Annotated in this window: 101 protein-coding genes, 1 tRNA gene, 2 pseudogenes and 1 riboswitch (2 of these 105 only partly in view); of the genes and pseudogenes, 49 read left to right on the top strand and 55 right to left on the bottom strand. The window is 60.8% G+C overall.

Annotation, left to right across the window (positions count from 1 at the left end; translation table 11 throughout):
• The 15 genes from tssH to ACIPL0_RS22415 form a co-directional block, all read right to left on the bottom strand.
• Positions 1–2,559, bottom strand: the 5' portion of a protein-coding gene (gene tssH, locus ACIPL0_RS22485; RefSeq protein WP_400599246.1) for a type VI secretion system ATPase TssH. The gene continues 39 nt to the left of window position 1, outside the view; only the first 2,559 of its 2,598 coding nucleotides appear in the window; it begins with the start codon at positions 2,557–2,559; the stop codon falls past the left edge of the window.
• The gene (gene tssG / locus ACIPL0_RS22480; RefSeq protein WP_400599247.1) at positions 2,556–3,626 is read right to left on the bottom strand and encodes a type VI secretion system baseplate subunit TssG; all 1,071 of its coding nucleotides are present in this window, start codon (positions 3,624–3,626) and stop codon (positions 2,556–2,558) included. Before tssG ends, tssH begins: the two co-directional genes overlap by 4 nt.
• On the bottom strand, positions 3,590–5,422 hold the full coding sequence (tssF, locus tag ACIPL0_RS22475) for a type VI secretion system baseplate subunit TssF (protein WP_400599248.1): 1,833 nt from the start codon (positions 5,420–5,422) through the stop codon (positions 3,590–3,592). Before tssF ends, tssG begins: the two co-directional genes overlap by 37 nt.
• Positions 5,422–5,904, bottom strand: a complete 483-nt coding sequence (gene tssE, locus ACIPL0_RS22470) for a type VI secretion system baseplate subunit TssE (protein ID WP_400599249.1) — start codon at positions 5,902–5,904, stop codon at positions 5,422–5,424. Before tssE ends, tssF begins: the two co-directional genes overlap by 1 nt.
• Positions 5,905–5,930: 26 nt before the next feature.
• Complete coding sequence (tssC, locus tag ACIPL0_RS22465) at positions 5,931–7,433, bottom strand: type VI secretion system contractile sheath large subunit (protein WP_400599250.1); 1,503 nt, start codon at positions 7,431–7,433, stop codon at positions 5,931–5,933.
• Between the two features lie 14 nt (positions 7,434–7,447).
• Complete coding sequence (gene tssB, locus ACIPL0_RS22460) at positions 7,448–7,981, bottom strand: type VI secretion system contractile sheath small subunit (protein ID WP_400599251.1); 534 nt, start codon at positions 7,979–7,981, stop codon at positions 7,448–7,450.
• 68 nt (positions 7,982–8,049) lie between these two features.
• Positions 8,050–8,799, bottom strand: a complete 750-nt coding sequence (locus ACIPL0_RS22455; protein WP_400599253.1) for a hypothetical protein — start codon at positions 8,797–8,799, stop codon at positions 8,050–8,052.
• 510 nt (positions 8,800–9,309) lie between these two features.
• Positions 9,310–9,609 (bottom strand): DUF6966 domain-containing protein, encoded by a 300-nt coding sequence (locus tag ACIPL0_RS22450; protein WP_400599254.1) that lies wholly within the window; start codon positions 9,607–9,609, stop codon positions 9,310–9,312.
• Between the two features lie 69 nt (positions 9,610–9,678).
• Entirely contained in the window at positions 9,679–10,008 is a 330-nt protein-coding gene (locus ACIPL0_RS22445; protein ID WP_400599256.1) for a hypothetical protein, read from the bottom strand.
• A gap of 16 nt (positions 10,009–10,024) precedes the next feature.
• Positions 10,025–10,327 (bottom strand): immunity protein Tsi6 family protein, encoded by a 303-nt coding sequence (locus ACIPL0_RS22440; RefSeq protein WP_400599257.1) that lies wholly within the window; start codon positions 10,325–10,327, stop codon positions 10,025–10,027.
• 143 nt (positions 10,328–10,470) lie between these two features.
• Positions 10,471–10,734: a hypothetical protein gene (locus ACIPL0_RS22435; protein WP_400599259.1), complete on the bottom strand. Its 264-nt coding sequence runs from the start codon at positions 10,732–10,734 to the stop codon at positions 10,471–10,473.
• 211 nt (positions 10,735–10,945) lie between these two features.
• Positions 10,946–11,230: a hypothetical protein gene (locus tag ACIPL0_RS22430; protein ID WP_400599260.1), complete on the bottom strand. Its 285-nt coding sequence runs from the start codon at positions 11,228–11,230 to the stop codon at positions 10,946–10,948.
• 88 nt (positions 11,231–11,318) lie between these two features.
• Positions 11,319–11,864: a hypothetical protein gene (locus tag ACIPL0_RS22425; protein WP_400599261.1), complete on the bottom strand. Its 546-nt coding sequence runs from the start codon at positions 11,862–11,864 to the stop codon at positions 11,319–11,321.
• Positions 11,865–11,919: 55 nt separating this feature from the next.
• On the bottom strand, positions 11,920–12,216 hold the full coding sequence (locus tag ACIPL0_RS22420) for an immunity protein Tsi6 family protein (protein WP_400599263.1): 297 nt from the start codon (positions 12,214–12,216) through the stop codon (positions 11,920–11,922).
• Complete coding sequence (locus tag ACIPL0_RS22415; RefSeq protein WP_400599264.1) at positions 12,213–13,664, bottom strand: polymorphic toxin type 46 domain-containing protein; 1,452 nt, start codon at positions 13,662–13,664, stop codon at positions 12,213–12,215. The genes ACIPL0_RS22420 and ACIPL0_RS22415 overlap by 4 nt, the downstream gene beginning before the upstream one ends.
• A 688-nt stretch (positions 13,665–14,352) precedes the next feature.
• Here ACIPL0_RS22415 and tssI point away from each other — a divergent pair.
• From tssI to ACIPL0_RS22365, 10 genes and pseudogenes are all read left to right on the top strand, one after another.
• Entirely contained in the window at positions 14,353–16,206 is a 1,854-nt protein-coding gene (gene tssI / locus ACIPL0_RS22410; protein ID WP_400599265.1) for a type VI secretion system tip protein TssI/VgrG, read from the top strand.
• Positions 16,207–16,218: 12 nt separating this feature from the next.
• Entirely contained in the window at positions 16,219–16,797 is a 579-nt protein-coding gene (locus ACIPL0_RS22405) for a hypothetical protein (RefSeq protein ID WP_400599266.1), read from the top strand.
• A gap of 36 nt (positions 16,798–16,833) precedes the next feature.
• Positions 16,834–17,301 (top strand): DcrB-related protein, encoded by a 468-nt coding sequence (locus ACIPL0_RS22400; RefSeq protein ID WP_400599267.1) that lies wholly within the window; start codon positions 16,834–16,836, stop codon positions 17,299–17,301.
• Between the two features lie 5 nt (positions 17,302–17,306).
• Positions 17,307–21,521 (top strand): RHS repeat-associated core domain-containing protein, encoded by a 4,215-nt coding sequence (locus tag ACIPL0_RS22395; RefSeq protein ID WP_400599268.1) that lies wholly within the window; start codon positions 17,307–17,309, stop codon positions 21,519–21,521.
• A 16-nt stretch (positions 21,522–21,537) separates the two neighbouring features.
• Positions 21,538–22,026, top strand: coding sequence for an SMI1/KNR4 family protein (locus tag ACIPL0_RS22390; RefSeq protein ID WP_400599269.1), 489 nt, complete (start codon positions 21,538–21,540; stop codon positions 22,024–22,026).
• A gap of 128 nt (positions 22,027–22,154) precedes the next feature.
• A pseudogene (locus tag ACIPL0_RS22385) lies at positions 22,155–22,370 on the top strand (sugar-binding protein); the annotation flags it as partial.
• 121 nt (positions 22,371–22,491) lie between these two features.
• On the top strand, positions 22,492–22,845 hold the full coding sequence (locus ACIPL0_RS22380) for a hypothetical protein (protein WP_400599270.1): 354 nt from the start codon (positions 22,492–22,494) through the stop codon (positions 22,843–22,845).
• A 228-nt stretch (positions 22,846–23,073) separates the two neighbouring features.
• Complete coding sequence (locus ACIPL0_RS22375) at positions 23,074–23,538, top strand: YrhA family protein (RefSeq protein WP_400599272.1); 465 nt, start codon at positions 23,074–23,076, stop codon at positions 23,536–23,538.
• Complete coding sequence (locus ACIPL0_RS22370) at positions 23,539–24,060, top strand: SMI1/KNR4 family protein (RefSeq protein WP_400599274.1); 522 nt, start codon at positions 23,539–23,541, stop codon at positions 24,058–24,060.
• A 178-nt stretch (positions 24,061–24,238) separates the two neighbouring features.
• A complete protein-coding gene (locus ACIPL0_RS22365; protein WP_400599275.1) occupies positions 24,239–25,411 on the top strand; it encodes a DUF2314 domain-containing protein in 1,173 nt (390 codons plus the stop codon).
• Between the two features lie 120 nt (positions 25,412–25,531).
• Here ACIPL0_RS22365 and ACIPL0_RS22360 read toward each other — a convergent pair whose 3' ends face one another.
• Positions 25,532–25,969 (bottom strand): hotdog fold domain-containing protein, encoded by a 438-nt coding sequence (locus ACIPL0_RS22360; protein WP_400599276.1) that lies wholly within the window; start codon positions 25,967–25,969, stop codon positions 25,532–25,534.
• 120 nt (positions 25,970–26,089) lie between these two features.
• Here ACIPL0_RS22360 and ACIPL0_RS22355 point away from each other — a divergent pair, with 120 nt between their 5' ends.
• Positions 26,090–26,749, top strand: a complete 660-nt coding sequence (locus tag ACIPL0_RS22355) for a TetR/AcrR family transcriptional regulator (protein WP_400599277.1) — start codon at positions 26,090–26,092, stop codon at positions 26,747–26,749.
• Between the two features lie 18 nt (positions 26,750–26,767).
• Here the strand turns inward: ACIPL0_RS22355 and ACIPL0_RS22350 are convergent, their stop codons facing one another.
• The 3 genes from ACIPL0_RS22350 to crcB form a co-directional block, all read right to left on the bottom strand.
• Positions 26,768–27,208, bottom strand: a complete 441-nt coding sequence (locus tag ACIPL0_RS22350) for a DUF3592 domain-containing protein (protein WP_400599279.1) — start codon at positions 27,206–27,208, stop codon at positions 26,768–26,770.
• A 145-nt stretch (positions 27,209–27,353) separates the two neighbouring features.
• A complete protein-coding gene (gene fos / locus ACIPL0_RS22345) occupies positions 27,354–27,767 on the bottom strand; it encodes a fosfomycin resistance glutathione transferase (protein WP_400599280.1) in 414 nt (137 codons plus the stop codon).
• 86 nt (positions 27,768–27,853) lie between these two features.
• Entirely contained in the window at positions 27,854–28,231 is a 378-nt protein-coding gene (crcB, locus tag ACIPL0_RS22340) for a fluoride efflux transporter CrcB (protein ID WP_400599281.1), read from the bottom strand.
• Between the two features lie 72 nt (positions 28,232–28,303).
• Positions 28,304–28,367, bottom strand: a riboswitch (Fluoride riboswitch).
• A 136-nt stretch (positions 28,368–28,503) separates the two neighbouring features.
• On the opposite strand from crcB, the gene ACIPL0_RS22335 reads away from it, so the two are divergent.
• Together ACIPL0_RS22335 and ACIPL0_RS22330 are read left to right on the top strand one after the other, a co-directional pair.
• Positions 28,504–29,223 (top strand): DUF4431 domain-containing protein, encoded by a 720-nt coding sequence (locus ACIPL0_RS22335; RefSeq protein ID WP_400599282.1) that lies wholly within the window; start codon positions 28,504–28,506, stop codon positions 29,221–29,223.
• A 121-nt stretch (positions 29,224–29,344) separates the two neighbouring features.
• Complete coding sequence (locus ACIPL0_RS22330) at positions 29,345–30,688, top strand: ATP-binding protein (protein ID WP_400599283.1); 1,344 nt, start codon at positions 29,345–29,347, stop codon at positions 30,686–30,688.
• 92 nt (positions 30,689–30,780) lie between these two features.
• On the opposite strand, the gene ACIPL0_RS22325 is transcribed toward ACIPL0_RS22330, so the two are convergent.
• Positions 30,781–30,857, bottom strand: a tRNA-Arg gene (locus tag ACIPL0_RS22325).
• 341 nt (positions 30,858–31,198) lie between these two features.
• On the opposite strand from ACIPL0_RS22325, the gene gabD reads away from it, so the two are divergent.
• The 3 genes from gabD to ACIPL0_RS22310 all read left to right on the top strand — a co-directional run bounded on the left by gabD (position 31,199) and on the right by ACIPL0_RS22310 (position 35,478).
• Positions 31,199–32,641: an NADP-dependent succinate-semialdehyde dehydrogenase gene (gene gabD / locus ACIPL0_RS22320; protein WP_400599284.1), complete on the top strand. Its 1,443-nt coding sequence runs from the start codon at positions 31,199–31,201 to the stop codon at positions 32,639–32,641.
• A 176-nt stretch (positions 32,642–32,817) separates the two neighbouring features.
• Positions 32,818–34,101: a 4-aminobutyrate--2-oxoglutarate transaminase gene (gabT, locus tag ACIPL0_RS22315; protein WP_400599285.1), complete on the top strand. Its 1,284-nt coding sequence runs from the start codon at positions 32,818–32,820 to the stop codon at positions 34,099–34,101.
• 153 nt (positions 34,102–34,254) lie between these two features.
• Positions 34,255–35,478, top strand: coding sequence for an HDOD domain-containing protein (locus ACIPL0_RS22310; protein WP_400599286.1), 1,224 nt, complete (start codon positions 34,255–34,257; stop codon positions 35,476–35,478).
• Positions 35,479–35,618: 140 nt separating this feature from the next.
• Here ACIPL0_RS22310 and ACIPL0_RS22305 read toward each other — a convergent pair whose 3' ends face one another.
• Positions 35,619–36,590 carry a GGDEF domain-containing protein gene (locus ACIPL0_RS22305; protein ID WP_400599287.1) on the bottom strand — a complete coding sequence of 324 codons (972 nt, stop codon included), beginning with the start codon at positions 36,588–36,590 and terminating at the stop codon, positions 35,619–35,621.
• A gap of 141 nt (positions 36,591–36,731) precedes the next feature.
• Entirely contained in the window at positions 36,732–37,916 is a 1,185-nt protein-coding gene (desA, locus tag ACIPL0_RS22300; protein WP_400599288.1) for a delta-9 fatty acid desaturase DesA, read from the bottom strand.
• A gap of 144 nt (positions 37,917–38,060) precedes the next feature.
• Between desA and dibA the strand changes: the two genes are divergently transcribed.
• The 6 genes from dibA to ACIPL0_RS22270 all read left to right on the top strand — a co-directional run bounded on the left by dibA (position 38,061) and on the right by ACIPL0_RS22270 (position 44,563).
• On the top strand, positions 38,061–39,983 hold the full coding sequence (gene dibA / locus ACIPL0_RS22295; RefSeq protein ID WP_400599290.1) for a phosphodiesterase DibA: 1,923 nt from the start codon (positions 38,061–38,063) through the stop codon (positions 39,981–39,983).
• A 283-nt stretch (positions 39,984–40,266) separates the two neighbouring features.
• The gene (oscA, locus tag ACIPL0_RS22290; RefSeq protein ID WP_081565193.1) at positions 40,267–40,449 is read left to right on the top strand and encodes a sulfur starvation response protein OscA; all 183 of its coding nucleotides are present in this window, start codon (positions 40,267–40,269) and stop codon (positions 40,447–40,449) included.
• 228 nt (positions 40,450–40,677) lie between these two features.
• Positions 40,678–41,688 (top strand): sulfate ABC transporter substrate-binding protein, encoded by a 1,011-nt coding sequence (locus ACIPL0_RS22285; RefSeq protein WP_400599291.1) that lies wholly within the window; start codon positions 40,678–40,680, stop codon positions 41,686–41,688.
• A gap of 176 nt (positions 41,689–41,864) precedes the next feature.
• Positions 41,865–42,686, top strand: a complete 822-nt coding sequence (gene cysT / locus ACIPL0_RS22280) for a sulfate ABC transporter permease subunit CysT (protein WP_400599292.1) — start codon at positions 41,865–41,867, stop codon at positions 42,684–42,686.
• 11 nt (positions 42,687–42,697) lie between these two features.
• Positions 42,698–43,570 carry a sulfate ABC transporter permease subunit CysW gene (cysW, locus tag ACIPL0_RS22275; protein ID WP_400599293.1) on the top strand — a complete coding sequence of 291 codons (873 nt, stop codon included), beginning with the start codon at positions 42,698–42,700 and terminating at the stop codon, positions 43,568–43,570.
• 3 nt (positions 43,571–43,573) lie between these two features.
• Complete coding sequence (locus ACIPL0_RS22270) at positions 43,574–44,563, top strand: sulfate/molybdate ABC transporter ATP-binding protein (RefSeq protein WP_400599294.1); 990 nt, start codon at positions 43,574–43,576, stop codon at positions 44,561–44,563.
• 271 nt (positions 44,564–44,834) lie between these two features.
• On the opposite strand, the gene ACIPL0_RS22265 is transcribed toward ACIPL0_RS22270, so the two are convergent.
• A complete protein-coding gene (locus ACIPL0_RS22265) occupies positions 44,835–45,371 on the bottom strand; it encodes a DUF962 domain-containing protein (protein WP_400599295.1) in 537 nt (178 codons plus the stop codon).
• 105 nt (positions 45,372–45,476) lie between these two features.
• Here ACIPL0_RS22265 and ACIPL0_RS22260 point away from each other — a divergent pair, with 105 nt between their 5' ends.
• The gene (locus ACIPL0_RS22260) at positions 45,477–46,187 is read left to right on the top strand and encodes a Crp/Fnr family transcriptional regulator (RefSeq protein WP_400599296.1); all 711 of its coding nucleotides are present in this window, start codon (positions 45,477–45,479) and stop codon (positions 46,185–46,187) included.
• On the opposite strand, the gene ACIPL0_RS22255 is transcribed toward ACIPL0_RS22260, so the two are convergent.
• Positions 46,188–47,195: an AraC family transcriptional regulator gene (locus ACIPL0_RS22255; protein ID WP_400599298.1), complete on the bottom strand. Its 1,008-nt coding sequence runs from the start codon at positions 47,193–47,195 to the stop codon at positions 46,188–46,190.
• Between the two features lie 112 nt (positions 47,196–47,307).
• On the opposite strand from ACIPL0_RS22255, the gene ACIPL0_RS22250 reads away from it, so the two are divergent.
• From ACIPL0_RS22250 to ACIPL0_RS22235, 4 genes and pseudogenes are all read left to right on the top strand, one after another.
• On the top strand, positions 47,308–48,375 hold the full coding sequence (locus tag ACIPL0_RS22250) for a fatty acid desaturase (RefSeq protein WP_400599299.1): 1,068 nt from the start codon (positions 47,308–47,310) through the stop codon (positions 48,373–48,375).
• A gap of 405 nt (positions 48,376–48,780) precedes the next feature.
• Positions 48,781–49,362, top strand: coding sequence for an alpha/beta hydrolase (locus ACIPL0_RS22245; RefSeq protein ID WP_400599301.1), 582 nt, complete (start codon positions 48,781–48,783; stop codon positions 49,360–49,362).
• A 102-nt stretch (positions 49,363–49,464) separates the two neighbouring features.
• Positions 49,465–50,286: pseudogene (locus ACIPL0_RS22240) on the top strand (sigma 54-interacting transcriptional regulator); the annotation flags it as partial.
• A 358-nt stretch (positions 50,287–50,644) separates the two neighbouring features.
• On the top strand, positions 50,645–51,427 hold the full coding sequence (locus ACIPL0_RS22235) for a MetQ/NlpA family ABC transporter substrate-binding protein (protein ID WP_400599303.1): 783 nt from the start codon (positions 50,645–50,647) through the stop codon (positions 51,425–51,427).
• 146 nt (positions 51,428–51,573) lie between these two features.
• On the opposite strand, the gene ACIPL0_RS22230 is transcribed toward ACIPL0_RS22235, so the two are convergent.
• Positions 51,574–51,726 carry a hypothetical protein gene (locus tag ACIPL0_RS22230; RefSeq protein ID WP_400599304.1) on the bottom strand — a complete coding sequence of 51 codons (153 nt, stop codon included), beginning with the start codon at positions 51,724–51,726 and terminating at the stop codon, positions 51,574–51,576.
• A gap of 262 nt (positions 51,727–51,988) precedes the next feature.
• On the opposite strand from ACIPL0_RS22230, the gene ACIPL0_RS22225 reads away from it, so the two are divergent.
• From ACIPL0_RS22225 to ACIPL0_RS22210, 4 genes are all read left to right on the top strand, one after another.
• Positions 51,989–52,885, top strand: coding sequence for a TauD/TfdA dioxygenase family protein (locus tag ACIPL0_RS22225; RefSeq protein WP_400599305.1), 897 nt, complete (start codon positions 51,989–51,991; stop codon positions 52,883–52,885).
• A gap of 21 nt (positions 52,886–52,906) precedes the next feature.
• Complete coding sequence (locus ACIPL0_RS22220; RefSeq protein WP_400599306.1) at positions 52,907–53,788, top strand: ABC transporter ATP-binding protein; 882 nt, start codon at positions 52,907–52,909, stop codon at positions 53,786–53,788.
• Positions 53,789–53,924: 136 nt separating this feature from the next.
• Positions 53,925–54,791 carry an ABC transporter permease gene (locus ACIPL0_RS22215; protein WP_400599308.1) on the top strand — a complete coding sequence of 289 codons (867 nt, stop codon included), beginning with the start codon at positions 53,925–53,927 and terminating at the stop codon, positions 54,789–54,791.
• Between the two features lie 85 nt (positions 54,792–54,876).
• Positions 54,877–55,896, top strand: coding sequence for an ABC transporter substrate-binding protein (locus ACIPL0_RS22210; protein ID WP_400599309.1), 1,020 nt, complete (start codon positions 54,877–54,879; stop codon positions 55,894–55,896).
• Between the two features lie 137 nt (positions 55,897–56,033).
• On the opposite strand, the gene ACIPL0_RS22205 is transcribed toward ACIPL0_RS22210, so the two are convergent.
• Positions 56,034–57,200: an AAA family ATPase gene (locus tag ACIPL0_RS22205; RefSeq protein WP_400599311.1), complete on the bottom strand. Its 1,167-nt coding sequence runs from the start codon at positions 57,198–57,200 to the stop codon at positions 56,034–56,036.
• A gap of 351 nt (positions 57,201–57,551) precedes the next feature.
• On the opposite strand from ACIPL0_RS22205, the gene ACIPL0_RS22200 reads away from it, so the two are divergent.
• Genes ACIPL0_RS22200 through ACIPL0_RS22190 form a run of 3 tightly spaced genes read left to right on the top strand, consistent with a single transcriptional unit; the run spans position 57,552 to position 62,799 of the window.
• Positions 57,552–58,670 carry an efflux RND transporter periplasmic adaptor subunit gene (locus ACIPL0_RS22200; RefSeq protein WP_400599312.1) on the top strand — a complete coding sequence of 373 codons (1,119 nt, stop codon included), beginning with the start codon at positions 57,552–57,554 and terminating at the stop codon, positions 58,668–58,670.
• The gene (locus ACIPL0_RS22195; RefSeq protein ID WP_400599313.1) at positions 58,667–59,737 is read left to right on the top strand and encodes an efflux RND transporter periplasmic adaptor subunit; all 1,071 of its coding nucleotides are present in this window, start codon (positions 58,667–58,669) and stop codon (positions 59,735–59,737) included. The genes ACIPL0_RS22200 and ACIPL0_RS22195 overlap by 4 nt, the downstream gene beginning before the upstream one ends.
• On the top strand, positions 59,734–62,799 hold the full coding sequence (locus ACIPL0_RS22190) for an efflux RND transporter permease subunit (protein ID WP_400599314.1): 3,066 nt from the start codon (positions 59,734–59,736) through the stop codon (positions 62,797–62,799). Before ACIPL0_RS22195 ends, ACIPL0_RS22190 begins: the two co-directional genes overlap by 4 nt.
• A 207-nt stretch (positions 62,800–63,006) precedes the next feature.
• On the opposite strand, the gene ACIPL0_RS22185 is transcribed toward ACIPL0_RS22190, so the two are convergent.
• The 12 genes from ACIPL0_RS22185 to ACIPL0_RS22130 form a co-directional block, all read right to left on the bottom strand.
• Positions 63,007–63,633 (bottom strand): class I SAM-dependent methyltransferase, encoded by a 627-nt coding sequence (locus tag ACIPL0_RS22185; protein WP_400599315.1) that lies wholly within the window; start codon positions 63,631–63,633, stop codon positions 63,007–63,009.
• Between the two features lie 209 nt (positions 63,634–63,842).
• Positions 63,843–64,487, bottom strand: coding sequence for a methionine ABC transporter permease (locus ACIPL0_RS22180; protein WP_299611118.1), 645 nt, complete (start codon positions 64,485–64,487; stop codon positions 63,843–63,845).
• On the bottom strand, positions 64,477–65,604 hold the full coding sequence (locus ACIPL0_RS22175) for a methionine ABC transporter ATP-binding protein (RefSeq protein WP_400599316.1): 1,128 nt from the start codon (positions 65,602–65,604) through the stop codon (positions 64,477–64,479). Before ACIPL0_RS22175 ends, ACIPL0_RS22180 begins: the two co-directional genes overlap by 11 nt.
• 2 nt (positions 65,605–65,606) lie before the next feature.
• Positions 65,607–66,401 carry a MetQ/NlpA family ABC transporter substrate-binding protein gene (locus tag ACIPL0_RS22170; RefSeq protein WP_400599317.1) on the bottom strand — a complete coding sequence of 265 codons (795 nt, stop codon included), beginning with the start codon at positions 66,399–66,401 and terminating at the stop codon, positions 65,607–65,609.
• Between the two features lie 231 nt (positions 66,402–66,632).
• Entirely contained in the window at positions 66,633–67,997 is a 1,365-nt protein-coding gene (locus tag ACIPL0_RS22165; protein ID WP_400599319.1) for an LLM class flavin-dependent oxidoreductase, read from the bottom strand.
• Positions 67,997–69,217: an SfnB family sulfur acquisition oxidoreductase gene (locus ACIPL0_RS22160; RefSeq protein ID WP_400599320.1), complete on the bottom strand. Its 1,221-nt coding sequence runs from the start codon at positions 69,215–69,217 to the stop codon at positions 67,997–67,999. The genes ACIPL0_RS22165 and ACIPL0_RS22160 overlap by 1 nt, the downstream gene beginning before the upstream one ends.
• Positions 69,218–69,239: 22 nt before the next feature.
• Positions 69,240–70,481 carry an SfnB family sulfur acquisition oxidoreductase gene (locus ACIPL0_RS22155; protein ID WP_400599322.1) on the bottom strand — a complete coding sequence of 414 codons (1,242 nt, stop codon included), beginning with the start codon at positions 70,479–70,481 and terminating at the stop codon, positions 69,240–69,242.
• 462 nt (positions 70,482–70,943) lie between these two features.
• Positions 70,944–71,681 carry a hypothetical protein gene (locus tag ACIPL0_RS22150; protein WP_400599323.1) on the bottom strand — a complete coding sequence of 246 codons (738 nt, stop codon included), beginning with the start codon at positions 71,679–71,681 and terminating at the stop codon, positions 70,944–70,946.
• Between the two features lie 241 nt (positions 71,682–71,922).
• Positions 71,923–72,666, bottom strand: a complete 744-nt coding sequence (gene tcyN / locus ACIPL0_RS22145) for an L-cystine ABC transporter ATP-binding protein TcyN (RefSeq protein WP_400599324.1) — start codon at positions 72,664–72,666, stop codon at positions 71,923–71,925.
• Between the two features lie 3 nt (positions 72,667–72,669).
• Positions 72,670–73,338, bottom strand: coding sequence for a cystine ABC transporter permease (gene tcyL / locus ACIPL0_RS22140; protein WP_400599325.1), 669 nt, complete (start codon positions 73,336–73,338; stop codon positions 72,670–72,672).
• A complete protein-coding gene (gene tcyJ, locus ACIPL0_RS22135; RefSeq protein ID WP_400599326.1) occupies positions 73,335–74,132 on the bottom strand; it encodes a cystine ABC transporter substrate-binding protein in 798 nt (265 codons plus the stop codon). Before tcyJ ends, tcyL begins: the two co-directional genes overlap by 4 nt.
• Positions 74,133–74,521: 389 nt before the next feature.
• The gene (locus ACIPL0_RS22130) at positions 74,522–75,523 is read right to left on the bottom strand and encodes a D-cysteine desulfhydrase (RefSeq protein WP_400599327.1); all 1,002 of its coding nucleotides are present in this window, start codon (positions 75,521–75,523) and stop codon (positions 74,522–74,524) included.
• A 206-nt stretch (positions 75,524–75,729) separates the two neighbouring features.
• Here ACIPL0_RS22130 and epsC point away from each other — a divergent pair, with 206 nt between their 5' ends.
• Both epsC and betT read left to right on the top strand, forming a co-directional pair.
• Positions 75,730–76,683, top strand: a complete 954-nt coding sequence (gene epsC, locus ACIPL0_RS22125) for a serine O-acetyltransferase EpsC (protein ID WP_400599421.1) — start codon at positions 75,730–75,732, stop codon at positions 76,681–76,683.
• Between the two features lie 287 nt (positions 76,684–76,970).
• On the top strand, positions 76,971–78,965 hold the full coding sequence (gene betT / locus ACIPL0_RS22120; protein WP_400599328.1) for a choline transporter BetT: 1,995 nt from the start codon (positions 76,971–76,973) through the stop codon (positions 78,963–78,965).
• Positions 78,966–79,038: 73 nt separating this feature from the next.
• On the opposite strand, the gene ACIPL0_RS22115 is transcribed toward betT, so the two are convergent.
• The gene (locus tag ACIPL0_RS22115) at positions 79,039–79,869 is read right to left on the bottom strand and encodes a LysR family transcriptional regulator (protein WP_400599329.1); all 831 of its coding nucleotides are present in this window, start codon (positions 79,867–79,869) and stop codon (positions 79,039–79,041) included.
• Between the two features lie 145 nt (positions 79,870–80,014).
• Between ACIPL0_RS22115 and mgrA the strand changes: the two genes are divergently transcribed.
• Complete coding sequence (gene mgrA / locus ACIPL0_RS22110; protein WP_400599330.1) at positions 80,015–81,052, top strand: L-glyceraldehyde 3-phosphate reductase; 1,038 nt, start codon at positions 80,015–80,017, stop codon at positions 81,050–81,052.
• A 220-nt stretch (positions 81,053–81,272) separates the two neighbouring features.
• Here mgrA and ntrC read toward each other — a convergent pair whose 3' ends face one another.
• The 5 genes from ntrC to glnA form a co-directional block, all read right to left on the bottom strand.
• Positions 81,273–82,709 carry a nitrogen regulation protein NR(I) gene (gene ntrC / locus ACIPL0_RS22105; protein ID WP_400599331.1) on the bottom strand — a complete coding sequence of 479 codons (1,437 nt, stop codon included), beginning with the start codon at positions 82,707–82,709 and terminating at the stop codon, positions 81,273–81,275.
• Positions 82,706–83,791: a nitrogen regulation protein NR(II) gene (gene glnL / locus ACIPL0_RS22100; RefSeq protein WP_400599332.1), complete on the bottom strand. Its 1,086-nt coding sequence runs from the start codon at positions 83,789–83,791 to the stop codon at positions 82,706–82,708. Before glnL ends, ntrC begins: the two co-directional genes overlap by 4 nt.
• A gap of 307 nt (positions 83,792–84,098) precedes the next feature.
• A complete protein-coding gene (locus ACIPL0_RS22095) occupies positions 84,099–84,728 on the bottom strand; it encodes a DUF4124 domain-containing protein (protein WP_400599333.1) in 630 nt (209 codons plus the stop codon).
• Positions 84,712–85,236, bottom strand: a complete 525-nt coding sequence (locus tag ACIPL0_RS22090; protein WP_400599334.1) for a DUF4124 domain-containing protein — start codon at positions 85,234–85,236, stop codon at positions 84,712–84,714. The genes ACIPL0_RS22095 and ACIPL0_RS22090 overlap by 17 nt, the downstream gene beginning before the upstream one ends.
• A gap of 277 nt (positions 85,237–85,513) precedes the next feature.
• Positions 85,514–86,920: a glutamate--ammonia ligase gene (glnA, locus tag ACIPL0_RS22085; protein ID WP_400599335.1), complete on the bottom strand. Its 1,407-nt coding sequence runs from the start codon at positions 86,918–86,920 to the stop codon at positions 85,514–85,516.
• Positions 86,921–87,252: 332 nt separating this feature from the next.
• Here glnA and thiI point away from each other — a divergent pair, with 332 nt between their 5' ends.
• Positions 87,253–88,707: a tRNA uracil 4-sulfurtransferase ThiI gene (gene thiI / locus ACIPL0_RS22080; protein WP_400599337.1), complete on the top strand. Its 1,455-nt coding sequence runs from the start codon at positions 87,253–87,255 to the stop codon at positions 88,705–88,707.
• Positions 88,708–88,847: 140 nt separating this feature from the next.
• A complete protein-coding gene (gene typA / locus ACIPL0_RS22075) occupies positions 88,848–90,668 on the top strand; it encodes a translational GTPase TypA (RefSeq protein ID WP_400599338.1) in 1,821 nt (606 codons plus the stop codon).
• Between the two features lie 328 nt (positions 90,669–90,996).
• On the opposite strand, the gene ACIPL0_RS22070 is transcribed toward typA, so the two are convergent.
• The gene (locus tag ACIPL0_RS22070) at positions 90,997–91,452 is read right to left on the bottom strand and encodes a YkgJ family cysteine cluster protein (protein WP_400599339.1); all 456 of its coding nucleotides are present in this window, start codon (positions 91,450–91,452) and stop codon (positions 90,997–90,999) included.
• Between the two features lie 166 nt (positions 91,453–91,618).
• Between ACIPL0_RS22070 and ACIPL0_RS22065 the strand changes: the two genes are divergently transcribed.
• Complete coding sequence (locus ACIPL0_RS22065) at positions 91,619–92,182, top strand: phosphonate degradation HD-domain oxygenase (RefSeq protein WP_400599340.1); 564 nt, start codon at positions 91,619–91,621, stop codon at positions 92,180–92,182.
• A gap of 164 nt (positions 92,183–92,346) precedes the next feature.
• Here the strand turns inward: ACIPL0_RS22065 and ACIPL0_RS22060 are convergent, their stop codons facing one another.
• Both ACIPL0_RS22060 and ACIPL0_RS22055 read right to left on the bottom strand, forming a co-directional pair.
• Positions 92,347–93,729 (bottom strand): DUF3482 domain-containing protein, encoded by a 1,383-nt coding sequence (locus ACIPL0_RS22060; RefSeq protein WP_400599341.1) that lies wholly within the window; start codon positions 93,727–93,729, stop codon positions 92,347–92,349.
• Positions 93,722–95,101: a DUF2868 domain-containing protein gene (locus ACIPL0_RS22055; RefSeq protein WP_400599342.1), complete on the bottom strand. Its 1,380-nt coding sequence runs from the start codon at positions 95,099–95,101 to the stop codon at positions 93,722–93,724. Before ACIPL0_RS22055 ends, ACIPL0_RS22060 begins: the two co-directional genes overlap by 8 nt.
• Before the next feature lie 217 nt (positions 95,102–95,318).
• Between ACIPL0_RS22055 and ACIPL0_RS22050 the strand changes: the two genes are divergently transcribed.
• Both ACIPL0_RS22050 and ACIPL0_RS22045 read left to right on the top strand, forming a co-directional pair.
• A complete protein-coding gene (locus ACIPL0_RS22050; RefSeq protein ID WP_400599343.1) occupies positions 95,319–95,831 on the top strand; it encodes a dihydrofolate reductase in 513 nt (170 codons plus the stop codon).
• Between the two features lie 307 nt (positions 95,832–96,138).
• Positions 96,139–97,194 (top strand): haloacid dehalogenase-like hydrolase, encoded by a 1,056-nt coding sequence (locus ACIPL0_RS22045; protein ID WP_400599344.1) that lies wholly within the window; start codon positions 96,139–96,141, stop codon positions 97,192–97,194.
• 119 nt (positions 97,195–97,313) lie between these two features.
• Here the strand turns inward: ACIPL0_RS22045 and ACIPL0_RS22040 are convergent, their stop codons facing one another.
• Together ACIPL0_RS22040 and ACIPL0_RS22035 are read right to left on the bottom strand one after the other, a co-directional pair.
• On the bottom strand, positions 97,314–98,702 hold the full coding sequence (locus ACIPL0_RS22040; RefSeq protein ID WP_400599345.1) for an ATP-binding protein: 1,389 nt from the start codon (positions 98,700–98,702) through the stop codon (positions 97,314–97,316).
• On the bottom strand, positions 98,699–99,409 hold the full coding sequence (locus tag ACIPL0_RS22035) for a response regulator (RefSeq protein ID WP_400599346.1): 711 nt from the start codon (positions 99,407–99,409) through the stop codon (positions 98,699–98,701). Before ACIPL0_RS22035 ends, ACIPL0_RS22040 begins: the two co-directional genes overlap by 4 nt.
• Before the next feature lie 265 nt (positions 99,410–99,674).
• On the opposite strand from ACIPL0_RS22035, the gene ACIPL0_RS22030 reads away from it, so the two are divergent.
• From ACIPL0_RS22030 to ACIPL0_RS22020, 3 genes are read left to right on the top strand one after another with little or no spacing between them, the layout of a single operon-like run.
• Positions 99,675–100,775 (top strand): ABC transporter substrate-binding protein, encoded by a 1,101-nt coding sequence (locus tag ACIPL0_RS22030; RefSeq protein WP_400599423.1) that lies wholly within the window; start codon positions 99,675–99,677, stop codon positions 100,773–100,775.
• The gene (locus tag ACIPL0_RS22025) at positions 100,772–101,854 is read left to right on the top strand and encodes a FecCD family ABC transporter permease (protein WP_400599347.1); all 1,083 of its coding nucleotides are present in this window, start codon (positions 100,772–100,774) and stop codon (positions 101,852–101,854) included. Before ACIPL0_RS22030 ends, ACIPL0_RS22025 begins: the two co-directional genes overlap by 4 nt.
• A complete protein-coding gene (locus tag ACIPL0_RS22020; RefSeq protein ID WP_400599348.1) occupies positions 101,851–102,636 on the top strand; it encodes an ABC transporter ATP-binding protein in 786 nt (261 codons plus the stop codon). The genes ACIPL0_RS22025 and ACIPL0_RS22020 overlap by 4 nt, the downstream gene beginning before the upstream one ends.
• 219 nt (positions 102,637–102,855) lie before the next feature.
• Here ACIPL0_RS22020 and ilvD read toward each other — a convergent pair whose 3' ends face one another.
• Complete coding sequence (gene ilvD / locus ACIPL0_RS22015) at positions 102,856–104,703, bottom strand: dihydroxy-acid dehydratase (RefSeq protein WP_400599349.1); 1,848 nt, start codon at positions 104,701–104,703, stop codon at positions 102,856–102,858.
• A 421-nt stretch (positions 104,704–105,124) separates the two neighbouring features.
• On the opposite strand from ilvD, the gene ACIPL0_RS22010 reads away from it, so the two are divergent.
• A complete protein-coding gene (locus ACIPL0_RS22010; protein ID WP_400599350.1) occupies positions 105,125–105,583 on the top strand; it encodes an REP-associated tyrosine transposase in 459 nt (152 codons plus the stop codon).
• A 110-nt stretch (positions 105,584–105,693) separates the two neighbouring features.
• On the opposite strand, the gene ACIPL0_RS22005 is transcribed toward ACIPL0_RS22010, so the two are convergent.
• Complete coding sequence (locus ACIPL0_RS22005; RefSeq protein WP_400599351.1) at positions 105,694–106,890, bottom strand: class I SAM-dependent rRNA methyltransferase; 1,197 nt, start codon at positions 106,888–106,890, stop codon at positions 105,694–105,696.
• 213 nt (positions 106,891–107,103) lie between these two features.
• Here ACIPL0_RS22005 and ACIPL0_RS22000 point away from each other — a divergent pair, with 213 nt between their 5' ends.
• The 3 genes from ACIPL0_RS22000 to ACIPL0_RS21990 all read left to right on the top strand — a co-directional run bounded on the left by ACIPL0_RS22000 (position 107,104) and on the right by ACIPL0_RS21990 (position 109,314).
• The gene (locus tag ACIPL0_RS22000) at positions 107,104–107,916 is read left to right on the top strand and encodes an HDOD domain-containing protein (RefSeq protein ID WP_400599424.1); all 813 of its coding nucleotides are present in this window, start codon (positions 107,104–107,106) and stop codon (positions 107,914–107,916) included.
• 39 nt (positions 107,917–107,955) lie between these two features.
• Positions 107,956–108,768 (top strand): bifunctional DNA-formamidopyrimidine glycosylase/DNA-(apurinic or apyrimidinic site) lyase, encoded by an 813-nt coding sequence (gene mutM / locus ACIPL0_RS21995; protein WP_400599352.1) that lies wholly within the window; start codon positions 107,956–107,958, stop codon positions 108,766–108,768.
• Between the two features lie 207 nt (positions 108,769–108,975).
• A complete protein-coding gene (locus ACIPL0_RS21990; protein WP_400599354.1) occupies positions 108,976–109,314 on the top strand; it encodes a multidrug transporter in 339 nt (112 codons plus the stop codon).
• Here ACIPL0_RS21990 and ggt read toward each other — a convergent pair.
• From ggt to ACIPL0_RS21970, 4 genes are all read right to left on the bottom strand, one after another.
• Positions 109,296–111,038 (bottom strand): gamma-glutamyltransferase, encoded by a 1,743-nt coding sequence (gene ggt / locus ACIPL0_RS21985; protein WP_400599355.1) that lies wholly within the window; start codon positions 111,036–111,038, stop codon positions 109,296–109,298. The genes ACIPL0_RS21990 and ggt overlap by 19 nt on opposite strands.
• Before the next feature lie 80 nt (positions 111,039–111,118).
• Positions 111,119–111,370: a YfhL family 4Fe-4S dicluster ferredoxin gene (locus ACIPL0_RS21980; RefSeq protein WP_400599356.1), complete on the bottom strand. Its 252-nt coding sequence runs from the start codon at positions 111,368–111,370 to the stop codon at positions 111,119–111,121.
• Positions 111,371–111,472: 102 nt separating this feature from the next.
• Positions 111,473–111,952, bottom strand: coding sequence for a pantetheine-phosphate adenylyltransferase (gene coaD / locus ACIPL0_RS21975; protein ID WP_400599357.1), 480 nt, complete (start codon positions 111,950–111,952; stop codon positions 111,473–111,475).
• Positions 111,953–112,193: 241 nt separating this feature from the next.
• Positions 112,194–113,740, bottom strand: partial view of a GMC family oxidoreductase N-terminal domain-containing protein gene (locus ACIPL0_RS21970; protein WP_400599358.1) — the 3' portion only. Its footprint extends 55 nt past the window's final position; the window shows 1,547 of its 1,602 coding nt (coding positions 56–1,602); its start codon lies beyond the right edge, outside the window — the gene reads right to left on this strand; its stop codon occupies positions 112,194–112,196.

Raw genomic sequence — 113,740 nt, 5'->3', positions numbered from 1 at the left:
CGCGATATCCAGACGCTGAATCGGTTTGTCCTGCGCCATGCGCTCCAGCACATGCTGAGCAAGCTGCGGCATGAGGGTCTTGGACAAAATGTTGTCGATGTTGCGGGCGCCGCTGTCGACTTCAGTGCAACGGGCGGCAATGGCCTGCACCAACTCCTCGCCGTAGCTCAGCTCGGCCTGGTGATTGCGCTCGAAACGCTGGCGAATGCGCGCCAGCTTGAGCGCGACGATGCGCTCCAGAATCGCGTCTTTGACCGGGTAGTACGGCACGATGCTCAGGCGACCAAGGAAGGCCGGTTTGAACACCCGGTTCAGCTCGTCACGCAGACCCTCGACGATCTCGTCCGGGGTCGGCTGCTCGGTGGCATTCAGGCACCACTGCATGATGCGGTCGGTGCCGGTGTTGGACGTGAGGATGATCACCGTGTTGCGGAAATTGATCTCGCGGCCTTCGCCGTCGTCCAGCACGCCCTTGTCGAACACCTGGAAAAACAGCTCCAGCACGTCCGGATGCGCCTTCTCGACTTCATCGAGCAGCACCACGCTGTAAGGCTTGCGGCGCACGGCTTCGGTCAGCACGCCGCCCTCGCCATAACCGACGTAACCCGGCGGCGAACCCTTGAGGCTGGAAACGGTGTGGGCTTCCTGGTACTCGGACATGTTGATGGTGATGACGTTGCGTTCACCGCCGTACAGGGTGTCGGCCAGCGCCAGCGCGGTTTCGGTCTTTCCGACGCCGCTTGGGCCCAGCAGCAGAAAGACGCCGATCGGCTTGTTCGGGTCCTCCATGCGTGCGCGGGAAATCTTGATGCGTTTGCCGATCTCGGCCAGCGCGTGGTCCTGTCCCAGCACCCGTTCGCCAAGCAGCGCGGGCAGGCGTTGTACGGTGTCGATCTCGTCGCGCAGCATCTTGCCAAGCGGGATGCCGGTCCAGCCGGAAATCACTTCGCCAATGGTGCCCCCGTCGACCAGTGCATGCACCAGCGGCTGCTCGCCCTGTACGCCGGACAGCTCGGCGCGCACGGCGGCGATTTCCTTGGCGTCAGGGCTGGCGCTGGCGCCCAGTTCGGCCAGCCGTGCGACCAGGTCCAGCTCGCGCTGCCATTGCTGTTCCAGCGCCTCGCGGCTTAACTGCGCGCTGTGCAATTCGTCGTTGAGTGCGCCGAGGCGACGGGCATGGTCGCTGCCCTTGGCAACCTCCTGCTCCAGTACAACGATTTCTGCCTGCAGGTTGTCGATTCGCCGTTTGCAGTCTTCCAGCGGGCCGGGCTGCGCCGACTGTGCCAGTGCCACGCGGGCGCAGGCGGTGTCGAGCACGCTGACTGCCTTGTCCGGCAACTGGCGGCCGGTGATGTAACGGTGGGACAACCGCACGGCCTGCACCAGCGCCTCGTCCATCACCGTGACTTTATGGTGTTCCTGCATCTTGCCGAGCAGGCCGCGCAGCATGTGGATGGCCTTGTCTTCGTCAGGCTCTTCGACCTTGACCACCTGAAAGCGCCGGGCGAGGGCAGCGTCTTTCTCGAAGTATTTCTTGTACTCGGCCCAGGTCGTGGCGGCGATGGTACGCAGCTCGCCACGGGCCAGTGCCGGCTTGAGCAGGTTGGCAGCGTCGTTCTGCCCGGCCTGTCCGCCGGAGCCGATCAAGGTATGCGCTTCATCGATGAACAGAATGATCGGGTGCAGGCTGCGTTTGGTTTCTTCGATCACCGATTTCAGGCGGTTCTCGAACTCGCCTTTCACGCCTGCGCCGGCTTGCAGCAGGCCCAGGTCGAGGGTGTGAATCGCCACGTCCTTGAGCACCGATGGCACGTCGCCCTGAATGATGCGCAGCGCCAGGCCTTCGACTACGGCGGTTTTGCCCACACCGGCTTCACCGGTCAGGATCGGGTTGTTCTGCCGGCGACGGGTGAGAATGTCGACCATCTGACGCACTTCGAACTCGCGGCCCAGCACCGGGTCGATCCGCCCTTCGCGGGCGCTCTGGGTCAGGTTGATGGTGTACTGATCCAGCGCCGGGGTCTTGCCGCCGCTCTTGCGCGTGTTCGCAGTCGTGCTGTCCTGACTCTCCAGCGGACGGGCCAGGCGCGATTCCGCGCTGCCTTCCACCAGCGCCGTCAGATTGACCCGCAGGTCGTCGGCATTGATTTTTTCCAGTTCCGGCGCCGAAGCGATCACCACGCGGCGCAGTTCGTCGTCATCAAGCAACGCCTGCAACAGATAACCGCTGCGGATCTGGCTCTGGCCGAACTCGATGGACGCCAGCACCCAGGCCTGCTCGATCATCCGGGTGATGTGCGGCGACAGCGCCGGCGTGCGGGTGTTGCCCTTTTTGAAGGTGCCCAGCGCGGTCACCAACTGCGCCTGCAGCCGCTCGGCGACCACATCGTAGTGACGCAGGATCGCCGGCAAGTCGTTGTCGCTGTGTTCCAGCAGTTGCAGCAGCAGGTGCTCCACTTCGACATCGTAATGATGCTCGGACAGGCACAGCGCGGCGGCGGCTTCCGTGGCTGTGCGACTGGTGTCATTGAGCTTGGCGAACAGCGACTTGAGATTCACAGGGAAACCCCATCAAAAGGAATGTGGAAGAGAGCACAGCGGGACGGCTCGACATCGGCCCCCGGCCGTTTCAGCCAGCCCAGCCAACCCAGCGCGACATTGCCCTGACGCCCCAGCCGCGCGACCGGCACGGCTTCGCGGCGCAGGGTCGGAGCGACCTGGAAGTCCAGATGGGCGCCGAGGTAAAAGCGCACCAGCTCGACCAGCTTTCGGTAGTCAACGGTGCCGGGCTGGAAGCGTTGGTAATCGGCCAGCCCCAGCGGGCCGATTTCGATGCGGATGCACGATTGGTAATCCCAGACCCGGTTGCCGGCGACGGCGCTTTGCCCGAGCACGGCGTTCTTGCGGCCCAGTTGCGTGCACTGGCCGGCGTCCAGCTTGAGCCAGCGCCCGGCGAACGACTTGACCTTGAACGGCAGGGAAAAATAGAAGCCCAGCATCACCTGCAGGTTCAGCGCGTTGCGTGGCTTCTGCGCAAACATCCCGGAGAAGTAGCTGAACAGCTCGCGGCGCAAGGGCGAGCCGTCGCGGGCGAACTTCTGCTTCTGCGCCTGTGGCCCCAGCCCCACCAGATTGAGCAGGTAACGGTCGAAGTTCGAGCTGCCGTTGCGCTCGTACTCGATGTAGAACTTGTATTTCTGCCACGCCTCGTAGAACAGCGTGGTCATGCGGTGCGAAAACAGGTCGAGAAACGCATGGGCGGCGTCATCGCGGTGCTGAATGTGGCGCTCCATCAGCAGCTCGGTGTACGGGCGCGGCAACACGCCGGACGGGCCGACCAGGCCCATGAACGTGACTTGCACCTCCGACACCGGCAGCCCGGCCGCCGACACCTTGCCTTCGCGCTCGAACTTCAGGTCGCTGACTTCGCTGGCCGGAAAGGCCAGCGACAGTTGCGAGCGGAAGCGCAGCGGGTCTTCATGGGGCCGCGTCTGCAGGTCCATGCGCCCGTTTCTGCTGTAATGCAGGCGAAGCAAGCGCACCAACTGGAAAAACTCGAAGCGGTGCGGCTCAGCCCTGGCCTGGTCGATCAGACCAGGGGTTGATCGCCGGTTCGCGGTGGCCATTGGACGACTCTCTTTTCGCGCTGCAAGCTGCGAAGGGTTAATTGGGTAAAGCTGTTGACGGTGCAGTACTGGCCGAAGAAATGATCCAGCACCATGCCGAACAGGAACACGCCGCTGCCGGTGTACTGGCTTTCATCGAATTTCAGGGTGATGCCTACGCCGCGCACGAAGTTCGGTCGCGGGTGACCGATACGCGCCACGACAGGTTCGCTGGCGATCGAAACGATGCCGTTGATCTGTTTGCGGATGGCCGAGGTGTTGCGGTAGTTGTACAGCGACAACAACTCCAGCAGCACTTCGCGCCCGTTCGACACCAGCGACATGTGGTTCAGCGACAGGTGTGAAATCAGCCTCCAGATCACGCCGTTGCCCAGCGGCACCCGCACCGACGCAGTGGGTTTGCGCAGGCAGCGGATATCCTTGATTACCGCGTGGGCGGGGATGTTGAAGTCGCCGCGTTCGCCGCCAAACGGCAGTATCAGCGGCAGGTCGCGATTGCTGCAGGTCAGCTGGATGCTCAGGGTGTCGTTGGTTGCATCGATCAGCTCCAGGTCGCGGTCCACCACGCGAATGAACATGTCAGTGCCATCGCTTTGCCGGGTCTGCACCGGGCGCCGTCTGGCGATCCAGAAGCTCTTGCCCGAGCCTTGATCTGCGCGCGGCTCGAAAAACGGATGGCAGGTAGCGACCTGATCGATGCCACCGATTTTCTTGACTCTGCGTACGCGGTCGATCGACACCACTTCTGCCGAACTTTGCAGGCGCACGTCAGGAATGACCGGGTATTCGTGCTGGGCGTGGGTCAGCCGGACCGGGTCGGCCTGCTGGCGGAACAGGTTGATGATCGGCGTGCAGTTGAGCTTGAAATTGCCGCGCCCGATGTTCTGGGTCAGCCGGGCCAGTCGGTCGTGAAGGTCGTAGTCGGAGAAGTAGAAATTGATCTCGACCTTCTCCAGCGCCTTGCCGGCGAGGATGCGAGCGAAGCCGGACAGGTCGAAAAACATGAACTTGTCCGGAAAGGTGAAGTACTCGTGCAGCAGGCGGTAGCCGAGGAAAGAGCGCTCCGAATAATCCACCAGCCCCTCGTCCAGCCCATAACCCACCGCCTTCAGCGCATGGGCGGGCAGGGCGACTTCACGGCTGCGGCCCTGGTCTTCAAAGCTCAGCGTGGCCTTGGCCAGGTTGTTGAACAGCAACTCGTAGAGTTGCAGCATCAGCGTGCTTTCGCCGTCGAGGAAAAAGCGCAGGCTGTCCAGCTCCATCTGGCCGAACAGCGCGTCGGTGGTGGTGCCCAGAGCGATGCGCAGCCGTGCCACCAGATCGGCGCTGTGGCCGTTGAACGCCGAACGTTCCATCTCGATGAACGAGGCCTGCTGCACGGCAATCGGCCACAGCTCGACCGGGTAGCACGTACGGAACTTGCACACCACGCCCTCTACCGGGTTGGCGTGCATCTCGGTGTGACGGGCAATGTGATAAGCCTCGGTGACCTTCTCGTTATTGCCCATGCTGAACTCGACGATGGACATCGATGGCGTCGGCCGAAGGTAGTGCGGGTACAGCACCTCAAGAAACGCTTCGACGATTTCCGGAAACTCGTCATCGAGTTTTTTGTGAACGCGTGCCGCCAGAAACGAAAACGCCTCGATCAACCGCTCGGTATGCGGGTCTTCGCAGTTATCGCCCTCAATGAGCAACCGCGAAGCGATTTTCGGATACTGGCTCGCAAACTCCTGGCCCAAGAAGCGCAGGTGCGACAGTTCCTTTTCGTAATAGGGCAGCAGGTCGTCGAGCATCAGTTGAGGTTCTGTACTTTGTATTCCTGGGTGTTGACCTGCAGCACCGCATCAAAGGAAACCTGACGCGAAATGTCTTGCAGGCGCAGTACCGCATCCACGCGAAAGGTCAGCATGCGTTGGCCGGTTTGTTGGGCGAGCAGTTGCACCTTGACACTGCGAAAGCGGCGGTCGCCGACCGAAATCGCTTTCTCCAGCTGGCGCTGGATCAACAGGCGGTCCTGCGGATCGAGCACGCTCTTGCTGGTGAAATCCGGCATCCCGTAATCGAGGATCGTGCCGCTCAGTTGCGCGAAGCCGGTCAACTCGTCGGCGACCAGCGACTGGCGGGTGTTCACCAGAATCTCCAGATCGCGAACGATGCTGGCCTTGTAATCGGCCAGCGAACACAAGCGTTGCGACGATGCTTCGATGGACTGGTGCGGACGGTCGTCCAGCAGACGGTCCAGCAACGACGGCAACAGCTTGTGTTGGCTACTCATGTCTGCCTCCCTGGCAATCGTCTCGATCAGCCGCGCGTGGATTGCGGCAACTCGGCCACCAGGCGCAGGGAAGCGGTCAGCTCGTCCAGCTGGTAGTGCGGACGCAGGTACGTCACGGCCTTGTACACACCTGGCTTGCCGGGCACTTCGAACACCTCGGCGCGGGCTTCACGCAGCGGGAACTTGGCCTTGGCTTCCTGGCTGGCGGTGTCGTCAAGCAGCACATAGCTGGACAGCCACTTGTTCAGGAACAGTTCGACGTCCTTGCGCGAAGCGAAGCTGCCGACCTTGTCGCGCATGATTGCCTTCATGTAGTGAGCGATGCGCGAGGTGGCGAAGATGTACTGCAACTGCGCCGACAGCCTGGCGTTGGCATTGGCGATGTCGGTGTTGTACTGCTTCTGCTTCTGCGTCGACTGGGTGCCGAAAAACGCTGCGTAGTCGGTGCCTTTGCAGTGCACCAGCGGAATGAACCCCAGGTCCGACAGCTCTTTTTCGCGGCGGTCGGTGATGGCGATTTCGGTCGGGCATTTGAGGGCGATTTCGCCGTCATCGGTCTTGAAGGTGTGGGTCGGCAGGCCTTCCACCAGACCGCCGCCTTCAACGCCACGAATCGCCACGCACCAGCCGTAGCGGGAAAACGCGTCCGTGACCCGGGTGCCCAGCGCATAGGCCGCGTTCATCCACAGGTACTTGTTGTGGTCGCGACCGTCGACGCTTTCGACGAAATTGAATTCTTCCACCGGCGTGGTATCCGGGCCGTAAGGCAGCCGGCCCAGCACGTGGGGCAGGGTCAGGCCGACGTAGCGCGAGTCTTCGGAATTGCGGAAGGACTTCCACTTGGCGTACTCGACCGTGTCGAAGATCTTCGCCAGGTCGCGCGGGCCGGACATGTCGGTGAACGAGTCCCAGCCGAACAGCTCGGGCGACGCCGCCGAAATGAACGGCGCATGGGCCGCTGCGGCGACATGGGAAATCTCTTCGAGCAGGTACATGTCTTCCGGGTTGCGGTTGAACTCGTAGTCGCCCAGCAGCATGCCGAACGGCGCGCCGCCGAAGGTGCCGTACTCTTCTTCGTAGATCTTCTTGAACAGCGCGCTCTGGTCGAATTCCGACGAGGCCTTGAGGTCGCGAACCAGATCCTTTTTTGAAGCGTTGAGCAGATGAATCTTCAGCGTGGTGCTGGTTTCGGTCTGGTCGACCTGATACTTCAGGCCGCGCCACGACGCCTCCAGTTGCTGGAATTCGCGAGCATGCATGATCTCGTTCATCTGCTCGGAGAGCATTGCATCGATCTCGGCGATACGCGCATCCAGCACTGCGATCAGGTCTTTGCTCGGCGTCATTTCGCCTTCCAGCACCTGGCCGACCAGCTCGCCGATCAGATCACGGGTGCGGGTACGCTCGGTTTCCGAACGGGCCACGCGGCTTTCGGAAATGATGCTGTCGAGCAGCGACGATTGCGGAGCAAAGTTTTCCACTTCGACCAGATCGCTGTCCTGCCGGGCCACGGCTTGTTTGTCGTTCATCGTCGTGCTCCTGCTTACTCGTTGGCGTCGGTGGCTGGAACGGCGGCTTCACGACCGAATTCCTTGCCCAGCGTTTTCAGCTTCTCGGTGTTCTGCAACACGTCCATCAACAACTCTTCGAGCTTGTCGTTGCCGCCCATCTTGTTGCGCAGGTCCGCCAGCTTGTTGCGCACCTCCAGCAGCTTGCGTAGCGGCTCGACCTGCTTGACCACGTTCTGCGGCTCAAAGTCTTCGAGGGTGTTGAAATTCAGCTCCACGCCCAGCTGCGTACCGTTCTTGGCCAGGGTGTTGTCGACGCGGTAAGTCAGGCGCGGTTTGATGCCCTTGAGCACGCCGTTGAAGTTGTCGCGATCGATGAAAATGAACTTGCGGTCCTTCAGCTTCGGCAATGGCTCCAGCGGGTTGCCGGAAAAATCACCCAGCACGCCGACGACAAACGGCAGCTCTTTCTTTTCCTGAGCGTCGCCGATATCCACGTCGTAGGTGATATGAACCCGAGGGGCGCGAACGCGGTCGAGCTTGTGCTGGGTACTTTCCTTCTTCGCCATCGTGTTCTCCTGTGCGAGCAACTCGCTGCAAGTCGTTTGCATCCCGGCCCAACGGTGAGCCGGGCGCGTTACAGTCCTTCGATCGTCAGCAACAGGCGCTGACGAATCTCATCGTTCATGTCCATGACGCTGTCGTGGCCCACCAGCTCTTCAAAGCTGGCGTTACCGGCAATCTGCGTGCTGCTGCGAATGACCGAGTCATCGGGCAAGGTCGAGCGCACCGGCGAGCTGATCACGCAGAAAGGCAGGTCACCGAAATCCTTCAAGCGCTCGAAACTCACCGGAAAACGCAGCCCGTCGAACAGCCGGCCCAACCCCGGTGATTTGCTCACGCAGTAGAACAGCACCAGGTAATGCACGACGAAGCGATACAGCTCGGCGCTGCTGCGGTTGGGGTCGTTGACCACCTTGCGAAAGCGCGACAGATCGAACGAGTTGAACCCCACCACCCAGCGCGTCGGGCTGGTGATACGGATGCTCTGGCCGCTCTGCGCCAACACCTTGTCGTATTCCAGCGGGAACAGTTCGGGCGTGGTGCTGATCAGATTCAGCGGAACTTCCATTTCATTGACCAACTGGAACGGAGACGCCGAACCAATCCGGTCATACAGTGCTTTCAACTCTTTGAAATGATGCTGGGTTTCCCGCCCGCTGCTGCGCTGTGCGCCTTGCAGATATTCGCCAAAGAAAGTTTGCGGGCGTATTAACAATGCCAGTGTCGCCAAATAATCCGATGCTTGTGCCTTCAGCACATCCGAAATGGCTCGTGTCTGGCTTCGCAGCTTGATCAATGCTTCTACATCGAACGTCTGAGTCATCGGTACATCGTCCTTGAACCCATCGTTACAACATCCCGAACAATTACGGGGAAATGCGACGGGCTACAAATTTCTCGACTGGCACACCTGTCCGGAAGTTTGATTTCGCATAGGTTGTCATCGCGAAATCTCACCACGGAAAGTAAGCGGAAGTTTGGTGCTAGCAAATCGCTATTGACTGGCCAGCAGTGACAGATCAGGCAATTTTCTGTGTAGGAAAGTTCCCACAGGCCAAGGATTTTTTCTCGTTTTTGATACACATCGCAATGATGTCTTGATGCCACTAGTTACAAGTATCCAATCGTGTTTATGCCCTTTCGCCCAGAGAAATCGGGGGGTTCAGCCGTTTTTTGGATCCCATTTCGTGGCCAAAATAAAGGCGAAAAGGGTGAACCGGTTCACCTTGGGAAGAGGCTCACTGAATCAAAAAAAATACATTTCCACGCGAGTGGATGATTTTTTGGGAGGAAAAATGATGGCAACGGAGGGGGAGGCAGGCGTAGATGGTGGTCAGAATTGATCGTTTTTTGAGCTGTTTTGCTGGCGGCACAATCCGTAAAGGGCGGAGCGTAGCTGAGCCAGTTCATCATTTTCGAGTCGAGGCGCCACTCGATTCTGATGGAGAACCAGATCACTGAACGACCCTGCACCGCCGTACAGACGAGTGATTTTCCAGGCGGTGTGTGATGGGTCTGTGGCCAGTTCATGTTTCAAGGCCTCGAAGGATTGCGCCCACGAGTGCTCCTCAAAATCCCGCAATAACTGCGCAATACGTTGCAGGTGGCTGGCTATTTCGTCGATTGAGTTCATTCCGGAAGCTTGATCTTCAGTTCGCGTTTTGTCTGCGCAATCGGGTAATGACCCCAATCCAGGGGCGGGTCAAACCGGTTCTGTGCCGCTCTTCGGGGGTTCGCCCATCTTTTCCTTGAGTCGACGCAGAGTCGGTGACTCCCCGCCAGTCAACTCGATGCGGAACTCGGCGAAGGCGTGTTCCAGAGCCGGGTATTGCTGCAGTCCTTCCTCGGTGAAAAGGTAGGCCCCCGGAATATCTCGCCACTCCATGGGGGTCTGGATCTGGCCGCGTCCGGCCTTCGCCATCAGTGGCTCAAGCTCCGTGCCCAGCGTTGCGACGGCGGGATGACAAAGCCTGTGACAGTCAAGCTGCTCCCTGAAGCGTTGAGCCGCGATGCGCAATGCTGAGATATCCACGTTCTTCTGGTCCTCGTCAGTCCGGGAGCTTTATCTTCAAGCCACGCCCGGCCTGTATAGCGACATAAAAGACGTCCTTGAGCGCTCTTGCCAGCTCTGGATCGTTTTCCTCAAACTCTTTCGACGCAATGGCGCCGATGGTGAGTTGGTGCAGCCGGGATTTGTCTTTGTCCACACCTTCGAATACGGCCTTCACGTACTGCAGTTGCTGAAGGAGCAGATCGTATACGGGGAGTTGCGGGCATCGGTGATGGCGCTCCTGGGTGAGATCAATCGCTTTGAGCACATAGACGAGTGGGGTGGCTGAGGGGGCGGACATTCGTTTGTAAGTTCCTCTGGAAAACTTAGCTATGAATTTTGATAATTCTACCGTTTTGTTATTGTTTAACTCGCAAAAAAATGTCAGCGGTGACGCTTCACCGCCTAGCACTTGTTGCCATATTGGTGGACAAAATCCGTAAATTAAATAGCCGTCCCCCTCTTGCTACCGGGCTTCTGGATCAGCAATTCGTCTAACTCTCTATGGCGGCATCGGGTGACGAATACCAGTGCAGCATTGGGATCCTTTTGATACAGATCATACTGCGCACGGTCAATCTCGTAATATTCCTCATAGTCAATCATGTCATTCCTGACAGGGAATGAAACATAGAATTTTCCGGACACTTTCTCTATGCCTATTGAAAAGCGTTCCTCGCGATTAACGTACATATCTACAAAATTCATAATGATACTCTAAGCTGTTGGAGAACGGTCAGAATGCAGAACGATAGAGTAAGGTAGTTCAGAGTCAGCCATCTTCTGTGAAATATGAGCATTGCAGGCGAATAGCCAAGCCTGGTGGTAGAAGTGTTTTTGCATTCTGACATCCGGAGCGGGCGAGTGAAAAATGCTTCTGGCCTGCCCGAATACACTGATTTAAAGGTATTTGATATTTTCATATGGCTTTGTAGGCTTGCTCTGCCGCGATAATTTTTAAGCCAAGGTCAAGATCGTACGGCCATTGGCCGGTAATTATTTTAGCTATGCCGAGCTCGCGATATTTTCGCTCTGGAATCTCATTTTTCAGAATCCGCTCCAGTGCTTGTATTAGACGTGCTCTGAATTGTGTCAGTTGGCTTGGGTTAGTAAACTCAAAAGTCTCTTGCGCGCGTTGGGCGATAGTATCATTAATGACGATAATGGCTGCTTCTACTTTTTCAGCTGCGTTCAGGCGGCTCATGGAGTTGTCCTGATAAAAACGGATCCTTTAAAACTGACTGTTTGCAGAAGCTCGACCCTGCTGTGGAGTAGCAAGATAGGGTTATGGGTCATTTATTGAAGGTGGCAACTGAAATTTCACCACTCTCTGGATTTACAGAATAGCCTACGCCATTCCAGTTTTCAGCAATGAGAACTCCGTTTGGATCTAGAAAAATATTGGTGTACGGCTTGTCTTCTTGCGTTCCGTGGGGGCTTTCTTGAATTTGCCAAAGTATTTCTCCAACATTCGTTATCCCATAAATATTTCTGTTGAAGATTACCCCTGCAGGTGGATCAATCCGAACCACAATCAAGTTTTTGTATTCTAGTGCTTCACTCACAGGATGCGGAATCAGGACGCGGTTTCCATTGACATAAATGTGACCAGATACTCGACCCCTCTCATATTCCTCTCTGGTAATTTCCTCGCCGTGACGAAGCGACTCATTGAAAAGGTTGTTTTCATGCGAAATCGGATCACGGCTTTCCTGTTCTCCATAAAACCGAACAAATACTTGCTGCGACATGTGGTCCCATCGATAGGTGACCTCCTCAAATGGGTAGTCTACAAAGATGTCCTCGGTTGCAAAACGCTCACCTTTACTGACTCCCATCAAAAGCCTCTTACTTTGCTGTCATAGGTCTTACTCTCTTTAGCGATTGCCTCTGTCAGTCCGGGAGTTTTATCTTCAGGCCTCGCCCGGACTGTATAGCGACATAAAAGGCGTCCTTGAGCGCTCTTGCCAGCTCCGGATCGTTTTCCTCAAACTCTTTCGACGCAATGGCGCCGATGGTGAGTTGGTGCAGCCGGGATTTGTCTTTGTCCACACCTTCGAATACGGCCTTCACGTACTGCAGTTGTTGAAGGAGCAGATCGTATACGGGGAATTGAGGGCATCTGTTTTGGCGGTCAAGGGTCACCGCGATCGCTTTTTCAACGTAGCCCAGTGGTGTTGATGGTTTCATGGGGTACCTGTGCCTATCAATTTAAATAGATCCCTCTGCCCGGATGTCATCTGCCGAGCACCGCCGATTGCATCGAATGGCTGCGAGGGGACCGACCAGGTGTCCATCACCGGCGCCGATGTGCTGCGCAACAGAGTGACCTTATCGGTGGTCTCGTAGACGTTTATGATTTTGGGCACAACAGTTTCAGTCTTGTAAATCTGGCCCAGAGGATTTATGCCCAATTGTCCGGGGACAACATCAGGGGTGGGAGAGTACCACATGCCTTGTCTTCCGCCGGGTACCTGGAATTGCCATAGCTTCTTGCCGCTGTTGATCGTTTCCACGCTGACGGGCTTCGAGAAGTCGAGTCCGTTCATGTAGCCTTCGTAGTCGGCAGGTTTGTAACCTTGAGACTCGAAGAAACGGGCTGCGGTCTCTCGATTTCCCCGAATGTTGATGTCCTGAACAAGATCACCTGTTCGGCCAAATTTCTGGTTTAAATAATCACGCCTTGACAATGGCTGAGCGACATTTTCCTCAATAGGCGTGGTGGTAGGTTTGCTCGGCGGCAATTCCCTAATGGGGTCTGGCTCCACCTTTTTCAGCGGTGTCGGTTCTTTTACCTGCAACTCCGGCTGCGCCAGAATCTTCTGCTCATTCTTCGCCAGCCAGTTCGCAAACTGCTTGTTGGAAATCTCCGCCTGAAGCCTGGCGCTGCGAGTCGCGATGCTTTCCATGCTGTTCATCACGCCGGCCTTCATCTGGCCGCGTGTCAGGTAGGTCACGATGGCGGTCAGCAACAGCAGCACCAGTTGTTCCTGCCCGCGAGCCAACTGGCGTGCGGCACGTTCGGTGCGCTCCTGGATCTGCGCCGCCGAGCCGCCGCTGGGGTCGAGCCCTGGTGGTTTCAAACCGTCTTCGGCATACCAGGCGGTGGCCAGCCCTTCCTGCAAGCTCGACAGGCAGGCCGGCAGGCCCTTGTAGAAATACTCGGCAATCGCCGACAGACCCAGCGCCATGAGAATCAGATTGCCGATCTGCAGGCCGATACCTGCGCCCGCCACGGCACCCGGCGCAGCCCCAACCCCAAAGGCAAACGCCCCTGCCGCGCCGCCGGCAATGGTACCCACCGCCACGCTCCCCCCCAGAATCATCGACACCTCCTTCACCAGTTGCAGCAGCACCGGCAGGATCTGTTCGATTTCGATGGAGGCCCACTTGCGGCGCAAGTCGGTCTGGATGATCGGGTAAGACAGCGCCATGGCGTTGCGCACGTTGTCGATCCGGTGCCCGCCCATGTAGCCGTAAGCCTGGCTGGCGCCATTGCTGACGCGACGGGTGAAACCGTCCCAACTGTCGTGAGCGCTCTGCAGCCCGTGGTTGACGCTCTGGTTCAGCTCGCTGAATTTGTGGTCCAGGTTGCGTTCGATGTCATCCCAGCTGGGGACGTGGGCTAGAAGATCCATTTACACATCACAGTCCTTGGTGAGCGCGCGCATCCAACTACGCGCAGACAAACAGCACATGTTTGCCATCAATATCCGATAGCTAAGTGCCACTGTTGGCGTTCAGACAGTTCTCGACACGATTAATTTCAGGAAGGCCTGCATTTTTCTCATTCACGTTACACATCGGCAATGATGGCAATTGGATAGTAATGCCTAGTTGAGCCCGCTTAACTCGCTGTCACAACAGGAAATATATGGTCTGAAAGCCCCGGAATATCGCCGGATAATTTTTAAGTGAAGTGTTCAAACAGTGAACCACTGCACAGCGATTTACCCCGCAGGGACACTTTGCCGGGTTGACACAATGCAGCGTGCGGGTGTCTCCTTTGCGGCTCTCAATCCTCTGTAACATTTTTGAGACTGTGACTGTGTTCGCGATTTTCGATAGCTAGTGGCACTTTCGAATTGCACTGCGGTCCGACAGTCCAGCCAACAGCTTCGGCCTGAATAATTCAATCAGACGCATCTGTAGTAAACGTCTTACGAGTTTTTCAGTTTTTTTTAGCCCCTGTCGCGCAGTTGGCAGACAGGGGAGATTTGCCGGGTCAGCGAGGATGCGCCGGGGCTTCGATCCCCATCTTCTCAGCTTGTGACCCAATGTCGCCGAGCGGGCGGTAGCGTGCCGTTTGCCTTCAAGGAGATACACATGACGATGGACCTTGCCGCGTTGCTCTCGCCCCAGAACCGGCGCCTGTTCAAGTTCAACAACCTCGCCAACCCGGAACAGCAACTGCTGATCGAGTCCTTCAAGGGGCGCGAGGGTTTGTCGCAGGCGTACAGCTTTGAACTGATGCTGGTCTGCGAAGATTCCGGCGTCGAACTCAAGTCGATGATGGGGCAGTTGGTCACCATCGAAATCGAACTGGCCACCGGCTCGCCACGCTATCTGGCCGGCTACCTCACCCGGTTCGCCAGCATTGGCAGCGACGGCGGCATGGCCCGTTACACCGCGACCCTGAACCCGTGGTTTTCGATGCTGAAAAACCGCTTCGACACACGGATTTTCCAGGGCAATACGGTCGAGGAAGTGGTCACCCAGGTGTTCGCCCTGTGCCCGGCATTCTCCCGTCACGAATTTCGCCTGAGCAAGCCGCAGAAGCGCTACACCTACATCACCCAGTACCGCGAAACCGACTTCAACTTCGTCCAGCGCCTGCTCGAAGAAGAAGGCATGTTTTACTACTTCGAGCACACCGCCGAAGGTCACACGATGATCATCTGCGATGACTCCAGCACGCTGGTGGCCTTGCCGGAACAACCGCAGATCCGCTTCCACACCGCATCGGTGACGGAAACCGCCGACTCCATCACCCAGTGGAACGGCAATCGCCAGTTGCAGTCCGGCAAGATCGCCGTGCAGACCTTCGACTACCGCCAGCCCAACAACCGGCTGCCGGTGGCGATGAACAGCCTGAACAAACAGGGCGACGTCGAGAACTTCGAAATCTACGACTTCCCCGGCCAGTACACCCACGGCACCTACGACGAAGGCGAAACCCTGCTGCGCCTGCGCATGGAAGCCCTGGAACTGCGTGGCAAAAAATTCGAAGGCGCCAGTAACTGCCGGGCCATGCGCCCCGGCTTCACCTTCGAATTGCAGCAGCACTACGACCACGACCAAGGCGCCGCCGAAGACCGGCAGTTCCTGTTGATGAGCGTCGAAAGCGAAGGTCACAACAACTACCTCAACGGCCACCAGGCCAGCTACTACAACACCTTCTCCTGCGTGCGCAAAAAGATCGTCTTCCGCCCGCAACTGTCCACGCCACGCCCGACCATCTCCGGCCCGCAGACCGCCATCATCGTCGGCCCACCGGGCGAAGAAATCTTCACCGACGAACTGGGCCGCGTGAAAATCCAGTTCCACTGGGACCGCAACGGCCAATACAACGACCACAGCTCCTGCTGGGTCCGCGTCGCCCAGTCCGGCGCCAGCGGCGGCTTCGGCAGCATCCAGATCCCCCGCGTCGGAGACGAAGTCGTCGTGGTCTTTCTCGACGGCAACCCCGACCGCCCGCTGATCATGGGCAGCCTGTACAACAGCCAGAACACCCCGCCGTGGTCACTGCCGGCGAACAAGACCCAGAGCGGTTTTCTGACGCGGTCGATGAAGGGGGACGGCGGCACCGCCAACTTCTTCCGCTTCGAAGACAAGTCCGGCGCCGAGCAGATCATCATGCACGCCGAGCGCAACATGGACACCGAGATCGAAGTCGACGAAAGCCACCACGTCGGCGCCAACCGGACCATCACCGTCGGCGGTACTCACACCGAAACCATCAAGAAAGACACGGTGATGAACGTCCAGGAAGGCTCGTTGACGATCCAGGTCGACAACCAGTTCATCCAGGTCAACGCCAAGCAACACATCATTCTTCAGGTGGGGGACAGCAGCATCACCCTTACGCCGGATGGTATTGAGATCAAAGGCAACACCATTTCTACCGTCAGTACCGGCACAACCCAGATGACCGGAGCACAGGTGCGGATCAATGATTAAGGTGATCAGGTCATGACCAGAACCAGCATGTATGACCGCATTTCAGAGCGGCGTCTGGCGCTTGAGGCCGCAGCACGTGCGGAGCAGCAGGTCGTTGTGCCCGTGGCAGAACCGGAACCCGAGCCTGAACCGGTAGTGCCGCTGCGCAACGTGCCCAGCAGCTTCAGTTTTGGCGGCTTCAATCTGGTGCTGCCTGATGGTTTCAATTTCCGCGATATCCAGACCACGCTCGAGCATGAAGGCGAGCCTGTCGTTCTGACAATCAAGCGCCGGGATGTCCGTGAGGGCGCGACACTTGAAGGTCTGCTCAGCGAATCCATGCAGACCTTTCGCAAGCTGTATCCAGAGCTGCGGGTGATTCGTGAGCGCGACTGCCTGATGGCGGGAAGCCTGGCGCGGGTCGTGGATTTTCATTTTTCGATGGGCCATGCCGAGCGGCACGGACGTTTGGTCGGCAGCATCGTGCCGGTCGCCGGAAGGCTTGAGCCGCAGTGGATCAGCCTCTCGTGCGTGATCGATCCCACCAAACCGAGCCTCAGCCTCTGGCTGATCGATTTCGACAACATGCTTTCAGGCATGGCAGTCCGCTGAACAACGCTTTTTTGGAATTTCAGGAAGACATCTCACATGGATTATGAGTTGCAGGAAGGCAGCATCGCGCTGCCGGCAGGCTTTCAGGACCGCACGGTCAACATGTTCGTGCTGGGTGCAAGCATCCCGGCGCCCTTGAGCATTACCATTTCGCGAGACAACCTGTTGCCGTCGGAGGCGCTCAAGGCCTACGTGGATCGGCAGGTGAAGATGATGGCCTCCAAGCTGCGCGGTTACACGTTGCTGGGTAAAAGCGCTGCTTCGCTGTCCACTGCCGCGCCAATTGATGGCATTCAGATCGACGCTTATTACATGAACGAGGGGCGGCCCTTCTATCAGCGCCAGGCGGCATTTCTGACCGAGCCTGGCCGAGCCCTGATTTTCTCTACCACGGCGCAGGCCGACTTCAGCGCGGAGCAGAACCAGAACTGGGCTGACTTGCTTGCCAGTTTTCAGCCTCGCCAATCTGGCAGCATCACTACCGGCTCCAACGAACAGGAGTAACGCTCATGTTCGAAGCCGCACGGTTCGGTGACGAGATTTCACACACCAGCGCGCTAGGGGGGTTCCTCATCGGCGCTGCGCTGGGCATTGCCCTGGTTGCTGCGGTAGCCATTGCGACGTTCACCTGTGGATTTGGTGTGGCACTCCTGGCGGGACTCGCAGCAGGCGTCGGAGGTAGCCTGCTCGTTGCGGCGGGAGAGGCGATAGGCAGCATGTTCTCATCGCCCACGGGGACCATCGTAACGGCCTCATCCAACGTGTTCGTCAACAGTCGCCAGGCGGCGCACGTCGCGCAAAGTCTGGGGGCATGCAACAAGCATCCCGGTCCGGTACAGGTCGCTGAAGGCTCGACCAACGTATTCATCAACAGCACGGCGGCAGCTCGTAAAGGCGACAAAATCACCTGCGGCGCCACCATCTCCAGCGGCTCGGGCAATGTCCTGATTGGCGGCGGCACCCAACGTTACCTGCCGGTCGACGATGAGATCCCCGGCTGGCTGCGTACCACGGTCGACATCCTCATGGCGATTGCCGGCGCTGCCGGTGGTATCGCCCAACTGATCAAGGCGGGCAGTCAGGCCGGCATGAAAGCGATCATGCCGTGCGTCATGAAATTCACGGCAGGCTTCGTTGCGGGCGAAGTGGCCAGTCGATATGTGATCGGTCCGGCTATCGAACGCGCCGTAGGTGGTCTGGTCGGCAACCCGGTGGATATGACCACCGGGCGCAAGGTCATTCCTGACGAAACCGACTTCAGCCTGCCGGGACTTATGCCAATCGAATGGTCACGCTTTTATGCCAGTGATCTGACCGTCGATAGCGTGCTTGGCCGAGGCTGGGTGTTGCCATGGGAGCAAAGTCTGCGTCGCCGGGCAGGCTTCGTTTACCTCACCGACAACCAGGGACGCAGCGTGCCTTTTGTCGACATGCAGCCTGGCGAGCGCATCTACAACCCGCATGAGCAGGTTTATCTGGTGTGTACCGAGGGTGGCCACTATCTGCTGCAGACGCTCGACAACATCTTTTTCTACTTCGGCGAAGTGGCGGACGACAACACGCCGGTACCGTTGCAACGCATCGAAAACGGCCTTGGCCATTTCCTGCATTTCACACGTACGGTCGAAGGTGTGCTCACTGACATCAGCGCTACGGGCGGTGTGCGTGTGCACTTACATTACGACCATCCGTTGGGGCGTCTGACCGACGTCAAGCGCGTGGTGGACAACGAGGCCGTCGAAACGCTGGTGCAGTACCGCTACGACGACAACGGCCAGCTTATCGAGGTCATCAACCGAAACGGCGACTCGATGCGTCGTTTCAGTTATACCGACGGCGTTATGGCCAGCCACAGCAACGCGCTGGGCCTGACCTGTAGCTATCGCTGGGAAGCTCTCGACGGTCAGCTTCGCGTGGTCGAACACTGGACCAGCGACGGTGAGCACTTCTGCTTTCAATATGACTTCGCGCAACGTGCTTCCCGAGTAACCGATGCACTGGGGCGCGAGCTGGAAGTTCACTACAACGAAGACCATCGAGTGATCGCGAGCCGTGACTTTGGCGGTGAGCGTTATGCAATTGATCTTGATGACACCGGCAACATGACCGGAATCGAATTGCCTGACGGCAATCGGTTACAGCTCAAGTACGACGAATACTCGCGCTTGTTGGAAGAAATCGATCCGCTGGGTCGCTCCGTGAAGTACACCTATCACCACCTGACCCGGCTGGTGACCTCGGTGACCTACCCGGACGGCAGCACCTGGAAATCCCGCTACGACGACAAAGGCAACCTGATCGCCGAAACTGACGCCCTCGGCCACAAAACCGAGTACCTCAACAGCGACGACGGCCTGCCGCACACCATCATCGACGCCACCCACAAATCCAAATACCTGTGGTGGAACAGCCTCGCTCAGGTCGAGCGCTTTCAGGATTGTTCGGGCAAAAGTACCTTCTACCGCTACGATGACCGTGCTCACCTGATCGCCGTCACCGATGCCCTGAATCAGACCACGAAGCTTGAGCGCAAACCCGACGGCGAAGTCCTGCGCATCGAACACCCGGACGGCACTGCCGAGTCCTTTACCTACAACGCCCTCGGCCAGGTACTGACGCACACCGACGGCAAAGGCCAGACCACGCGCCTGCTACGCACTGCACGCGGGCTGCCGTCCAGCCGGCAGGACGCCAAAGGCCAGCGCATCCGTTACGAATACGACCAGGCCATTCGCCTTACCGCGCTGGTCAATGAAAACAATGCTGCCTACCAGTTTGCCTACGACGCCAGCGACCGCCTGACCGAAGAAAAGCGCATCGACAACCTGACCCGCCGTTTCAGCTACAACCTCGGCGGGCACCTGACGCGTGTCGACGAAACCGGCTACGGTGAACGGGCCGAGCGCCCACAGCGCAGCACCGCATTTGAACGCGACGTCATCGGCCGCCTGCTGGCCAAGCTCAACGACGATGCCCGTCAGGACTACGTCTACGACGAAGGCGACCGCCTGCTGTCCATTACGCGTCTTCCGACAGCGACCGGTAAAAAACTCGGCATTAGCGAAGAGAAACTGGAATTTGCCTACGACCTGCTGGGCCGACTGATCCAGGAAACCACGCCACAAGGTGCCCTGGCCTACGAATACGATCCGCTGAGCAACCTGACCACGCTGATTTTGCCCACAGGCCAGCACCTGAATCACCTGTATTACGGCAGCGGTCACCTGCACCAGCTCAACCTTGATGGCCTGCTGATCAGCGACATCGAACGCGACGACCTGCACCGCGAAATCCACCGCAGCCAGGGCAAGCTCACCAGCTGCTTCGGCTACGACGCCATGGGGCGCAAAAGCTGGCAATTCGCATCGACACTGCCGGCGGAAAAACTCTCGCAGATCCACAACCCCGGCAATAACAGCCTGCTGGTCGAACACGCTCACAACCCGATCCACCGCCGCTATGAATACGACCCAGCGGGCGAACTGACCCGCACCCTCGACAAACTGCGTGGCGAAATCAAATACGAATACGAAGCCAACGGCCAGTTGCACAGCCGCGACACCGGTCGACTCGTCGACAGCGAAGAATTTCGCTACGACGCCGCGGCCAACCGCCTGAACTTCAACAACCGCCAGTTCGACCAGGTCAAAGACAACCGCATCAAACAATGGCGCGACCAGGCATATGCCTACGATGCGTGGGGCAATCTGGTTGAAAAACGCAGCGGCATGAGCAAACTGCAGACCTTCAGCTACGACTGCGAAAACCGTTTGGTCAAAGCCGAAACGTTGCTCAATGGCAAACTGCACAGCACCGGGACTTACCGCTACGACAGCCTGGGCCGCCGCGTCGGCAAAACCGCCGAAATCGACGGCCAGACCGAACACAAACACTTCCTCTGGCAAGGCCTGCGCATGCTGCGCGAGGAAACGCCGAGCCAAAGCAGCCTCTACATCTACGAACCCGGCAGCTATGCACCACTGGCCAGAATCGACCAGCAAAAGGGCGAAAAACAGCAAAAGCTCTACTACTTCCACACCGACCAGATCGGCACTCCACTGGAAATGACCGATGTCGACGGCCAGATCGTCTGGCAGGCGACGTATAAGGCCTGGGGTGAGGTGGAAACGCTGAATGTCAGCGATATAGAGCAGAATCTGCGGTTTCAAGGGCAGTATTTCGACGAGGAAACGGGGCTGCACTACAACACCTTTCGGTACTACGATCCGGAGGTGGGGCGATTTATAACGCAGGATCCGATTGGGTTGGATGGCGGAACAAACCTCTACAGGTATACACCAAATCCCAACATATGGATTGATCCTTGGGGCTGGGCCTTTAAGGGCGTAGATTTTACTGGATCTCCAGACTTGTTCCCAGTAAGTGGTGTCCAGAAAAACATCGTCACAATTACCATGCAGGGCTCAAGAAGCAGAGACTTTACGCAGGCGTACAAAGAGGCAGGGATTAAGGCATCTGCAGCCGACGACTATACTTGGCACCATTTAGATGATTTTGATCCAAAAACGGGCAAAACCACAATGCAATTGGTAAAAACATCTGCTCATGAGGCAACTTTCCCTCACGGAGGATCAGTTTCACAATTCGAGAAGCACTTCGGATTGCCATCTGGCTCATATGGCAACGCGGACGCAGTAGGGATATCTCAATCCAAAGGATGGCTGAAAGGTCGGGCGCCCCGCGCTATGTCCTCCACCTGTTAAAAATAAGGAGTATTAAATGACGTTGCAGTTGATAAAGTCCGAGCAGAATATAGGTGAGTCGGATATTAGCGAGCTGGAGAGGGCGATAGGATATTCTTTGCCAAAAGAGTTTAAGGATTTTTATTTGGCTGGTAATGGCGGAGTGCCGAATAGAGATTGGTGGGATAGTAGCGATGAGTATGAGCCAGTTAGAGTAAAAAAATTTAAATCTATAGCACCGTCAAGCGCTGAGGATGCACGTGATACCAAGTTTGTGGGTGGGTGCTATGAGTTGATGATCGAAAAGAATGTAATTCCCAGCACTCTGCTGCCTTTTGCAACTGATGATGGTGGAAACTTTTTTTGTTTGGGTTTGGTTGATGGTGAAGTGTGCTTTTTTGCAACGGACTCATTTGATAGTGATGTTGACGCCTCCGTTAATCATGCTAGAGCATATCGCTGGCTTGCAGCGTCATTTACCCATTTTGTGGAAGGGTTGAAAGATGAGTCAGATTTGGATTTTTAAATCTCAAGACTAATAAAGGCTGAAGAGTAGGCTGCTAATTTCTTGGTTTGATATTTCGCTCTTTAATAATGTATTTACAGATAACTTAATAGCCTTGGCTCAGTTGCTTCGCTAGCTTCGCCTATGACGACGTCATGGGCCGGCAAAGCTGGCAGTTCGCATCGACATTGCCGGCGGAAAAACTCTCGCAGATCCACAACCCCGGCAATAACAGCCTGCTGGTCGAACACGCTCACAACCCGATCCACCGCCGCTACGAATACGACCCGGCGGGCGAACTGACCCGCACCCTCGACAAACTGCGCGGCGAAATCAGATACAAATACGAAACCAATGGCCAACTGCTGATCAAAAAATATTTATCTTGGTACTCGCGCCGAACACTGTGAAAAGTGGCATGGGAGGGCGTTGGGGAAACGATTTGTTTGGTGAGCCAGTAAATCTTAGTTATCCCGAGGAATTCTAGTGTCCGTTATCACAATTGTACTAGCTAAGAGTAAAGTGGATGCAAGCGTTTTGCTTAAATTTCAACAAATTTTGGGACGCCCCCTTCAAGATCTCAAAGGTGCATGCTCCGGTGGGCTGCCTATAGTTGAGATGGAAATTTTTTCGGGTGATTATCAAATACATGCGGCGAAGATAAGATCTGTCTTGAAGGTCATCAGTGAGGAAAACTTGGCGGCTGATTTTTACGAAATTCCCTATGGTGAGCGATATGTTGATAATCCGAGTCTTGATGTCTGGAAGATTGATGGAGGGGTGGTGGAAGGCATATTGGCTGCAGCGGATAAGGAAGTTGAACAGCAGCTAGATAGTTAGTGTGAAGAAATTTAATAAACCCAATAATGTTTTCGAGTTCTTCTCTCGTGGATAGCTATTTAAGCTATTGTTCGGGCTGATCTGTATCGGCCTTGCCAGCACGTTGTGCTTGCGGGCCCTGTCGTGGTGATGTCTGCCCTGATGGGGGATATGTCGAGAGTAACTGGGCAGACGGGAAGGCATTCCGCGAAAGTCCTAACGCCCTAGGCTGAAAAAGCCGGAGAGATCATGAGTAATTTGAATTCCAAGCTTTTGTGGGTTATGAGCAAATATGCTGCGGATGGTTTTTATTTCAATAAGGGGGCTAGTGAATCTGACGCAGATTTTTTTCTGAAGCAGTGTGAGATTGAATTCGGACTGGTACCTCCGCCAGACTATTTGGAAATTCTAAAGTGGTTCGATGGTGTGGTGGTAGAAGGGGTTTTTCTCTATTCGACGAACCCGATTCCGCTCTTGGGAGGGGAAGGGTACTCGCCGGGTGCTGTAGAAATGAACTTGCTGTCTCGAGAAGTGGCAGGGATGGAGAATTTCTTTTTTTTCGGCGATAGTGATCAGGACGTATATGTCCTGAATATTCCCAAGGGTACGTATGAGGTTAGAGACAAACAGGCTTTTGATAATGTGTATGAAGAATTTCATGATTTTTTAAGCCTTTTTGAATACATGGTTGATTTAATGGCTAACAGAGTTTGAGTGGCGGACCGCGCCCACCTGATCGCCGTCACCGATGCCCTGAACCAGACCACGAAGAGCAGCGTGGAGCAGAACATGATAGATATCAAAGATATGGAAGTGAAGTACGTATCTATATTCGGTGCTGAGTCGTGTGGCGATGGTGAAGTCGCGCGTGTTGAGGCCGCTCTTGATATAACATTGCCTTCTGATCTAAAGGAAATTGCAAAGTTTTATAGTGGTGGGTTTCTAGGTGGCATAAGTCACTATGAAATCGCTGTTGCTGGAGAGGCAAAAAATATCGTGCAACAAACGTTGAAGGTGCGAGCTGCAATAGGTCTTGAGAGGAATTTTGTAATTTTGGCTGAGCCGGCTGGCAGCATCATTGTGTTGAACGTTCTAGGCAATCCCTCAGTTATTTGGTGCGATGCCGTGGATGCTGAGAATTTAAATTCTAAAAAATTTGCTAATGCACCGGACGAATGGGGCACCTATTCCAGCTTCTTTTCTTATCTGCTTGATCAGCAGGAAGAGAATAGCTGATTTTGTTTTCAGGTATTTATCGAACTGTGACGAACGCAGCAACTGATGCTGTTTTTGGAACTTTGCCTGACAGGGACGCAATGAACCTTTGAGACGATTTCTATGTGTCTGTAGCGCGGACACTGAATCAGTCCTGCCCTGAGCGTTTATTCAATTCGAGCAAGGGAATCGCTCAATCATGAACCAGCAAATCATCTACAACGTCGAAGGCGAAAGCGATGACTTGAAGTCCGCGGTCGCGAGTGCTCAGGCAACCTTCAAGTTTTTCTGGCGGGAGCAGTCCTGGGAGGCACGCAGAATCATCAAGAGCCTCGACGTGGCGGCTGTAAAAATGTCGTTTGCTCTTGATTCTGATGATCCTCAGGTGCCTGCCATTGAAAACATGTGGGTCAGTGATGTCGAGTTCGACGGGCAATTCATCAGCGGCATACTCATGAACGAGCCTCGCTGGATTACGTCGCTGAAGGCTTCGGATCCGGTGAGGCTGCCATTTACTGCCCTCAATGACTGGATGTATGTCCGCGAAGGTCATGTGTACGGCGGCTTCACCGTTGATGCGCTGCGCAGTGGCATGTCGGCCTCGGATCGAGATGAGCACGATTGCGCTTGGGGCTTGAGCTTTGGAGAGCCAGGTACGGTAGAGCTGGTTCCTGCTGGAGAGGGACAGAAGCCTTGGTTGTTTTCACGCACGTTGAGCGGTGAGGCCGACCAGCAAGGGCTGACGGCTCTGGAGCACACGGAGCACCCAATGGCGTTGAACATGCGCGATAAAGTCGAGGACGGATTGCGGCAGCATCCCGAAGCTGTTCGGGATTTCGATACCGAAGGATGGTTGCTTCTGCACAGGGAGGTGCTGGCGGGTAACTATACGGTGGTTCATGCGCTTTTGCGCCATGGGGCGGATCCATTGACGCTAAACAGCGAAGGGGAGACGGCGCTGTCACTGGCCAGTCATGCGGGCTGGCCACGCATCCTTTGTTTACTCGAAGGAAGTGACCCGGATTACCACGGCCCGATTGAGCCCAAAGGATTTCCGCTGTGGCCGATTGGCTTGTTGTTGGTCGTGACTGCGCTGGCTTGGCTCTATTATCTGGTGATTCATCCCCTGCGCAGCGCCTGGGCGGGTCATGGCGTAACAATTGAAAGGCCGCTGGACTTTTTGGGCGCATTTTTCATGCTGGGGTTCGGGATAGTTTCATGCACGGGCCCTTGGTATTTCAGGCTGCGCGCGCGCACCCGGCAACTGGGTGGTAGCCGAGTCTTGGACATGGTGTCGATGATCGGATTGGTGTTAATCGCTCTGGTACTGCATGACCAGTTGCAGAGTTACGTCATCGGGCTGAGGCATTGAGGCACATTTCGTCTGTAGCCTGCGCTGGGGAGTAACCATAGGGGCTGGCTGGGGTCACACCGTCCAGCCCTTCGGAAAAGCCTGACGAGATCGGCCAGTCAAACGCCGCCCTTCACCCTTTCACCCCTTCACATTCATCGTGATCCGCGCGGTAAACACCTTCTGCCCGTCGGTATCGAACGCGTCCACCGGCACCACTTTGTCGCCGGGCGTGGACCAGTCGATGTCGCTGCCGTCCGCCACTGCGCGAATGTCGGTCTTGGCCTTGGCCAGATATTCGACGCTCATGCCTTTGGGAATCCAGCGCGCGCCTTCGGGGATGGACACGTCGGTCATGGTTCCGGCGACCAGTTCGGCGGCGTTGCACAGGGCGATGGCGTGTACGGTGCCCAGGTGGTTGGTGATTTCACGGCGAAAGCCGACGACGACTTCGGCATAGCCGGGGCGCAACTGCTGCAGCGTCGGGTGGATGGTGCTGAAGTAGGGCGCCATCTGGCAGACCATGGCGCTGAATTTCTCGGGACCGGCGCTGTTGAACATGGCGAGCGTGTTGTTCATGGGAACCTCGGGCGTGGTAAACAGAATATTATTCGGTGTGACGAGAGCCTAGATACCGAATAATATTCTGTAAATCCCGTTTGCCAGCCTTTGGCCGATTTGCCCTCATGAGGACTCATTTTGACCGCTACTGATCCGATTGCCGTTGCGCCGACCGTGCAGGTTGCCGCCGAGGTGCTGGAGCGCAGTTATCCCGGCGCGCGTGCGGCGCTCAAGCGCGACATTCTGCTCAGTGCGCTGGCGTGCTTTAACGAGCACGGTCTGGAACCGACCACCATCGACATGATCAGGGCGCGCTGTGGCACCAGCGTCGGCAATATCTACCACCACTTCGGCAACAAGGAGGGGGTGGTGGCGGCGTTGTTTTTCTGTGCACTGGACGATCTGGCGCGGCTGCGTGAGGCGTATCTGGCGACGGCGGGCAGCGCCCGTGAAGGCATCGCGGCGCTGGTGCAGAGTTATGTTGACTGGGTGACCCGGCAGCCGGATCTGGCGCGATTTCAGTATCAGGCGCGCTCGGTGGTCGCCACCGGGCCGCAGGCCGAGGCGCTGACGGAGCGTAATCGTCAGCGCAACGGGCATCTGAAAGGCTGGCTGGCCGATCCTGAACGGCGCAAGGCATTTCGGCCATGGCCGCCGGAGTTGTTTCTGTCGCTGATCGTCGGCCCTGCGGAGAGCTACTGCCGCGCCTGGCTGGCAGGGCGGGTCAGTACACCGCCGGGCGAGTATCGGGAGGAGCTGGCCGAGGCGGTCTGGATGTCGGTGGCGGCGCCGGTCTGACCAGGCGCCGTCGACGTCTTACAGCGCGCTGACGGCAGGCCCGGCGGGGAATTTCTTGCCGCGGCCAAACTTCAACAGTCCGGCAAGGATGAAGATCAGGCCGATAAGCCCGACCAGCACCGGGGTGCCCCACAGCGCGCCGAGGTCGTCGATCACGGCGGTGGTTGCCGGTTTTTCGGGGCGGTAGAACACCTGCACCGGCTGGCCGTTTTTATAGCCGTAGATCATGCCGCCCTGGGGGTAGGTGACCTGTTCGCCGCTGGCGCTGGAGAATTCGATTTGCGGGTGCGAGCCGCCGGCATTCAGCGAGGTGACCACGCCCGGCGCGCTCAGTGCCTGAGACAGAAAGCCGTAGCGTTCGCTGACCAGATCGCCGCTGATGGCCAGCAGCACAAGGCCGATGAAAGCGATGATCAAACCTTGCAGGAGAGAGGCGCGAGGGGGCGATGCGGTGCTCATGGGGTATGTCTTCCTTGATGATCCATGACGCGCGGATGCGCATCTGTGCAGTGTCTGCACCGGCGAGAATCCATGGGTTATTTCTCCGGGCACACGGAAATATAGAGTGACAGATCAGCCTGCGGCAATCAGTGGCACATAGCCGTTACTCGTCGAAAAACACCATGCCCTCATAGGGCTTGAGCCGACACTCCTGCAGCCGCGACTGCAGATCACCAACATGGACTTCCAGTTTGTGGCCGTCGGGGTCGAGGAAGTAGAAGGAGTCGCCCTCGCTTTTGTTGTCCTTCCACACGTTCACCGTCTGCTGCCGCAGGCGCTGGCTGAACCCGGCAAAGTCGGCCTGGGTGATGGAGAAGGCGTAGTGGGTGTAATCCGCCGCCGGACCATCGGCTTTCAGTGCGTCCAGCGACAGACACAGCCACAAATCACCGAGCGACAGATAGGCGCCGCGCAGCCAGCGGGCGTGCAGTTTGAAGCCGAGCACGTCGCGATAGAACTCGACACTGGGCGATAAATTCCGGGTGGCCAGGGTGATGTGGTTGAGGCCGGTCAGCATGCTGCGCTCCGATGACAATCGAGGTGACTCAGCATACCCCGGCAACACAGTCCGGCCGAGCGAGGATTCGGCCAGCCTGTATGTACTCAATCAAACGTGCTGATCAGCGCATAACCGGCAAAGGTCATCAGCAGCGAGCCCACCACGTGGGTCGTGATGGTCGCGGCTGCCCAGCCCGGGCGGCCATCCTGCAGCATGTACACCACCTCTGCGGAGAAGGTGGAAAAGGTGGTCAGGCCGCCGCAGAAACCGGTGGTGATGAACAGGCGCCAGGCGGGGTCCAGGCTTGGCGTCTTGAGGAAAAAGGCCATGGCCGCGCCGATCACGAAGCCGCCGATCAGGTTCACCAGCAAGGTGCCCAAAGGCAGATTGGGAAACACAGCATTGAATTTCAGGCCGATGGCCCAGCGCAGGACGCAACCGAGGCTGCCGCCGACTACAACGGCGAGAAGGGATTTGTACATGTCGTTCTTTCCAAGGGATTCAAAGGCCCACTGGAAAAACGCAAGGCGACAGCCTACGCACCCTTCCAGAGGGATTGCGTAGGCATCATCAGCACGGAGGCGGTTGATAAGGAGGAATGCCATCTCCTGAGCGGGCCATGCTATGCCAGCAAACGGCCATTTCTCAAGTGGGTCGATGAATGATGGCAATCTTGATCAGGAAAGCTGGCAGGTGTCGGAGATTTCTCTAACCTCTCATCATGCTTCCCTGCGTCCTGCCGGATATCGCCTCCATGACTGTCACTTCCCGCCTTCAATGTCTGATGATTCTGGGCTGCTGCCTGTCGTCCTTCGCCACGGTACAGGCGAGCGAGTGCAATCAGTACGAACCTGCCGACGCCACGCTCAGCGGCACCCTGACCCGTCAGGTCTTCCCTGGCCCGCCAGGTTTCGAGGACGTGGTCAGCGGCGACGAACCGCAGGTGGGCTTTTACCTGTCGCTGGCCGAGCCGTTGTGCATGCAGGGCAACCAGAACGAGGCGGACATCGGCGTCGAAGACAACGACACCCTGGTGCAACTGGTGCTGCAAGCGACCGACTACGACAACCTGCGTCCGTACCTGGACCAGCCCGTCGTGCTCAAGGGCACCCTGTTCGGCGCCGTCAACGGCTTCCACCACACCCCGGTGCTGATGCAGCAGGTGCAACTCATGAGCGGCATGGCCGGGGCGCCGGTCGACTGCGAACTGCTCAACCAGAAAGTCGGCATGCACGAAGACACCTACAGCCCGGCGCTGCAAGGCAAGATCATCGGCGGCAATGCCTGGATCTACCAGGCGCCCAACCCCACCTGCAGCAACAAGCGCGAACGCCTCGGCTCCGGCACCCCTGTCACCGTCAGCTCCATCGCCAACGGCGGCTGGGTCCGCGCGCAATTTCTCGGCAACGATGGCAAGGCACGCTCGGTCTGGCTGGATCAGGCGCAGGTGTTGTTGGGGGCGGGGGAGGAGTGACGTTCAGGTAGGTCGTTTGGGCTATAAGTTGTAAGCCAATTCCGAGAATTTCGGTGGTCGGCAATTCGACGTTTTTCGGGGGCTACCATGTGAGCCTTCAGCCCTCACGAATCAGGTCGAGATGAGCGAGCATCAATCGCGGGAATGGAAGGCCACCTGGCGTGACGACTATTTGAAATGGATATGCGGTTTTGCCAATGCAGAAGGCGGGACTCTGGAAATTGGGCGCAGCGACGCCGGTGAGCCGATAGGCATCGCTGATTCTGGGCGGCTACTGGAGGAAATACCCAATAAGGTTCGAGACATTCTCGGCATCATGGTGGACGTCAACCTTCTGGATATAGCCGGCAAGCGGCTCCTGGAAATCGTCGTACCTGCCTATCCCGCCCCTGTCAGCTATAAGGGCGAGTATCACTACCGTAGCGGTAGCACCAAGCAAGAGTTGAAAGGGGCCGCGCTGTCACGATTTCTCTTGCGCAAACAGGGTTTGCACTGGGACGGGCTCCCTGTTCCCGGTCTGCAATTGAGCGACTGCCTGCCTGCAGCCCTGCAACGTTTTCGGCAGCGAGCGGTTAGAAGTGGACGTGTTCATGAAGCCGTACTTGAGGACAGCGATCAAGCGCTCATCACCAGCCTTCAACTGGAGGAAGGTGCATTTTTGAAACGCGCAGCTGCACTGTTGTTCAGTGCTCAGCCGGAGCGTTTTGTACCGGGTGCGCTGATCAAAATCGGCTTCTTTGTCTCCAATCACGACCTTCGTTATCAGGATGAGGTGGGAGGTGATCTTTTTTCTCAGGTCGAGAAAACGCTGGATCTACTGACCAGCAAGTACCTCAAGGCCGACATCCGCTACGAAGGCCTGCAGCGGGTCGAGCGTTTTCCTTTCCCGTTACCCGCGCTCCGTGAAGCTCTGCTTAATGCGGTCATCCATAAAGACTATGCAAGCGGCATCGCTATCCAGATCAGCGTTTACGAGGATCATGTCGTCATCTGGAATCCCGGTCAGCTACCGGATCGTTGGGTTCATGAGCATTTGTTGAGCAAGCATCCGTCGCTGCCGTTCAACCCGTTGTTGGCATCCGTGTTTTTTCGGGCTGGTTACGTCGAGTCATGGGGCAGAGGTATTGAGAAGATTTTCAGTGAGTGCCGCAGCAACGATATTCCACCGCCACTATTCGATACCAGTCTGTCTGGGGTGATGGTGACGTTTCAAACGAGAGCCGCTACCCAGGAAGCTACCCAAGAAGCTACCCAAGAAGCTACCCAGGAAATTGCACCCGATTCGACACGAGAAAAAATTCTGACACTACTGCGTCAACACCCAGGGCTGACTCGACGTCAGCTGGCGAAGCATCTGAAGATCAGCGCAGATGGCGTCAAATACCATCTGGATGTTTTGAAAAGAAGCGGCACGATTCGCCATGTAGGCCCTACCAAGGGAGGGAGCTGGCAGGTGCTTGGGTGATCTGTACAGTGGCCCACAAAAAAGCCCGCACATTGGCGGGCTTCTTCTTTATGCAGATTTTCAGAACGTATCGCACGGGCTGAAATCAAAAATGGCGCACTTGGCGGGATTCGAACCCACGACCCCTGCCTTCGGAGGGCAGTACTCTATCCAGCTGAGCTACAAGTGCAAGCGGGCGCCATGATACTCATCTGGCCTGCGTGCGTCCATGCTGGCGAGTAAGTGTTGTTGATTTCGCACGCTGGCTCGTCATGTACGGCAGAGGTGTTGAGTATTTTTGCTTCAGGCGACCGGCTGCGTTCTTTTTTTCGAACGGGCTATTGTCCTTTAACCCTGTTGTCCCTAGGATTCGTTTGAGATTTCAAACGCCCCTGCTCGACTCTCCGCGTTTTTTTGCGAGTCGTGCCTGCGGGGCCCGGCGAAAGTTTTCCGGACGGCAGCCTCGTCTGAGGCGCCTTTAAACAATCAATAATTCGCTCCGCCTTGCGCGGTGCTGTTTAGGAGGCCGACATGCAGCTCAAAGATTCGAAGTTGTTCCGCCAACAGGCATACATCAACGGCGCCTGGGCCGATGCCGACAGCGGTCAGACCATCAAGGTCAACAACCCGGCGAACAACGAGATTCTGGGCACCGTCCCGAAAATGGGCGCCGCTGAAACCCGCCGTGCCATCGAAGCCGCCGACAAGGCGCTGCCGGCCTGGCGTGCGCTGACCGCCAAAGAGCGTGGCGCCAAGCTGCGTCGCTGGTTCGAGCTGATGATCGAAAACCAAGACGACCTCGGTCGCCTGATGACCCTGGAACAAGGCAAGCCGCTGGCCGAGGCCAAGGGCGAAATCGCCTACGCCGCCTCGTTCATCGAGTGGTTCTCCGAAGAAGCCAAGCGCGTTTACGGTGACGTGATTCCGGGCCACCAGCCGGACAAGCGCCTGATCGTGCTGAAACAGCCAATCGGCGTGACTGCAGCGATCACCCCGTGGAACTTCCCGGCAGCAATGATCACCCGTAAAGCCGGCCCTGCACTGGCTGCCGGTTGCACCATGGTGCTCAAGCCTGCTTCGCAGACCCCGTATTCCGCGCTGGCGCTGGCCGAACTGGCCGAGCGCGCTGGCATTCCTGCCGGTGTGTTCAGCGTCGTCACCGGCAGCGCCGGCGACATCGGCACCGAGCTGACCAGCAACCCGATCGTGCGCAAGCTGTCGTTCACCGGCTCGACCGAAATCGGTCGCCAGCTGATGGCCGAATGCGCCCACGACATCAAGAAAGTCTCGCTGGAACTGGGCGGCAACGCGCCGTTCATCGTGTTCGACGACGCGGACCTGGATAAGGCCGTCGAAGGCGCGATCATCTCCAAGTACCGCAACAACGGCCAGACCTGCGTCTGCGCCAACCGCATCTACGTGCAGGACGCGGTCTACGATGCTTTCGCCGAGAAGCTGAAAGCGGCCGTTGCCAAGCTGAAAGTCGGCGACGGCATGACCGAAGGCACCACCACCGGCCCGCTGATCGACGGCAAGGCCGTGGCGAAAGTCCAGGAACACATCGACGACGCGCTGAGCAAAGGCGCCAAGGTGCTGTCCGGCGGCAAGCTGATCGAAGGCAACTTCTTCGAACCGACTATTCTGGTCAACGTGCCGAAAGACGCCGCCGTCGCCAAGGAAGAAACCTTCGGCCCGCTGGCGCCGCTGTTCCGCTTCAAGGACGAAGCCGAAGTGATCGCGATGTCCAACGACACCGAATTCGGTCTGGCTTCGTACTTCTACGCGCAGAACATGAGCCGCGTGTTCCGCGTCGCCGAAGCGCTGGAATACGGCATGGTGGGTATCAACACCGGTCTGATCTCCAACGAAGTCGCGCCGTTCGGCGGTGTGAAGGCGTCGGGCCTGGGTCGTGAAGGCTCGAAATACGGCATCGAAGATTATCTGGAAATCAAATACCTCTGCCTCTCTGTCTAAGGCACGGGTTTTCAACCTGCGGGGCGCGAGAGCGACGTTCCACAGGTTTTTGTAGCACCAAAACCCTATTTGGTGGCCGGGAGGCCGTGACAGTCGATCATCGTATGCTGTCGCGGTTGACCCCCGCCGCTTGATCCTTGAACCACGCCGCCCGATGAGCGGTGAATGAGGAAATCATGAGCAAAACCAACGCATCCTTGATGAAACGCCGCGAAGCCGCTGTACCACGCGGCGTTGGTCAGATTCACCCGATCTTCGCCGAGTCCGCGAAGAACGCCACCGTTACCGACGTTGAAGGTCGTGAGTTCATCGACTTCGCCGGCGGCATCGCAGTACTGAACACCGGTCACCTGCACCCGAAAATCGTTGCGGCCGTGCAAGAGCAACTGACCAAGCTGACTCACACCTGCTTCCAGGTGCTGGCTTACGAGCCGTACGTCGAGCTGTGCGAAAAAATCAACGCCCGCGTACCAGGCGACTTCGCCAAGAAAACCCTGCTGGTCACCACCGGTTCCGAAGCCGTCGAGAACTCGATCAAGATCGCTCGCGCTGCCACTGGCCGTGCTGGCGTGATCGCTTTCACCGGCGCCTACCACGGCCGCACCATGATGACCCTGGGTCTGACCGGTAAAGTCGTCCCTTACTCGGCCGGCATGGGCCTGATGCCAGGCGGCATCTTCCGCGCGCTGTACCCGAACGAGCTGCACGGCGTGAGCGTCGACGACTCCATCGCCAGCATCGAGCGCATCTTCAAGAACGACGCCGAGCCGAAAGACATCGCGGCGATCATCCTTGAGCCAGTACAGGGCGAAGGCGGTTTCTACGTCGCGCCGAAAGCTTTCATGCTGCGTCTGCGCGAACTGTGCGACAAGCACGGCATTCTGCTGATCGCTGACGAAGTGCAGACTGGCGCTGGCCGTACCGGCACCTTCTTCGCCATGGAACAGATGGGCGTCGCTCCTGACCTGACCACCTTCGCCAAATCCATCGCTGGCGGCTTCCCGCTGGCCGGTGTCTGCGGCAAGGCCGAATACATGGACGCCATCGCTCCGGGCGGTCTGGGCGGCACTTACGCCGGTAGCCCGATTGCTTGCGCCGCAGCGCTGGCGGTCATGGAAGTGTTCGAAGAAGAGCACCTGCTGGACCGCAGCAAAGCGGTCGGCGAGCGTCTGGTCACCGGTCTGAAAGCCATTCAGGCCAAGCATCCTGGCGTGATCGGCGAAGTCCGTGCCCTGGGCGCGATGATCGCCATCGAATGCTTCGAAAACGGCGACACCCACAAACCAAACGCTGCTGCCGTTGCCCAAGTGGTCGCCAAGGCTCGCGACAAAGGCCTGATCCTGCTGTCCTGCGGCACCTACGGCAACGTTCTGCGCGTCCTGGTACCGCTGACTTCGCCGGACGAGCAACTGGACAAGGGCCTGAAGATCATCGAAGAGTGCTTCGCTGAAATCGCCTGAGGCTGATCGGTCGCATTTGTGAAAATGTGACCGAATCGTCAGAAAAGACCTGCTTCGGCAGGTTTTTTCGTTTTCTGACGTCAGAATTTTCTCTTTTCACCTGTCTCATCCGCCGCTCTTTGACTAATGTACGAAGACTGATGCCGGAGAGTCATGATGACCGCTGTAGAGGCACCTGCCGTACCCCGTGTACTGATTGCCGAAGCCGACCCGTGGACGCGGGAAATGCTCGGCGAACTCGTTCTGGATGTGCGCTGCGACGCTCAGCTGGATGTGTGCGTGGATGGCAGCCAGGCCGTGGAACTGATGCGCGGGTTCATTCCCGATCTGGTGATCGCTTCCCGCGAGCTGCCGGGGGTGGATGGCCTGAGCCTGTTGCGCGGCGTGCGCCTGTTGCGCCGACCGACGCCGGTGCGCTTCATCCTGCTCAGCAGCCGCAGCGACAGCGCCAGCGTGCGTGAGGCTGTGCAACTCGCCCCGACCGCCTACCTGACCAAACCCCTGAACATGGATGGCCTGCGCCAGCGCCTGATGACGCTGCTGTCGCCGGAAGGCGCGCAACTGACCTGTCCGGTCCCGACGCTGGCACCCGGCACTGGTCTTGATGCCTTCATGGAGAAACGCCGCGAGGTGGCCGATGGCGGGCCGCTCTACGTCGACGTGCGCGAGGCGGTGAAAAAATCCCAGGGCGCTGCCGGCGTCGATCTCAAACGGCTGGAGCGCGAGCTCGGCGAAGACCCCCATGTCACGGCGGTGTTGATCGCGGCTGCCAGCCACGCCTCGCAGCATCAGGGCAAATCCTTGCAGACTTTGGGGCAGGCGCTGACGGTGCTGGGCGCCGCCCAGAGCGCCACGCTGGTGCAGGGGCTGGCACTCAAACGCAGCGCAGTGCTGACCAACGAACTGCTGATTCAACAGGCCAACCAGATCTGGGAGGTGTCCCGTCGCACCGCCGGCTATGCGCGGATTCTGGCCCGTACGCTGGATCTGAACCATGAGCGCTGCTACTGCGCCGGGCTGCTCAGAAGTCTGGGCGATCTCACGGTGATTCGCTGTCTGCAGGAATGGCTGCTGGCTGGCGGCACGCTGGATGAAGCGAGCATCGCCAGTGCGCTGGAAAAATACGCGGCGTCGTTCGGCTCGGCCCTGCGCACCCGCTGGCGCCTGCCGCTGGAGCTACGCGAGCTGATCGCGGCGGTGTATCAGTACAACACCGGCGTGTATACCCGCGAGGTGTTGGCGATGAACCTCGCCGGGCAGATGGGCCGGCTGGGCGAGGAAGACCCGCTGGAAGCGCTGGCCAAGAGCAAATCGGCGCGGTTGCTCAAGGTCAATGCCACGGATCTGGAGCGGGTGCGCAACAAGTTGGTGGCGTGATGGATACCGAGGTGAATGCGATCCCCGTGGGAGGGAGCCCTGCTCGCGAAGGCGTCGTGTCAGACACACCGTCTTCGCGACCGTCGTAACCTCCGATCCCTCCCACAAGAGCTTTGTCAGCGACTGCCAGCGCCTACTGTTCAAACCAACACAATCTGATTCTTGCCCTGCCGCTTGGCCTGGTACATCGCCGCGTCGGCGCGGGCGTAGAGGGCTTCCAGGCTCTGGTCCGGCTTGCCGAGGTTGGTCAGGCCCTGGCTGGCGGTGATGCCGAAGGTCTTGTCGTTGCACTGGAACGACAGACGCTGAATCTCCCGTTGCAGGCGCTCGGCGATCTGCCGGGCCATTTCCGGGGCGCAACCGGGGAACACCGCCGCGAACTCTTCGCCACCGATGCGCCCGAACAGGTCGCCACGGCGCAGGGTCTTGCGCCCGCATTCGGCAATGCGTTGCAGCACCACGTCGCCTTCCTGGTGACCGTAGGTGTCGTTGACCAGCTTGAAGTCATCCACGTCCAGCAGCAGAAACGCCATCGGCGTGCCTTGCAGGCGGGCCTGTTCGAACTCGCGCTGGGCGCATTCGAAGAAATGCCGGCGGTTGCTGCTCTGGGTCAGCACGTCGGTGGTGGCCAGGCGTTGCAGTTCGTCTTCGAGCTGTTTCTTTTCGGTGATGTCTTCGGCGATGCCGACCACCGTCAAACGCTGGCCGGCCTGATGGCTGACGAAACATTTGTCGCTGAGCCAGCGCACCTGGCCGTCGGCGCGGATGATGCGGTACTCGCGGTCTTCGATGGAGCCTTTTTCCAGCACTTCGCTGAGGCTGCGCTCGGCGTAGTCCAGGTCATCCGGATAGATGCTGTCGCGCCATTCGCCGAAGTCGGCCAGCAGCAGGCCGGCCGAGCGACCGAAAATGCGCTCGTAGGCGGGGCTGACGTAAATCATCCGCTGGGTCTGCCAGTCGAACGCCCAAAGCACGGCGTTGACGCTGACCAGCAGCGAACTGAACAGCTGCTCGCGTTCGCTCAGGCGCGCGACTTCGGCCTGGGCGTGCATCAGCGCCAGCAAGGTTTCGGCTGCAGCAGGGGTTTCGATCGGAGAGGTCGTGATGTCCATGAGCACTGCATCTCGGAATAAGGTGCGGCGCACAGCCACAACATGTCACACAGGATAGTGCGAAGGTGCTAATGAGATCGGTGTAGTGGCACTTAGTTCCGACGGGCGCACACCCGAACGGGTGTGCGCCGATCAACGGCATCAGCCGTGGTGGGGGCGCAGCGAGTAGGTTTTCAGCTGATCGGCGAATTCGCGCAGGGACTGAATGCCGCTGGCTTCAGCTTCGTGCATCCATTCCTTGATCGCCGCGAGCATGTCGTGGCCGTTGCTGCTGGTTCTGGCCCAGATTTGTTGCAGCGCCAGACGTTTTTCGTAGATCACTTTCAGCGCCTGGCTGTGCTCCAGCATGGTCTGGATGCGCAACTGATGTTTATCGTCCAGCAGGCTGGTTTCCCGCGACAGCAGACGCTTGGCGCGGCGGAACTGATGACGCACCGAGGCGTCGGCCTTGGCCAGTTCCTGTTTGACCAGCGGTGCGATCACCAGCTTGCGGTACTGCGCCATGATCTGAAAACGGTTGTTGAGGATCGCCATGGCGGTGTCCATGTCGACGTTACCCTTGCCGGCGACACGGTGGGCAATCGGCGCGACCCGTTGCACCTTGGCCAGACGCAGCCAGCAGAACAGCTTGATCCACGCCCAGCCCATGTCGAACTCCCAGCGCTTGACCGACAGCTTGGCCGAGTTCGGGTAGGTGTGATGGTTGTTGTGCAGCTCTTCGCCGCCGATCAGGATGCCCCACGGCACAAGATTGGTGGCGGCGTCGCGGCATTCGAAGTTGCGATAGCCGACCGCATGACCCAGGCCGTTGACCACGCCGGCGGCCCACAGCGGAATCCACATCATCTGGATGGCCCAGACGGTGATGCCGATCACGCCGAACAGCGCCAGATCGAGCACCGCCATGATCGCGACCCCCAGGAGCGGATAGCGCGAGTACAGATTGCGTTCGATCCAGTCTTCCGGGCAGTTCTTGCCGTAGATGCGCAGGGTTTCCGGGTTCTCCGCTTCGGCGCGGTACAGCTCGGCGCCCTTGCGCAGCACGGTCGACAGGCCCTTGATCACCGGGCTGTGCGGGTCATCCTCGGTTTCGCATTTGGCGTGGTGCTTGCGGTGAACGGCCGTCCACTCGCGGGTGTTCTGCGCCGTGGTCAGCCACAGCCAGAAGCGGAAAAAGTGTTTGAGACCGGCATTCAGCTCCAGCGAGCGATGAGCCGAATAGCGGTGCAGATAGATCGTGACGCTGACGATGGTGATGTGCGTCATCGCCAGAACCACGGCGACCAGTTGCCAGACCGAAAGGTCGAGCAGACCATTGTTCCACATAGGCTTTGGTGCCCTCGTTGTTGTAGTGCGGCAGCGCGCATTATCACTTAGCCATCTGATAAAACCAGTGGCCGTCGTGGACAAGCGTGGCAAGATGTTTCTTGCTCTATAATCCTGAGCTTTCGTAAGGCTTTTTACTTTTCTATGTCAGCTATCACCCGAGATGCGCTCCGAACCGCACTGTTGTATGGGCTGCTGTCGATTTTCTGGCTGGCATTCAGCGATGGCCTGCTCCCTCGGCTGATCGAAGATCCGGTGCGTCTGGCCGATGCCCAACTGATGAGCGGTTATGCCTGGCTCGTGCTCAGCGCGCTGGCGATCTTCCTTGCCCGCTCGCGGCTGGCGCGTTTCATGGGGCGCAAGGCCCGCGCCCGGCATGCAGAAGACATGCAGAGCCTGCGGCTGGCCGCAGCGGTGTTCGACAGCACCCTGGAAGGCGTGCTGGTGACTGACGCCGATGGCGTGATCGTGCACGCCAACCGCGCATTCATGGAGATCACCGGCTATCAACAGGAAGAAGTGCTTGGCTTGCGCCCCAACACCTTCAAGTCCGGGCGTCACGGTCCGGAATTCTACGAGCGCATGTACAAGACCATCCTCTCCGCCGGGCAGTGGAGTGGCGAGATCTGGAATCGGCGCAAGGACGGCGAAATCTACCCGCAGTGGCAGAGCATTCGCTCGATCCGCAACGATCAGGGCGAAATCACTCATTTTGTGGCGGTGTTTTCCGACATCACTTCGGTCAAGCATTCCGAACGCGAGCTGGCCCATCTGGCCCATTACGACGCGCTGACCGGGCTGCCCAACCGCCTGCTGTTCAACGATCGCGCCGAACAGGCGCAGACCTATGCGCGGCGCAACAAGAAGAACCTGGCGCTGCTGCTGATCGATCTGGACCACTTCAAGCACATCAACGACAGCCTCGGCCATAACGTCGGCGACGAAGTGCTCAAGGCGGTCAGCGTGCGTCTGGTCGAGCTGCTGGGCAAAAGCGTCACCCTGTCGCGCCTGGGTGGCGACGAATTCGCCGTGCTGCTGGAGAAACCACAGCAGGCCAGCCAGGCGGCGGAGCTGGCGCAGAGCATTCTCGATGGCCTGCGCGAGCCGTTCGTGCTCGACGGTCAGTCGCTGTTTCTCACCGCAAGCATCGGCATCAGCGTGTTCCCCAACGACGCCTTGAGCGCCGAACAATTGCTGCGCAACGCCGACGCTGCGCTGTTTCAGGCCAAGCGGCAGGGTCGGGAAAGCTACGCGCTGTACACCGAAGAGTTGACCGCCCACGCCCAGCGGAGGGTCGAGCTGACCGCCGAGTTGCGCCGGGCCATCGGGCAGAACGAGCTGCGCGTGTTTTATCAGCCGATCCACAGCCTGAGCAGCCGTCGCATCGAGGGCGTTGAAGCGCTGGTGCGTTGGGAACATCCCCAGCACGGCATGATTTCTCCGGGGGAATTCATCCCGATTGCCGAGCAGAGCGGGCTGATCGGCGACATCGACCACTGGGTACTGACCCAGGCCTGCCAGCAGATGGGCCGCTGGCTCGCCGACGGCGTGCAGATCGCGTTTGTCGCGGTCAACGTCTCCAGTCGTCTGTTCAGTCGCGGTGATCTCGACCAGCGCGTGGCGCGGGTGTTGGCCGACACCGGTCTGGCGCCGCAGTACCTGGAACTGGAAGTCACCGAAAGCGCGATCATGGACGACCCGGAACAGGCCATCGAGCAGCTGCACCGCCTGCGCGAACTGGGCCTGAAGCTGTCCATCGACGATTTCGGCACCGGCTATTCCTCGCTGCTGCGGCTCAAGCGCATGCCGGTGCAAAAGCTGAAAATCGATCAGGGCTTCGTGGCCGGTCTGCCGGAGGACGATGATGACATCGCTATCGTCCGCGCGATCATCGCTCTGGCTCAGGCGATGGGCATGCGTGTGCTGGCCGAAGGCATCGAGCAGGCCGATCAGGCGAGTTTCCTGCTGAACAACCAGTGCGAGCTGGGGCAGGGCTACTGGTTCGCCCGGCCGATGCCGGCGGCGCAGATCAACTGGGAGCATGCGCCGGTGTTTGTGTCGGTTTGAGAGAATTGTTCTCTCTGATTACCGCCGATTTACCGGTAGGAGTGAGCTTGCTCGCGATTCGCTTTGTCATGTACCGCATTGGCGCCTGACACACCGCTGATCGCGAGCAAGCTCACTCCTACAGGAATCTGGCAGGCCCCAGGTCTTTAAATTCCTTTTAGCTATATCTGCATTCTTAAATAGTATTTTTAAGAATAAATGCGCCTCTCTAAGATGACTCCTACGCCACAAGCAGCCGCCTTCCGCCACGCCGCTGCGGGCAACCCTTTCAAGGAGCACCATCATGAGCGCATCTCTACGTAGCGTTGACGGCCAGGACGAAGCAAGCATTCTGCGGGAAATTCAGAGCGCGCTGCGGGACCTGCGGTTCGGCGCAGTCGAAATCACCGTGCACAACGCGCAGGTGGTGCAGATCGAGCGCAAGGAAAAATTCCGCCTGCAGAACCCTGGCAAACAGCAGGGCTGAACAACACCGGTATCCCCTGTAGGAGCGTGGCTTGCCCCGCAATTTCTGTAGGAGCTGGCTTGCCCTGCGAGCGGCGACGAAGTCGTCGTAAAACCGTTAGATGCGGTGTGTCAGGGATGCACAGTCGTCAGGTTTTACGACTGCTGTGCAGCCGGTCGCAGGACAAGCCAGCGCCTACAAATAAAACTAGAAAAACGCCAACAACACCGATTTCCAGGAGCTTGATTCATGTCCATTCGTCGTTACGCGCTGGCCGCTCTCGCCAGTGCCGTGTTTGCCGGTTCCGCCGTTGCCAAGGACTACACGCTGTTGAACGTGTCGTACGATCCGACCCGTGAGCTGTATCAGGACTACAACGCCGAGTTCGCCAGCTATTGGGCCAAAGCTCACCCTGGCGACACCGTGAAGATCAACCAGTCCCACGGTGGTTCGGGCAAGCAGGGCCGCTCGGTGATCGACGGCTCGCCTGCCGACGTGGTGACCCTGGCGCTGGCCGGTGACATCGACGAAATCGCCAAGCTAGGCAAATCCCTGCCGGCCGACTGGCAGAAACGCCTGCCGGACGCCAGCACGCCGTACACCTCGACCATCGTGTTCCTGGTGCGCAAGGGCAACCCGAAAGGCATCAAGGACTGGGGCGACCTGATCAAGAAAGACGTGTCGGTGATCACGCCGAACCCGAAAACCTCCGGTGGTGCGCGCTGGAACTTCCTCGCCGCCTACGCCTATGGCCTGAAGGCCAACAACGGTGACGAAACCAAGGCCAAGGCCTACATCACCGAGCTGTTCAAGCACGTACCGGTGCTGGACACCGGCGCTCGCGGTGCAACCATCAGCTTCGTGCAGAACAACCTGGGCGACGTGCTGCTGGCCTGGGAAAACGAAGCCTTCCTGTCGCTGAAAGAAGACGGCGGCGCCGACAAGTTCGACATCGTCGTGCCTTCGCTGTCGATTCTGGCCGAGCCTCCGGTGGCCGTGGTCGACAAGAACGCCGAGAAGAAGGGCAACACCGAAATCGCTACCGAATACCTGAAGCACCTGTACAGCAAGGAAGGCCAGGAAATCGCCGCGAAAAACTTCTATCGTCCGCGTGACAAGGAAGTGGCCGCCAAGTACGAGAAGCAATTTCCGAAACTGGACCTGGTGACCATCGACAAGGATTTCGGTGGCTGGAAATCGGCACAACCTAAGTTCTTCGATGACGGTGGCGTGTTCGACCAGATCTACGTGCCGCAGTAATACACCTTGTAGGAGTGAGCTTGCTCGCGATCCGGTCGGCCAGACACCACGATGGCGACTGACATACCGCTGATCGCGAGCAAGATGGGGCGCCATCCCGGTCACTCCCACAATGCAAATCGCGAAACAACCGACCCGGACCCGTTCCGGGTAACGTGCATAAACCAAGGACACTTATGTCTCGACGCATATCCCCCGTCATACCCGGCTTCGGGCTGACGCTGGGTTACACCTTGGTGTACCTCAGCTTGATTGTGCTGATACCCCTTGCAGCGATGTTCATCCACGCTTCCCAACTGAGCGCCGCGCAGTTCTGGAACATCGTCACCGCCCCGCGCGTGCTGGCCGCGCTGAAGCTGAGCTTCGGCACCGCGTTCTACGCCGCCATCATCAACGGCATCATCGGTACGCTGCTGGCCTGGGTGCTGGTGCGCTACACCTTCCCGGGCCGCAAGATCATCGACGCGATGATCGACCTGCCATTCGCCTTGCCCACCGCCGTGGCCGGTATCGCCCTGACGGCGATCTACACGCCGACCGGTCTGGTCGGGCAGATCGCCACCGACCTCGGTTTCAAGATCGCTTACACCCCGCTGGGCATCACCCTGGCGCTGACCTTCGTCACCATGCCGTTCGTGGTGCGCACGGTGCAGCCGGTGCTGGCGGACATTCCCCGTGAAGTCGAAGAGGCGGCGGCCTGCCTCGGTGCCCGGCCGCTGCAGGTGTTCCGCTACATCCTGGTGCCAGCGCTGCTGCCGGCCTGGCTGACCGGTTTTGCCCTGGCTTTCGCCCGGGGTGTCGGTGAGTACGGGTCGGTGATCTTCATTGCCGGCAACATGCCGATGAAGACGGAAATCCTGCCGCTGCTGATCATGGTCAAGCTCGACCAGTATGACTACGCCGGCGCCACGGCCATCGGTGTGATGATGCTGGTGGTGTCGTTCATCCTGTTGCTGCTGATCAACCTGCTGCAACGTCGCATCGAAACCCCGAACTGAGGAGGCGCACTATGTCCGGTCCATCGCTTATCGCCGCTTCCTCGGCCAACGCTGCCCGTCGTGGCAGCGCGTTGTCGCGGCGCATCCTGATCGGCCTCGGCTGGCTGGTCTTTGCTGTATTCCTGTTGTTGCCCCTGCTGGTGGTGGTCAGCCAGGGCCTGAAAAACGGCCTGGGCGGTTTCTTCACCGCGATCCTTGAACCGGATGCCCTGTCGGCGCTCAAGCTGACGGTGCTGGCGGTGATCATTTCGGTGCCGTTGAACGTGGTGTTCGGTGTCGCGGCTGCCTGGTGCGTGAGCAAATACTCGTTCCGCGGCAAGGCCATTCTGGTGACCCTGATCGACCTGCCGTTCTCGGTGTCGCCGGTGATCGCCGGTCTGGTCTACGTGCTGATGTTCGGCGCCCGTGGCGTGTTCGGCCCGTGGTTGCAGGATCACGACATCCAGATCGTGTTCGCCCTGCCGGGCATCGTGCTGGCGACCATCTTCGTCACCGTGCCGTTCGTGGCCCGTGAACTGATCCCGTTGATGCAGGAGCAGGGCACGCAGGAAGAGGAGGCCGCGCGACTGCTCGGCGCCAACGGCTGGCAGATGTTCTGGCACGTCACCGTGCCGAACATCAAATGGGGCCTGATCTACGGCGTGGTGCTGTGTACCGCGCGGGCCATGGGTGAGTTCGGCGCGGTGTCGGTGGTGTCCGGCCACATTCGCGGCGTGACCAACACCCTGCCGCTGCATGTCGAGATTCTCTACAACGAGTACAACCACGTGGCAGCATTTGCCGTGGCGAGCCTGTTATTGATCCTTGCGCTGTTCATCCTGCTGCTCAAGCAGTGGAGCGAAGCGCGCATTAGCCGTCTGCGTCAGAACGCGGCGGAGGAATAATTCATGTCGATCGAAGTCCGTAACGTCAGCAAGAATTTCAACGCCTTCAAGGCCCTCAACGGCATCAATCTGGACATCCAGAGTGGCGAGCTGGTGGCTTTGCTGGGCCCGTCCGGCTGTGGCAAGACCACGCTGCTGCGCATCATTGCCGGCCTGGAAACGCCGGATCATGGCAGCATCGTGTTCCACGGCGAAGACGTCTCCGAACACGACGTGCGTGATCGCAACGTCGGTTTTGTGTTCCAGCACTACGCGCTGTTTCGCCACATGACGGTGTTCGACAACGTTGCCTTCGGTCTGCGCATGAAGCCGAAGAACCAACGCCCGAACGAAAGCCAGATCGCCGCCAAGGTCCATGAGCTGTTGAACATGGTGCAACTGGACTGGCTGTCGGATCGCTACCCGGAGCAACTGTCCGGTGGCCAGCGTCAGCGTATTGCGCTGGCCCGTGCGCTGGCGGTGGAACCCAAGGTGCTGCTGCTCGATGAACCGTTCGGTGCCCTCGACGCCAAGGTGCGCAAGGAGCTGCGCCGCTGGCTGGCGCGTCTGCACGAAGACATCAACCTGACTTCGGTGTTCGTGACCCACGACCAGGAAGAGGCCATGGAAGTCGCCGACCGCATCGTGGTGATGAACAAGGGCGTGATCGAGCAGATCGGCTCACCGGGTGACGTTTACGAAAACCCGGCCAGCGATTTCGTCTACCACTTCCTCGGCGACTCCAACCGCCTGCATCTGGGCGAAGACAACCATGTGCTGTTCCGTCCGCACGAAGTGTCGTTGTCGCGCCATGAGATCGAAGGCCACCACGCCGCCGAAGTCCGCGACATCCGCCCACTGGGCGCGACCACGCGGGTGACGCTGAAAGTGGAAGGGCAGAGCGAGCTGATCGAAGCCGAAGTGGTGAAGGACCACGACAGCCTGACCGGCCTGGCGCGCGGCGAACGGCTGTTCTTCAAGCCGAAGGTCTGGCAGAAAGTGGCGAACATCTGAGGTTGGCGATGGCGTCTGCCCGGACGCCATCGCGGATGAATCCGCTCCCACAGGTTGACCGCGATCCGTTGTAGGAGCGTGGCTTGTCCCGCGACCGGCGACGAAGTCGTCGTAAATCCCGTAAACGCGGTGTATCAGACTGACCGAATTCACAGATTTTACGACTGCTGCGCAGCCGGTCGCAGGACAAGCCAGCTCCTACAGGGAATCGCGACCTTTCTGTGGGAGCGGATTCATCCGCGGCAGGGCTTCCGGGGAGTCGGGCCTTGCTTCAAACTGCCGCCTTCTTCAAATCCCGCTTGTGCGTGCGGCCGACTTTGCCTTCGATGTTGTTCTGCAATTTCTTGCGCATGCCCATCAGAAATGCCGCTTCAGCCGTCACGAACAGCGGGCCGATGATCAGGCCTGTGACGTCGTCGACAAACGCCGGTTTGCGACCTTCGTAATAATGGCCGACAAACTGGATCGCCCAGCCCACCACGAACAGCCCGACGCCGCTGCCGAGCCAGACCAGCGTGCTCTGTTGTGCCAGGTGTGCACCGATCCATAGAAACAGGGCAAGCACGATGCCCAGGGCGATACCCAGCTGCTTGTCCAGACGCAGGTAGAACAGCGTCGCGGCCACGGTCGCCAACAGGGCCGGGGACAGCCACAGATCGGCCAGCGCCCAACTGCTCCAGCCCGGACGGGACAGCAGCACGGAAACGGCCAGCACGATCAGCGGCACGCCGATGAAGTGGCTGGCGATATTGCGGGTGTCGCGGTGGTAAGACGCGTACTGACTCAGGTGATCGACGAGGTTTTTCATTGTTATTCCTCCGTGGATGCGTGGATCATGCCGCTGACCGTTTCGGCCGGGTCGGACAGATGACCCAGCCTGCTATAAAACGTCGGCTGAAAAAAGGAGATTCACATGACGAATGGAGTCCAATGGCACTCATTGCTGGCCAGCGATGTCTGGTTCAACGAAAGCCCTGCGCTCTTGCAGGATAGTCTGCTGCACGGCATGCGGCAGCGGCGGGTGACGCCCGGCAAGCTGATCTACGGCCGTGGTCAGCCGTCCTGTGGCATGTACGCATTGATCGCCGGTTCGATCCGCATCGATGGCGTCGAGCAGCAGGACCCCGAACTCGCCGAATCCCCAAAGCGGCCGTTCTGGTTTGGCGAACTGCCGCTGTATGACGACGGTCCCCGCCGACACGATGTCTACGCCGAAGACCAGATCATCCTGCTGCACATGCCCCACGCGCCGCTGCGGCAACTGCTGCACGAGCACAAACACCTGTGGCGCCATATGGGCGAAGTGTTCGGGCGCAAGCTCGGCCTGCAAATGCCGTTGCCCGAGCAGATCACCCAGTTGCCCACCGAACAGCGCGTGGCGTTCCGCTTGCTGATGCTCAGCGAATGCTACGGCGAAATCGACCGTTCGCTGCGGGTCGTCGAATTCGCCGACATGGCCTCGCCGATATGCCTGGGCCTGACGCCGGATGTGGTGGCGCGTGAGCTGGACCGGCTGGAGGCGCAGGATGTCATCGAGTGGGACGGCGAACTGATCAGCGTGCATGAAACCGAACGCCTGCGCCGTGCCGCCCGGCATCGGTTGACGCCGGATTTCCCCTGGTAATCAGCGGCCCAGGCCATCCCGATACTGGCTCGGCGTCATTCCGGTCCAGCGCTTGAAGGCGCGGCTGAAACTGCTGGTGTCTGCAAACCCCAGCAGGTAGGAAATCTCGCTGAGCGAACAGGCCGGGTCGCGCATGTGTTGCAGGGCCAGATTCTGTCGACACTGATTGAGCAGCAGGTCGTAGCTGCAGCCTTCATCGGCCAGATGCCGTTGCAGGCTGCGCAGGCTCAGGTGCAGGTTCTGCGCGATGCGTTCGGCAGAGGGCTCGCCTTCCGGTAATTGCGATTCGATGGCGCCACGCACCTTGCGCTCCCAAGTCAGCGGGCTGAGCTGTTCGAGGGCACGGTTGAGCACGGTTTCGTTGTGTTCGGCCAGCTCCGGGTTGGCGTCGTCCAGATGGCTGTCGAAATCGGTGCAGGCGAACTCCAGCAGGTTCTCCCGGGCGCCGAAAAACAGCGGCGCGCGGAACACGTCATGCCAGGGTTTCGGGTCTGCCGGCTGCGGCCGCATCAGATGCACCGCCAGCGGCGCGTATTGGCGCCCCAGACGGTTGCGGCAGGTGCGCACGTAGATCGCGGCAAAGGCATCCATGGCTTCGTTGGCGGGCATCGGGCCGCCTTCCGGCACGCGGAAGCGGAACTGATAGCGATCGCCCGCGCGCACGAAACTCAGATCCAGCGCATCGCTGACCACCGGGTGATAACGCACGATGCGTTCGAACACTTCCCGCAACGAACCACTGGCCACCAGCGCATAACCCAGCGCGTGAAACGTGGTCGGGCTGACGAAGCGTGACACCCGCAAACCCAGTGCCGGATCGCCGCTGGCCTGCACCGCCAGTTGCCACAGGCGCGTGGTCACGGTGACCGGGTAGCGCGCGTTGGGGTCGTCCATCAACTGCGGGTCCAGGCCCGCCTCCCGACTCAGGGCAAGGCTGTCCAGCCCCAGGGCGTCGAGTTGCTTGCGCAGGGCACGGGTCCAACTGGCGAGGATGCTGGGCTCGGACATACAGATTGGCGCTTCCGGTCAACAGGTTGGCGTTCGCGGTCGGGCGGTGTGCGGCAGGGCTGCGGCACAGTGGGCCGTCGTTTATTTCAATGATGAACCGGAGAATGGAAGCATGCACGACTCTTCTGCAAGTGCGGCCGGACTGAATGCACAACAGCGATCAGCGCATATTCGCGCGGTGGTTCTGGCTCATGGCGAAACCCTGCGTGAGCGCTACCCGATCCTGCGCCATCAGGACGCGCTGGGCGTGGCGATTCTGGCCTTTGCCCTGACCGGCATGATTGGCAGCACGGCGCTCTATCTCAATGGATACATGGCCTGGTGGGTGTGCCTGCTGCTGAACGCTTTTTTCGCTTCGCTGACCCATGAGCTGGAACACGACCTGATCCACAGCCTGTATTTCCGCAAGCAGCGGGTGCCGCACAACCTGATGCTGGCGCTGGTCTGGCTGGCGCGGCCGAGCACCATCAACCCGTGGATTCGTCGCCATCTGCACCTCAATCACCACAAGGTCTCCGGCACCGAGGCCGACATGGAAGAACGCGCCATCACCAATGGCGAGCCGTGGGGTCTGGCGCGGCTGTTGATGGTCGGCGACAACGTCATGTCGTCGCTGATCCGCATGCTGCGCGCGAAAACCCGGGCGCACAAATTCAGCATTCTCAAGCGCACCCTGCGGGTCTACGCGCCACTGGCGCTGCTCAACTGGGGCGCGTGGTACGTGTTTCTCGGTTTTCACGCGGCCAATGGTCTGGCGGCGCTGAGCGGCAGCAGCATTGATTGGTCGGCCAATACGCAGGCGGTCATGCAGGTCATCGACGTCGCCGTGGTGGTGCTGGTCGGCCCCAACGTGCTGCGCACCTTCTGCCTGCATTTCGTCAGTTCGAACATGCACTACTACGGCGACGTCGAGTCCGGCAACGTCCTGCAGCAGACCCAGGTGCTCAATCCCTGGTGGCTGTGGCCGCTGCAAGCGTTCTGCTTCAACTTCGGCAGCACCCACGGCATTCACCATTTCGTGGTCAAGGAGCCGTTCTACATCCGCCAGATGACTGCACCGGTGGCGCACAAGGTGATGGCCGAGATGGGTGTGCGCTTCAATGATTTCGGCACATTCGCGCGGGCCAATCGGTTCGAGCGGGTGGAGGCCGTGGGCGGCATTCAGGCGGAACGCGGCTGACCTGTAGGAGCGCGGCTTGTCCCGCGACCGGCGGGGAACCCGTCGTAAAATCATCCGCATTGGCCGTGTCAGGTACACCGCATGCGCCGGTTTTACGACGACTGCGTCGTCGGTCGCAGGGCAAGCCAGCTCCTACAGAGATTTGCGAATAGTCCGGCAGATAAAAATTTCTGTAACAACCCCTCCGTATTCTCCACCCCATCCCCGGCGAGCGCTGGGGGCAGACAGCGTGATTATCGGGGCCGCTCCTTAAGGCAGGGGGTGGCCCTCTTTTTTTGCCGGTACCTGTCCCGGTTTTACGGCTTATGGATTTTGGCTATTAATAAATAGCTTCTTATTCCTTAACGGATATATGTCCTGTCCCTATACTCGCGCCATGAACGCAACATGCAGGAGGCGAAAGCCATGCATCACGAATCGATCCGCTACTTGATCGTGCCAGGCTGGCAAGGATCCGCCGATGACCATTGGCAGACCCACTGGCAGAACAGCCTGCCCAACAGCGTGCGCGTGGAACAGGCCGACTGGCTCAAGCCGCGCCGCGAAGACTGGGTTGGCGAGTTGCAGCGCACCATCGCTGCCGACAGTACGCCGGTGATTCTGATTGCCCATAGCCTGGGTTGCGTCACGGTTGCCCATTGGGCGCAGCTGGCGCCGCTGGAAACCCTGCGCCAGGTGCGCGGTGCCTTGCTGGTGGCCCCGGCCGACGTCGAACGACCGAACTGCCCGCCGGCCATCCGCAACTTCGCGCCGATCCCCGAGCACCTGCTGCCGTTTCCGACCCAGGTGGTCAGTTCCGACAACGATGCCGCCGTCAGCGCCTTGCGGGCGATGGAAATGGCCCGTAACTGGGGCGCCGAGATCGGCATTCTCAGCGGTGCCGGCCATATCAACGTCAAATCCGGCCATCAGCGTTGGGAGCAGGGCTTTGCCTATCTCTACCGCCTACAAGGCCGGATCGAACAATCAGCCCGTCGCCGCGCATGAACCCCGACGTGCGAGCCACGATCTTTTTCGCCGCAGTGAACCGACAGGCGCTGCGGCCTTTTTTTTAACGCCCCGGCAGTGACGCTCGGGCGGGAGCCTGCCATGAGCCCATCCGAAATCCCCGGCCTGCCGCCGTTGACCTTTCCCGATGCGGAAAAAAGCCCCCTGAGCATTCGCGCCAAGGCGCTGGTGTTCATCGACCCGCGTTCGCGGCAACTGCGCGAAGAAATGGAGCGTCTGGCTCCGCAGGAGCTGCCGGTGTTGATCCGGGGCGAGTCCGGTACCGGCAAGGAATTGCTGGCGCGGCACATTCACCGGGGCAGCGACCGTGGCGGGCTGTTCGTTTCGGTGAACTGCGGTGCGATCAGCCCCAATCATGCCGATGCCGAATTGTTCGGTTATGCGGCGGGGGCGCATGTCGGTTCGGCCAGCAGCCGCGCCGGCTGGTTCGGTTCGGCTACCGGTGGCACGTTGTATCTGGACGAGATCGCTGACCTGCCGCTGGCGATCCAGATCAAACTGCTCAGCGCCCTGGAAAACCGTGAAGTCACCCGCGTTGGTGCTCAGCAGTCGAGCCCGGTGGATGTGCGCCTGGTGGCGGCGACCAGCATCGACCTGCGCCTGGCCGTGGCGGCGGGCAAATTCCATGAACGTCTCTACCACTACCTCAGCGAAGGTCGCCTCGACCTGCCGCCATTGCGTGAACAACCGGGCAATATCCTGCCGTTGGCCGAGTACTTTCTCGGCATCTACAGCCAGCGCCTGGACTTCACGATGCCGCTGATCAGCGCAGAAGCCCAGCAAGTGCTGGAAAGCCATTACTGGCCGGGTAACACGCGGGAGTTGGAGAACGTCATTCACTTTGCGCTGTTGGTGAGCAGCGGTGACGAGATCCTGCCGGAGCATTTGAACCTCCCTCACGCACGAACTTTGTAGGAGCCGGCGTCCAATACATATTTTGTAGGAGCCGGCTTGCTGGCGAATGCGGTGTGTCATTGGCATGGATGTGTGCTGGCACACCGCGGTTCGCCAGCAAGCCGGCTCCTACGGGATTGCACTTTTTCGTTGAAAACCGCGACGTAGACGCCTTGCATGCCAGTGAGTGATGGCCTGATACCCTCTGAGAACCAAAAAGCATATAGCCGCGATTAAAAAGTATTGTCTCGGTATAAAAAATCTCGGTAATGTCCGCTCCAGCCGCCACCCTGCTCAGGGTCGTACCCGCGGCCCAAACGAAGACAGGGTTGCCCATAAGGCGGCCGGATATATCTAAGGACATCGCATGAAAAAGACGTTGTTGTTCGCCGCACTGGCGGCTGCCTTCTCCATTGGTGCAGCCAACGCCGGTGAAAAACTGGTGGTCGGCGCGACGCCGGTGCCGCACGCCGAAATCCTCGAGCTGATCAAGCCTGAGCTGGCCAAAGAAGGCGTGGACCTGGAAATCAAGGTCTTCACCGACTACGTGCAGCCGAACGTGCAGCTGAACGAAAAACGTCTGGACGCCAACTACTTCCAGACCAAGCCTTACCTGGACGGCTTCAACAAGGGCAAGGGCGCGAACCTGGTGACCGGCGTTGGCGTACACGTCGAACCGTTTGGTGGCTACTCGAAGAAGTACAAGTCGCTGGCTGAACTGCCGGAAGGCGCCACCATCGCCATTCCGAACGAGGGCAGCAACGCTGGCCGCGCTCTGCTGCTGCTGCAGAAAGCCGGTCTGATTACCCTGAAGAACCCGACCGACGCGCTGGCGACCCCGAAAGACATCGCCACCAACCCGAAGAAATTCAAGTTCCGCGAGCTGGAATCGGCCGTATTGCCGCGCGTGCTGGATCAGGTCGATCTGGACATGATCAACACCAACTACGCGCTGGAAGCCAAGCTGAGCCCGAAAAAGGACGCTCTGGTGCTGGAAGGCTCGGACTCGCCATACGTGAACTACCTGGTGACCCGTACCGACAACGCCCATGCTGACGCGATCGAGAAGCTGTCGAAGGCGCTGACCAGCCAGCAAGTCAAAGACTTCATCAACAAGAAGTACGACGGCGCGGTGATTCCGGCGTTCTGATGAAGGCCTGATCCGGGCATCGTCACTGACATTGTGGGAGCGAATTCATTCGCGAGAGGTGGTCCAGGCGACGTAGTTGTGTCGCCTGGCCTGGCCAATCGCGAATGAATTCGCTCCCACAGTCGTTTATCGGTGCCGTGGCGAGCTCAATGCTGCCCGTACCTGACGCCGACGTGCTGTACATGCGTCGGCGTTTTTGCGTGCGTGCCCAGCGCGCGGCGCAGGGCGATCAACAACTTGACGTTGTCGGCGTGCGATTTGTCGTGCGACTGATCGGCGTGAATGGCGCGTTCCGGCATGTTCGGTCCTCTTCTTGTTATCCCTGACATCGATGCGGTTGCAGGCGATACCTGTCTGCAATGTGCGAGATAGACCGCAATCATGCACCCGAGGTTCGCTGCGCAATACAGTATTTTGGTATCTGTCCGGTTACGCATGCTGGCAATACGCTGTGCCTAGTTCATTCAGCGCTATGCATATGCTCTAACGATATTTAAATTTCGTTTCTTATATCTATAAAGTTCGACTCATCAGATAGCCCACCTTTGAGTCGGAGTTCTCATGCCAGCAGTCTCCCCAGCCACCGCGTCCGTGTCCGTGCCGGATCAACAGTTCGATGTGCGTCCATTCGCCGAAAAGGTGGGCGCGGAAATCGTTGGACTGGACTTGTCCCGACCGTTGAACGACGCCGATTTTGCCCGCGTTCACAAAGCGCACCTGGATCATCACCTGGTGGTGTTCCGCGACCAGCAGATCACCCCGCAGCAGCAGATCGACTTTAGCCGCCGTTTCGGCGTTCTGCAGATCCACGTGCTCAAGCAGTTCCTGCTGGCCAACCACCCGGAGATCCTGATCGTCTCCAACATCGTCGAGAACGGCCAGCCGGTCGGTCTGGGCGACGCCGGCAAGTACTGGCACTCTGACCTGTCCTACAAGGAACTGCCGAGCCTCGGTTCGATGCTCTACGCCCAGGAGCTGCCAAGCGAAGGCGGCGATACCCTGTTCGCCGACATGCACCAGGCGTGGGAAACCCTGCCTGAGCACCTGCGCAAGGCCGTCGAAGGCCGCAACGCGGTACACAGCTACACCTCGCGCTACCGTGATGGCCGCAACGCCGAAAACTGGCGTCCGACCCTCAGCGCCGAGCAGCTGGCGCAGGTCGCCGTGGTCAGCCATCCGGTCGTGCGCACGCACCCGGAAAACGGCCGCAAGGCACTGTTCGTCAGTGAAGGGTTCACCACCCACATCGTCGGTCTACCGGAAGACGAAAGCCGTCAGATCCTCGACGAAATCTACGCCCACAGCGTGCGCCCGGAGAACGTCTACCGGCACAAGTGGCAGGACAACGACATGGTCTTCTGGGACAACCGTTCCCTGATCCACCTGGCCGGCGGCACCCCCGACCACCTGCGCCGTCGCCTGCATCGCACCACCATCCAGGGCGATGCGCCGTTCTGATTCAACCCGGAGACCCGCTCCATGAACGCTGTTCTGCAAAGCCACACGGCTAGCGACCGCTTGAACGCGCAACAGGCCAATCAGCCTACCGCTGAAGCGCTGTTGCAAGTCCAGGACGTGAGCCTGGAATACCGCACCCCGGAACGCGTGGTGCGGGCGACCCATCGCGTCAGTTTCGAAGTCGATCCGTCCGACCGCTTCGTCCTGCTCGGCCCGTCCGGTTGCGGCAAGTCGACCCTGCTCAAGGCCGTGGCCGGCTTCATTCAGCCCAGCGAAGGGCAGATCCGTCTGGCCGGCCAACAGGTCAGGGAGCCGGGGCCGGACCGCATCGTGGTGTTTCAGGAATTCGATCAGTTGCCTCCCTGGAAGACGGTGATCGAGAACGTCATGTTCCCGCTGCTGGCGTCGCGCACGCTCAAACGTCGCGAAGCCGAAGAGCGCGCCCGGCATTACCTGGAAAAGGTCGGCCTGAGCGCGTTCGCCAACGCCTACCCGCACACCTTGTCCGGCGGCATGAAGGCGCGTGTGGCGATTGCCCGTGCGCTGGCGATGCAGCCGAAGATCTTGCTGATGGACGAGCCGTTCGCCGCGCTCGATGCGCTGACCCGGCGCAAGATGCAGGAAGAGTTGCTGGAGCTGTGGGAGGAGGTGCGCTTCACGCTGCTGTTCGTCACCCACTCCATCGAAGAAGCTCTGGTGGTCGGCAACCGCATCCTGCTGCTGTCGCCGCATCCGGGGCGGGTGCGGGCCGAGGTCAACAGCCATCAGTACGACCTCAAGAGCCTTGGCGGCGCGGAGTTCCAGCGTTCGGCCCAGCGCATCCACAACCTGCTGTTCGATGAGGGGGACGCACCGGTGATCGAGCCGGACCTGCGTTTTCAGGATATTCGGATCGCTTACTAGCACCCTCGATTCTCTTTGTAGGAGCCGGCTTGCTGGCGAATGCGTCAGGTCTGACGCGGCGGCGGTGAATGACACACCGCTTTCGCCAGCAAGCCGGCTCCCACAGGTGGATGCGTCGACATAGAGAGACAACACCATGAGCCTGTCCCCCCCAATCCGCGAGGAATACGAAATCGCGCTGGAGCCCTTCACCCAGGAGGATCTGGCCCGCGAGATTCCGCTCGCCCAACGCATCTGGCAACTCGGCTGGGTGCGCAAGAGCGTGATCCTGATCGCCCTGGCGCTGATCTGGGAAATCGCCGCCCGCGTGCAGGGCAACGACCTGCTGCTGCCGAGTTTTTCGCAAACCGCACTGGCTTTTTTTGACGGCATTGCCACTGGCGAATTGCTGGGCAAGGTGTGGATTTCCCTGACCGTGCTGGTCAAGGGCTACCTGATCGGCATCGTCCTGGCTTTCGGCCTGACCACGCTGGCGGTCTCGACCCAACTGGGCCGCGACCTGCTCGGCACGCTGACGGCCATGTTCAACCCGTTGCCGGCGATTGCCCTGCTGCCGCTGTCGCTGCTGTGGTTCGGTCTGGGGGAAAACAGCCTGATTTTCGTGCTGGTGCACTCGGTGCTGTGGGCGCTGGCGCTGAACACTTACGCCGGTTTCCTCGGCGTTTCGGAAACCCAGCGCATGGCCGGTCGCAACTACGGCCTGAAGGGGCTGCGCTTTGTCTGGCACATCCTGATTCCGGCGGCGCTGCCGTCGATTCTGGCCGGCCTGAAGATCGGCTGGGCGTTCGCCTGGCGCACCCTGATCGCCGCCGAGCTGGTGTTCGGCGCGTCCTCGGGCAAGGGCGGTCTGGGCTGGTACATCTTCCAGAACCGCAACGAGCTGTACACCGACAAGGTGTTCGCTGGCCTGGCCGCCGTGATCATCATCGGCCTGCTGGTGGAAAACCTGCTGTTCAGCAACGTCGAGCGCCTGACGGTCAAGAAATGGGGCCTGCAACGCTGACCCCGCGATAACAACGATCACGCTGACTGGACCGGACCACCGGACATGAAGCCTTCCACTCTTTTTCGCTTTTTGTGAGGACATCATGGGGACTTCAATCAAACGCCCGGTACTGACCGCTCTGACAGCCGCTCTGGGCCTGTTCGGCGCGTTGTCGAGCGTCAACGCTCACGCCGAAGGCAAGATCAGCATCGCCCAGCAGTTCGGCATCGGTTACCTGATCCTGGACGTGGTGCAGGAACAGAAACTGATCGAGAAGCACGGCAAGGAGCAGGGCCTGGACATCAAGGTCGACTGGAACAGCATTTCCGGCGCCACGGCGATGAACGAAGCACTGCTGGCCGGTGCACTGGACGTGGTCTCGGCAGGCGTGCCGCCGATGCTGACCATCTGGGACCGCACCAAGGGCAAACAGAACGTCAAGGCCATTGCCTCGCTGGGCTCGATGCCCAACTACCTGCTGAGCAACAACCCCAACGTGAAGACCCTCAAGGACTTCACCGACAAGGATCGCATCGCAGTGCCAGCGGCAGGCGTGGGCTTCCAGTCGCGCACCTTGCAGATCGAAACCGCCAAGGAATTCGGTAACGACAACTTCAAGAAATTCGACAACATCTCGGTGAGCCTGCCGCACCCGGACGCGACCTCGGCACTGATCGCCGGCGGTTCGGAAATCAGCGCGCACTTCTCCAGCCCGCCGTTCCAGTACCAGGCACTGGAAAACCCGAACGTGCACAAAGTGCTCAGCTCCTATGACGTGCTCGGTGGCCAGGCCACGTTCAACGTGCTGTACACCACGCAGAAATTCCACGACGAAAACCCGAAGACCTACAAAGCGTTCTACGACGCGCTGGTGGAAGCCGAGAAGATCATCAAGGCTGACAAGGCTGCGGCGGCGAAGACCTACATCGCCGTCGAGAAATCGAAACTGCCGTTGCCGCTGGTAGAGAAAATCGTCAACGACCCGGAAATCGACTTCACCGTCGTGCCGCAACGCACCTTCATCTACGCCGAGAAACTGCAGGAACTGGGCGTGCTGAAGAACAAGGCCGCGAGCTGGAAGGATTACTTCTTCGAAGAAGCCCATGGCGGGGCGGGTAGCTGATACTGCTGCCCCGACGCGGTTGCAATTGTGGGAGCCGGCTTGCTGGCGAATGCGGTGGATCAGTCACTTCATGGGTGTCTGACATTCTGGGTTCGCCAGCAAGCCGGCTCCTACGGTCGAGATCATATTTGTCGCTATCAATCCGGCCATTTCCACGCTGGTTCATCCAGCATCCCTTGCCCGGCGATTTCGGTCTGGCCCAGTTCCTTTTCCAGCACGATGGCGTTGCACTCCGGTGCCTGTTCCAGCGCTGCGATCAAACGGCTGGCGTGGGACACCACCCACACCTGGCAACGCTCCGACGCTCGCACGATCAAGCGTGCCAACGCCGACAGCAGGTCGGGGTGCAGGCTGGTTTCCGGTTCGTTGAGCACCATCAGCGTCGGCGGGCGTGGGGTGAGCAGGGCGGCGATCAGTAGCAGGTAGCGCAAGGTGCCGTCCGACAACTCTGCTGCCGACAACGGTCGCAACAGGCCGTGCTGATGAAACTCCAGGGCAAACAGTCCGCCGCTTTGCGCATTGATGCTCACCCGCGCGCCGGGGAAGGCATCGCTGATCGCTGCATCCAGCGCCTCGGGCTCGCCAATTTCGCGAATCGTCTGCAACGCCGCCGCCAGATCACGACCGTCGTGATGCAGCACCGGCGTGCGCGTGCCCAGTTGCGCCTTGCGCGCTGGAGCGTCGGCGTCGCTGCGGAAGTGATCGTAGAAACGCCAGCCACGAATGCTTTCGCGCAGGTGCAGAACCTCGGGCGACGAACGCAGGCTGCCGACCTGATCGAACAGGCTGTCGAAGGTCGGCGTGTGCTGCGCCAGCACGTCCCAGTTGCGTCCGTCACGGGCCCGCACCATCGGCCCGGCGCGGTCCACCAGCAGGCTCGCCGGGCGATACACGGGGCCGGCCCAGATGCATTCGCGCTTGATTTCCGGGTCCAGGCCAAAGGCGCTTTCGCCCAGCGGCGGTGAGGGCAGGCCCAATGAAATCGCGTAGCTGAAATCCTCGCCGGCAAAGCCAAGACGCAGGCGCACCACGTCTTTGCGCGGCCCGCCTTGAATCTCCACTTCACCGTTGCGCATGCGCCGGCTGAGGCTTTCCGGACCGGCCCAGACCGTCGACTTCAAGCCACCTTCACGGGCCAGCGCATTGATCACCCCGCCTTGCGCGGTTTCCGCCAGCAGCCGCAGGGCGCGATACAGGTTGGACTTGCCGCTGCCGTTGGCCCCGGTGATCAGGTTCAGCCGCCCCAGCGGCACCACCAGCGTGTTGATCGAGCGGTAATTGGCGACGGCGAGGGTGGTGAGCATCGAGCGATCCTTGGCTGCATGCGGAACATCGGTTGGCCGCAGTTTAGCGACCGCTGGAACCCTGATCTACGCTCACAGTCGCATGATCACGGCGCGCCGTAATGCACCACCTGTGGCAGCAAGCACCATTTGTTGTAGCAACTCACTGTTTGTAGCAGTACTGCATAACCTGTGGAAGTGGGCTTGCCCGCGAAGGCGTCAATCCTGACATTGCAGCACTGCCTGTCATTGCATTCGCGGGCAAGCCCGCTCCCACAGAGGTAGATGTTGCTCAGGACAGATGGTCCCACGGGGGTAGATGTTTATCAGGACATTTGTTCCAGCAGGAACCGAGCATTGGAAGGAGTCTGCATGCCCGCACCATCACCTACCGCTCTGACACGTTTGGGGCTTTGCCTGTGCCTGGCGCTTGTGGCCGGATGCGGCAAGGAAAAGCCCAGCGAGCCGGTGCGCCCACGGGTGCAGGTGCAAGAGGTGAAGACCGTCGAGTTCGCTGCTGCCGTGGCGCTGACCGGCGATATTCAGGCGCGGGTGCAGACGCAGTTGTCGTTCCGCGTCGGTGGCAAGATCATCCAGCGCATGGTCGATGTCGGCGACCGCATTACGGCAAAGCAGGTGCTCGCGCGCCTCGATCCCAAGGATTTGCAGACCAACGTCGACTCGGCCATCGCCGCCGAAGCCGCCGAGCAGGCGCGGGTGAAACAGACTGCCGCCGCCTTCGTACGCCAGGAAAAACTGCTGCCCAAGGGCTACACCAGCCGCAGCGAATATGACTCCGCCCAGGCCGCATTGCGCGGCAGCCAGAGCGCGCTCAAGGCGGCGCAGGCGCAACTGGCCAACGCCCGCGAGCAACTGGGTTACACCGAGCTGATTGCCGACGCGCCGGGCATTATCACTGCGCGTCAGGCCGAGGTCGGGCAAGTGGTGCAGGCAACCATGCCGATCTTCAGTCAGGCTCGCGATGGCGAGCGGGACGCGGTGTTCAACGTCTACGAGTCGCTGTTCGTCAATCCGCCGACCGACCAGCCGGTGCAAGTCACGCTGCTGGACAATCCCCAGGTGAAAACCACGGGCAAAGTGCGCGAAGTCACCCCGGCGGTGTCGGCGCAGACCGGCACCTTGCAGGTAAAAATCGCCCTGACCTCGCTGCCTCAGGGCATGGAGCTGGGCTCGGTGGTCAGCGCCGCGTTGAGCGTGCCGGCGCGGCAAAGCGTCGAGCTGCCATGGTCGGCGCTGACCAAGGGCCTCGGCGAGCAGCTCGGCCAGCCGGCGGTGTGGGTGGTCGACGGCAACAACAGGGTCAGCCTGCGCGGCGTCACCGTCGGGCGCTACCTGACCGGCAAGGTGATCATCGTCGACGGCCTGAAAAACGGCGAAAAAGTGGTGGTCGCCGGCAATCAGTTGCTACACCCCGACATGCAAGTAGAACTCGCCGACGTGTACAAGCCCGAGACAGGAGCCGCGCGATGAAACGCCTGTCGTGGACGCTCCTGATCAGCCTGTTGCTCAGCGCCTGCAGCAAGGAAGAACCGCCGCCCGAGCCGGTGCGACCGGTGCTGTCGGTCGAGGTGAAACCCGAGGCCGAGGAAAACCTCGGGCGCTTTGCCGGCAACATCGCCGCGCGTTATGAAAGCACCCTGGGGTTCCGCGTCTCCGGCCGGATTGCCCAGCGTAGCGTCGATGTCGGCAGCGAAGTGGAAAAGGGCCAGTTGCTGGCGACCCTCGACCCCACCGATCAGCAGAACCAGGTGCGCGCCACTCAGGGCGATCTGGCCCGGGTCGAGGCGCAGTACATCAATGCCCAGGCCAATGCCCGACGGCAGCAGGAACTGTTCGACCGTGGCGTCGGCGCCCAGGCGGCGCTGGACGTGGCGGTGACCGACCTGAAAACCACACGCTCGTCCTTCGATCAGGCCAAGGCCGCCGCGCAACAGGCCAAGGACCAGTTGAGCTACAGCGAGCTGCGCACCGATCACGATGCGGTGGTCACCGAGTGGAAGGCCGAAGCCGGGCAGGTGGTCAGCGCCGGCGAGCAGGTGGTCACGCTGGCGCGGCCGGACATCAAGGAAGCGGTGATCGATCTGCCCGCGCCGCTGGCCGAGCAACTGCCCAGGGACGTGGTATTCAAGGTCGCCAGCCAGCTGGAACCGGATATCAACACCACCGCGACCCTGCGCGAGCTGGAACCCCAGGCCGAGAGCACCACGCGCACCCGCCGCGCCCGGCTGACCCTGGCCGATACACCGCCGTCGTTCCGTCTTGGCACGGCGATCAGCGTCACCCTCAGTTCGGCCATCGAGCCGCGTATCCAGTTGCCGGTCAACGTGTTGCAGGAGGTCGATGGCAAGACGCAGATCTGGGTCGTCGACATGCAGAGTCAGACGGTTTCGCCGCGTCCGGTCCGGGTGCTCGACCGCGATACCGACAGCGTGGTGCTGGCCGGCGGGGTCAAGGCCGGTGAACGGGTGGTGACAGCAGGTGTGAACAGCCTCAAGCCGGGGCAGAAAGTCAAAGTCGACAAGGAAAGCCCACGATGAAAGGGACGTTCAACCTCTCCGACTGGGCGCTCAAACATCAGTCCTTCGTCTGGTATCTGATGTTCGTCGGCCTGCTGATGGGCGTGTTTTCCTACATGAATCTGGGGCGCGAAGAAGACCCCTCGTTCACCATCAAGACCATGGTCATCCAGACCCGCTGGCCCGGCGCCACAGTGGACGAAACTCTGGAGCAGGTCACTGACCGCATCGAGAAAAAGCTCGAAGAACTGGATGCTCTCGACTATGTGAAAAGCTACACCCGGCCCGGCGAATCGACGGTGTTCGTCTACCTGCGCGACACCACCAGCGCCAAGGACATCCCGCAGATCTGGTACCAGGTGCGCAAGAAGATCGACGACATTCGCGGCACCTTTCCCCAGGGCTTGCAGGGCCCGGCGTTCAACGATGAGTTCGGTGACGTCTACGGCTCGATCTACGCCTTTACCGCCGACGGCCTGACCCTGCGCCAGTTGCGCGATTACGTCGAACAGGTGCGGGTGCAGATTCGTGACGTGCCGGGGCTGGGCAAGATCGAGATGATCGGCCAGCAGGACGAAGTGCTGTACCTGAACTTCTCCACCCGCAAGCTGGCGGCGCTGGGGCTGGATCAACGGCAGGTGGTGCAGAGCCTGCAATCGCAGAACGCGGTGACCCCGGCCGGGGTGATCGAGGCCGGGCCCGAGCGGATTTCCGTGCGCACGTCCGGGCAGTTCGCCTCGGAAAGGGACCTGGAAAACGTCAACCTGCGCCTGAATGACCGCTTCTACCGGCTCAGCGACGTGGCCGACATCAGTCGGGGTTACGTCGACCCGCCGAAACCGCTGTTCCGTTTCAACGGCAAGCCGGCCATCGGTCTGGCGATTGCCATGCAGAAGGGCGGCAACATTCAGTCGTTCGGCAAGGATTTGCATGCGCGCATGGACGCGGCCACCGCCGACCTGCCCATTGGCGTCGGCGTACACAACGTGTCCGATCAGGCCCAGGTGGTGGAAAAGGCCGTTGGCGGCTTCACCAGTGCGCTGTTTGAGGCGGTGGTGATCGTGCTGATCGTCAGCTTCATCAGCCTCGGCATGCGTGCCGGGCTGGTGGTGGCCTGTTCGATCCCGCTGGTGCTGGCGATGGTCTTCGTGTTCATGGAATACAGCGGCATCACCATGCAGCGTATCTCCCTTGGCGCGCTGATCATCGCCCTCGGCCTGCTGGTGGACGACGCCATGATCACCGTCGAGATGATGGTGTCGCGCCTGGAAATGGGCGACTCCAAAGAGCAGGCGGCGACCTACGCCTACACCTCCACGGCCTTTCCGATGCTGACCGGCACGCTGGTGACCGTGGCCGGTTTCGTGCCCATTGGTCTCAACGCCAGTTCAGCGGGTGAATACACCTTCACCCTGTTTGCAGTGATCGCCGTGGCGATGCTGGTGTCGTGGGTGGTCGCGGTGCTGTTCGCGCCGGTGATCGGCGTGCACATCCTCAGTGACAAGATCAAGAAGCACGACGAGAAGCCGCCGGGGCGCATCGCCCGCAGTTTCAATGCGTCGATGCTGTGGGCCATGCGCAATCGCTGGCTGGCCATCGGCATCACCATTGCCCTGTTCGCCACGGCGCTGTTCTGCATGCGTTTCGTGCAGAACCAGTTCTTCCCGTCGTCCGACCGGCCGGAAATCCTGGTCGACCTCAACCTGCCGCAGAACGCCTCGATCAACGAGACACGCAAGGCGGTCGACAAGCTGGAAGCCACGCTCAAGGACGACCCCGACATCGAGCGCTGGAGCACCTACATCGGCCAGGGCGCGGTGCGTTTCTATCTGCCGCTGGACCAGCAACTGGAGAACCCGTACTACGCGCAGCTGGTGATCGTCAGCAAAGGCCTGGAGCAGCGCGGCGCCCTCGCCGAGCGCCTGAAAAAACGCCTGCGCGAGGAATTCGTCGGCATCGGCACCTACGTGCAGCCGCTGGAAATGGGACCGCCGGTGGGGCGCCCGATCCAGTACCGGGTCAGCGGCGAGGACATCGACAAGGTGCGCCAGCACGCCATCGAGCTGGCGACCTTGCTGGATCAGAATCAGCACATCGGCGAGATGATTTACGACTGGAACGAGCCGGGCAAAGTGCTGCGCATCGACATCAATCAGGACAAGGCGCGGCAACTGGGACTGTCGGCCGAAGACGTGGCGCAGCTGATGAACACCATCGTCACCGGTTCGGCAGTGACCCAGGTGCGCGACGACATCTACCTGATCAACGTGGTCGGGCGCGCGGTGGACGCCGAGCGCGGCTCGCCGGAAACCCTGCAGAACCTGCAGATCGTCACGCCCAACGGCACCTCGATCCCGCTGCTGGCGTTTGCCAATGTGCGTTACGAGCTGGAGCAGCCGCTGGTATGGCGCCGCGACCGCAAGCCGACCATCACCCTCAAGGCGGCGGTGCGCGATCAGATGCAGCCGACCGATCTGGTCAAGGAACTGAAGCCGGTGATCGACAAGTTCGCGGTGGGCCTGCCCACCGGCTACAAGGTCGCCACCGGCGGCACCGTCGAGGAAAGCGGCAAGGCCCAGGGGCCGATTGCCAAGGTGGTGCCGCTGATGGTGTTCCTCATGGCGACCTTTTTGATGATCCAGCTGCACAGCGTGCAGAAGATGTTTCTGGTCGCCAGCGTCGCGCCGCTGGGCCTGATCGGCGTGGTGCTGGCGCTGGTGCCGACCGGCACGCCGATGGGCTTCGTGGCGATTCTCGGGATCCTCGCGCTGATCGGCATCATCATCCGCAACTCGGTGATTCTGGTGACGCAGATCGAGGAGTTCGAGCGGGCCGGTTATTTACCATGGGATGCCGTCGCCGAGGCCACCGAACACCGCCGCCGGCCGATCCTGCTGACTGCAGCGGCGGCCAGCCTGGGCATGATCCCGATCGCCCGCGAAGTGTTCTGGGGTCCGATGGCCTACGCGATGATCGGCGGCATCATCATCGCCACCTTGCTGACACTGCTGTTCCTGCCGGCGCTGTACGTGGCCTGGTACAAGATCAAGGAACCGACCCGCGAACAGCGTGAAAAGCTGTAGGAGCCGGCTTGCTGGCGAACGCAATTTGTCTGCCCCCTTGTTGGTGACTGACCCTACGCTTTCGCCAGCAAGCCGGCTCCTACAGGATTTGTGTTTGCCGCATGATCAGTAAACAAACGCCGAACCTGTAGCAGTCCGGCTTGCCGGCGGTGGCGATGGTGAGGACGTCACCGCCGGCAAGCCGGACTGCTACGGAAGGCATGAACTTCAGACCTTGCGCCACACGCTCGCGAGCCACGGCTGTTGTTCGCGCGGCAATCCGGCGGGGCGGTAGTAGTGTTCCACCTCGACAAACCCGGCGTCGGTCAGCAGCGCGCTCCACGACTCCAGATCATGAAACGAGCCGTAGCGCTCGCCTTTCCAGCCTTCCTGGTTGTGCCCGCGCGGGTTGGAGCTGAACAGCACGCCGCCGGGCTTCAGCGCCGCGCGTAACTCGCGCAGCACCCGTGGCAATTCCTGACGCGGCACATGAAACAGCGAGGCGTTGGCGAAGATGCCGTCGAAGCGTTCGGCCGGCAGATCCAGCTCAAGGAAATTCTGGCAGAACACCTCGCAACCGCTGTCGGCGCGGGCCATCTCGGCAAAGCGTTCGGAGCCGTCCAGCCCGGTCGCGGCATGGCCCATGGCGGTGAAGGTGCGCAGGTCTCGCCCCGGCCCGCAGCCGAAATCGAGAATCTGCAACGGCGCCTGGCCGTGGATATTGCGCAGCAGCGCATCGATGTTCTGGCTAACATCGTGATCACGGGTGCCCTCGCGAAAATCCTCGGCGACGGCGTTGTAATTGCCCAGGGTGGTGGCGGTGATCTGGGCGAGGTCTTCTGGGTCGAGCGTCATGGCGGCTGTCTGTGCGGGGGAAGCCGACAATATACCTCTGCTACAGAATGATGTTGTTCAATCAACTCAAAACCTGTGGGAGGGAGCTCTGCTCGCGATTGCCATGAACCAGGCAGCATCGTGGCGTCTGACCTGACGCCTTCGCGAGCAGAGCTCCCTCCCACAGGTGATGTGTTCGGCAAGCCAGCGGTGTTATGCAGGGCTCCGGGCTAGCGCTTGTTCAACCGCACCGCCAGCCGGTCGCCGCCCAGTTGAATCACGGCCACCAGCACCACCAGCAACACGATCACGGTCAGCATCACCTGGGTGTCGAAGCGTTGATAACCGTAGCGGTAGGCAATGTCACCCAGACCACCCGCTCCGATGGCGCCGGCCATGGCCGAAGAGTTGATCATGGTGACCAGAGTGATAGTGAAACCACCGACGATGCCCGGCAGCGCCTCCGGCAGCAGCACATGCCAGACGATGTGCCAACGGCGGCAGCCCATCGCCTGAGCTGCCTCGATCAGGCCATGGTCGACTTCGCGCAGGCTGACTTCGGCGATGCGCGCGAAGAACGGCGTGGCGGCGATGGTCAGCGGCACCACGGCAGCCCAGACGCCGTAAGTGGTACCGACGATCAGGCGGGTGAAGGGGATCAGCGCGACCATCAGAATCAGGAACGGCACCGAGCGGAAAATATTGACGAAGGCACCGAGCACGCGGTTGACGTTGGGCGCTTCGAAGATGCCGCCCTTGCCGCTGGTGACCAGAATCACCGCCAGCGGAATACCCAGAATCAGCGCGATCAGCGACGACACGCCGACCATCAGAAAGGTGTCGATGACGCCCTGCCACAAACGATCAAGCCACATAGCCGATTACCTTCGCGTGCTGCGCCTGTTTGCGGGCGCGGTTGAGCAGTTCTTCGTGGGACAGCGGCGAGTTGCTGATCGCCAGCAACAGATGGCCGAGCGCACGCCCCTGGATGCGTTCGACGCCGCCGTGGAGCAGGCTGACGCGCCCGCCAAAGGCCGTGAACAGCGCCGACAGATCCGGCTCTTCGCCACGCCCGCCGGTGAATTGCAGGTCGAGCACGACACTGGCGCCCTTGTGCGGCGGCTGCGCCTGCAAGCGCGCCTGCAGGTCTTCGGGCAGTGCCTGTTGCAGCGGCGCCAGCAGGGTTTTGCTGACCTCGTGCTGCGGGTTGCCGAACACTTGCCAGACCGGACCTTGCTCGACGATCTGCCCGCGTTCGAGCACCACCACGCGGTCGCAGATTTCGCGGATCACCGCCATTTCGTGGGTGATCAGCACGATGGTCAGACCCAGGCGCCGGTTGATCTCGCGCAGCAGGCCGAGGATCGATTGCGTGGTTTCCGGGTCCAGCGCCGAGGTGGCTTCGTCGCACAGCAGAATCGCCGGGTCGTGGACCAGCGCGCGGGCGATGCCGACGCGCTGTTTTTGCCCGCCGGACAACTGCGCCGGATAGGCCTTGTGCTTGTCGCGCAGGCCGACCAGTTCCAGCAGCTCGGCGACCTTGCGCTGGCGCTGCTCCTTGGGCACGCCGGCCACCTTCAGCGGCAGCTCGACGTTCTGCCACACGGTCTTGGCCGACATCAGGTTGAAGTGCTGGAAGATCATGCCGACCCGCCGACGCAACTCCACCAGCTTGTCTTCGTTGTAGCCGGCGATGTCGACCTGATCGATCAGCACCCGGCCACTGCTCGGCTGTTCCAGGCGGTTGATGGTGCGGATCAGCGACGACTTGCCGGCGCCGCTGCGGCCGATGATGCCGAACACTTCACCGCGCTGGATATCCAGGTCGATGCCTTGCAGCGCGGCGACCGGGCCCTGTGCGCCTTCGTAGACCTTGCCCAGCTGGCTGAAACGCACATGGGCGTGATGCTTTTCCGGGTGCAGACGGGGCGTCTCGGCGCTGTGTGCCGAGGGCGCATCGAGGGGCAGAGTGCGTTGCGCGGTGGCGGTCATGGTCAGTTCTTCCAGCCGACCTGGTACAGCGAGCCGTTCACTTTATCCAGCGAGGCGCGTACGACAGGGGAGTGTTGGTAGATGTCGATGAACTTGGCCAGACGCGGGTCGTTCTTGTGGTCCGGCTTGATCACGAACTGGATCACGTACTCGGGGTGGTCGAGGCCGTCGAAGAGGATCGCCGAGCCTGCATCGAAGGTCTTCGCCAGACGGATGTAGGCCGGGTAACCCTGCACCAGATCGGCGTCGTCATAGGCGCGCACCAGTTGCACGGCTTCGACCTGGATCAATTTGAGCTTCTTCGGGTTGCTGGTGATGTCGTCTTCGGTGGCCTTGTAGCCGACGCCCGGCTTGAGGGTGATCAGACCGGCCTTGGCCAACAGTTGCAGGCCGCGACCGCTGTTGATCGGGTCGTTGGCGATGGCCACGCTGGCGCCGGTCGGCAGCTCGTCGAAGCTTTTGTATTTCTTCGAGTACAGGCCGACGTTGTTGATGATGCCCGGTGCGAACGGCACCAGATCGAAGCCGGACGCCGCCTTGGCGTTTTCCAGGAACGGGATGTGCTGGAAGTAGTTCACATCGATGTCGCCGGCATTGAGGCTGACGTTCGGCGCGATCCAGTCGGTGAATTCCACCAGCTCGACTTTCAGGCCTTGCTTGTCGGCTTCGGCGACGGCGGCTTCCAGCGGAATGGCGAAGGCGGCGGTGGTGCCGACTTTTAGCGGTTGCTCGGCGGCCTGGGTGAAGCCGGTAAACAGCCCGAGGGAGAGGGCCAGGGTGAGGAGGGTTTTGGTCATGTTGTCGTCCGATTGTTCAGTCTGAAAAAGATCTTGTTGTGTAGGAGCGCGCTTGGTCTGGGTCGCATCCGGGTGATTGCGATGTGTCAGGCAACACCTGTGGCACCGGTACACCGCCATCGCGAGCAAGCTCACTCCTACAAGGATTGCGGCCTGCCACTTTTCTTGTGAGCAGCCCAGACTTTGTAGGAGTGAGCTTGCTCGCGATCACCTTGGGTCAGCCGCCGCAGTTCATGGGTTGAGAACTCTGAATCCCGCACCCGCATGCCGTTCGGGGAGGCGTGCATCGCCGTCGGCGAACAACTTCTCGCGCAAGGTGCCGTGCTCGTAGGCGGTCTTGTAAGAGCCGCGCCGTTGCAGCTCCGGGATCACCAGATCGATGAAGTCCTCGTAGCTTTCCGGGGTGACGATGCGGGTCAGGTTGAAGCCGTCCAGGCCGGTTTCGGCGATCCACGATTCCAGTTCGTCGGCGACATGCTCAGGCGAGCCGATCACGGTGATGTAACGACCGCCGAGGGCGTGCTGGTCGAGCAGCTTCTGCCGGGTCCAGTCGTTGTTCTTGAGGATCTTCGTCGCCGACTGAATGGCGTTGCTTTTGACGTGCTGGATCGGCTCGTTCAACTCGTAGTCGGCAAAGTCGATGCCGGTCGAGGCCGAAAAATGCGCCAGGCCGGCTTCGGCGCTGGCGTATTGCAGGTACTCGACGTACTTGGCCTGCGCGGCCTCTTCGGTGGCACCGACGATAACGTTGAGGCCCATGAACACCTTGATGTCGTCCGGGTTGCGCCCGGCTGCCACGGCGCTGGCGCGAACCTTGTCGACCTGCTCGCGGGTCGCCGGTTTGTTCTGGCCGCTGATGAACACACACTCGGCGTTGTTGCCGGCAAAGCGCAGGCCGCGTTCGGAACTGCCGGCCTGGAACAGCACCGGCGTGCGCTGAGGCGACGGCTCGCAGAGGTGGTAACCCTCGACCTGATAGAACTCGCCCTGATGGCGAACCTTGTGCACCTTGTCCGGCTGCGCATAGACCCGCGCCTGGCGGTCATCGACCACGGCGCCGTCTTCCCAGCTGCCTTCCCAGAGCTTGTACAGCACCTCCAGGTATTCATCCGCCTGGTCATAGCGGCGGTCGTGTTCGATCTGCTCGCTGAGGCCCATGGCCTTGGCTGCGCTGTCCAGATAACCGGTGACGATGTTCCAGCCCACCCGGCCACGGGTCAGGTGATCCAGCGTCGACATGCGCCGGGCGAACAGGTACGGCGCCTCGTAGGTGAGGTTGGCGGTCAGGCCGAAGCCGAGGTTCTGCGTCACTGCGGCCATGGCCGACACCAGCAGCAGCGGGTCGTTGACCGGCAGCTGGATCGACTCTTTGAGCGTGACGTCCACCGCGTTCTGGTAGATGTCGTAGACGCCGACGATGTCGGCGATGAACAGCCCGTCGAACAGCCCGCGCTCCAACAACTTGGCCAGATCGGTCCAGTAATCGAGGGTCTTGTACTGGGTGGAGGTGTCCCGTGGGTGGGTCCAGAAGCCGTGGTTGATATGCCCGATGCAGTTCATGTTGAACGCATTGAGCAGGATCTTTTTCTTGCTCATCAGATCGTCCCCCGGCGTGGCGGATTGACGTCGTTGAGGTAGAAATTGCCCACCGCGTGGTACTTCCAGCGCACCGGGTCATGCAGGGTGTGGACCCGCGCGTTGCGCCAGTGGCGGTCGAGGCCATGCTCGGCCAGCGTGGCCTGACTGCCGGCCAGCTCGAACAGGGTGCTGCCGGCGGCCAGCGAAACTTCAGTGCTGATGGCACGGGCTTCGGCCACAGCAATCGACGCTTGGGCGAGGTTGTCCGCCGTGGTGTCGGCCTGGGCCTGATCGAGGTATTCGCCGGCGCGCTCCAGCAGGGCTTCGGCGGCGTGCAGGCGGATGCCCAGCTTGCCGAAGCTGTGCAGGGTCAACGGATCGTCCACGGCCTTTTCGATACCGGAGTCGATCCATGGCCGGGTGCGCGTGCGTACGAAATGCAGGGCATCTTCAAAGGCAGCGCGAGCGATGCCGGTGTCGATGGCGGCGTGGAGAATCTGCGCCAGCGGGCCGACCGTGGTCGGGCGCTCGAAGGCGCTCTGGAATGGCACCACGTCCGCGTCGTCGACGTAGACGTTATCGAACACCACCGAACCGCTGCCGGTAGTGCGCTGGCCGAAGCCACTCCAGTCGTCGATCACCTGCAAACCGGCAGCATCGGCAGGGACGAACGCCAGTTGCTGAATGCCATTGTCGTCGAGCACCGACGTCGGGATGCGTTGGGCGTAGATCGCCCCGGTGGAATAGAACTTGCGACCGTTGATGCGCCAACCGCTGCCGTGACGCGTGAGGCGAGTCGTGCGGTCATGGGCGGTCTTGGTGCCCAGTTCCGCCAGGGCGTTGCCGAAACGCCGCCCAGCGAGGACTTCGGCGTACAGGCGCTGTTGCTGTTCGGGGCTGCCGGTCACCCGCAGCACTTCGAGAGCGTAGAAATGATTCTGTGGGATCTGTCCCAGCGAGGCGTCGGCGGCGGAAATGATGCGCACCACTTCGGTCAGGGTGACGCTGGACACGCCCGCGCCGCCGAGGGCTTTCGGCACGCTGATACCCCACAACCCGGATTGGGTGAATGGCTCCAGTTCGGCGTGGGGCAGTCGGCGTTCGCGGTCGCGCACGGCGCTGTGCTGGCGCAAGATTTCGGCCAGTTCGTGGGCAACGCGCAGGGCCTGGGCGTCGTTTTCGATGATCACGGTGGAGCTGGCCGCCTGGGTGGCACGCGGCAAGGTGTTGATGCTCATGACAGGTACTTCCGTTGTCGGGTCAGATCCAGGAGTGGCGGGCAGGCAGCTTGCCGTTGAGGTGCCAGGCACCGACGGCATGTACCTTCCAGCGCACCGGGTCGTGCAGGGTGTGGACCCGCGCGTTGCGCCAGTGGCGGTCGAGGTTGAATTCGGCGAGGGTGGCGCGGCTGCCGGACAGTTCGAACAGCTTTTCGCTGGCCTGCAGGGCGATCTCGGTGGTCAGCACCTTGGCTTCGGCGACGGCAATCGACGCGCGGGCGGCGGACTGCTCATCGATGGGCGCGGCAGCGATTTCATCCAGCACCAGACCGGCCCGGCGCAACAGGGCTTCGGCGGCGTGCAGCTCCAGTTTCAGCTTGCCGATGTCGGCGATGACATAAGGGTCATCGCTGGCGCGCTCGACATTGGCCTCGATCCACGGACGCGAGCGTTCGCGGACAAAACGGATGCTGTCGTCGATGGCTTCGCGAGCGATGCCGGCGTCGATGGCGGCCTGGATCAGTTGCGAAACCGCGCCCTGAATGCTCGGCGCCAGGGCCAGCTTCCAGTTTTCGATGATCAGCTCGGGGCCGACGCGCACGTTGTCCAGCAGCACGCTGCCGCTGGCGGTGGTGCGCTGACCGAAGCCCGACCAGTCGTCGATGATGTGCAGACCCGGCGTACCGCGCGGGATGAACACCAACACCTGTTTGCCGTCATCGTTGATCGCCTTGACCGCGACCCAATGAGCGAACAGGGCGCCGGTGGAATAGAACTTGCGGCCATTGAGCACGAATTGATCGCCGTCGGCGCTGATGCGGGTGCGCACGTCGAGGGTATTTTTCGTGCCGCGTTCCGGGCCGCCATTGCCGATCCGCGCACCGTTGAGCACGCTGGCGAAGAGGATGTTCTTCTGCGCGTCGCTGGCGCTGCCGATCAGTGAATTGAGAATGCCGAAATGGTTCTGCGGGATCTGCCCGACCGCAGGGTCGGCCGCCGACAGAATGGCGAACACCTCGGCCACGGTGGTGAACGAAACCTGTGGACCGCCGTAGGCACGGGGGATGGAAATACTGCCCAGGCCACTGGCGCTGAACTGCTCGATCTGCGTCCACGGCAACTGCCGCTCGCGATCACGCTGGGCTGCTTGCAGGCGTACGGTGGCGGCCAGTTCACGGGCAGCAGCGAGCGCTTCGGCGTCGTTGCGCAGCACCTTGGCCGGTAAAAGAGGGGGAGCCACGTCCAGGGGGTGCTGAACGGAAACGGCGCTCAGATCAGTCATGGTAATGACCTCTGCGAGCGTGCAATGCGCTGGGGTGGTTATGCGCGACCATGCGAACCTCGAATCAAAACCGCGTTGGCGGAAGGAAGACTGACGATGGTCCGGTGGTCCGGTGCATATACCCTAAGCGTGTATAAAAATTAAATAAACTTACATTTTGGAATAAGGATAGAAGAGCGGATTCGGCGTCCTGTGCGCTGCGATAGGGGCTTGAATACTGTGGGAGGGAGCTCTGCTCGCGATGGCGGTGGGTCATACAACTCAATGCTGGCTGAAATGACGCTATCGCGAGCAGAGCTCCCTCCCACGGGGCGGTGTGCTGGAGATAACTGTGGGAGCGAATTCATTCGCGATGCGATGTTCCGGACGGCAGATGGGTGTCGACGGGAATGACTATCGCGAATGAATTCGCTCCCACAAAGTGTTCCAGTTCCAGTTCCAGTTCCAGTTCCAGTTCCAGTGTCACCTGGGGTTGGCGCCGATCAAATCATCCATACACACCCGAATCGAACGCGGCGGCGCCCACAGTGAGTTGTTGCCCACTCGGTCGATGATGCAGTAGGTCACCTCCTGATGCAGGTCGTCGCCGGCTTCCTGAATCAGTTCGGCCGGCACATGGACCATGATCGCCTTGCCGACGTCCTTGCGGGTCAGGGCCGGCAGGTCCATGCGCAGGTCGCCCCAGCGCAGGGTGATTTCGTCGTAGGCGTCCATGTTCGGGTAGCTGTCGATGGTCAGCTGTACGCCGCCTGCCAGTTGTTCGGCGTCCAGTCCCCGGTGCATGACGTGGTCGGTGAAGACCACCGGCGCCAGGCCCTGGTTTTCGTCATCGTCGCTGCACACCAGTTGGCCTCCTGGCGGATCGAGTTTGACCCACAGTTTGCAGCTCGGAGCCTTCACCGACGCTTTACCGATCTTGGTGACGCGATACCAGATTTTTACTTTTCCGCTCTGTAGAAAACTTTCCGGTACATGTAAGGACTGGGTGTATCCAATGTCATCCTTCGACAGAAGAGAAGAGGCGACATAGCAGCCACCCCAGAACAGTTCGATCAGGTCGCCACAGTCCATGTCGGCGTACGGATCGATATGGACCTGGAGATTCGCTGCCGCCTGCACACCAATGCCTTGCTTGTGCGATTGCGGCAGATACGGGGCGAAAAGTTTCAGGGGAGTAGAGCTGACAGGGGTCTGAATCATGTTCGAATACTCGCAAGTAAAGGGCGCCTGAACATCGCGGAGAATGCCAGTGACCTCTTCGAGCTAATTGCGTTGCCGTATGACTGTCAACGATCAAACGGCTGTACCGAAGGCTTTGCAGAAGAAACAGATGTTTCCTACAAAATCGATTCAATTCGATCAAAAATCAGCGGTATTTATCAGTTGCGCATAAAAGAAAACGGCGCCATAAAGCGCCGTTTCTTGAGCGAGTGCGGTAGGACTAGTTCCTGCTGCGTTCCAGAAACTGACGGGTCCGCTCCTCTTTCGGGTTGGCGAACAATTCCTTCGCTTCGCCCTGCTCGACGATCACGCCCTTGTCGATGAACACCACACGGTTGGCGACGTCCCGCGCGAATTTCATCTCGTGGGTGACGATGACCATGGTGCGGTTTTCTTCGGCCAGCGCGCGAATGGCGTTGAGCACTTCACCCACCAGCTCGGGGTCGAGCGCCGAGGTGGGTTCGTCGAACAGAATCACTTCCGGCTCCATCGCCAGCGCCCGGGCAATCGCCACGCGCTGTTGCTGACCGCCGGACAGACGACGTGGATAGGCGTCTTCCTTGCCGGCCAGGCCGACCTTGGCCAACAGTTTGCGCGCCAGTTCGACGGCCTGCTCACGGGGCATCTTCTTGACCACGGTCGGGCCTTCGATGACGTTTTCCAGCGCGGTGCGATGGGGGAACAGGTTGAAGTTCTGGAACACGAAACCGACGTGCTGGCGCAACTGGCGGATCAGGCCCTGTTGCTGGCTCAGCGGCCGGTTGCTGTCAATCTTGATGTCGCCGACGACGATGGTGCCGCTGCTGGGTTCTTCGAGGAAGTTCAGGCAGCGCAGCAGGGTGGTCTTGCCCGAGCCGCTGGGGCCGATGATGGCGACCACTTCACCGGGCTCGACTTTCAGGTCGATGCCCTTGAGCACCTGATTGCCCTTGAATTGCTTGGTCAGTCTTTCAACCGTGATCATGCTTCAGGACTCCTGGTCATGGCGGTTGGCCCGTGCTTCCAGGCGGTTCTGGAAGTGCGCCAGGACGGTACACAGCACCCAGTAGATCACCGCGACGGTGAGGTACATGGTGAAGACTTCCAGGGTCCTTGAGGAAATCAGCTGTGCCTGACGGAACACTTCCGGCACCTGAATGGTGGCGGCCATGGCCGTGTCCTTGACCAGCGAAATGAAACTGTTGCCCAACGGCGGCAACGCGGTACGCGCGGCTTGCGGCAGGATCGCTCGGCGCATGGCCTGGGTGCGGGTCATGCCGATACTGGCGGCGGCTTCCCACTGGCCCTTGTCCACGGCACCGATGGCGGCACGCAGGATTTCACAGGCGTAGGCGGCCATGTTCAGCGAAAGACCGATGAGCGCTGCACTGATCGCATCGAGCTCGATGCCGAGGTCAGGCAGGCCGTAGTAGATCATGAACAGCTGCACCAGCAGGGGCGTGCCACGGAAGAACGACACGTAGACTCTGGCAATGCCGCTGACGAGCTTGACCTTCGACAGACGCATCAGTGCCAGGCCGAAGCCCAGCACCAATCCGAAGAACATCGACCCGAGGCTCAAACCCACCGTGTAATACGCGCCCTTGAGCAGAAAGGGCGCGGAGTCCAGCGCGAGCTGCAGGCTCTCTGGAATCATTTGGTCACGTCAGCCTGGAAGTACTTCTGCGACAGCTTGGCCAGGGTGCCGTCGGCGCGCAGCTTGTCGATGGCCTTGTTGAGCGCGGCCAGCAGCTCAGGCTCACCTTTGCGCAGGGCAATACCGGCTTCCTGACGGGAGAACGCCGGGCCGGAAACGGCCAGGTTGCCCTTGGTCTTGGTGATCAGGTCCAGTGCGGCGAGGCGGTCGACCAGAATCGCGTCGATGCGGCCGACACGCAGGTCCTGGTACTTGGTCGGATCGTCGTCATAGGTCTTGACCACGGCGCCCGGCACGTTTTCCTTCAGCCATTGCTCATAGTTGGTGCCCAGGCCGACGCCGACTTTCTTGCCGTCCAGGTCCTTGGAAGTAGGGAACTTGTTTTCGTCTTTCTTCTGCACCAGCGCCTGGATACCGGAGACGGTGTACGGTTCGGAGAAGTCGTACTTCTTCTTGCGCTCGTCGGAGATGGTCACCTGGTTGATCACCACATCCAGACGCTTGGACTCCAGCGCGGCGAGGATACCGGCCCATGGGGTGGCGCTCAGCTTGACCTTGACGCCCAGCTCTTTGGCCAGGGCTTCAGAGAACTCGACTTCGAAACCGGTCAGCTTGCCGTCTTCACCGACGAAGCTGAACGGCGGGTAAGTGCCTTCCAGACCGACGTTGAGGGTGCCGTTTTTCTGGATGGTTGCCAGTTGCTCGCCGGCCACGGCCTGGGTCGCCAGACCGGTGCCGAGCACCAGGCTGAAGGCCGACAGCAGGAAGGTGCGGCGGATTGCAGACATGTTCATGTGAGTCCCCTGTTTTAATTGGAATGTCAGGTCAGCGTCAGACCTGACGAAACTACTGTGAGACCGGGCGTTTATCCAGCTTTTTCAGTGCCCTGCCGGGTGTTGTTGCAGTTGCTGGGCGCGATCATAAGAGCAGTGTTTCAGGATCAAAAATAATAAAAAACGAATTGCTTATTTGTTTTTTGAATATGCGTCGCTCGCGATCCAATGGATTCCGTCCTGGCGACCTCGATGGCACGTCAGGCAGACAATCTTGTGGGAGGGAGCCCTGCTCGCGAAGGCGTCTTGTCAGTCAACATCGTGGTGCCTGATCTGAAGCATTCGCGAGCAGGGCTCCCTCCCACGGGGATTTCGGCGTCAAATCGATTTCGGCATCAGACGCCTGTCCATTACTGCCCGGAAAACACCCCCGGATACGCAAACAGCGCCGGCGCGCCGCCGGTGTGCAGGAAGATCACCGGGCCGTCGTCGAAACGCTGGCGACCGATGCCGTCGAGCAGGCCGGCCATGGCCTTGCCGGTGTAGACCGGGTCCAGCAGCAGGCCTTCCTGACTGGCGACCAGCTTGACCGCCGACAGCGTGCCGGCATTCGGCTCGCCGTAACGCGGACCGTAGTACTCGTCCCACAAACGCACCTTGAACGCCGTCGGCAAGGATTCTCCGAGCAGCTCCACGGTGCGTTCGGCCAGGCCTTGAACCTTCGGCGCCTGAGTCTCTTCAGGACGCGATACGGTGACGCCGATCACCGGCAGTTGCGGCAGCTCTTCGGCCAGTGCCAGCGCCAGACCGCTGTGGGTGCCGGCGCTGCCCGAGGCCAGCACCACGGCAGCGAAGTCGACGCCGCTGGCCTTGATCTGTTCGGCCAGTTCGAAACCGGCGCGTACATAGCCTAGTGCACCCAGCGCATTGGAGCCGCCGATCGGCACCAGATACGGCTTCTTGCCAGCGGCGGCCAGGCGGGTGGCGAGGGCTTGCAGCTGTTCGTCGGCGTTGTCGAGGTTTTCCACCAGCTCGACGCGGGCGTCGAACAGGTCCAGCAGCAGACGGTTACCGTTGCCCAGGTAGTTCGGGTCTTCGGTGGCGATCGGGTTTTCCAGCAGGGCGACGCAGCCGAGGCCGAGGCGGGCTGCAAGCGCAGCGGTCTGACGGACATGGTTGGACTGGATCGCGCCCGCCGTGATCAGCGTGTCGGCGCCCTGAGCCAGTGCGTCGGCGGCCAGGTATTCCAGTTTGCGCAGCTTGTTGCCGCCCATCGCCAGCGGGGTGATGTCGTCGCGCTTCACGTAGATGTCACGGCCGGCCCAGGCCGACAGGCGCTCAAGCTTCTCCAGTGGCGTTGGAGCGGCGAGCAGTTCGAGACGATTAAAACGGGCAAGCTGTTGTTTGATCATGGCGTTCGCGAGGTCTGACAGTGAGTCGCAGGACTATAGGCAGACGATTCCCACAGGGCAACCCGGCGGCGGATCACGTGGCCTGGGATAAAACCGCACTAAAATTATGATTTTTTCGCCACAAATGTTTGCCGTAGAGTGGCCCCATCTCGGCCATGTCCAGCCTGACGAGCCGATGGAACTGAGGAGAGATCTGCGTGAGCACTATTCCCGAACGGCCCTCGGAGCCCTGCGCCGAAAGCGTCACCGGTCACTGGCAATTGCAGCGCATCGTGGGCGAACTGCGTGCTGCCCGAGACGACTGGCGTACCCTCAACGGTCGTGTCAGTGGCGAAAAGGGCGGTCGCGAACTGCCTTCCCGCGAGGCCATGCGCGACATTCTCGAAGCCCTGTGCGGGGCGCTGTTTCCGATGCGTCTGGGTCCGGTGGATCTGCGTGAAGAGAGCGAGGATTTCTACGTCGGCCATACCCTGGACGTGGCGCTGAATTCGCTGCTGGCACAGGCCCGTCTGGAGCTGCGCTATGTCGCTCGTCAACGCGGCGAGGACGCCAGTTGCGCCGATGTACACGCCGAGCGGCTGATTCAGGATTTCGCCAGCGCACTGCCGACAATCCGCCGGATGCTCGACACCGATGTGCTGGCCGCTTACCACGGCGACCCGGCGGCACGCAGTGTCGATGAAGTGCTGCTGTGCTATCCGGGCATTCTCGCGGTGATCCATCACCGTCTGGCCCATCACCTGTATCACAACGGCCTGCCATTGCTGGCGCGGATCAGCTCGGAGCTGGCGCATTCGGCCACTGGCATCGACATCCACCCTGGGGCGCAGATCGGCCCGAGCTTCTTCATCGACCACGGCACCGGTGTGGTGATCGGCGAAACCGCGATCATCGGCGAGCGCGTGCGCATCTATCAGATGGTCACCCTCGGCGCCAAACGCTTCCCGTCCGACGAAGACGGTCAGTTGCTCAAGGGTCATCCACGTCACCCGATCGTCGAGGACGACGTGGTGATCTATGCCGGCGCGACGATTCTGGGCCGCATCACCATCGGCCAGGGCTCGACCATCGGCGGCAACGTCTGGCTGACCCGCGGCGTGCCGCCTGGCAGCAACGTCAACCAGGCCAACCTGCAACATGATGACGGGACGCAGAAGTAAGGATTGATCCGCCCCTTTGTAGGAGTGAGCTTGCTCGCGATTGCGTTATGTCAGACAGCAGAAATGACACTGACAGAACGCAATCGCGAGCAAGCTCACTCCTACAAACACTCTCCCGCCATACGACCGCCCGGTCCCTCCAATTGGTCCTTTGACCCCCGTCCGTGTTTTAATTGAACGTTCATTCAAGTTAAACCGGTAGCTCGCTGCCCGCTCTCACCAGGAGGCCTGCCCTTGCCGCATCCACTTTGCATGATCGTTTTTCCCACCCCCATGGCGGTTCCCGCATGAGCGTGTCAGGCGCTCAAAACAGCGCAACCGTGCGCATGAACGGTCCCGTTTTCTACTTCTCTGCCAGCTTCATCCTGCTCTTCGGGCTGGTGGTCATCGGCTTCCCCGATGCCGCTGGTCAGTGGCTGCTTGCCGCGCAGAACTGGGCGGCCAACACCGTCGGCTGGTACTACATGCTGGCGATGACCCTGTACCTGCTGTTCGTGGTGATCACCGCGATGTCCGGCTACGGCAAGATCAAGCTCGGCGCCGATCACGACGAGCCGGAATTCAGCTACCTGTCCTGGGCCGGCATGCTGTTCGCTGCCGGTATCAGCATCACCCTGTTTTTCTTCTGCGTGTCCGAGCCACTGACCCACTTCCAGCAACCGCCACAAGGCGAGGGCGGCACTCCTGAAGCCGCGCGTCAGGCCATGCAATTGCTGTTTCTGCACTGGGGGCTGCATGGCTGGGGCGTGTTCGCCTTCGTCGGCATGGCGCTGGCCTACTTCGCCTATCGGCACAACCTGCCACTGGCCTTGCGCTCGGCGCTGTACCCGCTGATCGGCAAGCGCATCAACGGGCCTATCGGCTACGCGGTGGACGGCTTCGGCATCATCGCCACGGTCTTCGGTCTGGGGGCCGACATGGGCTTCGGCGTGTTGCACCTCAATTCCGGGCTGGATTACCTGTTCGGCGTTGCCCACACCCAGTGGGTGCAGGTCGGGCTGATCACCCTGATGATGGGCGCGGCGATTCTGGTGGCGGTGGCCGGCGTCGACAAAGGCGTGCGCGTGATGTCCGACATCAACATGCTGCTGGCCTGCGCGCTGCTGCTGTTCGTGCTGTTCGCCGGACCCACGCAGCACCTGCTCAATACCCTGGTGCAGAACATCGGCGACTACCTCGGCGCATTGCCGGTAAAGAGCTTCGATGTCTACGCCTACAACGGCCCAAGCGACTGGCTGGGCGGCTGGACGGTGTTCTACTGGGCGTGGTGGATCGCCTGGTCGCCGTTCGTGGGCCTGTTCATCGCGCGCATTTCGCGGGGGCGCACCATCCGCGAATTCGTCTTCGGCGTGCTGCTGATTCCTCTGGGTTTCACCCTGGCGTGGATGTCGATCTTCGGCAACAGCGCCATCGAGCAAGTGCTCAACCATGGCATGAGCGCACTGGGTCAGGCCGCCATCGATGACCCGTCCATGGCCCTGTACCTGATGTTGCAGGACTACCCGTGGAGCAAGACGGTCATTGCGGTTACGGTGTTCATCAGCTTCGTGTTTTTCGTCACCTCGGCCGACTCCGGCACGGTGGTGCTCTCGACCCTGTCGGCCAAGGGCGGCAACGCCGATGAAGACGGCCCGAAATGGCTGCGGGTGTTCTGGGGCGTGATGACCGCGCTGATCACCAGCGGGCTGTTGTTCTCTGGCAGCATCGATGCGCTGAAGTCCGCCGTGGTGCTGACCTCGCTGCCGTTCTCGCTGATTCTGCTGACCATGATGTGGGGCCTGCACAAGGCGTTTTATCTGGAATCGCAGCGGCAGATCGCCCAGCTGTACTCACTGGCGCCGGCCTCGGGCTCACGGCGTGGCGGCTGGCGCCAGCGTTTGAGCCAGGCGGTGCATTTCCCGTCCCGCGACGAGGTGTATCGCTTCCTCGAACAGACGGTGCGCCCGGCCATCGATGAGGTGACGGCGGTGTTCGTCGAGAAGGGCCTGAGCGTGATCACCGAGCCGGACCCGGCCCACCACACCATCAGCCTGGAGATCGGTCACGGCGAAGAGCGGCCTTTCATCTATCAGGTGGCGATGCGCGGGTATTTCACCCCGTCTTTCGCCCGCGCCGGCATGGGCTCGAAACAGCTCAACAACCGCCGCTACTACCGTGCCGAGGTGCATCTGAGCGAGGGCAGTCAGGATTACGACCTGGTGGGCTACACCCGCGAGCAGGTGATCAACGACATCCTCGATCAGTACGAACGGCATATGCAGTTTTTGCATTTGGTTCGGTAGCGACCAGGACGAAAACATTCACCACAACGGGCAGGGCTCCCTCCCACAGGGTTTGCGGTGTCCAATAGGCCCGTTACAGGTTCTGCGGAGTCTGCAAATGCGCATGCAGGATCCGCAACGCCGGGGTATCCAGCGCCTGCGCCGCATAACACAGGCCCACCCGGCGGATCAGGCCAGGCGTCTTGGCTGGCAGGATCACCACGCCGGGATGATGCGCCGCCATGGACTCCGGCAGCATCGCCAATCCCGCGCCGGCCGCGACCAGCCGCAACACCAGTGTCAGCGTTCCGGCCGTTGCGGCCACGCTGCCGGAGCTGCGGTTGTACAGCTCCATCAGGCGCTGGTGCGAGGCGTGGGACGGGCAGGTGATCCACTGGGCATCGACCAGGTCGGCCTCATCCAGACGGAGCCGCGCCGCCAACGGGTGACTGGCCGGCAGCGTCAGCACGAACGGCTCTTCCCACAGCGACAGAAACAGCTCGTCCTCGCAGCAATCCTCTTCCACCGACAACCGCGCATCGCCGCTGCAACCGTCCTGCAGGGTCAGCAACAGATTCGGCACGACCCGATAGGCCATCGCCAGAAACGCTTCCAGATGGCTGGCAGCAATCTCGCTTTCCACGCCGAGGCCCAGCGCCAGCCGGTCGTTGCGCTGACGAAACTGATTGCCCAACGCCTGGGCTTCGGCCAGCAGGCGCCGCGCCTGGGGATACAGCGTGCGGGCGTCGTCGGTGACTTCCACGCCACGGGGCAGACGCTGAAACAGCGTGGTGCCGAGGCTGTCTTCCAGTTGGCGGATGGTCACCGACAGGGTCGGCTGACTGGTGAACAGGCGTTGCGCGGCGGAGGTGATGTTGCGTTCCTCGAACACCGCGACAAAGGCATTGAGTTGACGAATATCCATATCAGAAACCGATACCAGCGAGAGGAAATAAGCATTTTTCGGCGGTCACGAGCGCTGAATATACTCGCTTTATCGCTTAACCCGCCGCTTATCTATCGGCTCTTCTTATCGCTCCATCGCCATTCAACAACAAGAGAGGCCTTGAATGACCTACATCGCTGCCGAAAACCGTTACGAGCGCGTGCCGTACCGCCGCGTGGGCCGCAGTGGCCTGGTGCTGCCTGCGCTGTCGATGGGCCTGTGGCACAACTTCGGCGACAGCACGCCGCTGGACACCCAGCGCGCCATGCTGCGCACTGCGTTCGATCTGGGCATCAACCACTTCGACCTGGCCAACAACTACGGCCCGCCGTACGGCAGCGCCGAGATCAATTTCGGTCGCCTGCTCAAGGAAGACTTCAAACAGTACCGCGACGAACTGATCATCTCGACCAAGGCTGGCTGGGACATGTGGCCGGGGCCGTACGGTCAGGGCGGCGGTTCGCGCAAATACGTGCTGGCGAGTCTCGATCAGAGCCTGCAACGCATGGGCCTGGATTACGTCGATATTTTCTACTCGCACCGGTTCGACCCGGACACCCCGCTGGAAGAAACCGCCGGTGCGCTGGCGACCGCCGTGCAGCAGGGCAAGGCGCTGTACATCGGCATCTCGTCCTATTCCGGGGCGAAAACCCGTGAGATCGCTGCGCTGCTGAAAGAGTGGAAAGTGCCGCTGCTGATTCACCAGCCGGCCTACAACCTGCTCAACCGCTGGGTGGAAAAGGATCTGCTGGAGACCACCGACGAGCTGGGTACCGGGGTGATTGCCTTCACTGCGCTGGCGCAGGGGCTGCTGTCGGACAAATACCTGAATGGCATTCCCAAGGATGCGCGGGTCAACCGTCCGGGCGGTGGTTCGCTGCAGGCGTCGCACCTGTCCGAGCAGAACCTGGCCCACGTGCGTGCCCTCAACGAAATCGCCCAGAGTCGCGGTCAGAGTCTGGCGCAGATGGCCCTGGCCTGGACCCTGCGTGATCCGCGGGTGAGTTCGGTGCTGATCGGTGCCAGCCGTCCCGAGCAGATCGTCGAGAACGTCGGCGCGCTGGACAACCTGGCGTTCAGCGCAGCGGAACTGGCCGAGATCGACCGGTTCGCGGTGGAAGGCGGCATCAACCTGTGGGCCAAGCCGTCGTTGGCGGAGTGATGCTTCATCCGTGGCAGTCCGGCTTGCTGGCGGAGGCGGCTTCAAGATCGCTACCGCCGGCAAGCCGGACTGCTACAGGATTATGTCAATGGACCTGTAGGAGTGAGCTTGCTCGCGATAGCGGTATGACGGTGTCATTTGTAGTGTCTGACCCAACGCATCGCGAGCAAGCTCACTCCTACAAGGGGGCGTGATTCCGTCCGTAGGAGCGCGGGGCTTCTCAGCCCTCATCCCCCTCATCATCGTCCCCACCATCGATCTTCATGCCCAGCTCCTTGATCTTGCGGGTCAAGGTGTTGCGGCCCCAGCCCAGCAGGACGGCGGCATCGCGACGGCGGCCGGCGGTGTGCTTGAGGGCGGTTTCGATCATGATCCGTTCGAACGTCGGCACCGCGCTGTCCAGCAGGCTGGACTGACCACGGGCCAGCGCCTGATCGGCCCACTGGCGCAGAGCCTGCTCCCAGTTGGTCACAGGCGCCGCGTCCTGCGGCAGGCTCAGCAGCTCCGGCGGCAGGTCAGTGATGTGCACTTCGCGACCGGACGCCATGACGGTGATCCAGCGGCAGGTGTTCTCCAACTGACGCACGTTGCCCGGCCACGGCAGATGCTTGAGGTATTCCTCGGTCTCGGCCTTGAGCAGCTTCGGCTCCACCGCCAGTTCCTGCGCGGCGCGGCTGAGGAAGTGCTTGGCCAGGGTCGGAATGTCTTCGCGACGGTCGGACAGGCGCGGAATGTGGATGCGAATCACGTTCAGGCGGTGGAACAAGTCCTCACGGAACTTGCCGGCCTGCACCAGGGTTTCCAGATTCTGGTGGGTCGCGGCGATGATGCGCACATCGACCTTGACCGGCACGTGGCCGCCGACGCGGTAGAACTCGCCGTCGGCCAGCACGCGCAGCAGGCGGGTTTGGGTGTCGGCCGGCATGTCGCCGATTTCGTCGAGGAACAGCGTGCCGCCATCAGCCTGTTCGAAGCGCCCGCGCCGCAGGTTGGCCGCGCCGGTGAAAGCGCCTTTTTCGTGGCCGAACAGCTCGGACTCCATCAGATCCTTCGGAATCGCCGCCATGTTCAGCGCGATGAACGGCGAAGCCGAGCGCGGGCTGTGGCGGTGCAGCGCGTGGGCCACCAGTTCTTTACCGGTGCCCGACTCGCCGTTGATCAACACGGTGATGTTGGAGTGGCTCAGACGCCCGATGGCGCGAAACACTTCCTGCATCGCCGGCGCTTCGCCGATGATTTCCGGGGTGCGGGTCAGGGCCGGCACGACGTCCATGCCCTGTTGTTCCTGGGCGTGCTGATTGGCGCGCTTGACCAGTGATACCGCCTCGTCGACGTCGAACGGCTTGGGCAGGTACTCGAAAGCGCCCCCCTGATACGACGCCACGGCGCTGTCCAGATCCGAATGCGCGGTCATGATGATGACCGGCAGCCGCGGATGCTGCTCGCGAATCCGTGCCAGCAAGTCCAGGCCACTGGCGCCGGGCATGCGGATGTCGGAAATGATCACGTCCGGTTGCTGACGGGCCAGACGGCTCATCACGCCATCGGCGCTGTCGAAGCTTTGCGTGGTCATGCCTTCCTGCTGCAAAGCCTTTTCCAGGACCCAGCGGATGGAACGGTCGTCGTCGACGATCCAGACAGTTTCACTACGGCTCATGTCGAAGCGGCTCCTTGTTCCAGCGGCAAGAAGATCGAGAAGGTGGTATGGCCTGGATGGCTGTCACACTCGATCAGCCCCTGGTGCTGACTGATGATGTTCTGGGTGATCGCAAGGCCCAGCCCGGTACCGTCCGGACGGCCGCTGACCATGGGGTAGAAAATGGTTTCCTGCAGCTCCGGCGGAATGCCGGGGCCGTTGTCGATGATTTCGATCTTGGCCACCAGACGATGCCGCACATGGCCGATGGTGAACTGGCGCATGGCGCGGGTGCGCAGGCTGATGCGGCCCAGGCGCAACTCGTTCTGGCCGCTGATGGCCTGCATGGCGTTGCGCACGATATTGAGCACGGCCTGAATCATCTGCTCGCGATCGATCAGCACGTCGGGGATGCTCGGGTCGTAATCGCGCACCAGGGTGATGCAGCCCTGGCTTTCGGCTTCCACCAGACTGCAGACACGTTCGAGCACTTCGTGGACGTTGGTCATCGCCAGCGACGGCAGCTTGTTCGAACCGAGCATGCGGTCGACCAGGTTACGCAGGCGGTCGGCCTCTTCGATGATGACGTTGGTGTAGTCCTTGAGGCTTTCTTCCGGCAGCTCGCGGGACAGCAACTGCGCGGCGCCACGGATACCGCCCAGCGGGTTCTTTATCTCGTGGGCCAGGCCACGCACCAGCATCTTGGTGGTTTCCTGCTTGGACAGCTGGGCCTCTTCCTTGGTGATGCGCAACAGGCGATCACGAGGGTGAACCTCAAGCAGCAGCAGGGTTTCGCCCTGGGACAGGATCGGCGTGACCGCGTAATCGACAGTCAGGGTCTGGCCGGTCAGCGCGGTCAGCATGGCTTCGCGCTTGGTGAACGGATGCGCCTGTTCCACGGCCTGACGCAGGGAGCTCAGCGCCTCGGCGGATTCGGTGAACAGTTCGCTGATGAATTGCCCGTGGCTGCGCTGGCCGCTGATCGCCAGCAGCATCTCGGCAGCCGGATTCATGTACTCCAGACGCAGATCGGCGTTGAGCAGAATCGTGGCAGTGGTCAGGTTGTCGAGCAGCAAACGGTGCAACGTATCGCTGATAGTCATGTATCTCGTTGACCTCTTTTGGCTCATTGCACGGGGTTGGACCGCAGCGTGCAGGCTCTGATTGGTCTGTGTCGGCGCTTTCGGGGCGCTGATGCGGTGCGTGTACCTCGCCTGTCAGTCACAAAATGCAAGAACCAAACCAAGGCTCCGAAAAGAAGCGTTGATCCCTGCATTTCGGGCATTTTGTGCACCTTCAGCGCCATTCGGGCGCGATCGCAGCCAATTCGTGAACCAAAATGGGATTTTCGGCGGTGCGCTCGTTCAGCTTGTGCACCAATGTGGAGCTTAGTCGCTTGGCAGCCTGCCATCAGAAAAACGGCAGGATGCTGCTTTTCTCTTCAGGCGGCTTGTCCTTGATCGGGCACTCGGGGCGTACGCCGAAATCATCGGTCTGGCAGGGGCGGGCCTGGCGTTTCTGCGCCAGCGAGATGCGCTGCAGGTGGAAAGGCTGGTTGGGCGTGCGTTCCAGAACGCGGCCGTGTTCGTCGATGATTTCCACCGACAGCTGATGAGTGCCACGGTCGATGTTCTTCAGCGCGAACACAGGGCTGCGACCGGGTTCGCCCCACGGCTTGCTGTCCAGCAGCAGGCGGAAGCGGTGGCCCGGCTGCAGCTCGGGATCGCTGCTGACGGTCACGTTCAGATTGCCCTGCACATCGCGAATGGTGTCGTCCGGCTCTGGCGCCAGGATGCGCAGCAACTGATAACGGAACAGCGGCCCGAGCGCCGGTTTGCTGGACGCTTGCGTCGCTTTCTTCGGTGGTTGGGCCATGCGGTTGCTCGGCGCGATCTCGACCTTCTTCGCGTTGCGCCGCGGCTGGTCGGTGAACACCCGATTCCCCTCGGCGTCGATGTAGGTGTAGACCTCGGCCAGCGCGGTCTGGGTCAGCATCAGCAGCAGGCAGATCAGCCAGACAGGTTTAAGGGCGGCCGACATGAACACGCTGCACGGTCAGGTTGACGGTCTGGCTCTGCTGGATTTGTTGCTGGCCCTGCACCACCTGTACGGAAAGGCTGTGCTCGCCCCGGTCCAGTTCCATGACCTGGATACGCGGCACGTTGGTCGGCTGCCCATAGGGTTTGCCGTCGACCAGCAACTGCAACTGATGACCGCTCTGCAAGCGCGGCTGAATCGCCACGCCGACGGTGAACGAACCGTTGTTGGCCCGCAGCGCTTCGCCGTCGGGCAGGTCGGTCAGTTGCAGCACGTCGTAGGCGGCGCTTTGCTGGCCTTGCGTCTGGGTTTGCACGGGAGGCGTCGGCGCGGACGTCACAGGCGCCGTTTCGACGCGGTTGAGCGGCGGCAACTCCACCGCCTGGGCCTTGGTGCCGTCAGGTGGCTGGTTGCTGTAGGCGGTATTGCCATTGGCGTCGGTGTATTTGTAGATCTGCGCAGCGGCGGGCAGCGAAAGCAACAGCAGCGCTAAGGCAAGGCTTTGACGCATGAAGACTCCAGAACGACAACGACGACAGTTGGGTGCCAAGCATAGAGCATTGCAGGCGGGTTCGGCGCGGCACGTGCGGGCGCTGCGTACACGGTCCTGTAGGAGCCGGCTTGCTGGCGAACCCGTCAGGCCTGCCACCAAAGCGGGGAATGACACAACGCATTCGCCAGCAAGCCGGCTCCCACAAAACCGTCGGCATCACAAAAAGCGTGCAATAAAAAAGGCCACCCGAAGGTGGCCTCTTTTCAAATCACCCGGGCGAAGCCGGGCAACTGGATCAGACGCTGTAGTACAGGTCGTATTCCAGTGGGTGCACGAAAGTGCGGACCTTGATTTCTTCTTCCGATTTCAGAGCGATGTAAGCGTCGATGAAGTCGTCGCTGAATACGCCGCCCTTGGTCAGGAATGCACGGCCTTTGTCCAGCTCTTCCAGAGCTTCTTTCAGGCTGCCGCATACTTGCGGGATTTCTGCTGCTTCTTCTGGCGGCAGGTCGTACAGGTTCTTGTCGGCTGCATCGCCTGGGTGGATCTTGTTCTGGATACCGTCCAGACCGGCCATCAGCAGTGCTGCGAAAGCCAGGTACGGGTTGGCAGCCGGATCCGGGAAGCGAGCTTCGATACGACGGCCACGTGGGCTGGAGACGTAAGGAATACGGATCGAAGCCGAACGGTTACGCGCCGAGTAGGCCAGCATGACTGGCGCTTCGAAGCCTGGAACCAGACGCTTGTACGAGTTGGTCGCCGGGTTGGTGAAGCCGTTCAGGGCCTTACCGTGCTTGATGATGCCGCCGATGAAGTACAGAGCGGTGTCGGACAGACCGGCATAGCCTTCGCCAGCGAAGGTGTTCTTGCCGTCTTTGGCGATCGACATGTGAACGTGCATGCCCGAACCGTTGTCGCCGTACAGTGGCTTCGGCATGAAGGTCGCAGTGCGGCCGTAAGCGTCGGCAACGTTGTGAACAACGTATTTCAGGGTCTGAACTTCGTCAGCCTTCTTGACCAGCGTGTTGAATTTCACGCCGATTTCGTTCTGGCCGGCAGTCGCCACTTCGTGGTGGTGAACTTCGACGGTCTGGCCCATTTCTTCCAGTGCGTTGCACATGGCAGTACGGATTTCGTGGTCGTGGTCGACCGGTGGAACCGGGAAGTAGCCGCCTTTGACGCTTGGACGGTGGCCTTTGTTGCCGCCTTCGACGTCCTGGTCAGTCATCCACGAACCTTGTTCGGAGAAGATCTTGAACATGGAGCCGGAGATGTCGGACTTGAACTTGACCGAGTCAAAGATGAAGAATTCTGGCTCTGGACCGACGAATACGGTGTCACCGATACCGGTGGACTTCAGGTATTCCTCAGCGCGGTGAGCGATGGCGCGTGGGTCGCGGTCGTAACCTTGCATGGTCGAAGGTTCGATGATGTCGCAGACCAGGATCAGGGTCGGTTCTTCGGTGAACGGGTCCAGAACGGCGGTTTCGTCGTCCGGCAGCAGGATCATGTCGGAGGCTTCGATGCCTTTCCAGCCTTCGATGGACGAGCCGTCGAACATCTTGCCGACTTCGAAGAAATCGTCGTCCAGAGCATCGCGCGCTGGCATGGTGACGTGCTGCTGCTTGCCTTTGGTGTCCGTGAAGCGCAGATCAATCCACTTAACGTCATGATCTTTGATGAGTTGAACCGACTTCGACATGCTGTCCTCCGGGGTGGATTAGGGCCTGATAGTGGTTGGCCCCTAAATATGGGTGATGCCGGGCGCGATAGTCTGCCAAGGCAACCTGCCTCACAAGGGAGCAATTTGCATGCCAGTGCCCCGTGTTGGGTTTTTAGCGGAAAACAGCGGCTTTTCAGGCGTAAAAGGTCGCATTTGTGAAAATGAACGCACCAATGTGGTGCTCTAGGATTGTATACAGTCCCAAATTGGTGCGCTGATGATCGGCTGCACGATAACTGGTTAAACCTTGAGCAATTTCCGCTATAATCCGCGCCCCCCTTTTTCGACCGGCACCTCGCGCGCTGTTTTTCATGAAACTAATCGTCAAAGTCTTTCCGGAAATCACCATCAAAAGCCGGCCTGTGCGCAAGCGCTTCATCAAGCAGCTGGCCAAGAACATCCGCACCGTGCTCCGTGATCTGGACCCGGCGCTGGTGGTGGATGGCGTGTGGGACAACCTTGAGGTCGAAACGAAGGTCGAGGACCCCAAAGCCCTGCATGAAATGACCGAGCGCCTGAGCTGCATGCCGGGCATCACGCATTTCCTGCAGGTCGACGAATACCCGCTGGGCGACATGGACGACATCTATGAGAAGTGCAAACAGCACTTCGGCCATGAGCTGCCCGGCAAGATCTTTTCGGTGCGCTGCAAGCGCGGCGGCCACCATGACTTCAGTTCCATGGACGTCGAGCGCTATGTCGGCAGCAAACTGCGCCGCGAGTGCGGTGCCGCCGGCATTTCGCTGAAAGAGCCGGAAATCGAGGTGCGGATCGAAATCCGCGACCAGCGCCTGTTCGTGATCCACAGCCAGCACAACAGCATCGGCGGCTACCCGCTGGGCTCGCTGGAGCAGACCCTGGTGCTGATGTCCGGTGGTTTCGACTCCACCGTGGCCGCGTACCACGTCATCCGTCGCGGCCTGATGAGCCACTTCTGCTTCTTCAATCTGGGCGGCCGTGCCCATGAGCTGGGCGTGATGGAAGTGGCGCACTTCCTCTGGAAAAAGTACGCCAGCTCCCAGCGAGTGCTGTTCATCAGCGTACCGTTCGAGGAAGTTCTCGGAGAAATTCTCGGAAAAGTCGACGACAGTCATATGGGTGTCGTTTTGAAGCGTATGATGTTGCGTGCGGCGAGCCAGATGGCCGACCGTCTGGAAATCGATGCGCTGGTGACCGGCGAGGCGATTTCCCAGGTGTCGAGCCAGACCCTGCCGAACCTGTCGGTGATCGACTGTGTGACAGACAAGCTGGTCCTGCGCCCGCTGATCGTCAGTCACAAACAGGACATCATCGACGAGGCCGACCGTATCGGCAGCGGCGCTTTTGCCCGGCACATGCCGGAATACTGCGGCGTCATTTCGGTCAACCCGAAGACTGCCGCCAAGCGCTACCGCGTCGAGCATGAAGAGAAAGAGTTCGACATGGCGATTCTCGAACGTGCCATCGAGAAGGCCCGGCTGGTGCCGATCGATCGCGTGATCGAAGAGCTGGGCCAGGACGTCCAGGTCGAAGAAGTCAGCCAGGCCCTTGCCGGGCAGGTCGTCATCGACATCCGTCACCCGGATGAAGCCGAAGACAACCCGCTGGAACTGGCCGGCATTGAAGTACAAACGTTGCCGTTCTATGCAGTGAACAGCCGTTTCAAGGAACTGGACCCGACGCGCCAGTACCTGCTGTATTGCGACAAAGGCGTCATGAGTCGCCTGCATGCTCATCATCTGCTCAGTGAGGGGCATGCCAATGTGCGCGTTTATCGACCGAGCTAAGTGCCCGGGGCTGTTTGCCTGTGGCTTGCGTCACCGGCCCCCCGACAGCAGTCGTCAGCCGTAACGGCTTTAGCCGGCTCTACCGTTCATAGCTGTCTGCATTCAGGCAGCTCACCGAATCCTCTGATCGAGATACACAAGTGATCGAAAATCTACGCAACATCGCCATCATCGCTCACGTTGACCACGGTAAAACTACCCTCGTCGACAAGCTGCTGCGTCAATCCGGCACCCTGGAGCGCAACGAGCTCAACGACGAGCGCGTGATGGACTCCAACGACCAGGAAAAAGAACGCGGCATTACCATTCTGGCGAAAAACACCGCGATCAACTGGAATGGCTACCACATCAACATCGTCGACACCCCCGGCCACGCCGACTTCGGTGGCGAGGTTGAGCGCGTGATGTCGATGGTCGACTCCGTGCTGCTGCTGGTCGACGCTCAAGACGGCCCGATGCCGCAAACCCGTTTCGTGACCAAGAAGGCCTTCGAAGCCGGTCTGAAGCCTATCGTCGTGATCAACAAGGTCGACCGTCCGGGCGCGCGCCCTGACTGGGTTCTGGACCAGATCTTCGACCTGTTCGACAACCTGGGCGCCACTGACGACCAGCTGGACTTCAAAGTCGTCTACGCCTCGGCCCTGAACGGCATCGCCGGTCTGGACCACACCGACATGGCCGAAGACATGACCCCGCTGTACCAGTCGATCGTCGACAACGTACCCGCGCCGGCCGTTGACCGTGAAGGTCCGTTCCAGATGCAGATCTCCGCTCTGGACTACAACAGCTTCCTGGGCGTCATCGGTGTTGGCCGTATCGCCCGTGGTCGCGTCAAGCCGAACACACCAGTGGTTGCCATCGACGTCGACGGCAAGCGCCGCAACGGCCGTATCCTGAAGCTGATGGGTCACCACGGTCTGCACCGTGTGGACGTCGAAGAAGCCCAGGCCGGTGACATCGTTTGCATCAGCGGCTTTGACGAGCTGTTCATCTCCGACACTCTGTGCGACATCAACACTGTCGAAGCGATGAAGCCACTGACCGTTGACGAGCCGACCGTTTCGATGACCTTCCAGGTCAACGACTCGCCGTTCTGCGGTAAAGAAGGCAAGTTCGTGACTTCCCGTAACATCAAGGAACGTCTGGACAAAGAGCTGCTGTACAACGTTGCACTGCGCGTTGAAGAAGGCGACTCGGCCGACAAGTTCAAGGTCTCCGGCCGTGGTGAGCTGCACCTGTCGGTTCTGATCGAAACCATGCGCCGTGAAGGCTTCGAGATGGCTGTAGGCCGTCCTGAAGTGATCATCCGCGTCAAGGATGGCGTGAAGCAGGAACCGTTCGAAAACGTCACCATCGACATCCCTGAAGAAGCACAGGGCAAGGTCATGGAAGAAATGGGTCTGCGTAAGGGCGACCTGACCAACATGGCGCCGGATGGCAAAGGCCGTGTACGTCTGGAATACAACATTCCAGCCCGTGGTCTGATCGGTTTCCGTAACCAGTTCCTGACCCTGACCTCCGGTGCAGGCATCCTGACCTCGATCTTCGACCGTTACGACACCATGAAGTCGGGCGACGTATCGGGCCGTCAGAACGGCGTTCTGGTTTCGGTCGAAACCGGCAAGGCACTGACCTACTCCCTGGAAACCCTGCAGGCTCGCGGCAAGCTGTTCATCGAGCACGGTCAGGACATCTACAACGGTCAGATCATCGGTCTGAACAGCCGTGACAACGACCTGGGCGTGAACCCGACCAAAGGCAAGAAGCTCGACAACATGCGCGCTTCGGGCAAGGACGAGGTCATCGCTCTGGTTCCGCCAGTTCGCCACACTCTGGAACAGGCTCTGGAATTCATCCAGGACGACGAGCTGTGCGAAGTGACTCCTAAGTCGATCCGTCTGCGCAAGAAGATCCTCGACGAAGGCGAGCGTACCCGCGCTGCCAAGAAAGCCAAGGCGTGATCTAGCCCCGGCTGAATGAAAACGCCCCCGGTCGAAAGGCCGGGGGCGTTTTTGTTTGTGCGGCGGGTAAAAAGGACGGGTGCGTTTACTGTGGGAGCGAATTCATTCGCGAGACGGTGGTGCCTGTTCCACATGACGATCAGGCTTTGAATTCGGCCCGGACGGGCGTAGGAGCGCAGCTTGCTCGCGATCTGCCGGGAACCGGCAGTAAATTTGAACGATGCGGTCCGCCTGATAAATCCGGGATTCCGAATTGACTGCCGCTGCGCGCCAGATCGCGAGCAAGCTACGCTCCTACGCCTTTGGCAGAAGCATTGCGAGTAAGTACTTAGAACTTCAGCGGCACCCGGCCGGAGTTGTCGTTCAGCGTGCCGCTGGCCTGGCGCTCGACCGGCTTGGGCTTGTACGCGCAGTAACCCGGGCGCGGGCCGATTTTCGGGTGGTTGCGGCAGGTGTCCGGGCGCTTGTCGTAGATGGTGCACAGCCGGCTCTTGCGATCCAGATACAGGCAGTCGTTGTTGCTCATGCGCTGCAGGGTGAAGATCCCGGTCTTCTGGTTGAAGCGCTCGACGATGCCTTCTTTCTGCAGACGCTTGGCGATGTTCTTCGGGTTATCGCCCTGCTCGAACTCGTCGACGATGCCGATGCGGATCAGGTCCTTGATCTTGGTTTCCACCGGCAGCGTGCAGCAGCTGGACATGCAGCCTCCGCACATGTGGCTGGCGTATTTCTGCCAGGTCTCCAGGCGGTCGATTTCTGCGGCGGCGATCAGGGTGGGTTTCATGGCGATGTGCTTCCGGGGGTGTATCGGGCGCGCGATCATACCGGGCCGCGCGGATTTCCCCTATCGCAAAATGCACGATTCGACTACCGGCTACCCTATTGGCCTGCCACGGCTTCGCAATACAGGGCGAGTAAGGTGGCGCGACGGCAAAATCGAGGACATTTCCATGCAACACGCTGAACAGATGGTCAACGCGGTATTTGACCTGTACGTGCAACGCGGCAGCGACGATTACATCGGCGAGCCGGTGTCACAGATCGAGCACATGTCCCAGGCGGCGCAACTGGCGCTGCTGGAAGGCTATGACGACGAGGTGGTGCTGGCCGCGTTCTTCCACGACATCGGCCATATCTGCGGGCATGACCCGGAAGCGGCGAGCATGGGCGGTTATGGCGTCGCCAGCCACGAGCGGGTCGGCGCCGATTACCTGCGCAAGTGCGGTTTCAGCGAGCGGGTGGCGAAGCTGGTCGAATACCACGTCCAGGCCAAGCGCTACCTGACCCTGCGCCAGCCGGACTACTACGCCCGCCTCAGCGAAGCCAGCCGCCGCACCCTGGAATATCAGGGCGGCGTGATGACCGACGCCGAAGCAGACGCCTTCGAACGCGACCCGCTGTGCAGCATCAGCCTGCGCATGCGCCAGTGGGATGAAATGGCCAAGGAAATGAACGTGCCGGTGGTGGATATGGAGATGCTGAAGGGCAAGGCGTTGGCGCTTCTTGCCGCCTGACCCCGGCAGACACCGCCCCTGTAGGAGCTGGCTTGCCCTGCGACCGGCGGGGAACCCGTCGTAAATCCGGCAAACGCGGTGTGTCAGCTAGACCGCGTGCGCAGAATTTACGACTGCTTCGCAGCCGGTCGCAGGGCAAGCCAGCTCCTACAGGGGGCTGCGTTTCAAATCAGAACGGACGCTGCCAGCACCTCCACCTGCTCCTGCCTTTCGGCATGGTTCAACTTCGCATGGGGATTGAGCGACGACCACTGCGGATGCGCCCGTGCCTTGTGCAACGGTTCGGGCAGTTTGCCTTCGCGCCAGGTCTTGTCCTGCGGGGTGTCCAGTTTGATGCTGTCCATCGCCGCATGGCCGCGGGCTTCCAGCGCCTGCAGCAATTGCCGCTGACGCAAGGCCAGCAGGCGCAGCACCGCATCGTCGACAGTCAATTCGCGCTGGCCCTTGAGCTTGCCAAGCAGGCGTCCGCCGTAACTGCGCGCGGTCTGCAATGCGCCACCGGCAATCGCCCCGACCAGCGCCGCCGCGCCCAGGGTAATGCCGCCAACCAGCAGATCGACCCCGGCACCCGCCGCCGCGCCAGCCGCAATGCCGCTTCCGACCCGCACACCCAGCAATTTCAGGGTTTCCGGATTGAACAGATCATCGCCCCAGCGGCCATCCAGCAACGGCAAATCACTGGCTGACGCATCTTCGCGGCGGAACGCATACAGCTTGAGCAACGCCTCGACGCAGCGTTGCTCGCGCTGGCGCACCGCCTTGCGCAGTTCTTCGATAGCGCTCTGCACCTGAGCCGATTCGGTGGCGACGCTGCGTCGGCACGCTGCGCAATCGAGCAGCAATTCGGCAATCAGCCGCGCCGCGCTCTGTCGACGGACTTCGCGCTGGGCCTGCTGATCGGCGACCAGCCGCTCCAACTGTCCGCGCGCGCTCTCCAATAGCAGAGCGAGGCTTTCATACAGCCGCCGCTCGCCATCTTCTGGCGGCGCCACACTGTCGAAACGCACCAGCGCATGCAGACCCAGCCGGGCCAGCGCTTCGCGCCAATCGTTCTCCCGGTGCTGCGCACTGCTGACGAAATTCAGCACCGGCAACAGTGGCTTGCCGCAACTGGCGAGCACGGCCAGTTCGTCGCGGTATTTGGCGAGCACCGGCTCGCGAGCATCGATCACGTACAGGCCGGCATCCGACGCCAACAACTGGCGCAACACCTTGGCTTCCTGTTCGAAGCGCTGACGTGCCTCGCTGCCGTCGAGAAAACGCGCCAGCCGCGCCGGGCCGTCGAGGCGTTCGCCGGGGCGATCCAGCCGCTCCAGATAGTCGAGCAGAGCGATGGCGTCTTCCAGGCCGGGCGTGTCGTACAGCTCCAGCAAGGCTTCGCCGTCCACCGACAGCCGTGCGCCTTCGACGTGGCGCGTGGTGCTGGGCCGGTGCGATACCTCGCCGAAACCGACGTCACGGGTCAGCGTGCGCAGCAGCGATGTCTTGCCGACATTGGTGTGGCCGACCACGGCCAGGGTCAGTGGTCGCCGGGAAGTGTCAGTCATGGCCCGTCTCCAGCCAGCTCAGCGGTGCGCTGTCAGCCCAGTCCAGGTGCAATTGCTGCAGGGCGGCGTGCCAGTCGCCGAGGCGGTCGGCGTCCAGCGCCTGGCCGGTGGGCGCGGGCAGCAGCCAGATGCGTGTCGCCGTGGCGCAGCGGGCCAACTCGGCAATCAGCGCCAGGCTGCCGCGGTCCGGCGAGCGGCGCGGGTCACAGGCGATGGCCAGGCGTGCCGGGGGATAACGGGTCAGTTGGTCGAGCAGACTGCGCCGGGATTCGCGGCTGTCGAGAATGCCGGCATCGGCCACACCGTTGGGCAACGAAGGCGGCCACGGGCGCTGATCGTCCAGTTCGATGGCGACCAGCAGCGCGCCTTCGCTGGCGCTGGCCGCCGGGCCGGTTTCCACCTGGTGCAGTTGCGCGGGGGCGGCGTCGTTGATGCCCAGTCGCTCGCTGCTCGGCATCAGCCGCTCACGCAATTCGGCAAAGCCGGGCTGGTTCAGGTCCAGCGTCAGGCGTTTACGCCCTGCACGCCAGCGGCTGTAGCAGAGCAGCGTCAGCAACAGGCGCGGCAGAATGCCATAGACCACCAGCACGCCGACCAGCCAGGCCGCCCAGGTCTGCCGGGCGTTTTCGATGGCCACCACGCTGTCGCCACTGGCGCGGATCATTTCGCTGTCGGGCACGCTGAAACCGAGCAGGCCCGGCAGGGCGCCAAGGCCGCGGGTCAGGGCGACGAAGGTGTCGCCGCCGAGAATCGTGGTTTCCCAGACAAACCCGTAGCGCCGGGTTGCCATCAGCAACAGCAGCAACGTCAGGGCGCTGAGCAGGGCGAGCAACCACAGGCCGTTGACGCAGGTGCCGAGCACCCAGCGATTCAGGCGTTTGCGTTGCAGCAGCAGAAGCAGCGCGGGTGCCAGTTGTGCAGCCTGTGCGTCGCGGGCGAGCTTTTCGCTCAGCCACAACCAGAGGCGGCCGAGGCTGGCAGTGCTGTCGCCGGCGAAGATCAGGCCCAGCGCCCAGCCGATCAACAGAATCAGATTCAGGCCCAGCAGGCTGCCCAACGCCCAGAACACATTGACCGGGGTCTGTCCGTCGCCCAATGCGGCAAAGGCCAGCCCGGCGCCGCTGAGCACGGCAAATGCCGCCAGCGCCAGCAAGGCCAGGCGTGCGCCGGACTTCCAGTGATGCAAAGCGGCAAGCATGCCGTCGCGGTCAGCCAGCCACAGGGCGCGGCTTTTGATACGGGTCAGCAGGTCGCCACCCTGAGCGCGGGCGCGGCGGCAGGCTTCCTGGTCTTCAAGGGCGCCGGCATGGTTTTCGCGCAGGCGGATGGCTTCGGTCAGCCACAATTCGTCGAGCGGGGTCAGTGCAGTCACGCGGTGTCTCGTTGGTGAAGTCATAGGTGAGCATAACCGCTGTGCTTGAAATCGCGCAGGTCGGTGGCTTGTGGCGCTTTGACAATCGCTATCGCGAGCAAGCTCACTCCTACAATGAACGGTGTGACCCCTGTAGGAGTGAGCTTGCTCGCGATGACGTCAATTCAGGCGACGCGTTTTACATGCACGCAAAGAAGGGTCTGCTATCCTCGCCGCCATGAAAAAACATCTCCCCCTCAGCCTGATCGCGGCCCTCGCGGAAAACCGTGTCATCGGCGTCGACAACTCCATGCCCTGGCACCTGCCGGGGGATTTCAAGTACTTCAAGGCCACCACGCTGGGTAAGCCGATCATCATGGGTCGCAAGACCTGGGATTCGCTGGGTCGGCCATTGCCGGGCCGGTTGAATCTGGTGGTCACTCGCCAGACGGATTTACAGCTGGAAGGCGCCGAAGTCTTCACCTCGCTGGAGGCTGCGGTCGAACGCGCCGAGCAGTGGGCGACCGAGCAGGGCGTCGACGAAGTGATGCTGATCGGTGGTGCGCAGCTCTATGCGCAAGGCCTTGCCGACGCCGACCGCTTGTACCTGACCCGCGTGGCATTGAGTCCGGAAGGCGATGCCTGGTTCCCGGAATTCGATGAGGCCGTGTGGAAGCGCGTGTCCAGCACGGAAAACCCGGCGGTGGATGACAAGCCGGCGTACAGCTTTGAGGTGTGGGAGCGGGGTTGAGCGAATTCCCTGTAGGAGCTGGCTTGTCCTGCGACCGGCTGCGCAGCAGTCGTAAACCCTGACGACTATGCAGTCCTGACACACCGCGTTTACCGGTTTTACGACGGGTTCCCCGCCGGTCGCAGGACAAGCCAGCTCCTACAGGTGATCTACGTTCGCTGTAACAAATATGTCGCTTTTACGTCATCTGTCGCGAATGGCTCGCGACATGACGCCTACAGAACGGGTACGGTCGCTGACGCATTAAAACAGTAATGGCTTTTTGTTACGGTCCATCCTCGAATTCGAATTGGGGGAGGACATCGTTATGAAGCTCGTACCAAAACTGTTGGCCGCTGCCGTCTGTCTGGGCCTTGCCGGTCAGGCGTTTTCCACCGATCTCAAGCATTGGCCGGAGCCTGCCGCCAAGCAGCTGAACGCGATGATTGCGGCGAATGCCAACAAGGGCAATTTCGCCGTTTTCGACATGGACAACACCAGCTACCGCTTCGACCTTGAAGAGTCGCTGCTGCCGTTCATGGAAAACAAAGGGCTGATCACCCGCGACAAGCTCGATCCGTCCCTCAAGCTGATCCCGTTCAAGGACACCGCTGACCACAAGGAAAGCCTGTTCAGCTACTACTACCGTCTCTGCGAAATCGACGACATGGTCTGCTACCCATGGGTGGCGCAAGTGTTCTCCGGCTTCACCCTCAAGGAACTCAAGGGCTACGTCGACGAACTGATGGCGTCCGGCAAGCCGGTCAAGAGTACCTATTACGACGGTGATGCGGTGAAGAGCATCGAGGTGCAGCCGCCGAAGGTCTTCACCGGCCAGACCGAGCTGTACAACAAGCTGATGGAGAACGGCATCGAGGTCTACGTGATGACCGCCGCCTCCGAAGAGCTGGTGCGCATGGTCGCCTCCGATCCGAAGTACGGCTACAACGTCAAACCGCAGAACGTCATCGGCGTGACCACGCTGCTGAAGAATCGCGAGACCGGCGAACTGACCACCGCACGCAAGCAGATCAGCGCCGGCAAGTATGACGAGAAGGCCAACCTCGGCCTGGAACTGACCCCGTACCTGTGGACCCCGGCGACCTGGATGGCCGGCAAGCAGGCGGCGATCCTGACCTACATCGATCAGTGGAAAAAACCGGTGCTGGTCGGCGGCGACACCCCGAGCAGCGACGGCTATATGCTGTTCCACAGCGTCGACGTCAATAAGGGCGGCATCCACCTGTGGGTCAACCGCAAGGACAAGTACATGACCCAGCTCAACGGCATGATGAAGACCAACGCCGAAGCCCAGGCCAAGGAAGGTTTGCCGGTGACGGCGGACAAGAACTGGGTGATCGTCAAGCCGGATGAGATTCAGTAAGCCGCTGACACAAGACCTGTAGGAGTGAGCTTGCTCGCGATGGCGTCGTGCCAATCAGCGGATTCATCCCTGAAAGACCGCAATCGCGAGCAAGCTCACTCCTACAACGGGGTGGGGTGTCATGTCGGTGAGCGGGGCAAATCCACAATCGCCTCCAACCCGCCGCTGTCCTTGTTGCGCAGTTGCAGGCGTCCGTCGTGGGCCGCCGCCACGGTGTGGGCGATGCTCAGGCCCAGACCGTAACCGCCGGTGCCGGCGTTGCGCGAGCTTTCCAGTCGGAAGAACGGCTCCACCACTTGTTCCAGCTGATCCTCCGGAATCCCCGGCCCCTGATCGGCAATCACGATGCGCAGCCGCTCCGGCTGGTCCTCGATAAAAATGTCGGCCTGATGCCCGTAGCGAATGGCGTTCTCCAGCAGGTTCTGCACACAACGTTTCAGGCTGCGCGCATAGGCCGGTAGCGGCTGCTGCGCCGTGCCGTGCAGCGTCACTTGCGCGTGCATGTCCTGAAAGTCGGCTTGCAGGCTTTGCAGCAGGGCGTTGATGTCGACGTTCTGCCGGGGCTCGTTGATCTCGCCGCTGCTGACGAACTCCAGGGTCGCCGAGACCATGTTTTCCATGTCGTCCAGATCGCTGCGGAAACGCTCCTTGGCCGCTTCGTCCTGAAGCATTTCCGTGCGCAGACGCAGGCGCGTGATCGGCGAGCGCAGGTCGTGGGAAATCGCTGCGAGGAAGCGTGTGCGCTCGCGCAGGTTGGCGATCAGGCGCTGCTGCATGCTGTTGAAGGCGCGGGCGGCACGGCGCACTTCCAGCGGGCCGTCCAGAGCCAGCGGCGGGCGCTTGATGTCGCGGCCCAGGGCCTGGGCGGCGTTGGTCAGTTCGGTCAGCGGGCGGATCGCCAGACGCACTGCCAGCAGCACGATGATGGTCAGCAGAATGATCCGCACCAGATAGATGCGCAGGAAGTAATCGAACATCACCTGCAACGGCGTGAGGCTGGTCCAGCCCTGATCTTCGCGGGCGCGGACCTGCAGCCAGCGGCCATCCGGCAATTTCAGCTCAATATTGAACATGCCCGCCGCCGGGCTTGCGCCGAACAGCGTGCTCATGCCGGCCGCGTTGCCCTGATCATCGAGCAGCGACAGGTGCAGCAGGCGCAGGTCGCTGGAGATCCCGGTACGCTGCGCGATCACGTTGTGCAGCAGGCGCTCGGTGGCGAGGTCCGCGCTGCTCAGTTTTTCAGTGCGTGCGGTCGGAGTGTCGATGAATTGCAGGCGGAAATCAGGGGTGTTCAGATGCCCGATAAAGCCATTGGTGTGGGTCGGCTCGATACTGATGACGCGCACGATATCGGCCAGCCGGCTGGCGATCAGGCGCGTCGGAATCTCCAGCACCTGACTGTGGCGCACGTCGTACCAGATGCTGCTGGTGGCGATCTGCGCAGCGATCATGCCGGCGACCAGAATGATCACCAGTCGGCCGTACAGCGTGCGCGGCCAGAGTCTCACGATGCACTCGTGACGGCAGTCGCGGTGAGCATGTAGCCCTCGTTGCGCACGGTCTTGATCAGGGCAGGGTCGAGTTGCTGGCGCAGACGGCTGACGCAGACATCGATGGAGCGGTCGAACGGCGTGCTGTTCTTCTCGAACACATGGTTGAGCAGGAAGTCGCGGCTCAGCGGCCGGTTCGGGTGCTGCAGCAACAGACGCAGCACGCGGTAATCGGAGTTGCCGAGGCTGATCACCAGCCCGTCCGGCGACAGCACCTGACGCGCGCGGGTGTCGAGCGTCCAGCCGTCGAAACTCACGCTCGGCGTTTCATCGACCCGCGCCCGCTCCGGGAAGCTCTGCGCCCGACGCAGCACCACCTTGATCCGCACCAGCAGTTCCCGAGGGTCGAATGGCTTGGGCAGGTAATCGTCGGCGCCGATTTCCAGGCCGACGATACGGTCGATCAGGCTGCCACGGGCGGTCAGCATGATCACCGGGGTGTTGGAGGTGGTGCGCAGTTCGCGGCACAGGCTCAGGCCGTCTTCGCCGGGCAGCATCAGGTCGAGGACGATCAGGTCGATGACGTTCAACTCAAGGCGGCGACGCATTTCCTTGCCGTCGCAGGCGGTCGAGGTCAGGTAACCGGCATCGCGCAGGTAATCGGCGAGCAGTTGGCGGATTTCCGGATCGTCATCGACGATCAACACATGATCTTGCTTGGACATAGAGGGACGTCGTGCCTGTGCTGTGTCTGTAGCTCGGTGAAGTGGCAGCCCTGCCAAAAGATCGTTCGCGCCGGTCTGCCGAGGCTCTGGTATCCGAAAAGCCGACCGGCGGGCGGAGCAAATGTAATGGAATGTTGTGAGCGGCGTTTTCCTGCACCGCCAATACAAAGTCGCGCCGTCCCGGGCAGGGCGGCTCTTTAAACTGGCCGGTGTAAATGCGAGTCATTGTAATCTGGAGACGTGCGTGTTCAAACCTTTCCTCTCGATACGGGCCGCCGCCGCGCTGGCCCTGCTGCTGGGCGCCTGTCTGGGCCAGGTATCCACGGCCTCGGCCAAAGAAGTCACCGACGTGCTGGGCCGCAAGGTCACGGTTTCGGACAACGTCCAGCGCGTGGTGCTGGGCGAAGGCCGGCTGATTTCAGTGTTCGCCCTGCTGGACCGCGACGCGCCGTTCAAGCGCATCGTCGGCTGGCAGGCTGACCTGAAAAAGCTCGACCCCAATACCTATAACGCTTACGCGGCGAAATTCCCTGCCGTGGCGAAGATTCCGCTGATCGGTCAGGCCTCGGAACAAAGCGTCAGCGCCGAAGAAATCCTCAGCCTCAAACCGGATCTGGCGGTGTTCAGCATTTCCGGCCACGGCCCGACCGAACACAGCCCGGTGGCTGACACGCTGGCGGCTGCCGGCATTCCGGTGCTGTTCGTCGACTTTCGCATCAAGCCCGTCGAGGGCACCCGCACCAGCATGATGGCGCTGGGTCGTGCCTTGGGGCGCGACAAGGAGGCCGCGGCCTATATCGACTTCTACGATCAGCACCTCAAGCACGTGATCGACACCGTGGGTACGGTCGAAGACAGCCAGCGCCCGAGCGTGTTCCTCGAACTGCTGGCCGGTGCCTGGCAGGCGCCGGGGCACACCACCGGCAAGAGCGGTCTGGGCGAAGTGATCAAGTTGGTGGGCGGACGTAATATCGCGGAAGGCGTGGTGCCGGGCGCGCTGGGCGACGTCAGCGTCGAATACGCGCTCAAGGCCGATCCGGACGTGTACATCGCCACCGGCAACCACGAGCCCGGCCTGCTGCTGGGCGCCGGCGTGCAGAAAGCGCCGGCCGACGCCGCGTTCGCGAAAGTGCTGGCCCGTCCCGAGTTCAAGGACCTGCGGCCGATCCGCGACGGCCAGGCCCATGGCCTGTGGCATGACTTCTACAACTCGCCCTACAACATCCTGGCGATCGAAGCGCTGGCCAAGTGGATCAACCCGGCGAAATTCCGGGACCTCGATCCGCAGCAGACCATGGCCGAGCTGAACAAGCAGTTCCTCGACACGCCGCTGGCCGGTCAGTACTGGATCGATCAAGCGAAGTGACTTCTCAAGCGCAGGGCCTGCCGGACAGCGTGCCGGCCGGTCTGGAAGCCGCCACCCGTGGCTATCGCCGCTTGCTGGCGCGACGGTTCGGTCTGCTGTCGCTGCTGACCGTCGTGCTGGTGCTGGCGGTGCTCATCGACCTGACCACCGGCCCGTCGGGCATGAGCCTCGGCACTTTGCTCGACGGCATGCTGCACCCTGAGCATCTGCCACTGACCGACCGGGTGATCATCTGGAACGTGCGCCTGCCGTACGCGCTGATGGCGGTGCTGGTGGGTTGCGCGTTGTCGCTGGCCGGGGCCGAGATGCAGGCCATCCTCAATAATCCGCTGGCGAGTCCGTTTACCCTCGGCGTGTCGTCGTCGGCGGCGCTGGGCGCGTCGCTGGTGATCGTGTTTCCGGTGTCGGTCAGCTGGCTGTCGGGCAATGCGCTGGTGTCGTTGTCGGCGTTCGTCTTTGCCTGCGCTTCGGTGTTTTTACTGCAAGCGATGTCGCGGCTGCGCGGCGCGGGTGTCGAGAGTCTGGTGCTGTTCGGCATTGCCCTGGTGTTCAGTTGCAACGCGCTGGTGGCGCTGCTGCAACTGGTCGCCACCGAAGACGTGCTGCAACAACTGGTGTTCTGGAGCCTGGGCAGCGTGGCGCGGGCCAACTGGGAAAAACTCGGCATGCTGGCGCTGGTGCTGGTCGTGGTGATGCCGATGTCGTTTGCGGCTTCGTCACGCATGACCCTGCTGCGCATGGGTGAAGACCGCGCCCAGAGCTTCGGTATAGACGTGCGCCGTCTGCGCCTGTTTTCCCTGCTGCGCATCAGCCTGTTGTCGGCCACCGCCGTGGCGTTTGTCGGCACCATCGGCTTCATTGGTCTGGTCGGCCCGCACATCGCGCGGATTCTGGTCGGCGAAGATCAACGCTTTCTGCTGCCGGCCAGTGCCATCGTCGGCGCCTTGCTGCTGTCGCTGTCGTCGATTGCCAGCAAGCTGATCATGCCCGGCGTCATCGTGCCGGTGGGCATCGTCACTGCATTGGTCGGCGTGCCGATTTTCGTGGTGCTGGTGTTCAAGCGCGGGAGGCAGCTATGAGTGGGCTGATCGTCAGCCAGGCGCGGGTCGGGTATGGACGCCGGGAAGTGGTGCGCGGCCTGTCGTTGCCGGAATTGCAGCCGGGGACGGTGACCGCATTGATCGGTCCCAACGGTGCTGGCAAGTCGACCCTGCTGCGGGCCATCGCCGGGCTGGAAAAGATGCACGGCGACATCAGCCTGCAAGGGCGCTCGCTGAAGGCGGTGTCCATCGCCGAGCGCGCCCGGCTGATCACCTACATGCCGCAGAACCTGCCGCCGGGTCTGTCGTTGAGCGTGCTGGAAAGCGTGGTCGCGGCGTTGCGCGTCAGTAGCTTCGACGGTGTGCCGTTGTCCAGCGAGGCGTGTCTGCGCGAGGCGTATCGCGCACTGGAGCGCATCGGCATCAGCCATCTGGCCGATCATCTGTTGAACGGCCTGTCGGGCGGTCAGCGGCAACTGGTCAGCCTGGCGCAACTGATCGCGCGCAAGCCGAAGGTGATGCTGCTGGACGAGCCGACCAGCGCGCTGGACCTCAATTACCAGTTGAAAGTCATGGCCTGCGTGCGCGACATGGTTCGCGAGCATCAGTTGATCGCCGTGGTGGTGCTGCACGACATCAGCCTGGCGGCGCGGCATGCCGACCAGATCGCCGTGCTGCGCGACGGACAACTGTTCGCCCATGGCCCGGCGGGGAACATCCTCAATGCCGGTTTGCTGGCCAATGTGTACGGCGTGCAGGGGCGGGTGGAATATTGCTCGCAGGGCACGATTCAGGTGCTGGTGGATGGGGCGTTGCCCTGAGCGCAGACCCGTGTAGGAGCTGGCTTGTCCTGCGACCGGCGACGGAGTCGTCGTAAAATCTGGCGACTATGCAATTCTGATACACCGCATTTACAGGATTTACGACTGCTGCGCAGCCGGTCGCGGGACAAGCCACGCTCCTACAGGGGATCGCGGTGTGTCCACAACAAAAAAGCCCGGCATCGCTGCCGGGCTTTTTGTTTGTCGCACTCGGGCCGCTTATGGCACCAGTTTGTCCAGCAGTGCCTTGTCACGTACCGCGCCCTTGTCGGCGCTGGTCGCCAGCAGGGCGTAAGCCTTGAGGGCGGTGGTGACTTTGCGCGGACGCGCTTCGACCGGTTTCCAGCCTTTCTTGTCCTGCTCGGCACGGCGCGCCGCCAGCTCTTCGTCAGAGACCAGCAGGTTGATGCCACGGTTCGGGATGTCGATCAGCACCTTGTCGCCATCGCGCACCAGACCGATTGCACCGCCGGCAGCCGCTTCTGGCGAAGCGTGGCCGATGGACAGGCCGGAAGTGCCGCCGGAGAAACGACCGTCGGTCAGCAGCGCACAGGCTTTGCCCAGACCCTTGGATTTCAGGTACGAGGTCGGGTAAAGCATTTCCTGCATGCCCGGGCCGCCTTTCGGGCCTTCGTAACGGATGATCACGATGTCGCCGGCCTTCACTTCGTCGGCGAGGATGCCGCGTACCGCGCTGTCCTGGCTTTCAAAGATTTTCGCGTTGCCTTCGAAGACATGGATCGACTCGTCGACGCCGGCGGTTTTCACCACGCAGCCGTCCAGCGCGATGTTGCCGTACAGCACGGCCAGACCGCCCTCCTGCGAGTAGGCATGCTCGACACTGCGGATGCAGCCGTTTTCACGGTCGTCATCCAGGGTTTCCCAACGGGTCGACTGACTGAATGCAACCTGGGTCGGGATACCGGCAGGGCCAGCCTTGAAGAAGGTGTGCACCGCTTCGTCGTCGGTCTGGGTGATGTCCCACTTGGCGATGGCTTCTTCCATCGACGGCGAGTGTACGGTCGGCAGATCGGTGTGCAGCAGGCCGCCACGGGCCAGCGAGCCGAGGATGCTGAAGATGCCGCCGGCGCGGTGCACGTCTTCCATGTGGTACTTCTGGATATTCGGCGCGACCTTGCACAGTTGCGGCACTTTGCGCGACAGACGGTCGATGTCGCGCAGGTCGAAGGCGACTTCGGCTTCCTGGGCAGCGGCCAGCAGGTGCAGGATGGTGTTGGTCGAACCGCCCATGGCGATGTCCAGGGTCATCGCGTTTTCAAAGGCCTTGAAGTTGGCGATGTTGCGCGGCAGCACCGACTCGTCGCCGTCACGGTAGTAGGTCTGGCACAGCTCGACGATGCGACGGCCAGCACGCAGGAACAGCTGCTCGCGGTCGGCGTGGGTCGCCAGGGTCGAACCGTTGCCCGGCAGGGCCAGGCCCAGGGCTTCGGTCAGGCAGTTCATCGAGTTGGCGGTGAACATGCCGGAGCACGAACCGCAGGTCGGGCAGGCGCTGCGCTCGTATTCGGCGACTTTCTCGTCGGAAGCCGACGAGTCGGCGGCGATGACCATCGCGTCGACCAGGTCCAGGCCGTGGCTGGCCAGTTTGGTCTTGCCGGCTTCCATCGGGCCGCCGGAGACGAAGATCACCGGGATGTTCAGGCGCAGGGCGGCCATCAGCATGCCGGGGGTGATCTTGTCGCAGTTGGAGATGCAGACGATGGCGTCGGCGCAGTGGGCGTTGACCATGTATTCGACGGAGTCGGCGATGATCTCGCGGCTCGGCAGCGAATACAGCATGCCGTCGTGGCCCATGGCGATGCCGTCATCCACGGCGATGGTGTTGAATTCCTTGGCGACGCCGCCGGCTCTTTCGATCTCGCGAGCGACCAGTTGGCCCAGGTCTTTCAGGTGCACGTGGCCCGGCACGAACTGGGTGAACGAGTTGGCGATGGCGATGATCGGCTTCTTGAAGTCTTCATCCTTCATGCCCGTGGCACGCCACAGAGCGCGGGCACCGGCCATGTTGCGGCCGTGGGTAGACGTTTTCGAACGGTAATCAGGCATTGGAGCACTCCGGCTAATCGGCTAATCAAATAAGGGAGTGAGCTTCTAGTGACGTCGTGTGCAAAAGGCAGTGACCGGATTGCCGCGAAGAAACCGAAACGACACGGGATCACCGGAACGTTCGGCCTGAGCTCATAAACCCGCCGGGGGATGACTGGCGATGAATAGCGCTGATTCTACACCTGTGAGGGCGTGAGGGAATGCCGGAAATCGGCAGGCTTGAAGCATTGTAGGAGTGAGCTTGCTCGCGATAGCGTCAGACTTATCAACTCTGTGGTGCCTGTCTTGGCCCCATCGCGAGCAAGCTCACTCCTACAGGTTGATACGGGCACTCCCCGACACATCTGGAATTTCATGTTTGCGCGATAGCTTCGCTGCTGCCCTAGTCTCGAACAGACAGTGCAGAAACAGAGGCAGCAGGATGCTGGATTTTCCACGCGGCAAATCGTTACGTGACGGGCGTTTTTCACAAACGGGGCAGATTTATCTCATTACTTCAGTTGTCCAGAATCGCGAGCCAATATTCGGCGACTGGAGGTTGGGGCGTCTGGTCGTGGATGAGTTCCGCACGGCTCAAGACGCAGGTGCAGCGGATTCATTGGCGTGGGTGGTCATGCCGGACCATTTTCATTGGCTAATGGAATTGAAGGGCTGTCGATTGGCGCCGTTAGTCCAGCGCATAAAGTCCCGCAGCGCCCGAGCGATCAACCGCAGGCGTAGTCAGCACAGACAGCTTTGGCAAAGAGGTTTTCATGACCGTGCGTTAAGGCGAGAGGAGGACCTTGTAAAAATGGCCAGATACGTCGTGGCAAATCCATTGCGGGCCGGGTTGGTGAGCAAGATCGGCGATTATCCGTTGTGGGATGCGGTGTGGCTTTGAAAAGAGCATCGTCCGGATGCGGCCCAGATCAAGCTCACTCCTACAGGTCCTGCGTAAAACTTGTAGGAGCGCGCTTGCCCGCGATAGCGTCAATTCAAACGCCACAGCCCTCAGCTATTCGGCAGCAACCGGCAGGTGATGCTCTTGATGTAGCGGGTTTCCGGGATGGCCGGGTGGACTGGGTGGTCCGGGCCCTGGCCGCCGCGTTCCAGCAGCTGGATGTTGCGGTCCAGGTGGCGGGCGCTGGTCAGCAGGATGTTTTGCAGGTCGTCTTCCGGCAGGTGCATCGAGCAGGATGCGCTGACCAGGATGCCGTCCTTGCTGAGCAGGCGCATGGCCTGTTCGTTGAGGCGGCGGTAGGCGCCTTCGCCGTTTTTCAGGTCTTTCTTGCGTTTGATGAACGCTGGCGGGTCGGCGACGATCACGTCGAAACGCTCTTCGGCGGCTTTCAGCTCTTTCAGGGCTTCGAACACGTCGCCTTCAACGCAGGTGACTTTCTCGGCAAAGCCGTTCAACGCGGCGTTACGCTCCACGCCATCCAGGGCGAAGCCCGAGGCGTCGACGCAGAACACTTCGCTGGCACCGAACGCACCGGCCTGTACGCCCCAGCCACCGATGTAGCTGAACAGGTCCAGCACGCGCTTGCCTTTGACGTACGGCGCCAGACGCGCGCGGTTCATGCGGTGGTCGTAGAACCAGCCGGTTTTTTGGCCTTCCATCACCGGCGCTTCGAACTTCACGCCGTTTTCTTCCAGTGCGACCCATTCCGGCACCACGCCGAACGCGGTTTCCACGTAGCGGTTGAGGCCTTCTGCGTCACGGGCAGCGGAGTCGTTCTTGAGCAGGATACCGCTCGGCTTGAGCACTTGAATCAGCGCCGCCAGCACGTCGTCCTTGTGTTCTTCCATGGTCGCCGAAGCCAGTTGCACCACCAGAATGTCGCCGAAACGGTCGACCACCAGGCCCGGCAGCAGGTCGGAATCACCGTAGACCAGGCGGTAGAACGGCTTGTCGAACAGGCGCTCGCGCAGCGACAGGCAGACGTTGAGACGATGCACCAGCAGCGATTTGTCCAGCGGCAGCTTGATGTCGCGGGACAGCAGGCGTGCGCAGATCAGGTTGTTCGGGCTCATCGCCACGATCCCCAGCGGCTTGCCACTGGACGTCTCCAGCAGGGCCTGGGCCCCGGCGGCAAAGCCGTGCAGCGGGGTGGCGGCCACGTCGATTTCGTTGCTGTAGATCCACAGGTGGCCGGCGCGCAGGCGACGGTCGGCGTTGGGCTTGAGGCGCAAGCTGGGCAGGGACATGACGTCGCTCCGGAAAAAAAGAGCGGGATTATACCTTTGTGATCTGCGCCGCGCTGAATTAACCGGCTGCCGGTCGGTCGGACTTCAAGAAGGATCCAACGGTTGTCGAATCATGGGCGGTAGGGGTTAGAATCGCCGCCTGAACCTGAGTGTGTACTTATGTCCCAAGAGCTAACTTCCGAGCAGATCCAGCAGGCGTTGCAAGGCATCAGCGTGCCGCCCCAACCGCAAATCATGGTGGATTTGCAGATGGAGCAGTACATGCCCGACCCTGATCTGGGTGTGATCGCCCGGTTGATCGCGCAGGATCCGGGGCTCTCCGGTGCATTGCTGAAAATCGTCAACTCCGCCCATTACGGGCTGGCCAACAAGATTGCGTCGATCCAGCGGGCGGTGAACCTGCTGGGCAGCCGTTCGGTGATCAACCTGATCAACGCGCAGTCGATCAAGGGTGAGATGAGCGACGAGACCATCGTCGTGCTCAACCGTTTCTGGGACACCGCGCAAGACGTGGCGATGACCAGTCTGACGCTGGCCAAGCGCATCGGTTCGCAGACCGTCGATGAGTCCTACGCGTTGGGCCTGTTCCACGACTGCGGCGTGCCGCTGATGCTCAAGCGTTTCCCGGAATACATGAGCGTGCTGGAAGAGGCATATTCCAAGGCGAGCCCCGAGTGCCGGGTGGTCGACACGGAAAACCGTCTGCTCAACACCAACCATGCAGTTGTCGGCTATTTCACCGCCAAGTCCTGGCGTTTGCCCGAACATGTCAGCAATGCCATTGCCAATCACCACAACGCCCTGGCGATTTTCCAGGACGAGTCGGGCCGCAACGCGCCGCTGAAGAACCTGCTGGCGATCCTCAAGATGGCCGAGCACATCTGTTCGTCGCACCGCGTGCTGGGCAATCAGGCCATCGACCATGAATGGAACAGCATCGGTCATCTGGTCCTCGATTACGTCGGCCTGTCTGACTATGACTTCGAAAACCTCAAGGAAAGTATTCGCGAACTGAGCGCGCACTGATCCTGCGCGCCCTCGTCATCCCTGCCTTCGAGCCTGTCCATGCCTGAATTACCTGAAGTCGAAACCACCCGTCGGGGCATCGCGCCCCATCTGGAAGGTCAGCGCGTCAATCGCGTGATCGTGCGTGATCGCCGCCTGCGCTGGCCGATCCCCGAAGATCTCGACGTGCGCCTGTCCGGGCAGAAGATCGTGGTGGTCGAGCGACGCGCCAAATACCTGCTGATTCAGGCTGAGGTCGGCACGCTGATCAGCCATCTGGGCATGTCCGGCAATCTGCGGCTGGTGGAAGTCGGGTCGCCGGCGCTCAAGCATGAGCATGTGGATATCGAACTCGAATCAGGCCTGGCGCTGCGCTACACCGACCCGCGGCGTTTCGGCGCCATGCTCTGGAGTCTCGACCCGCACAATCATGAATTGCTGGTGCGGCTGGGGCCGGAGCCGTTGACCGACCTGTTCGACGGCTTGCGCCTGTTCGAGATGTCGCGCGGGCGTTCGATGGCGGTCAAGCCATTCATCATGGACAACGCCGTGGTGGTGGGGGTGGGCAACATCTACGCCACCGAGGCGCTGTTCGCCGCCGGCATCGACCCGCGCCGCGAGGCCGGGACCGTTTCCAAGGCCCGCTATATCAAGCTGGCCCACGAGATCAAACGCATCCTCGCCGCTGCCATCGAGCGTGGTGGCACCACGTTGCGGGACTTTATCGGCGGTGATGGTCAGCCCGGTTATTTCCAGCAGGAACTGTTCGCCTATGGCCGCGGCGAAGAACCGTGCAAGGTCTGCGGCACGACCCTGCGTGAGGTCAAGCTGGGGCAGCGGGCGAGTGTGTATTGCCCGAAGTGTCAGAAGTAAAAGGGACGCCGCTGGTGCATTTTGTGGGAGCGAATTCATTCGCGATTGGCCAGTTCAGCCGATATAAATGCGTCGTCTGAACAAAGCATCGCGAATGAATTCGCTCCCACAGAAATATGCAGATAGCCGCCCGCCGCTTGCTTAACCCCCATCCCTGTTTATAGTGAGCGTCATCACTTTTTCTTGCCGAGCCTGAAGGATCACGCCATGAGCCCGTTTCGCATTCTCGCTGCCACCCTGGCCCTGTTCTTCGGTTTGCAGATGACCCCGGCGATGGCGCAGGTCGAGGCGACGGGCAGTGGCGATCCGGTCTATCAGATCCAGAACCCGCCGGCGTACGCGATGATCGGCGATCTGCTCATCGCGCGTCCGCTGTTGATCGTTGCGACCGTCCTTGGCGCTGGTCTGTTTGTCATCGCTTCACCCTTTGCGGCGGCGGGTGGCAACCTGGGTGCGACTGGCAAGGCGCTGGTGGTCGATCCGGGCAAGGCTGCATTCGTTCGCTGCCTGGGTTGCACCACCAGCGGTTACGGCAAACACGACTGATCGGCGCAGGTTCGCACCAGATTCAGCGGCGCATCCGGCCTGAACGTCGCTGAAACGCCAATTCCACGCGGATCGCTGGCGGCTTCGACGCTGGCCTTGTTCTTGCGCCACAACAGCACTTGCTGGTTGCCGGAGTCACTGGCGGTTTCCCGCATCCGGTAGCCGCGCTCGCGCAGGTCGTTCAATTCATCCTCGCTGAAAGTCCCGGCTTCGTACTCCATCACGTCAGGCATGTACTGATGGTGATAGCGCGGTACGGAAATCCAGTTGCTCACCGGCTGTTCGTCGAGAAATTGCAGCATCGACAGCAGCACCATGCCCGGAATCCGTGTGCCGCCGGGCGTACCGAACGCCGCAAAGGTGCCCGGCCCCTCGATGAAACTCGGGCTCATGCTCGACAGTGGGCGCTTGCCGGGTTCGATCATGTTCGGTTGGCTGACGGCGACCGGGGCCGGATTGCTGCCTTTGGCCTCCACGACGAAATCGTCCATCTCGTCGTTGACCAGCACGCCGGTACCCGGCACGGTGAACGCCGCGCCGAATGGCAGGTTCAGTGACAGAGTGGCCGCGACTGCGTTGCCTTCATTGTCGAGCACGGTGAAGTGCGTGGTGTTGTTGCCTTCGCGCCAGCGCGGCGCGGGCGGCAGGATGTTGTTGGGCGTGGCGCGGTGCGGGTCGATGCTGGTGGTCAGTTGCAGCAGATAATCCGGCGCCAGCACCTGAGCAATGGGGTTGGGCACGAAATCCGGGTCGCCGAACAGCACGCGGTCGCGATAGGCGCGGCGCAGCACTTCCACGACGTAATGGGCGCGCTGGACCTTGTCCGACTCGCGCCACGGCAACTGCTGCAGCATGAACAGGCTCTGCGCCAGGGCAACACCGCCTGCCGAGGGCGGTGGGGCGCTGATCAGCTCTTGCTGATCAGCCAGTTGAAAGCGCAGTGGCGAGCGGGTGATGACTTCGTATTCCTCGAAATCGTGGTAATTCCAGATGCCGCCTGCTCCGCGCACGCCGCTGACCATCGCCTGGGCGGTCAGGCCGCTGTAGAAGCCCGCGCGACCCTTGTCGGCCAGACGATCTAGCGTCTGTGCCAGTTCCGGCTGTTTGATGATCTCGCCCATTTCCGGCACTTCGTTGTTGCGCAGGAACAGTCGCGAGCTCTCTTTGTTGGCGCGCAGGGCAAACAGCCGCCAGTTGGCGCGCTCGCGGTACACCGCGTCGACCGGGAAACCACGGTAGGCCACGCGAATGGCCGGCGCGAGGGAAATGGTCAGCGGCAGGCGGCCATAGCGCTCGGCCAGTTCGACCAGTGCGGCGGGCAAACCGGGAATGGCGGCGGCCAGTGGGCCATTCAGGGAAAGATCGGGCTGAATCACGTTGCGCCGGTAGAACATCCTGGCTTTGGACTTCAGCGGCGCCTTTTCTCGAGCATCGAGAAACTGGTACTGCACCGGTTCGCCCGCCTGGCGCAGCAGAAAGAACCCGCCACCGCCCAGTCCGGAGCCATAGGGCTCGACCACGGCAAGGGTGGCGCTGATGGCGATGGCGGCATCGAAGGCATTGCCGCCGTCGACGAGGATTTCCCGACCGGCGGCGGTGGCGATGGGATGAGGGCTGGCGATGGCGGCCTGATCCGGGTGATCGGGCCTGGCGTGAGCCGAGAGGGCGCAGAGCATCAAGACTGCGCCAAACAACGAGGTATACCGCTCCAGCTTCGGTGTCATGCGTATCTCGCTCAGGTCAACAGGCATTTACAGCCAGTGTCTTCGGCGAAAGCGCGTATGCCGACAGGATATGCCTTCGGTTATGCCTTGCTGGTAATCAGCTTGTACTTGGCCATCAGCTCGTCCTTGCTCTCCACGTGGTTTTCATCCAGCGGGATGCAATCCACGGGGCAGACCTGCTGGCACTGCGGCTCGTCGTAATGACCCACACATTCGGTACACAGGTTCGGATTGATCACATAGATCTCTTCACCCTGGGAAATCGCTTCGTTCGGGCACTCGGGTTCGCAGACGTCGCAGTTGATGCAATCGTCGGTGATGATCAGGGACATGGATACTCCTGCCGCGGTCGACGCCGGGGCATATCAAACTCTCAATGCGACGAATTGTGCCGTATTAGCGCCCGACATGCACCCTGACCTTTACACTGCGCGTCAGGCCTTGAACCTTTCGCTCAGTGCCTGGGCGACCGCAGGGTGTACGAATTTACTGATATCACCACCTAACGCCGCGATTTCTCTGACCAGCGTAGATGAAATGAACGAGTAGCGTTCGGACGGCGTGAGAAAAAGACTTTCCACGTCCGGGGCCAGCTGCCGGTTCATGTTGGCCAGCTGGAATTCGTACTCGAAGTCGGACACGGCACGCAGGCCGCGCAGCAGGATATTGGCGTTCTGTTCCTTGGCAAAGTGCGCCAGCAGGCTTGAGAACCCCACCACTTCGACGTTGGGCAGGTGTTTGGTGACCTCGCGGGCCAGCTCCACGCGCTGTTCCAGCGGGAACAACGGGTTTTTCTTGGGGCTGGCAGCCACGGCAATGACCACTTGATCGAACAGGCGCGCAGCGCGCTCGACCAGATCGCCATGGCCCTTGGTAATCGGGTCGAAGGTGCCTGGGTACAACACTCGGTTCATCGCGTGGTCCTGGTCGCAATCCGTCGGGAATCGCGATGGTAGCGCAGCGGGAGCGGGTGGGCCAAGTCAGACGCCCGATGCTCTGTGTCGGTTGGGGTTATTGGCGATGATGGGCGAAATATGATTCTTGCTTCTGGCCGAAGGCCGTGGGAGGGAGCCCTGCTCGCGAAAGCGTCAGGTCTGCTGGCACAAGTGTTGGATGTGTCGACGTATTCGCGAGCAGGGCTCCCTCCCACAGGGCTCATCGGATGTCGCCATTCAGCCGCTGTGCAAGCGCCGTCGCCAGCTTCGCGGTCAACCCGTAGACTGACAGCTGCGGATTGGCGCCGATGCTGGTGGGAAACAGCGAACCGTCATGGATCGACAGGTTTTCCAGCTGATGATGCCGTCCGAGGCTGTCGACCACTGCCTGTTGCGGGTCTTCGCCCATCGCGCAACCCCCCATCACATGGGCGCTGCCCAGCCGGGTGCGAAAGATTTCCAGGCTCAGCCCGTCGATCAGGGCACGCGCTTCGGCAGCCGTTGTGACGTAGCCGGCGTCGCCATGCAGCGGCATCACCGAGCGTGCCCCGGCGGCGAACTGGATCTCGGCCATGCTGTGCAGCGCCCGCCTTACGCCGTCCCAGACATAGGGCGACACCTGATAGTCCAACACTGGCGTCCCGTCGCCGCGCAATTGCACGCTGCCACCAGGGCTGTCGGGGTGAAAACCGTCACGCAACAGCGCCAGCATCATGTGGGTATGCGGCAGTTGCGCCATGCGCTCGGCGTTGACCGGTCCAAACCCACCGAGCAGCGTGCTGGCCAACGCCGGTTGCAGGGGCGGGACTTCCAGTTTGTAGCCCATTGGCCCGGTGACACCGTCGCGCCACTGGAAATGGTCGGAATAGATCGACTGCGGTGCGCCATAGAACGGGTTCACGGTCTGTTCGAACAGGCCGGCGGAAAATGTCACCAGGTGCAGAAAGGTGCGTTTGCCCACGCGTTTGTGAGGATCCGGCGCGTCCGAACGCAGCAGCAGGCCGGGGCTGTTGATGCCGCCACCCGCCAGCACCGTGTGCCGGGCCTTGACCGTGATCTTGCGCCCGGTCGGTGCCACGCAGTGCGGGTCCATGGCCAGGCATTCCACTCCCAGCACCTTGCCGTCGCGGATGATCAAGCGTTCGGCCCGCGCCAGATACAGCAGCTCGCCGCCGTTTTCCAGGGTGGCCGGAATCGTCGTCACCAGCATCGATTGCTTGGCGTTGGTCGGGCAGCCCATGCCGCAGTAGCCGAGGTTCCAGCAGCCGCGCACATTGCGCGGGATTACGTGCCAGCTGTAGCCCAGCTTTTCGCAGCCCTGACGGATCACGTCGTTGTTGGCATTGGGCGGCATGATCCACGGTGCGACGCCCAAGCGTTGTTCCATGCGTTCGAACCACGGCGCCATCTCCGCCGGGCTGTGGCCTTGGACCCCGTGTTCGCGGGCCCAGTGTTCAAGGGTTTGCTCTGGCGTGCGAAAGCTCGACGTCCAGTTGATCAGCGTGGTGCCGCCCACCGCACGGCCCTGCAGGATGGTGATCGCGCCGTCCTTGCTCATGCGGCCGATACCTTCCTGGTAAAGCGTCGAATAGGCCTGATCTTCCATCATCTTGAAGTCGCTGCTGGTCTGCAGCGGGCCTTCTTCGATGATCAGCACCTTGAGCCCGGCGGCGCTGAGGATTTCAGCGCTGGTGCCGCCGCCTGCGCCGCTGCCGATGATGGCGACGTCGACCTCCAGGGTCAGGTCCTGATCGAGGGATGAGCCGT

The sequence above is a fragment of the Pseudomonas sp. NPDC090208 genome, assembly GCF_044746785.1.
Taxonomy (GTDB): Bacteria; Pseudomonadota; Gammaproteobacteria; order Pseudomonadales; family Pseudomonadaceae; genus Aquipseudomonas.
Note: the sequence above shows the minus strand (reverse complement) of the source record. Positions and strands in the feature narration are given on the sequence as shown.

What these genes read in the sequence shown, in the direction of transcription:
- cysT (WP_400599292.1), top strand. Translation starts at nt 41,865, where the DNA reads ATGTCTCGACGCATATCCCCCGTCATACCCGGCTTCGGGCTGACGCTG.
- gabD (WP_400599284.1), top strand. Translation starts at nt 31,199, where the DNA reads ATGCAGCTCAAAGATTCGAAGTTGTTCCGCCAACAGGCATACATCAAC.
- tcyL (WP_400599325.1), bottom strand. Translation starts at nt 73,338, where the DNA reads ATGATTCCAGAGAGCCTGCAGCTCGCGCTGGACTCCGCGCCCTTTCTG.
- tssE (WP_400599249.1), bottom strand. Translation starts at nt 5,904, where the DNA reads ATGAGTAGCCAACACAAGCTGTTGCCGTCGTTGCTGGACCGTCTGCTG.
- ACIPL0_RS22250 (WP_400599299.1), top strand. Translation starts at nt 47,308, where the DNA reads ATGCACGACTCTTCTGCAAGTGCGGCCGGACTGAATGCACAACAGCGA.
- ACIPL0_RS22115 (WP_400599329.1), bottom strand. Translation starts at nt 79,869, where the DNA reads ATGGATATTCGTCAACTCAATGCCTTTGTCGCGGTGTTCGAGGAACGC.
- fos (WP_400599280.1), bottom strand. Translation starts at nt 27,767, where the DNA reads ATGCTGACCGGCCTCAACCACATCACCCTGGCCACCCGGAATTTATCG.
- ilvD (WP_400599349.1), bottom strand. Translation starts at nt 104,703, where the DNA reads ATGCCTGATTACCGTTCGAAAACGTCTACCCACGGCCGCAACATGGCC.
- ACIPL0_RS22060 (WP_400599341.1), bottom strand. Translation starts at nt 93,729, where the DNA reads ATGACTGACACTTCCCGGCGACCACTGACCCTGGCCGTGGTCGGCCAC.
- tssF (WP_400599248.1), bottom strand. Translation starts at nt 5,422, where the DNA reads ATGCTCGACGACCTGCTGCCCTATTACGAAAAGGAACTGTCGCACCTG.
- mgrA (WP_400599330.1), top strand. Translation starts at nt 80,015, where the DNA reads ATGACCTACATCGCTGCCGAAAACCGTTACGAGCGCGTGCCGTACCGC.
- ACIPL0_RS22200 (WP_400599312.1), top strand. Translation starts at nt 57,552, where the DNA reads ATGCCCGCACCATCACCTACCGCTCTGACACGTTTGGGGCTTTGCCTG.
- ACIPL0_RS22305 (WP_400599287.1), bottom strand. Translation starts at nt 36,590, where the DNA reads ATGGACATCACGACCTCTCCGATCGAAACCCCTGCTGCAGCCGAAACC.
- ACIPL0_RS22395 (WP_400599268.1), top strand. Translation starts at nt 17,307, where the DNA reads ATGTTCGAAGCCGCACGGTTCGGTGACGAGATTTCACACACCAGCGCG.
- ACIPL0_RS22210 (WP_400599309.1), top strand. Translation starts at nt 54,877, where the DNA reads ATGGGGACTTCAATCAAACGCCCGGTACTGACCGCTCTGACAGCCGCT.
- ACIPL0_RS22050 (WP_400599343.1), top strand. Translation starts at nt 95,319, where the DNA reads ATGAAAAAACATCTCCCCCTCAGCCTGATCGCGGCCCTCGCGGAAAAC.
- ACIPL0_RS22070 (WP_400599339.1), bottom strand. Translation starts at nt 91,452, where the DNA reads ATGAAACCCACCCTGATCGCCGCCGCAGAAATCGACCGCCTGGAGACC.
- mutM (WP_400599352.1), top strand. Translation starts at nt 107,956, where the DNA reads ATGCCTGAATTACCTGAAGTCGAAACCACCCGTCGGGGCATCGCGCCC.
- tssG (WP_400599247.1), bottom strand. Translation starts at nt 3,626, where the DNA reads ATGGCCACCGCGAACCGGCGATCAACCCCTGGTCTGATCGACCAGGCC.
- ACIPL0_RS22220 (WP_400599306.1), top strand. Translation starts at nt 52,907, where the DNA reads ATGAACGCTGTTCTGCAAAGCCACACGGCTAGCGACCGCTTGAACGCG.
- ntrC (WP_400599331.1), bottom strand. Translation starts at nt 82,709, where the DNA reads ATGAGCCGTAGTGAAACTGTCTGGATCGTCGACGACGACCGTTCCATC.
- ACIPL0_RS22205 (WP_400599311.1), bottom strand. Translation starts at nt 57,200, where the DNA reads ATGCTCACCACCCTCGCCGTCGCCAATTACCGCTCGATCAACACGCTG.
- ACIPL0_RS22170 (WP_400599317.1), bottom strand. Translation starts at nt 66,401, where the DNA reads ATGACCAAAACCCTCCTCACCCTGGCCCTCTCCCTCGGGCTGTTTACC.
- ACIPL0_RS22035 (WP_400599346.1), bottom strand. Translation starts at nt 99,409, where the DNA reads ATGTCCAAGCAAGATCATGTGTTGATCGTCGATGACGATCCGGAAATC.
- ACIPL0_RS22425 (WP_400599261.1), bottom strand. Translation starts at nt 11,864, where the DNA reads ATGGGAGTCAGTAAAGGTGAGCGTTTTGCAACCGAGGACATCTTTGTA.
- ACIPL0_RS22350 (WP_400599279.1), bottom strand. Translation starts at nt 27,208, where the DNA reads ATGAGCACCGCATCGCCCCCTCGCGCCTCTCTCCTGCAAGGTTTGATC.
- ACIPL0_RS22255 (WP_400599298.1), bottom strand. Translation starts at nt 47,195, where the DNA reads ATGTCCGAGCCCAGCATCCTCGCCAGTTGGACCCGTGCCCTGCGCAAG.
- cysW (WP_400599293.1), top strand. Translation starts at nt 42,698, where the DNA reads ATGTCCGGTCCATCGCTTATCGCCGCTTCCTCGGCCAACGCTGCCCGT.
- tssC (WP_400599250.1), bottom strand. Translation starts at nt 7,433, where the DNA reads ATGAACGACAAACAAGCCGTGGCCCGGCAGGACAGCGATCTGGTCGAA.
- glnL (WP_400599332.1), bottom strand. Translation starts at nt 83,791, where the DNA reads ATGACTATCAGCGATACGTTGCACCGTTTGCTGCTCGACAACCTGACC.
- ACIPL0_RS22335 (WP_400599282.1), top strand. Translation starts at nt 28,504, where the DNA reads ATGACTGTCACTTCCCGCCTTCAATGTCTGATGATTCTGGGCTGCTGC.
- ACIPL0_RS22150 (WP_400599323.1), bottom strand. Translation starts at nt 71,681, where the DNA reads ATGATTCAGACCCCTGTCAGCTCTACTCCCCTGAAACTTTTCGCCCCG.
- ACIPL0_RS22270 (WP_400599294.1), top strand. Translation starts at nt 43,574, where the DNA reads ATGTCGATCGAAGTCCGTAACGTCAGCAAGAATTTCAACGCCTTCAAG.
- ACIPL0_RS22415 (WP_400599264.1), bottom strand. Translation starts at nt 13,664, where the DNA reads ATGGATCTTCTAGCCCACGTCCCCAGCTGGGATGACATCGAACGCAAC.
- ACIPL0_RS22455 (WP_400599253.1), bottom strand. Translation starts at nt 8,799, where the DNA reads ATGACTCAGACGTTCGATGTAGAAGCATTGATCAAGCTGCGAAGCCAG.
- ACIPL0_RS22440 (WP_400599257.1), bottom strand. Translation starts at nt 10,327, where the DNA reads ATGTCCGCCCCCTCAGCCACCCCACTCGTCTATGTGCTCAAAGCGATT.
- desA (WP_400599288.1), bottom strand. Translation starts at nt 37,916, where the DNA reads ATGTGGAACAATGGTCTGCTCGACCTTTCGGTCTGGCAACTGGTCGCC.
- ACIPL0_RS22310 (WP_400599286.1), top strand. Translation starts at nt 34,255, where the DNA reads ATGATGACCGCTGTAGAGGCACCTGCCGTACCCCGTGTACTGATTGCC.
- ACIPL0_RS22215 (WP_400599308.1), top strand. Translation starts at nt 53,925, where the DNA reads ATGAGCCTGTCCCCCCCAATCCGCGAGGAATACGAAATCGCGCTGGAG.
- ACIPL0_RS22225 (WP_400599305.1), top strand. Translation starts at nt 51,989, where the DNA reads ATGCCAGCAGTCTCCCCAGCCACCGCGTCCGTGTCCGTGCCGGATCAA.
- ggt (WP_400599355.1), bottom strand. Translation starts at nt 111,038, where the DNA reads ATGACACCGAAGCTGGAGCGGTATACCTCGTTGTTTGGCGCAGTCTTG.
- tcyJ (WP_400599326.1), bottom strand. Translation starts at nt 74,132, where the DNA reads ATGAACATGTCTGCAATCCGCCGCACCTTCCTGCTGTCGGCCTTCAGC.
- ACIPL0_RS21980 (WP_400599356.1), bottom strand. Translation starts at nt 111,370, where the DNA reads ATGTCCCTGATCATCACCGACGATTGCATCAACTGCGACGTCTGCGAA.
- ACIPL0_RS22180 (WP_299611118.1), bottom strand. Translation starts at nt 64,487, where the DNA reads ATGTGGCTTGATCGTTTGTGGCAGGGCGTCATCGACACCTTTCTGATG.
- ACIPL0_RS22165 (WP_400599319.1), bottom strand. Translation starts at nt 67,997, where the DNA reads ATGAGCAAGAAAAAGATCCTGCTCAATGCGTTCAACATGAACTGCATC.
- thiI (WP_400599337.1), top strand. Translation starts at nt 87,253, where the DNA reads ATGAAACTAATCGTCAAAGTCTTTCCGGAAATCACCATCAAAAGCCGG.
- ACIPL0_RS22185 (WP_400599315.1), bottom strand. Translation starts at nt 63,633, where the DNA reads ATGACGCTCGACCCAGAAGACCTCGCCCAGATCACCGCCACCACCCTG.
- ACIPL0_RS22175 (WP_400599316.1), bottom strand. Translation starts at nt 65,604, where the DNA reads ATGACCGCCACCGCGCAACGCACTCTGCCCCTCGATGCGCCCTCGGCA.
- ACIPL0_RS22365 (WP_400599275.1), top strand. Translation starts at nt 24,239, where the DNA reads ATGAACCAGCAAATCATCTACAACGTCGAAGGCGAAAGCGATGACTTG.
- tcyN (WP_400599324.1), bottom strand. Translation starts at nt 72,666, where the DNA reads ATGATCACGGTTGAAAGACTGACCAAGCAATTCAAGGGCAATCAGGTG.
- tssB (WP_400599251.1), bottom strand. Translation starts at nt 7,981, where the DNA reads ATGGCGAAGAAGGAAAGTACCCAGCACAAGCTCGACCGCGTTCGCGCC.
- ACIPL0_RS22360 (WP_400599276.1), bottom strand. Translation starts at nt 25,969, where the DNA reads ATGAACAACACGCTCGCCATGTTCAACAGCGCCGGTCCCGAGAAATTC.
- oscA (WP_081565193.1), top strand. Translation starts at nt 40,267, where the DNA reads ATGAGCGCATCTCTACGTAGCGTTGACGGCCAGGACGAAGCAAGCATT.
- ACIPL0_RS22230 (WP_400599304.1), bottom strand. Translation starts at nt 51,726, where the DNA reads ATGCCGGAACGCGCCATTCACGCCGATCAGTCGCACGACAAATCGCAC.
- ACIPL0_RS22045 (WP_400599344.1), top strand. Translation starts at nt 96,139, where the DNA reads ATGAAGCTCGTACCAAAACTGTTGGCCGCTGCCGTCTGTCTGGGCCTT.
- glnA (WP_400599335.1), bottom strand. Translation starts at nt 86,920, where the DNA reads ATGTCGAAGTCGGTTCAACTCATCAAAGATCATGACGTTAAGTGGATT.
- ACIPL0_RS22420 (WP_400599263.1), bottom strand. Translation starts at nt 12,216, where the DNA reads ATGAAACCATCAACACCACTGGGCTACGTTGAAAAAGCGATCGCGGTG.
- ACIPL0_RS22375 (WP_400599272.1), top strand. Translation starts at nt 23,074, where the DNA reads ATGAGTAATTTGAATTCCAAGCTTTTGTGGGTTATGAGCAAATATGCT.
- ACIPL0_RS22065 (WP_400599340.1), top strand. Translation starts at nt 91,619, where the DNA reads ATGCAACACGCTGAACAGATGGTCAACGCGGTATTTGACCTGTACGTG.
- ACIPL0_RS21990 (WP_400599354.1), top strand. Translation starts at nt 108,976, where the DNA reads ATGAGCCCGTTTCGCATTCTCGCTGCCACCCTGGCCCTGTTCTTCGGT.
- gabT (WP_400599285.1), top strand. Translation starts at nt 32,818, where the DNA reads ATGAGCAAAACCAACGCATCCTTGATGAAACGCCGCGAAGCCGCTGTA.
- ACIPL0_RS22160 (WP_400599320.1), bottom strand. Translation starts at nt 69,217, where the DNA reads ATGAGCATCAACACCTTGCCGCGTGCCACCCAGGCGGCCAGCTCCACC.
- ACIPL0_RS22095 (WP_400599333.1), bottom strand. Translation starts at nt 84,728, where the DNA reads ATGTCGGCCGCCCTTAAACCTGTCTGGCTGATCTGCCTGCTGCTGATG.
- ACIPL0_RS22400 (WP_400599267.1), top strand. Translation starts at nt 16,834, where the DNA reads ATGGATTATGAGTTGCAGGAAGGCAGCATCGCGCTGCCGGCAGGCTTT.
- ACIPL0_RS22005 (WP_400599351.1), bottom strand. Translation starts at nt 106,890, where the DNA reads ATGTCCCTGCCCAGCTTGCGCCTCAAGCCCAACGCCGACCGTCGCCTG.
- ACIPL0_RS22090 (WP_400599334.1), bottom strand. Translation starts at nt 85,236, where the DNA reads ATGCGTCAAAGCCTTGCCTTAGCGCTGCTGTTGCTTTCGCTGCCCGCC.
- ACIPL0_RS22020 (WP_400599348.1), top strand. Translation starts at nt 101,851, where the DNA reads ATGAGTGGGCTGATCGTCAGCCAGGCGCGGGTCGGGTATGGACGCCGG.
- dibA (WP_400599290.1), top strand. Translation starts at nt 38,061, where the DNA reads ATGTCAGCTATCACCCGAGATGCGCTCCGAACCGCACTGTTGTATGGG.
- ACIPL0_RS22245 (WP_400599301.1), top strand. Translation starts at nt 48,781, where the DNA reads ATGCATCACGAATCGATCCGCTACTTGATCGTGCCAGGCTGGCAAGGA.
- tssI (WP_400599265.1), top strand. Translation starts at nt 14,353, where the DNA reads ATGACGATGGACCTTGCCGCGTTGCTCTCGCCCCAGAACCGGCGCCTG.
- betT (WP_400599328.1), top strand. Translation starts at nt 76,971, where the DNA reads ATGAGCGTGTCAGGCGCTCAAAACAGCGCAACCGTGCGCATGAACGGT.
- ACIPL0_RS22190 (WP_400599314.1), top strand. Translation starts at nt 59,734, where the DNA reads ATGAAAGGGACGTTCAACCTCTCCGACTGGGCGCTCAAACATCAGTCC.
- ACIPL0_RS22330 (WP_400599283.1), top strand. Translation starts at nt 29,345, where the DNA reads ATGAGCGAGCATCAATCGCGGGAATGGAAGGCCACCTGGCGTGACGAC.
- ACIPL0_RS22390 (WP_400599269.1), top strand. Translation starts at nt 21,538, where the DNA reads ATGACGTTGCAGTTGATAAAGTCCGAGCAGAATATAGGTGAGTCGGAT.
- ACIPL0_RS22195 (WP_400599313.1), top strand. Translation starts at nt 58,667, where the DNA reads ATGAAACGCCTGTCGTGGACGCTCCTGATCAGCCTGTTGCTCAGCGCC.
- ACIPL0_RS22435 (WP_400599259.1), bottom strand. Translation starts at nt 10,734, where the DNA reads ATGAATTTTGTAGATATGTACGTTAATCGCGAGGAACGCTTTTCAATA.
- crcB (WP_400599281.1), bottom strand. Translation starts at nt 28,231, where the DNA reads ATGTACAAATCCCTTCTCGCCGTTGTAGTCGGCGGCAGCCTCGGTTGC.
- ACIPL0_RS22155 (WP_400599322.1), bottom strand. Translation starts at nt 70,481, where the DNA reads ATGACTGATCTGAGCGCCGTTTCCGTTCAGCACCCCCTGGACGTGGCT.
- ACIPL0_RS22430 (WP_400599260.1), bottom strand. Translation starts at nt 11,230, where the DNA reads ATGAGCCGCCTGAACGCAGCTGAAAAAGTAGAAGCAGCCATTATCGTC.
- ACIPL0_RS22450 (WP_400599254.1), bottom strand. Translation starts at nt 9,609, where the DNA reads ATGAACTCAATCGACGAAATAGCCAGCCACCTGCAACGTATTGCGCAG.
- ACIPL0_RS22405 (WP_400599266.1), top strand. Translation starts at nt 16,219, where the DNA reads ATGACCAGAACCAGCATGTATGACCGCATTTCAGAGCGGCGTCTGGCG.
- ACIPL0_RS22285 (WP_400599291.1), top strand. Translation starts at nt 40,678, where the DNA reads ATGTCCATTCGTCGTTACGCGCTGGCCGCTCTCGCCAGTGCCGTGTTT.
- ACIPL0_RS22260 (WP_400599296.1), top strand. Translation starts at nt 45,477, where the DNA reads ATGACGAATGGAGTCCAATGGCACTCATTGCTGGCCAGCGATGTCTGG.
- ACIPL0_RS22130 (WP_400599327.1), bottom strand. Translation starts at nt 75,523, where the DNA reads ATGATCAAACAACAGCTTGCCCGTTTTAATCGTCTCGAACTGCTCGCC.
- ACIPL0_RS22235 (WP_400599303.1), top strand. Translation starts at nt 50,645, where the DNA reads ATGAAAAAGACGTTGTTGTTCGCCGCACTGGCGGCTGCCTTCTCCATT.
- coaD (WP_400599357.1), bottom strand. Translation starts at nt 111,952, where the DNA reads ATGAACCGAGTGTTGTACCCAGGCACCTTCGACCCGATTACCAAGGGC.
- ACIPL0_RS22010 (WP_400599350.1), top strand. Translation starts at nt 105,125, where the DNA reads ATGCTGGATTTTCCACGCGGCAAATCGTTACGTGACGGGCGTTTTTCA.
- ACIPL0_RS22265 (WP_400599295.1), bottom strand. Translation starts at nt 45,371, where the DNA reads ATGAAAAACCTCGTCGATCACCTGAGTCAGTACGCGTCTTACCACCGC.